Genomic DNA, 115343 nt, shown 5'->3' on the forward strand with positions numbered 1-115343 from the left:
AGCCTTTACCACTTTTTTGCCATTGCCTCTTGAATGACCTCGGATTTTAGCCGCTCTTCAGCATACATTTTCTTTAAACGGCGATTTTCATCTTCAAGCTCTTTCATTCGTGTCATTAAAGACGCATCCATACCGCCGTATTTAGCGCGCCATTTATAAAAGGTTGAATTGCCCATGCCATGTTCGCGGCACAGCTCAGGAATAGGCACGCCGCTTTCTGCTTGTTTTAAAATGGCAAGGATTTGGTTGTCTGTAAAATGTGCTTTTTTCATAATTTTCTCCTGTGTTTACAATAAGAGAAAATTCTACGCTTGGCTTCTATTATTTTTCGGGGGGATTACCGACCCAGCGGTGTTTAATGAAGTCCAAAGGGCTTGTGTCTCATCTTTCGCTGTTTTAAACGAAGATAAGTATAAATATAGAACAGAAACACCTTGGCATAAAAACGGAAGTTTAGGTGTGTTCGAGAAAATCAGCTTTTATCATGATTTTGAAAAAAACAGACTATCGCCTTTAGCACGAGTGTTTGGTGTCCCCATTGAGCAGGTAAAAGATCTAGCTGGTTATATTTATACTCACCGCTGGAACCAGAGCTTAGGTTCATCTAGTAAACCTGACTCTAGAGCTGAATTATGGAAAAGTAGACGTAACAATTATGATCCTTTTGATTCTAGATATAGTTTTCCTAATATTGATAATAAGCACTTTTACACCGAATATCATTTGTTACTTGAGGTTGCTTCTAAATTACTAGAGTCAATGCCTGTACTAAAAGGCTACGATGATGGTGTTAGTGCATGGGATGAATGGCTAGAAGAATACTTGATCCTTAGTGACGATAAGGCTTTGTTGGCAGAGTTACGAGATCCTATGCCATTGCAAAAGCCTGTGTGGACTACTCGAACAGTCGATGAGAATTGGCAATGGCAAATTCAAGAGTCTGACTTTATAGATATTATGATTAATAGAAATGGTGCAGAATTTTGGCTAAATGTTGAAGGTAGTTGGAGCTACTACAAAGATGGAAAGTGTGAAGATGTTTCTTTTTCAACAATACTTGTTCCTAAAGAACTAAGCCAATCATTATTACACACGACTTGTAGCTATTTTAATCATCTCGATGAAGTTTATTTACAAGGTTTTTGTGGTTCAGTTTACTCCGATAATGAGCAAGAGTTTTCTTGTCAAGAATGGCTTGTTACTAATGACTATGAAAGTGAATTGGAATCCAAAGATCCTTACAGTGGAACAATACAACACAGACCAATGACTGTTGCCAAGTTCGTTAGCGATAGCATGGGGATCTCTTACTCACATAACAAAAAGCAATGCTCACTAATTTCAGATAATAGCTTGTGCCTAGAGAATAAGTATTGGAGCGAAGATAAGCCGCGAGACTCAAATTCTTACACTAGTTCTGGCAGGCCAGTACGAGCATCCTTAAATTTTCTCAAGCTCATAAGCCACAAACTCAATGTTGATGTAGCTATTCAAATAAATATTAAGCGCAGTTATACAGACTCATACAGAAATAGGAATAATGATGACGAACTCGGATACCTCCCAAGATATAGTAAAACCTTCATCTTATCTGCTGACGGAAGACTTAGAGACTCAAGAAAAAGTTATCAACTTGGGAAGGATGCTACTTAAAAGCCTAAAAGATAGTGACCCAGACCAGATTACTGCATGGATGGTTAATTACCTTTCTGAGCAAATATTAAAAGCGGAATCTGGGGAACACAAAGCAAATGAAAATTGCATTAATATTATTCTAAAGCTTTGGCAGAATAGAAGCTCTTTGCCAAATGGAAGTAGGCCATTCGAGAGCTTTGAACCTATTTTTAACGCCTTAGATTCTTTGGACCCTGAGTCAGCAGTTCCTCGATATATAACGAACTTCTACGATGACGAGGAACATAAAAATACAATAGAGCCGTCGTCATCATGGTTGGAAATGGCAAAATTTTTAGATGCAACAACAAAAATTTTAATTACCTTTATGTTTGAACAAGCCATAAATGAGGCTACAGATGAGAAGACAAAGGATTGGATTAAGTCAATTCAAGGAGTTGTTGACGCAGGAGAAATTGAGTTTTTTATTCGGTACTATAATGAAGACGAACCGAACAAACACACGCAGCGAATTAGGAAATTAGAGAAAAGAATTGAAGAATTAAAGGTGTTTGAAAGCTTATGTGCTCCCATTAGAAAAGGTCTCGAAGAGGAGCTGTCCGCTTTAAACAATAAAAGTGATTCATAAAGATTATTTTAACTTACAGAAAATACTATTTTCTCGCTGACTCTCTATTCATTTAACTGTTGTAAGGCCATGAAAAATTAGGGAAAATAAAAACTAGTAGACTGTATTATAAACAATTTAAGGTAGCTGTTAGGATATGGAATTTAGAAAGACATTAGGTGGTGACATGGAAAAGAATAGCTCTAAATCTTCCATTATAACTTTTTTCTTAATTGTTGGTTGGCTAATTAATTTATTTTTCTTATGGGAAATAAGCGAATTACTCTCAGAGTATCCCATTGGTAGACATACCTCATTTGTAAATTACTTATATGAAACAATAAGTTGGAAGATGGCTCTGCTTTATATTGCAGGTGGTTTAACTTTTCTTTTTTGCTCTCTCTCCAAGAATCGAACTATTTCCAAACGATATGATGAGTTTTTTAATGCTCCTATTGTTGTGCCAGTATTAAACGTACTTGCACTGCTTGTTGGTATTTATGCGTCCGTTACTTCTGCTGAGATTTTGAAATGGTTAACAAATAATGAAGAAATAACCGTTACAGCATATGTAGGATTCGATTATTTTTTATTCTTTTTATTAGTTATTTTAATTGGTTACGCTTTTCATGGTAAAGCTAGTAAAGAAGCTCAATTGAAGCATGACTCTATACAAAAAACTCGATTACAAGAACTGGAGGAGGTAATTAGATTAGCCCCTCCAGGTTCATTTAGTGAACAACTTAGTCATTATTGCGATATTTTAGAGGATTGGTCTAGTAAGCATGTCATGAAAGAAACAAATGAGTTAGCTTTCATAAATGATGAGTCATTAACAAATGAAGAATTTCTAAAGATTGAAGAAGCGATAGATAATCAAAGAGAATATATCAGAGCTTGTATAACTGCATTTGCCAGACTTGCGGGCACTTTTGATAATGCCGCCATGAATTTGTCATCTCCAGATGTTTATAGAGCAAACATAATGCTGAAAACAACTGAAGATGTCGCCGGATATTTAAGTAATGGTTCAGAAGAATTTAAATCTAGATATTTCCCAAAGATAAATGTCACACCAGACCACCGACTATTCTTAGATAAACGTTATAGTGTAAAATTAACAAGTTCTGACAAAGCCATCTTAAAAGATGAACAAGCTTCCAGTAATTACCATCTGCCAAAGTTATTTAAACATGATGATGAAGTCCGCAACCTGATTTTGCCTGTTTTCGATAGTAATCCAAATGTTGATGATTATGGGTATGATCTGAATGCAGAGTTTGACTATGCAACATACAACTTAATAGGTGCTCCAAGGGCTTTAGTTACAGGCCATGCACAATTCGTTTATGACGCTGAGATTCAGATCAAAACTTGGCTAGAAGAGGGGGCACCCAAAGCGCTATATGACGATGCAAAAATATACTTCGCGAATGATAAAAAAGGGCAATCCATAATTTCATTTCCTTTATTATGTAATCGCTATGGAAATGGCTCTTTGGAGACAAAAAATATATCAGGGGCACTAAATATCTATAGAAATACTAAAAATATGTTTAGTGGAGATAACGAAAAGTTCCTGAATTTCTTTCATTTAACATCCCCTGCTTTAGTCTCACTGTCTCGTATAATTGAATACCATCTTATTTTATTGCAAAAAGCCGCTACGTATCATAAAATCGAGAGTAATAGAAATAAGGAGAAAGAAGATGTCTGAACAACAGAAGCAACTTCTTAAAGATATGGCAGCTATGCAAAGGCTTCGTGAAGAGGCTAAAAAAATAGTAAACGAGTCTTAACCTTAAATTTTAAGATAAAGCTGTAACCTAAGTTTTTAGAGTGATCAGCTTTAACTCGCATTTTTTATACATTGTTACCAGCTACCCAGCCGCTACTCCAAGCCCACTGAAAGTTGTACCCTCCGAGCCAGCCTGTAACATCAACAGCTTCACCGATCATGTATAGCCCTTTGACGGATTTACATTCCATAGTCTTAGAACTGAAGTGGTCTGTATCTACACCACCCAGCGTCACTTCAGCTGTCCTGTAACCTTCCGTTCCTGAAGGTTTAATTTTCCAGCTATGAATAATTTCCACTAGATGAGCTTGTTTTTGATGATCGAGTTGCTTAATTGGTACATTTTCTAAACAGTTAAGCTCAAGGAACTTTTCTACAAATCGTTTCGCAAAAATACCAGAAAGGAAGTTTTTAAGAGTTAAATTTGGCTGGCTTTCAACAGCCTCTTTTAAAGTATCTTCAAATGCGCCCCTAGGGAAAAGATCGATAGATATTTCATCACCTGCATCCCAATATGAAGATATCTGTAAAACAGCGGGGCCTGAAATGCCTCTGTGAGTAATTAGCATGTCTTCAGAAAACGATACGTTGTTAGTCGTGATGGAAACAGGCATTGAAACTCCAGAAACCTCAGCTAATTTATCTTTAAGTTCAGGCTGAAGCGTAAATGGTACTAACCCAGCTTTCGTAGGTAACACGTTTAATTCAAATTGCTCCGCTACTTTGTATGCGAAAGGTGTTGCACCTAATTTCGGCATGGACAGTCCGCCTGTTGCAATCACTAAACTCTTACATTGATAATCTGCATTATTTGTTTTAATCAGAAAGTCATCGTTTTTTGTTTTTGTAATTTCAAGAATGTCTGTTTGAAAGCTAAACTGGACAGAGTTATTTTCACACTCAGACATCAGCATAGAAACAATGTCTTTCGCTGAGTCATCACAAAATAGCTGGCCTAGATCTTTTTCATGATAATTAATACCGTATTTCTCTACCAAAGAGATGAAGTCCCATTGAGTGAATTGACTCAGAGCTGATTTGCAGAAGTGTGGGTTTTTACATAAATACTTTTCAGGTTCAATATAGTAATTAGTGAAGTTACATCTACCACCACCAGATATAAGAATCTTCTTACCTGGCTTTTTGGCATGATCAAGCACTAGTGTAGTCTTACCTCTTTCTGCTGCTCTAGAGGCACAAAATAATCCGGCAGCGCCAGCACCAATTACAATAACATCAATTTTCAAACTAAATTAACCTATGAACATATTTTGGGTTATTGTATCACTGTATTTTAAGAACAAAAATTTTTGACGAAAAAGTATTAATTATGGAATTCGGCTGAAGTCACCCTTGGTGGTATAAATACAGATGAACTAAGCTCTAAAACGTTTGAAGCCAAAAAATCAAAAGGCTTGTATTTTATAGGGGAAGTTACCGATGTAACTGGTTGGCTTGGTGGGTATAACTTTCAGTACGCTTGGAGTTGTGGCTTTGCAGCGGGGCAATACGCGTAGTTATTTTATTCATTGTTAAATACAGCGCACTCATATTACACTTACCACTTATGTGGTTAATATGAGTGTTCTGATGTTAAAGCATGTTTTAATTGGTTTTTTGCTTTTTTATATAAGCCAGGGTGTAAAGGCCTCTGAAAATTTAAGTGATCATGAAGTGTTTTGTATGCAATCAGACCAAGATTGCTTAACCTACATTAAATCTCGCCTTTTAAATGCGCAAAAGAACTCCTCTAATTGGTATAAATTGAAAACATACGAATTTGACTATTATTTTGATTATCAAGAATTCGATAACCTTCATAGCGCATTAAGCCCCTTTGTTGACCAAGAAGAATTACCTGGTGCATTTAAAATACAAGTTTATTTTTATTATGCTAAATCACTTAATTACTTAGGTAATAAACAACAAGCAAAAGCCTATGCGGCAAAAGCATTTGCTCAACTTGATGAAATTTATAATGTATTTGGTGATCCTTTAAGGCTTGTAGAGCTGGCTAATTTACAGCACATATTTGGTGATAAAAAAAAGGCTCTTCGTGTATTGCTCGATGCTGAGCAGCGCTATGCAAAAAGTAATGATGTTATTTTTCACTTTGAGTTACACATTAATAAAGGGCATATTTTTTATAACTGGCAACAGTACCCTCAAGCGATAGAAAGTAACTTAAAAGCCTATAACGCTATAAAAAATACAGAGCATGATGCAAAAACGGCAATAGCATTAGGTAATTTAGCGTTTTCTTATTTTAAACATAATGACTTTAATAACGCTGTAAAATATTTCAAAACTGCGTTCAATTACATCGAACCGGATAGCATTTACCACGCAACCTACAGTTTACGTTTAGCGCAATCATATTGGGAGCTGGGTAATAAAACGCAAGCAACTTTGTGGTTAAATAAAATAGATATAGATAATGTCGAACTCTCAAAAAGCCATGCAAAAGTTTATGATGAACTAAAAAGTAAAATCTAAAACTGGTTTGTTCAATCTAGTGTTCGATTTTGGTAATTAAATCTCATTGATAGCAAGGCAAAAATTTAGTAAAAATAATTGTCCTAAATTAGGCGTTTTAAATATTATTTGAGTTATATTTTTCCTCTACTTGATTAAGGCTTACTGCGGGATTGTAGTTTGTGCTTTAAGTTTAAAAATAAAAAAGCCGATACTGCATATGCAATATCGGCTTTTTAGTGTTATTTATTAAAGCTATTAGGCTTTAGCAAACGCATCTTGTAGTGGTGGTACTACTTGCTTTTTACGGCTTAATACACCGTCTAACCATACTTTATCATTTTCTGGTTTTACGCCGTAAGCCTGCTCAACTAGGTTTGCATCGTCAGATACAATCAGCATTTGTGAACCTTCTTTCATGATATCGGTAAGCAGTAAAAATACAGAGTGGCGGTTGCCTTCTGCTTTTAACTTAGCAATATCAGCTTCAAGGTCAGCTTTAATATCGTCAAATACAGCAAGGTCGATTACTTCTAGTTGGCCAATACCTACTAGGTTACCGTTCATGTTGAAATCTTTAAAGTCACGCATAACTAAGTCACGTGCAGGTGTATCTTCTACTGCAGACTTAACGCGGAACATATCCATGCCTAGTTCTTTAAAGTCTTCAATACCCGCAATTTCAGCAAGTGCTTCAACACATTTAATATCGGCAGTGGTACAGGTAGGTGATTTAAATATTACAGTGTCGCTTAAAATTGCACACATCATAATACCAGCGATGTCTTTAGGGATTTCTACGCTGTAAAAATCGTACATCATTTTAATAATGGTGTTTGAACAACCTACAGGGCGAATCCAACATTCAAGCGGAGTAGATGATGTTAAGTCACCTAATTTATGGTGATCTACCACGCCAACAACACGGGCTTGGTCGATATCATCAGGGGCTTGTGTTTTTTCTGTGTGATCCACAATATACACATCTTCGCCAGCGTAGCTTAGTTTAAGCTCCGGGGCTTCGAAGCCAAATTTATCAAGGATAAATTGAGTTTCTGGTGAAACATCACCAAGACGAGTTGGTATTGCCGGCTCATCAATTTGGTTTTTTAAATAAGCCAGTGCAATTGCACCACAAATAGAATCTGAATCTGGGATTTTATGGCCCACTACATACATAGACATTGACGGAACTCCTTTAAATTTGTCGATATTCTAACAAAGTCTGTGCTCTTTAACATATAGACAGTGCAATTAAGTTTTAGTTACACTTTAAAATATTGAATTTACTAGGTGTATAACTATGCGACTGGGCCGTAAAGGGTGGAACAACGTTATAATCTTCTCGATGTTGATTATGATTTTCTTTTTAAATGGCTGGCATAAGCAGTTTTTAAGTGCTGAAAAAGAGCCTACATTGCAAGCTGTATTACCTGCACAAAGCTTTGTTTTAACACTCAGTTTTGTTGATCAAAAAATTGAGCGTATTGGTACTAGTTGGCGTACAACTGCGATAAAGAAAGACGCACCTGTTTTTTGGTCTGCATCTGAACTTCAATTACAAGAGCTTGTTAACCTTTGGCAAGGTATTCAGCTTTTGGTGGTTAATGAATCGGTGGTGTTTAACCCCAATGCGCCTTTGTTTGTTGCCACATTTGAACTAGCTGGAGAAAGTTTGCCTTGGGTATATTTACTTTACAAAGGAAATAAGCAGTATTACTTGCTAGAAAAAAGTACTCAGCGTGTATTTGCACTTGATATAAATGCGGCAAAGCAGCTGTTTCCTAGTTATGATTTTTCACTAAGTGAGCCTAATTAATGCCTGAATTACCAGAGGTAGAAGTGAGCCGTATGGGGATCACTCCCCATATAAAAAACCAAGTTGTCACTAAGGTTAATATTTATAATGCCAGTATGCGCTGGCCTGTACCTGATGATGTTTACCAGCTAGAAGGGTTAACGGTTACTAGTATTGAGCGCCGTGCAAAATATTTATTACTGCATTGTGAGCTTGGTAGCACTATTTTACATTTAGGTATGTCGGGCAACTTACGGGTTGTAGATAAAAGCGAGCCTTTAAAAAAGCACGACCATGTAGAATTTGTATTTGGTAATAATAAGGCACTGCGCTTAAACGATCCACGCCGCTTTGGCTGCTGCTTGTGGCAAGAGCCAGATCAAGTACATAAGTTGCTTTCAAAGCTTGGGCCAGAGCCACTTACGGATGATTTTTTTGCAAAGCGGGTGTACGAACAGTCGCGCAATAAAAAAGTACCGGTTAAACAGTTTATTATGGATAACGCTGTGGTTGTTGGTGTAGGAAATATTTACGCTAATGAGTCATTGTTTAAAGCAGGGATACATCCAAAACGCGAAGCAGGGAAGGTTTCTCTTAAACGCTATCAAGCACTTATTCCGATAATAAAAGACACGTTAGCGGCCGCTATTACCCAAGGTGGTACAACCCTTAAAGATTTTGCACAAAGTGATGGTAAGCCAGGCTATTTTGCACAAGAGTTATTAGTGTATGGGCGAAAAGGAAAGCCCTGTTTAACGTGTGATAATGAGTTAGAAGAAATAAGGCTGGGGCAGCGTAGTACCGTTTTTTGTTCACATTGCCAAAAGTAACTACCTTTACTTTTTTAATGCTACAAAGAAAACCCCGTTAACACAATGTGCTAACGGGGTTTTTAATATATTCAAAGCGTTTTATACTTTAAATTCGTCTACCGATAAACGCAGCTCTTCGGCTAGTTTTGCAACTTCAGAACTTGAGATGTTAGTTTGACTTGCGCCTTCAGCTGTTTGTTCTGCAATAGCAACAATAGACTCTAAACGTTCGCTAATTTCTTCAGCCACTTGTTGTTGTTCAAGTGCTGCTGTTGATATTTCTTCACTCACGTCATGGGCTTGTGATACCGCAAAGGTAATTGAATCAAGCGCGGTACTTGCTAGGTCAGTTTGCTCCACACACGATACCGCACGTTGCTTACCTTTAGTCATTGCTGTTACAGCCGCTTCTGCGCCAGTTTGTAGCGATTCAATCATTGATTGGATCTCTTGGGTCGATTCTTGCGTTTTACTTGCCAGTGAGCGTACTTCGTCTGCTACAACGGCAAAGCCTCGGCCGTATTCACCTGCACGGGCGGCTTCGATTGCGGCGTTAAGCGCGAGTAAGTTAGTTTGATCTGCAATACCACGAATAACATCAAGTATGCTGCCAATCGATGCGCTATCTTGATGAAGCTTATTAATAACTTGTGAAGCGTCATCGACTTCGCGCGCAAGTTGCTCGATAGTTGCTTTGTTATTGTTTGAAATACCTTTAACACGTTCAGCTTCTTTATCTGCGTTTTTAATTTCGCTTAATGCTTGCTGTGCACTATTACTTACTGTTTGCGATGTGCTGCTCATTTCAGTCGTTGCTGTTGCTGCTTGCTGCACTTGTGCCTGCTGATTGCTAATAGCTTGGCTTGATTCAGCAGTAATGGCTGAGGTTTCTTCTGATGCAGCTGCTAATTGAGTAGAACGAGAAATAATACCTTTAATTAAGCTGCGTAAGCTGTCTATTAAGGTATTACAGCTTTTTGATAGCTCGCCAAATTCGTCTTTAGCGCTGTCATCTAAGCGTTGAGTCATATCACCACTGGCTACAATATCTAAAATTCTGTTTACTTCGGCAAGTGGTTTTGTAATACGGCTTACGGTTATATATGCAATGGCGATGGCAAGTAAAGTTGCGATAACCATGCCAACCCACGTCCATAAATTTGCTGAGTCTACGTCATTACGAACGCCTTTTTGCAGCTCAAAAGCAACATTACTTGCTTGCGAAACTAACTCGTCAATTTGATTAAGCGCTATTTTTGTTGCGGCTTCTGAATCGGCTAGCTCTTTTTCAGTGAGCGCAATTGAATCAATTAAACGTTTTTTATTCGCGGCTAAACTGTTATTACCTTTTACGTTACTCTCAAGTGCTTCAACATGCTCTTTGAGGTCATTAAACAAGTCGCTATGGCTTTGCTCAATAGCCGGTTTAATTAGCGCAACAGTGCGTGTTACTTCTTCAAGGTAATAGGTTTGCTCGCTTTTAACGATATCTAATGTGGTTAACGTTTTTACTGTTAACATATCGGTACTGTTGGTAACCACCGACATAAAGTTATTTTCTAAATTATTTGCAGCTTGAAAAGCGCGAGGGTGGTCTTGTTCAAACCCCTCTATATCTATTATGTCTAAAACGACTGAGTTAGCGTCTTCAGCACTAAGCTCAATGGCTTCAATTTGTGCAGAGAGTGTTTTATTTAGCGCCAGTTGTTTATTTTTATCTTCGAGTAAGTTTTCGACAATACTTAAAAAGTTTTCATAGGTTTGCTCAACACTTTGGCTGCTTTTGCTTAGTTCAGGATCGTTTTTAACAACGCTCTGAAGCTGTGCATGGAGCTCGTTGAATGATTTTTTTTGTTCGAATACTCTTTTTTTAATGGGTTCAAGTTCACTTGCCGATGAAGTATAAAAACTTGCTTGTGCTGCTTTACTCATTAATATGAATTCAGCTTGTAGCTCTGAACTTTTGTTTAATGCAGGTAATGATAGCTGGTTCACCTGCTGAGTAGAACGGTCTATATTAGCTATTTTAATTAACGAATTGCCGCCAATAATTAAAAGTAATAGCGTGATAAATATAAAACCACCCCAAATACGTTGGCTCACTGTTAGATTCATATGGATTTCCACTCAAAGATACTTTAATTAAAACTTATCGGCTTTTATTCGGATAAGTTAAGTAATTAAAATCAATTACTTTAATTAATTTTAACTATTAGTTTATAAATCTAACAGATGTATTGGAATTTTTCAGGTTATTTAGGTAAAAAGAGCCACTTTTCTATAAATAGATTTTTTGTTTTAAGTTCCATTAACGTCATCCCGTTACCCCATACACAGCCAGTGTCTAAGGCATGAACATGGTTAACCCCTGTTTTACCCTCAAGAGATGCCCAGTGACCAAAAACAATATCATTCTTAAGTATGGCAATGTTAGGGTGCATAAACCAAGGTGTTAACGAATTACTATCTGCTATTGCGCCTTTTGCATTAAGGTCAAGCATATTATTGCGGGTTAGAAAACGCATTCGGGTAAAGTAATTGACTATGTATCTAAATTTTTCATAGTCATTAAGTGTTGTTGACCACGCTTTAGGATGAGGAGAGTACATATGCTCAAAAAAGTTTTTTGCATTCCCTGATTGATAACAACTTTGAGCAAACTGTGCGTGTTGCAATGCCTCTTCAATTGACCAATCAGGATTAAGTCCTGCGTGTGAAATAAAGCAATTATGTGTTTCTAAATATAAAGCGAGTGGTTGGGTTTGTAAAAAAGAGATGTAACGTTTAAGCAAGTTGCTTTTAAATATAGGGGCTAATTTATCTTTTGGGTTAGTCGGCTTATTTAAAAAGTGGCAAGCAATCATGTGTAAGTCATGATTACCCAGTGTGATGGTCATGCTATCTTGATGTTGATAGATGAAATCAATGCAAGCAAGTGAGTCTGGCCCTCGGGCAACAATGTCACCAACTAAATATAGGTGATCTTTACTTGGGTTAAAATCAACCCGTTGTAATAAGGTGCTAAATTCTTTAAAGCACCCTTGTAAATCACCTATTGCATAATCGGCCATATAGCGTTTTTGCTAATGCAAAATATTAGGGCAAGCTAAACGAAACACATTGATAGGTGCTTCAAACTCTGCACCAAACTCGTTGCGTAGCGTGTAGTGGCCTTGCATTGTACCTACCGGAGTGTCTAGGATAGCACCACTGGTGTATTTGTAACTTTCACCTGGGCCAATTGTTGGGGTTTCGCCAACAACGCCTTCGCCTTCAACTTCAACTTCTTTGCCGTTTGCGTCTGTAATTAACCAATAACGGTGCAATAGCTTAGCACTGCATAAGCTATGATTTTTTATTGTTACAGAGTAAGCAAATACGTACTTTTCGATTTCAGGCTGCGATTGACCTTCAACATAAAATGTTTCTACAGACACCTTTACAGGTGACCCAATATTACTGCTCTTTGTCATAAATCCAGTTAGCTATATCGATAAATTGTTGTAGAGACAAGCTTTCAGCACGTAATGTAGCATCAATACCTATGCTTGCCATTTCATCGGCTGTTAGTAAGTTGCCAAGACTGTTTCGTAATGTTTTACGACGTTGATTAAACGCTTCTAAACAGACTGTGTTGAGTATTTTTACGCTTTTGGCTGTACGTTGCTCTGGCTTTTTAGGAATTAAGCGAATAACTGCAGAGTCAACCTTAGGGGCAGGCTTAAAGCACTCTGGTGGCACTTCAATTACAGGCATTGCATTACAGTAGTACTGAGTCATTACACTTAAACGACCAAACGTTTTACTACCAGGGCCTGCAACCATGCGTTTTACAACTTCCTTTTGAAGCATAAAGTGCATGTGCTCAATGTTATCGGCAAACTCAAAAAGATGAAATAACAATGGCGTAGAGATGTTATAAGGTAAGTTACCAAACACTTTTAACTTTTTGTCATCTTTAACTAAGCTTGCAAAGTCGTATTTCATTGCATCGCCTTGGTTTACTGTTAATTTTGGCCCTAAAAAAGGGTGTTCAATTAAGCGTTTTGCAAGGTCTTTATCTAGCTCTACAACCGTTAGGTGTCCGCTAAGTTCAGCTACAGGCTCGGTGATTGCACCTAGGCCTGGGCCTATTTCTACTAAATTATCTTCTGGTTTAGGATCGATTGCTGAAACTATTTTATCGATGATCATTTCATTGAATAAAAAGTTTTGTCCAAAACGTTTTCGGGCGCGGTGTCCTAAATGTACTTTATCGGTCATTGATTCTGTGCTTTTTCATGGGCGAGCTTGATTGCTTCGCGGATCGCTAATTCAAAACTTCCAACATCAGCGGTGCCTGTACCAGCTAAATCTAGCGCTGTACCGTGGTCAACTGAAGTGCGAATAAAAGGTAAACCCAACGTGATATTCACCGATTTACCAAATCCTTTGTATTTTAGCACAGGTAAACCCTGATCGTGATACATAGCAAGTACGGCATCGGCTTCAGAAAGGTATTTATCTTGAAATAATGTATCGGCAGGTAGTGGGCCAATTAAATTCATACCCTGGCTTCTTAAAATATCAAGGGTAGGGGTAATTGTATCTATTTCTTCACGACCTAAGTGACCATCTTCACCTGCGTGTGGGTTTAGCCCACAGACTAATATACGCGGCTTTTCAATACCAAACTTGGTACGTAAGTCGTGATCTAAAATAGTGGCAACCTTGGTCAGGCGGTCTTCGGTGATTGCACGAGAAACATAAGCCAGTGGAATATGTGTTGTCACAAGCGCAACACGAAGTCCTTCAGTGGCTAATAACATGACAACATCTGCTGTGTTTGACTGCTGTGCAAAATACTCAGTATGGCCACTGAACGAAATACCGGCTTTATTAATAATGCCTTTATGAACAGGGCCTGTAACTACAGCATCGAATGTGCCATCCATGTTTTTTTCGCTTGCGATACGCAAGGTGTCTAACACGTATTGGCCATTAGCATCGTTAAGTACGCCTAGCTCTACATCATCACCTAAATTGACTTGATGAATATACACACAGCCTTCAGGTGTTGCTTTAGCGGGAGCGTTTTCATCAAACTCAATTAGGTTGATAGGTAAACCTAACAGCTTTGCTCGTTCTTTTAATAGTTTGGCATCAGCAAGCACAACAAGTTGTGCGTCCCATGCTTGCTGAGCAAGCGTAATAAGCAAATCTGGACCAATACCGGCAGGTTCCCCTGGTGTAATTGCTACTCTTAAGGTCATATTTATTCGTCTGTAGGGAAAATTTCAACATGGGCTTGTTCGCGCATTTCTTGCTGCCAGTTGAAGCTTTCTTCTTTAAATTTACGGTTAAATAGCATGCCATGTGCGCGGTTACGTTTAGCTAACTCAGTTTTATCAGCAACACGTTTGTCGAGTAGTTGTACTATATGCCAACCAAACTGGGTTCTAAATGGCTCACTAATCTCGTCTTGCTTGAGCGATAGTAATGTATCTCTAAACGCAGGAACGTAGGTTGTTGGATCAGTCCAGTCGTATTCGCCGCCTTTAAGTGCAGAGCCTGGATCTTCTGAATATTCTTTCGCGAGTTCGCCAAAATCAGCGTTGCCTGCACGCAAGTCTTTAGCAAAACCAGCAAGCATGTTACGTGCTTTTTCTTCGCTTAAAATTATCGAAGGTTCAATAAGTATATGGCGCGAGCGAACCTCAGTTGTTTCTACCACTTGTAGGCCACGCACATCTTGGACTTTAATAATATGAAAACCAGCACCTGAGCGAAGCGGTCCTACAATAGCGTCTTTCTTTTTGCTCTTTACAGCTTCAGCGAAAAGAGAAGGCATTTCGTTTATACCCATCCAACCTAATTGGCCTCCTTCAAGTGCTTTTGAGCCGCTTGATGATGAGATTGCAATGCGTTTAAATTCTTGGCCATCGTTAAGTAATTCAATAACTTTATCAGCACGTGTTTTAGCCGCTGAAATTTCTTCTGCTGTTGCTTCGTTAGGAATATCAATCAGGATGTGGCCAATGTCATACTCTTCAGCACTTTGACCTTGGCTAGCCATAATTTTTAATAAATTATCGACTTCTTGCTCACTGATATAAATACGTCGATCAACATTTGCGCGAGTAACCTGTTGTGTTGTGATCTCTTTACGTATTTCTTCACGGTATGCTTGAAAGCTATCGCCTGATGCTTCAACTGTGCGTCGTAAATCGCTAATTGTGCCGCCTTGCTCTTTTGCTATGTTAGCGAGCGTTTGATCTAATTGGCTATCAGAAATTTGTAACCCCATGCGCTCTGCCATTTGCATCATTAGTGCTTGGCTAACTAAACGCTCCATAGCTTGCACACGTAAAGTTTCGTCTTTAGGTAATTGCTGACCTTGTTCTTTTGCTTGTTTTTTTACACGATCAACAATGGAGTTTACTTCGCTTTGTAAAATAACACCTTGGTTTACAACGCCAACAACTTTGTCTATTTCTACTGGTTCAGCAAATGCACCTTGGCACAGACTGATACTTAAAACGGTTGATACTAATAATTTTTTTAAAGTCATGTTCTATTTACTACTCTTGCTAATAGTATGTTTGTGATACTAGTTATTAAGAAAATACGGTCTACGATAGCCAAAAATACCTTGTTGTAATAGTTTTTGTGCATCATAGCGGCTTTTACTACCCAGTCCTTTTAGTACAAAATTAAAACTAATACCTGAATCAAAGGTAGCTTGTTCTGTACCTATTGACTGATTTAAATCAGTTTCGATCTGGCGGTGACCAGTAATCTGGAACGCCCAACAGCATGATTCATACTGTAATCCACTTAATATTTCGACGCTTCGGTTGTTTTCAAGGTCACGGTGGTAGCTTGCAATAAACTGCCATTCATCACTTATTGGAATACTTGTGAATACACCTGTTTGCTCGATTGTATTTCCTGAGACATCATTTGCATAGCGATGGTTCAATTGCACTAGCTGATTATTATCACCTTTGTAATCTAACGTGGCATTTGATTGGATCATCTGTTTGCTGTCAGTGTTGTATTGTATCCCCGCAGAGAAATACCAACGACGGTGCCAATGTAACATGGTTTGCGCTGCAAATAATGCATTGTAATTTGTATCTGAATTTAAATTTTGCTCGGTTGGCTTGGCATCATCAGATAAATAAAATATTTGTCCGGCACTAAAGTTAAAAATTTCTTCTTGTTTTTTATCAAATAAACGCGTTGTTGCACCCAGCGTAAACTGATTTGCAGCGGCTATTCGATCAACGCCAGAAAAACGCGTATCTCTAAATAAGCCGTAATAATCGTCTTGTAATTTGGTTGTATCGTATAAACCAATATCAGACTGATCCTTGTTAGGTGTATATAAATACTGAATTTGTGGCTCTAACGTTTGAATACCATCTTCTACAAGGTAGGAAGTATCGCGCTCAAAATTAAGCTGAGAATATAAACGTACTTTTGGCAAAGTACGCGATACGCTTTGCTTAAACTGTGTGCCAGATAGGTCACCTTGTTGGTCGTAGTTTGTTTGTAATAAGCTAACTTCAGATAAAAATGACCATGCGTATTGATCGTAATCAAACCGCGCTTTTGGCTCAATATGAACTCGTGTTGCTTGATCTATGATTGCTGAGCTATTGGTAAAATGGCTCAACTCGCCAGACACGCTAAAATCAAAATGCTCAAATTTCCAAGGTGCTGTTTGTGTAAAGCTAATTTGTGGGATCGCTGTGTACGACTCTAAGTGGTCACCCAGCACCTCAAAGTTTTGTACTTTTATATCGGTCCGCCATGTGTCACCTAAATGGGTCAGTACGCCGGTACGATAAAGTTGAGTGTCAGTTTTACTCGCATAACTTGATTCTAAATCAGTAATGTAGTTATCGTCGCTTACATTGGTAACGTCTACACTTGCTCGCCAGTTTTCATTAAAGTAACTTTTTTGCTGCCAATGGAACATGTAGCGCTCATCAAGCGCTGGTTCTGAGTCATCTTTGTTTAGATATTCTATTCCTATTAGGCCTTCATGTTGCTTGGTTAAGTATCTAAACTCGGTTTGTAACTGTAAACCTTTGTTAGCCATATAACGAGGCGTGATAGTGGCATCTAAGTTAGGTGCAATATTCCAATAGTAAGGAGTAATGGTTTCTAAACCATACTTGTCTGAGCTTGAAATACTAGGCGTGAGTAATCCCGACTTACGGCGCTCGTCTAATGGAAAAGTAAAATAAGGTAAATATAAAACAGGGGTATCTAAAATTCGCAGTATGGCATTGTGAGTTTCGCCCCAGCCTTGTTCGCGAGATAAGTTAATCTCGTCGGCTTCAATTTCCCAAGCTGGCGTTTCTCCCGGACAAGCAGTAAAGCTTGCATTCATCAGTACTAAGCCAGAATCGTTTATAGTGAGCTTTTCAGCACCACCTTTGCCTTGTTGTTCTGTAAGCTTGTAATCAGCACCTAGTAAGCTTATTTCTGAATTATTTAAATCGGCATTTAAACCAGAGCTATTTACGTTACTTACAGCATCGCGATATACAATTGGGCCAGTGGCATTAAGTAAACCACGTTGCTTGTCTATCAATGCAGTTTGTGCGGACAAACTCATATTAACGGTGTTAATATCAACATTGCCGCTAAATTCGGCACTTTGAGTACCAAGGAGTTCTACATCATCAGCTTTAATGTCAACATTACCAAGCTTAATGCCAGGTAGCGGTTGCCAAGCTCTGGTTTGCATTGAAGTGCCACAAAGTTTGTGTGTCAGTTCAGTTTCGGCAAGCGATGGTGCGCTAACTACGCTTAGCATCAAAATGCCCCAGGTTTTGCTCATTTATTGACCCTAATGCTGTGTGTATAAATATAATTTACACATAATAAAGGAAAATAATGGCAAATACAGTAATTGACCTAATTAACTTAGTTAAAAATAGATATCTTATAAAATGACACGCTTTGATAATTTACAACAGTTCATAATGGCCCACTTTGGCAAACAGCCAGATACACTTGAGGCCATAACCGGAGATGCAAGCTTTAGGCGTTATTTTCGCTTAACAATTAATAATCAGCACTTTATTGTAATGGACTCCGATCCACTAAAGGTCAATAACGCACCGTACTTATCTTTGAACCAAGTTTTTACCGACCAAGGCTTTTTGTTACCGCATATTATTAAAAGTGATGAACAACAAGGGTTTTTTATTTTAACTGATTTAGGCAGCACACACTTAGCCGACATGCTTAATGATGCAAATAGAACCGGTTACTACACACAGTTAATAAGTTTATCAGCCAAGTGGGCAAAAACGCCTGAAGCCTCAGATATGTTGGCCTATGGTAAAGACTTTATAGCGCTTGAATTATCGATATTTAGCCAATGGTTAGTAAAAGATTTTATTGCTGAAAACGTTGATAAAAATCAGCTTAAAATGTGGGAGTCGAGCTGCGATCTACTCACTAAAGCCATGCTTGAACAGCCCACAGTAACAGTGCATCGCGACTATCATAGCCGTAATATTATGCACAGCAATTCGCAGTGGGCGATAATAGATTACCAAGACACCGTGCGCGGGCCGCTTTGTTACGATTTAGTTTCGTTATTACGCGATTGCTATTTTAAGCTACCTGATGATGAGCTCGCTCAACTATTAGTATTTGGTTATAACGAATTTAAACGTCAAGGCTTAGTCGCTAACACGTCGTTTGAGCAATTTAAAGTTTGGTTTGACTTAACCGGTTTACAGCGTCATTTAAAAGCCGCTGGTATATTTTGCCGGCTGTATTTACGTGATGGTAAAACAGGTTATTTAGCTAATATTTTGCCCACCCTTGAGTATATTACAGAAATTGCTGCACGTTACCCTGAGCTCAATGCGCTCGGTGATTGGGTTAAAAATACAATAGCGCCAAAAGTGATTAAAAAATTAGAGCAGGTAAGCTTATGAAAGCCATGATTCTAGCTGCAGGACGTGGGCAGCGTATGATGCCGCTCACTCACGCTATGCCTAAGCCTATGCTTAAAGTGCAAAATAAACCATTAATAGAGCACCATGTTAATAATTTGAAGGCCGCAGGTATTACCGACATAGTGATAAATCTTGCATGGCAAGGTGATAAAATTAAAGCGTACTTCAAAGATGGTAGTCAATTTGGTGTAAGTATTGTGTATAGCCAAGAGGTTGAAGGCGGCCTTGAAACCGCAGGGGGAATTATTCAAGCACTTCCCTTATTAGGTGAATCGTTTATTGTGATTAATGGCGATGTATTTACCGATTACGATGTAAGCTCACTTATGCAATTGCATTTGCAGCCAGGAGAGGCGCATTTGGTGCTTATTGAAAATCCACCTCATAATCCTGATGGCGATTTTGCATTGAGTCATTTATCGCCTGAGAGTCCAAAGTATACGTTCTCGGGTATTAGCCGTTATCAGGCTGATTTTTTTAATGGTTTAGAGCCAGGCATTCTTCCACTTGGGCCGTTACTACGAGAAAAACTAAGCAAACACTTAGTGTCAACAGAGCTTTATATTGGTAGTTGGGACGACATAGGCACACCAGCGCGTTTAACGGCATTAAATGAGCGCTTGGCGCAGGCCGACACATAATTAATAGGAGTAGCAGTTTACATGTGGGGAAAAATACTCGGATTTTGTTTTGGCTTTATGTTTGGCAAAATTTTTGGTGCTATTTTAGGTCTATATCTAGGGCATTTATTTGATAAAAGTTTAAAAAATAATTTTGATAAAGCAGGTGGCTTTTCAAGTTTATTTAATGGTGACGATGTTCATCAACGCCAAGCGTTATTTTTTTCCAGCTGCTTTGCAGTGATGGGCCATATTGCAAAGTCTAACGGCCGAGTAAGCGAAGTACATATAAAAGCCGCCAGCTTATTTATGGATGAAATGGGCTTAAAAGGCGAAGAGCGCCGCGAAGCTCAGCATGCGTTTCAGGCGGGTAAGCAAAGTGACTTTTCATTAAAAGAAACCGTTCATGATTTTAAAGAACGTTTTGCTAAGCGTCATGATTTACTGCAATTATTTTTAGAAATACAAATTCAAATGGCGTTTTCTGATGGCATTTTGGCTGAGCAAGAAAAGCAATTACTGAGTGAAGTAAGTAAACAGCTAGGCATTTCTAAAACTCATTTTGCGTTTGTGCTTAAACGCTATCAAGCTGAGTTTAATTTTAGAAAACAGCAACAGCGTTATCAACAGCAGCAAGGGCAAAGTAGCAGTTATAAAGAAGGTTCAGGCCATCATGTGCCACCTAATAACAACATGAATCGTACTCAAGCGCTTGGGCTTTTAGGGCTTAACGAAGGAGCAACAGAGCGAGAAGTAAAAGTAGCTTACCGTAAGTTAATGGCGCAACACCACCCAGATAAATTAGTATCGCAAGGTTTACCAAAGCATATGATGGAATTAGCCGTTAAAAAAAGCCAAGATATTCAAGCGGCCTATGAATATTTAAAAAAGGCGGCGTAAAAAGCCGTCTATTTCTTTTGTTAGCCGAGCATGTTGTTGCGGCTGATCACGAAGCCCAAATAATTGGCGCTGGCGGTAGTCGAATTTAGCGTTTCGGTTAACCCAGCGCTGGCGATTCTTTAGGTTAATTAAAATATCGCGATTGTCGCCGGCGTAATAAATATCTAAAAGGGCAGGCGTAACAAGAGACGTTGTTTGGTTTAGGCTTTTATTGCGTTTTGCATTGGGTAAATAGCTACTTAAACTAATAAACGCATCCACGCGTTCTTGCGGAAAATCTGCATAATATTCAGTCAATACCCCTGCACTGGTGCCTTGGGCAATAATAACAATATTGCTAGGCTCTTCCATCGCTGTTTGGTAAAGGGCTTTGTAGCGCGCCAGTAAATTTAATTTGTAGTTGTCGAGTACTTCATCACTGACGGCTTCAATAGCATCCACATGGTGAGGCGCTTCATTTTTACTTGAAACATTAGGCTGCTCTGATTCACTGTTGGCTTGACTCTCTGTTTCAGTGGCAGTGCTTGGTGCTGTTTCTGCGGCCGTCTCTGCTATTTTACTCGCTTGCCAATCAATATCAGGGGTGGTCATCGCATAGGTGGTGTAGCCTAAATTGTTAAGCTCCTTGCGTAAGTAACTCATTCCTGAATTATTGGTAGGGGTTGATTGCCAGTCGGGGATCAGTAATACAGTCCCTCTAAAATCAGCACTCATGTATTCACTGTGCAAACTTAAAAACTCAGTTTCACCTGCCAATAAGGTTTTCACTTCATCGCTGGGTAGAAGGCGTTTAATATCGCTATTTTCAACACTCGAAAAAGAAGGCGGAGCAATATGTTCAGCGGCAGTTGCAGGCATTACTAAAATGGCCACGCAGCTATATGCCATGTAACACAAAGTCTTTTTAATTAATTGCAAAAACACCATAACACGCTCAGCTAGTGGTCATTAGTTAGGTATCGGCATGTTTAACTAAAAGTTTAACCCTTTGCTAAGTAATTGAGCCCGTTAAAACTCGGGTTCTGCTTCGAAGGTCATTATTTGCTCGGTGACTGGGTGTTTTAGTTGCAACATTTGTGCGTGAAGTTGTAAACGCGGAGCGGCTGCAAGCGCCTCTGTGTGGGCATAGAGTCTGTCACCTAGAATAGGATGGCCAAGGCTTAGCATATGTACACGTAATTGATGTGAACGACCAGTAATAGGAGTGAGCTCTACGCGAGTGGCGCTTTCTTCTCGTTCAAGTATTTTATAGTGAGTGAGCGATGGCTTACCATTTTCATGATCCACCATTTGCTTTGGGCGATTAGGCCAGTCGCAAATAAGTGGCAAGTCAACAGAACCATTGTCTTGTTCAAGTTGCCCAAATACGCGAGCAATATACCGCTTAGCAGTTTCACGTTCTTGAAACTGCATGCTTAAATGCCTATGGGCAGCTTTATTCATAGCAAGGCAAAGTATGCCGGAAGTTGCCATATCAAGGCGGTGAACAATTCGTGCGGTTGGAAACACGCGATTCACTCGGTTAATTAAGCTGTCGGCATGTTTAGGATCTTTACCAGGTACGGTCAATAATTCGCTGGGTTTATTAACAATGAGCAAGTCGTCGTCTTGAAAAAGTATGGTTAAATACGGGTTCATTGGGGGATTGTAATTAACTAACACGGCCGACCTTAATGATTTTGAAGGGCACTATTTTAGGGGAGCAAGGGCAAAGGCTCAAGGAAAACATTGATAGTCTGTACAAAGGCTTCTAATTTATATGCATTTTTTGAATATAAAAAAGCGCGGTATAAATACCGCGCTTTATTAAGCTGTCATTTTTACTAACGACTGACAGCTATAAACTTAAAGCTCAAAAACCCCTAGTGAGAAACAACTATTAAGCGAATTGCATCTAGTTGTAACTGCGCTTTTTCAATGTGCGTAGTCAACTCGCTGCGCTGCTTATCAAAGAAAGTAATTTCTTCTTGGCGAATATTCGGGTTAATTTGTTTAAGGGCTTCTAAACGAGATTGTTCTTCAATTAGCGTGCTTTGCATTTTAGCTAGCGACGCTGCACGAATAACATCGAGTTTTTCTTGTGCCATGTCTTTTGCAGTCGTGATCATTGGGTGAATTGCGCTTTGCAATGCACCTGCCAGTTTACTTGCTGTTTGACGACCGACGGCTGAAAGCTGTTGGTTAAACCCGTCAAATGCGACGTTTTCGCCTAAGTTATTGCTGGCTTTATCAAGTAATATACGAATAGGCGTAGGGGGTAAAAAGCGGCCCACTTGCAATACTTTAGGCGCCATTGCTTCGGCAACAAATATCAACTCAACAAAAAAAGTGCCCGCGGGAAGTTTTTTGTTTTTAAGTAAGGCTACCGATGCGCTACCAAAGTCATCGTCACAAATCATGTCCATTGTGCCTTGTACCATTGGGTGATCCCAACTAATAAAGTGTACATCTTCTTGTGAAAGTGCGGTATCGCGGTCAAATGTAACTGTCATTCCATCATCTTTAAGCGATGGGAATGACGCGTTTAACATGTGTTCAGTAGGCTTTAAAATAATGGTGTTCTCGCCTTTATCCTCTTGGCTTACACCAAAAGTGTCGAACACGTTGATCATGTAACTTGGCAGTTCAAACTGGTTATCGAGTTTTTCTATGTCAGTAACCAGAGAGTCAGCAGCACCTTGGCCAGAAGAATGCAGCTCTAATAAACGATCTCGCCCGCTTTCCATTTTTTTACGTAGCACAGCATTTTGCTGAGCAACTTGTTCAAGCAGTGGATCTAGCTCGTCTTCATCACAGTTATGCGCTGAAATGTATTCAAGTAAATCGTCGCGAAACTCTTTATACAATAATTGCCCTGTAGTTGATGTTGTTTCAAACGCATCAAGGCCTTCGTTGTACCAACGCAGTAATACTTCTTGCGCTGTGTTTTCAAAGTACGGTACGTGAATATTCACATCTTGCGTTTGCCCAATGCGGTCCAAACGGCCAATACGTTGCTCAAGTAAATCAGGGTTTAGCGGTAAATCAAACAACACTAAATGATGCGAAAACTGGAAGTTACGACCTTCAGAGCCAATTTCTGAACACAATAGTATTTGTGCGTTGTCGTATTCGTCGGCAAAAAATGCTGCTGCGCGGTCACGCTCTATAATTGACATACCTTCGTGGAAAACCGAGGCTTTAATTGCTTCGCGTTCACGCAGTATTTGCTCAAGGCTAATGGCGGTTTCGGCTTTTGCACAAATAAGTAAAACTTTTTCATGTTTTAGTGTTTTAAGCGTGTCGATTAACCAATCTACACGTGGGTCAAATAATCCCCAGCTTGCGCTTTCGCCTTCAAACTCTTGAAATATTTTTTCAGGGAAAAGAGCGCGATGTGCACTTAGTTCTGCATTTTGAATACCGCTCATGCTACCAAGTACAGACATGGCCGTTTTGTACTGTTTTGGCAATGCCATAGGGTAAGCATGTAATTTGCGGCTTGGGTAGCCATCAATGCCACTGCGGCTGTTTCTGAATAATATACGGCCAGTACCGTGACGATCGAGCAACATATTAAGTATTTCTTTACGCGCTGGTAAATCGCCTTGCTGCGCTTTTTCAAGAATAACGGTAATGTCGGTTTCTTTTAATAGCTCAATAAGCGTTGCTTTTGCATTATCGTCAAGAGCTTGATCTTGTAATAACTGGTTTGCCGCTTGCGCTACGTCTTTGTAATTTGCTTCTTCTTCTTTAAATACGTCATAGTCGTAAAAGCGGTCTGGGTCGAGTAATTGTAAGCGCGCAAAGTGACTGCTATGGCCTAGCTGATCTGGTGTTGCAGTAAGTAAAATAAGGCCAGGGATATCTTGGCTAAGCTCAGCCATGCGTTGATATTCAGTGCTTGGTTTACCGTTATTAATGCTTAAGTGGTGTGCTTCATCAACAACTAATAGATCCCAATCAGCCAATGTGGCTTGTTCAAACCAGCGTTTTTTCTTGGTTAAAAACTCAAGGCTTGTAAGCACAAGCTGCTCTGTATCAAATACGTTTGGTGAATCGGCAAAGGCTTCGTCGCAACGCTCTTCATCAAAAATAGAAAAACGTAAGTTAAAGCGGCGTAGCATTTCGACTAACCATTGGTGCTGCAGGTTTTCAGGTACAACAATAAGTACGCGGCTTGCGCGGCCACTAATAATTTGCTGATGCAGTATCATGCCTGCTTCAATCGTTTTACCAAGGCCTACTTCATCAGATAAAAGTACGCGTGGTGCGAAACGTTTACCTACTTCTTGGGCAATATAAAGCTGGTGGGGTATAAGATTAGCACGCTGACCAATTAACCCTTTAATAGGCGATTGTTCACGTTCAAATTTATGTTGCCATGTTTGGTAACGCAGTGTGTAACGATCAAAACGATCTACCTGGCCGGCAAATAAACGGTCTTGTGGCTTATTAAACTTTATAAAATGATCTAAAAAAGTTTCTTTTAACTTTGCTTCTTCGCCATTATCAACACGGGTGCCCACGTAACAAAGTAGTTCACCCTGAATTTCAATAGACTCTACTTCTAATTCCCATTCTTCAACGCTTTTGATCACATCGCCTGGATTAAATGCCACACGGGTAACCGGTGCTTCTGCTGTAGAGTAAACACGGTTTTCGCCACTGGCTGGAAATAATATGCTGACCTGTCGGCCTTCAATGGCAACAACCGTGCCTAATCCTAAATCTGACTCTGTATCACTGATCCAACGCTGACCTAAGGAAAAATTCATGTATGTCTCGTCTATGATGAAAAAGGCGGCTATGTTACCTGTAAGCTAACACCACTGCAAGGCGCTATTTAGCTCACTTTTAATTAATTTTATGAGTGTTAATTATAAAGAATAAAACCGCCATTTTTTAACCTATTAAAAAGGTAAATAAAAACTAAATTCAGGTTGTAATAAAACGGACTTTTATGGCAAATAGACTAAACTTTCAATATGCCTTGGCAATTAAGTATTGCAGGTTTTGATTTTTGCCCGTTTTACTTAGTTATTTTGGTATAGCATAAAAATCATAAAACGTAAGGAAAGTGCTATGGAAAAAGCTTCGAACCTTGAAAGTAAAATGTATGTGCTAGACACCAACGTACTCCTCCACGAGCCCCTCGCTTATTTGTCTTTTCAAGAACATAACGTGGTTATCCCAATGACTGTTTTAGAAGAGCTGGATCACATAAAGGATAGAAAACACGATGTAAGCCGCGATGCCCGCGTTGCAATTCGTGGTTTAGATGAGGTACTTAAAAACGCAACCCCTGAACAAATGCTACAAGGCGTTGCTTTGCCAAGTAATAAAAAGGCTAAATCGAGTTCTGCCGGTACGCTCATTATTGTTAATGACCATTTATTTGCAGACTCAATTTCGGGGTTGCCGGGCAATGAAAACGATCATCGGATTATTAATTGTGCGGTATATTTACAAAAGCAGCATAGCGATTCAAAAGTGATATTGGTTACCAAAGACATAAACATGCGTTTAAAAGCAAAAGGCGCAGGACTTAAATATGTAGAGGATTACCGAACTGATCAGCTTATTGATGATATTAGCTTGCTCACTAGCGGTTATAAAAAAATAGAAGGTGATTTTTGGGGACATGTAGGGCAGTGCAACACAGAGCAACATGGGCGAGATACGTTTCATCATGTGCCTAAAAATCTAATACCCGATGTATTTTGTAATGAGTATTTACTTGATGAGGGTAATCACTTTGCGGCTAGGGTAAAGTCGTTTGATGATGAACACATTACTATAAAAGATATTAGTGTTGAGCGGTTAATGCATCATCATGCATGGGGCGTTAAGCCCAAAAATATTTATCAAGGTATGGCGCTGGATGCATTACTTGATACTAGCATTGAATTGGTAATATTAACTGGACCTGCAGGGTGTGGAAAAACAGGTATTACTGCAAGCTTTTTTTCAATATTTGTGCAGACCTATCTACAGACCTTATTCTTACTGAATAAATTGAGTATTTATAACAGGCTAAGATCTAATCTCTCTAACATGTCATTAAGTGTGACTTAAAGAATAGAACCATTCATCAATAAATATAAATAACGGATTTAACCTGCAAGAGGCACAAACAAAAATAATAAAGCTAAGGTAAATCTAAAATGCTAATTAATGAAAATCGTTCTCAAAGGAGAACTAAAATGAATAATCCAAGTGAAAACAAAACCCCAAGAGTATTGGATACATCGGCACTAGTTCATGATCCAAAGTCACTTCTTGCGTACAGTGAAGACGTATACATCTGTCTAACAGTTCTAGAAGAATTAGATAACTTAAAAGAAAGAACTAACAAATCGGTTAGTGCTGATGCTCGTGTATGTATTCGTATGCTTGAAGATATAATAAATGGGCACAGTGCAGAAGAGATGGAAGCTGGTATTCCACTGCCTTCTACTGAAACAGCTAAACGAGGAAAACTGTTTATTGGAATTGATACCCAGCTCGATATGGCTAAAGAGTTAAAGCACGGTATTGGAAGTGACGCTGACAATAGAATAATTAACTATGCACTGTATCTTCAGAAGGACTTAGATAAAGACGTAGTAATTGTTAGCCGTGACATTAATATGCGCTTGAAAGCTCGAACCGTAGGGGTCATGGCAGAAGACGTTGCCGTAGATAATCAAATATCAGATATTGATCTTTTATACACAGGGGTACAAGCCTTTAAAGGAGATCTTTTTGATCGAATTAAATCAGACAAAGACTTCAAGGTTTCAGGAGAAGTTTATACTTTCCCAATAAGTCTATTTAATGATGAAGTTCAGCCAAACATGTATTGGTACGATGAAGCTGGACACATTGGGCGAATTTCAGAAGTAACAGATACTGAGGTATTCACAAAGTTATTGCCTCGTAAACAAGAAAAAGTATGGGGCATTTTGCCTAAAAATCAGCGTCAGGCAGTAGCTTTAAGCCAATTAACAGATCCATATTATGACTTAAATATCATCCTTGGCCCTGCTGGCTCCGGAAAAACTTTTTTAGCAGTTGCTTCGGCGCTGCATCAAGTATTGGAGTTAAAAAAGTACAAAAAAATCGTTGTGGTGCGCTCCAGAGACTTTATGGACGATGATCCGGGGTTTTTACCCGGTGACCTGACAGAGAAATCAATGCCGTTATTAGCAGGTATAACAGATGCGCTTATATCAATGCATTCAGGTGATAACAATGAAGGTAATATTAGTGCAACTGTTGAGCATGTGATCGAAAAAGCCAATATAGAATTTACTAGTATGGCTTACTTCCGAGGTCGTTCAATAGACGATGCTGTTTTAATCATTGATGAAGCTCAAAACATGACTAGAGCGCAAATTAAGGGCATGTTAAGCCGTGGTGGCAAAAATTGTCGCACAATCGTGTTGGGCAACTTAGCCCAGATTGATGATAAGTTTGTCACACCCGCATCTTCAGGTGCTAGCGCGGCTGTTAACGTGTATAGAAACTATGAAAAAGGCTCAGTATTGATATTTGATGAAGTAGAGCGTAGTAGCTTGGCTGAATTCACTGAAAAGAACATGTAGGCATCAAACTACAATTCACATTTCCTTATAATATTGCGACAATAGCCACTGCTTTTTGCAGTGGCTTTTCAGAGAAGCCCGTTCCCACGAAAACAGGACGAAATGGATTTACTCTGAACTAAAAGATTAAATATTCACAAAAACTGAGTGACATAGGTGCGTGGCCTAGCGTTGCCGTTTTTTGGTGTATTGATGTCTTTTAATAAAGAAGACCTGCTAGTAAATATAAAAAGGCAGGCAAAACGATTATCTAAATTATTAACTATTCCCCTTGGACAAGCCCAAGAAGCCCTAGCTATTTGTCTTTACGGCTGTGACAGTTACAGCGATTTACTAGTAAAAATAAAAGCTGAATCCTTTGACAACCCATTGATAGCACTGTCTGCACTCTCACCAAACTCGGAAATATTTTTAGTAAAAATATTAGCTAGCCACCTAGATAGCATTATTGGAAATTTTGAAAAAAAATTTCCCGGCTCCAATATAAATGAAGAGATGGTCGTATCCCTGTTTGGGCTTAGCTTTTCAGAGTTCAAACTCAAAATATCTACCTAAAGTTGTACAAATACGTAAGTTGTCATTTTGTTTTTTGGCGATATTATAATATGAAGGCTGAACGGACAGCCTACGCCTACACATGTTTTTAAAATAAAAATATGAGCAGTGAAGCGGAGCATCCGTAAAAATTTGGTGATTCAAATAATCGAATAAATAGTGTGTTGGTAGGCCATTATTTTTTCGCAATAAATTATTTGGAAAATTACATGATATCGCTAAATCAATTACAAAATAAATTAAATAATCAAACAAAAAACTTCGCCTTACTATTAGAATTTCCCCAGCAATATGCTGAACGTCTATGGTCAATCGGTGTTTACGATTGTGCTACTATTCCACAAGCTCATGAGCGTCTTAGAGACGTTTTTGACAGCAATGATTTAAATTCAATTCTTACGCATGACTCTTTCAAATATCTGATTATTAATGAATACGATGATCAAGAAATAATTGAGTCACTTCATAAAGAAATAACGGCAATGGCATCCCGCATAGAAAGCCAGATGTTTGTTGATATCGAAACTTTAGAATTAGTTTCTGCAATTTATAAAGTTTTGGGTTTGTCTGAAGATGCCAAGTTCATCATTAATACAGGAGCTAACTTTAGGCTGGAATGGCGACCTTATTTTGACGCATATGATGATCCATTAGCCGTTCAATATGCGGATTTAAAGGTTCACGGCTGCTACTACAGGCTCATTGCCACTAAGTTTCCTTTTGAAAAAATATCTTTCGATAATATTAAAAGTTATTTGTACAAAATCAAGTGGGAGCACGATGGTGAGTTTGAGGGCTGCATTTCTAATGGTAACAGTTTCTCAAAGCATGAAGACTGGCTGATGATGACACTTGAGCTTTTCAACTCTGGAATAGGAAATGACGCTAGATTAAATCCAACGACCTTCGAAATTGAAAGGGTACGATATTTAGTTTATGGCTTTCCTCTGGTGCCTTCGTTGGTATCAGACTGGCATAAGCCTGACCTTAACCTTCAGGTTAAAAACCTAGACGGAGACCAAAAGTTTATAGTTCGTATTGACCAGCAGAGCCTAATATTTTACGCCCGTCGAGTAGAGGCTAGTTTGTTTAATACGATTGATTGTGAAAAGCATATTTCGTTGTATCGAGCTAGTGTTCTTGCTCATTTTGACGCAGATGACGAGTTATTAAAGGTCAATGGGGTTAAGTACTTAACATGCTTTCGTCCATATTCTCTAGAAGACACGAGAGGTGTTCAGATATGACAGAAAAAACTTACTTAAAGGACGTAAGCATAGTATCGGTTTATGACTACAAAGATTTTGAAAAAACATTTTTGATTGATGTCTTAGCTGGTGTAGTTATTGACGATGAAACATTTAGATTTCGTCCATTTGAGCAAATAGTTACTTCAAAAATTGTTAACAAAAGAGTTGTTGGCGACAAAATAGAAGTAATTACTCATAACGGAAGTTGTTATGTAATTGATGTTGAACATAAGTTATATGACATTTCATTTGCTGAGCTTGTAGTAATGAGAATAGGAGTGCATTCACCTGAACGTATTTTAGAAATGAGAGAACAGCTCAAAACTCCAAAATTGAATTGAATGTTAGTATGCTACGCGAGTTGCAATAACTATTACATTTAATTTCATTAAACTTTTTGGTGAATCTTTACTATTAATTAATAGTCCCACACAAAACGTCACTTAGGTGTGGGATATTGGTTCTTAATAAAATTATTCTATCTAGATAACTCCTCAATTTTCTTTCTAGAAAACCAGCTATATAAAACAGGCAAGACAAACAGTGTTAGCAGTGTTGCTGTTACCAATCCGCCAACAATAACGCTCGCTAATGGACGCTGGATTTCTGCACCAACACCATTAGACATTAACATCGGTATCAAACCTAAAGCCGATGTTATTGCTGTCATTAAAACTGGCCTCAATCTGGAGGTTGCTCCTTCAAATACAGCTTGAGAAACTTCCAAGCCATCTCTAATTCGTTGGTTAATACTCTCTACCATTACCACGCCGTTCAATACAGCAACACCAAATAGTGTAATGAAGCCAACGGAGCTAGGCACGGACAAGTATTGTCCAGATAAATATAAGGAAAAAACACCGCCAATTACAGCAAGCGGTACGTTGACCAATATCAGCATTGCTTGACCAACAGAGCCAAAAGCAAAGTAGAGTAGCAGTGCGATTAGTGCTAACGATAAAGGTACAACAATAGCTAGTCTATTTTGAGCACGTTGCTGGCTTTCGAACTGACCGCCAATCGAAACAGAATAGCCTGAAGGTAAATCAACCTTATCAGCAATTACCGTTTTGATATCAGCAACTACGCTACCCATATCACGGTTTTGAACATTTGCTTGGATAACAACCCGTCTTTGTACATCGTCGCGTCTAACTTGCGGAGGCCCCGATTCAAACGACACCGTTGCAACATCACCTAAGCGTACCCAAGCACCTGTTGGTGACTGAATGCGAATATCAGAAATCGCTTCCTTATTTCGTCGGTATTCTTCTTCAATACGTACATAAACATCATAACGCTCATTGCCGTTAATTATTTGCCCAGCTTCAACGCCTCCGATACCATCTCGTACAACTTCCATAATATTAGTGACGGAAAGCCCGAATCTTGAAAGCTCTTGCCTGTTAGGCTTTACAACTAGTTGCGCTTCCCCTGCAATTTGTTCAAGGGCAACATCTTTTGCTCCATTGACTTCTCTTATGGCAGCTTCAATTTCCTGACCTTTAGCCGCCAAAACTTCGAGTTCTGGCCCAAATAACTTAATCGCCAATTGAGCTTTAACGCCAGATATTAGCTCGTCAACACGAGTCGCAATTGGCTGAGAAAAGTTAAGTAGTAGCCCCGGAAACTCTTCTAATGATCTTTCCATCTTACCTTGAAGTTCATAGCGGTTAGATGCACTTGTCCATTGTGAGATAGGTTTTAAACCAATGTAAATTTCTATATTGTTTACAGGCTCTGGGTCGCCGCCAATTTCTGCCCTACCTATACGGCTAAGTGCATAGGTTACTTCAGGGAACGCCATTAATTTTTCTTCTAGAATTGGCGCGACAGTTAACGCAGTATCTAAACTTGAAGAAGGTGCCAGCGTTACTCTTAAGTTTATCGTGCCTTCTTCTAACTCTGGCACGAACTCAGTACCAATATAAGGCACGGTTGCCAAAGCAGATATAACTAATAGTATGGATGTAGAAACAATCAATTTAGTGTGTTTTAGAGAAAATTTCAGCCCTTTTTTGTAGAGCATGTTTAACGGCTTGAGAACGAAACTTTCTCTCTCTTTTACACCAGATCTAAATAGATAAGTTGCCAGTGCAGGTACGATAAACAACGCAACCACAATCGCAGATACAACGGCTAAGATGATGCTTATTGCCATAGGTTGGAATAACTTTGCTTCAACCCCTTCAAAACTGAACAATGGCGCAAATACGACTAAAATAATCGAGGCTGCAAAAAAGACAGGACGAGCCACTTCTTTACCTGCTTCTGTCAGGCGCAGTTCAATACCATGATCGTCGTGTTCGACATCGTGCGGATCTGCGTCAGAAGTTGGAACGCGTTCCTTTACCGATTTCGAATGTGTCGCGTCAGGTCTATTTAAATGTTTAAACATATTTTCAACCATAACGACTGAACCATCAACTAGCATACCAATGGCTACGGCAATGCCACCCAGTGACATAAGGTTTGCAGAAATGCCCCACCAAGCCATGATCATTAACGCGATACCAATTGAAATTGGAATAGATATTAAGACGAGAAAGGTTGCACGTAAGTTCATCAAAAACAGTGCTAGAACAATCGCGATGAAAATAAATGCAAGTAATAAGGCATCTACAACAGTGTTAACGGCTTTTTCAATCAAATCAGCCTGATCATAAAATGGCTCAAAGCGAACACCTTCCGGCAATGCTTGATTAATTAATGGAATTCTTGCATTGATACCATCAATGGTGGCTTTAGTATTTGAACCCATGCGTTTAAGTACAATACCAGAGACAACTTCGCCTAAATTTTCGACTTTTCCATTGGGTGATTTTCGCGTCATGGTGACAGCGCCTTGACGAATTTCACTGCCCATTTCAACTTTAGCAATATCTGAAACCGTCACAACCGTTCCATCAACCGTTTTAACGGGAACTTGTTTGATGTTACTGATGCCAGCCTCACCACTCTCAAACCAGCCTGTGCCTCTAATGACAAGCTGCTCTTGTCCACGGTTCATGTACCATCCGCCAACGTTGGCATTATTGCTATCTAATGCGCTAACGATATCTTCTTGCGTTAGTTCATATGCTAGGAGCTTAGAAGGATCGACGTTGACTTGATATTGCCTAACATTACCACCAAAAGAGAGCACATCAGTAACGCCATCGACTGGCATAATAAGCAATTTTACTATCCAATCATTGAGGCTCCTGAGTGCCATAGCATCATAGCCAGCGTTTTTATCTGAAATAAGTAAGTACTGAAACACCTGACCTAAACCCGATGTGTTTGGTCCCATTTCTGGCGTGCCGACACCTTCTGGTATTAACTCTTTTGCTGCTTGAAGCCGTTCAAATACGAGTTGTCTTGCAAAGTAAATGTCGGTGCCTTCTTTAAACACTACGGTTACGCCAGAAAGACCTGTTTTAGAAATTGAACGTACTTGCTCAACATCTGGTAAGGCGTACATAACCGCTTCAATGGGGTAAGTAATAAGTTGTTCGACTTCTTCGGCAGCCAGTCCCGGTGCTTCAGTATTAACAGCGACTTGAACGTTAGTAACGTCAGGAAAAGCATCCAAATTTAATTTTGGGATCACCATAATTGAGCCGACAATTGTGGCAAACAGTGCAATTAATATAAGGAGTCTGTTGTTAACAGACCAATCTATTATTTTATTAAACATAGTCTTGCTCCTTAGTGGTTATGCGGATCAAATCCGCCTTTAGCGATTTCAGAAGCAACAAAAAATGCGCCTTTGGTTACAATTCGAGTACCACTTTCTAGTCCGATAATTTCTCTGAAATCACCTAAAGCTCGACCAAGATTAACTTCAGTCGCTTTAAACTCTCCGGGATGGTCTTCAACAAATACTGTCCAATCACCACCGGCACTGCGGATCAGTGAACCTTCTGGTACAGCCATCACTTTCTGTTTTGTGGCGAACTGGAAATAGACTTTGACGAACATACCAGAGTGGAGTTTGTCATCAGCATTTTCTACCGCTAATCTGATAATTCGGGTGCGGGTCTTGGGATCAATAGTATGTGCTTCTTGGATAACTTTAGCTTTGTAACTTTGACCTTCTAATTTGATTGTCGCAGGAGAGTTAATTGATAGACTAAGCTTTTTGTTTGGCGAGACTTTAGCCTCAACCCATAATTGTTTTTCGTCCGCAAGTAACATAACAGTATCTCCGGCATCAACGCGTTGGCCTTGGATAAAGTCGTCTAGAAGCACGACACCTTCACGCTGGGCAGTTAATGTATATTGTCCAAATGCTTTAATGTCTTTGTTAGAAATACCATTTATTGCTTTTTCAGTTAACCCTAAAGCAATGAGTTTCCCATAACTCGCATTGTATGTTGTTTCAGCTTGTAATAATCGACTTTCACTCACCGTCTTATTACCCAGCTTTTTTACACGTTGCCATTCGGTGGAGGCAATTAAATAGTCCGCTTGCGCTTGTGCCATTGCCTCACTAAATAAAGTGACTAACTTTTGGCCTATTTCTACGTGCTCTCCAAGCGCTGCGTGACGACTAATAATGACGGACTCAGTACGAGGTGAAACCACGTAGCTTTTATAACCGTTGGCTTTTATTTCTCCGGGGGCATATATCGTGCTAAATTGATATTCTGGGATGACGCTTTCTACTTTGATGTTAGCAAGTGACATATTTTTCGGGCTAAGAGTTATACCTTCTTCATGTTCGTCTTCTTTATTCTCATTTCCGTGGTCATGGTCACCTTTTTCTTCCTTATGTCCTTTTTCGTGGCCGTGCTCGTCAAGATCTTCTTCTTGACCTTTTAGGCTTTCTCTTTCTGAGTACTCACTATGCTCAGGGTGTTCTTTAGCATGAACTCTCTCGTTCTCAGAGTGTTTATGTTCTTTTGTGTCTTGTTTGGAAAGCTTTGTGACAGAATCAGTAACATCTGACGACTGTGCAAAAGCATCATGACTTGTAGTAAGCCCTACTAACAGGCTGCTAATTACTACGGCTAATAATTTTTTACTAAATATTGTATTCATTTTTGTAACCTATATTTTTTATAAATTTAAGATTTCGCTTCTTTCGCTAATGAAAAATTAGCGCGTTCAAATCTCAAGTTTTGATAACTGACCTATACTTAAAACGAAGGATATTTCTGCAAGCTTAAATTGCTTTTCCAACCGGATGCCTGCATGAAGCGCTTCCGCGCGTTGATTTAATGCGAGTAAATAATCAGAAGTATTTATGTCACCAGCTTCCCAGCGTTTGTTGAGTAACTTTGCGCTGCTAGCCAACCTGCCTTGGGTGAGTTTGTGCCATTGCTGGTAGTAATTTTTACTGACAGTCAGCGACTCATAATTAGCTTTTGCTTCAAAAGACTGTTTTCGGTAAATTGAATGAAAGTGGGCCTCTGCTGCAATGGCTTCTGAATAAGCGGCTTTAACAGTATCTGAATAGTTATTTCTGATGTTTAAAGGAATTGAGAAAGTCACACCAACCAAGTCTTCATCTCCACTTTTACCTGCGCTAACTCCAATGGTTGGATTAGGTTTAGATTCCATAGTGGTTAGTTGAGCTTTAGATTGTTGCCCCTTCCATTGCGCTCTTGCGAGTTTAACTTTTGGATGATCCTCAACCCACTGTGAATCAAATGAATAGCTTGTTGCTCCAAAAGTAAATAAGGGTAAATTGGCGGTATTAGGCGTCCAATCTGGCAATAACTCCTGAACCTTTATCTCTGCATTTTTAAAAGCAATTTGAGACTCAGATATTTCACTAAAAATTTGCGACAAGTTTAAATAGACTAGCTCAGCGTCAAGTGGCTCTAGAAGTCCAGCTTTTCGTTTGTCTTCAACAATTCCAACGAGCGTTTGCAATTGCTCTTCTCTTTCTGAAAGTAACTGAGCAGCTTTTTTTGCTGCTTGCCAATTAACTAATGCAGTTAAGGCATTAGCCTTTTTAGAATCGAGTAGAGATAACAATTGTTGCTGGTTTGCATAAACATCAATTTCACCAATGGTTTTATTTGTTGATTGCTTATCCCAAAAATCTATCGTTTGACTGATACCAATAGAGTAATTATCAAAATCACCTTCTTTTTCATAGTTTGCTTCAAGCTCTGGGTTATATACGGCTTGAGTTAAACTTTTGGCTCTATGATTACTTGCATTAAGTAACTCTTTTGCCGCAACAACTTCGGGATCTTTATTTATTTGACTATCTAGCCATGAAATACTTTTCTGTTTGCCATAAGTGGCAACTGAAAAACTCACAGCCATGCATAAAGACAGGACTAAACCTGCATTTTTTAAATATATATACATAAAAGTTCTTAATTTTAAAATTAATAAACACGAACCCTTTATCCATTGTTAAAGAATAAATAGGTCATTAAAAATTAATCTAATTAAGAAATAGGTGGGCGATGTATCGCTTCTAGGAAGGCTTTTGTCTGGTCAAATTGATAAGGAGTTTTATTGATAATATTTAGCTTACCATCGACATTTGAATTACTGACTAAAATCCAAGATAAGTGGCTGCCACTGCAATGACCACAGTGATGACAATCCTTTACATCGTGCTGTTCATCATCTGTATTATCATTTAAAACATTTCGATCATCGTCATGATCATGTTGAGTTTGAAGGTGCTCTATATCTATCTGGTGATTCTCAGATGTTGCGGATACAACAGCAGTTAACGATTGCAAAACAATAGAAACGACTAATAGTATTTTTAGCACAACATTAAGGTTCAAAGTTATTACCTGTTAAATATAGTATTTAAAATACTAGCAGAAACTATTTACTTAAACTAGCCAATTTAGTTACTTCCCAATCTTTTCAAATTAAATAACTTTTTATTTGACTCTATAGCCACTATAGATTTTATACTTATTTTAATATTGTTTCGGAATGTTAAATATGTCAGAAAAATGTAGTGGTAAGTGTCAATCATCTCCTACCAACGAAGACGTAAAAATTGATACACAATTAGATAACTATAGTGGCGCGTTTGTCAGTACATATAAAGTGCCTCAAATGGACTGTCCTTCAGAAGAGAGATTGATCAGATTAGCACTTGACTCAATTCAGCCTTCAGTTGGATTGCAGTTTGATATTCCTAATCGCTTAGTCAAAGTTTTTCATGATGAAAATTTAGATGAGATAACAAAAAAGTTACAACAACTTAAACTCGGTGCAGAGTTAGAGTCAACTAAACAAAGTTGCAGTACAGAAGCTGCAAAAGCAAAAGACTTAGCCCAAAAAAATGAGATGAAAGAAGCATCAACCCTAAAATGGTTGTTAGCCATTAATGGAGTCATGTTTTTTATAGAAGTAATTGCTGGGATTATTGCACAGTCTGCTGGCCTAATTGCAGACTCATTAGATATGTTTGCTGATGCTGCTGTGTATGGTTTAGCTATTTATGCCGTAGGTAAAAGTATTAGCATGAAACTTAGAGCAGCACATATATCTGGTGTGCTTCAAGTTATTCTAGCGCTAGGTGCTTTGAGCGAAGTCGTAAGACGCTTTGTTTACGGTAGTGAACCGATCTCTTCTTTAATGATGATATTTGGTGGAATAGCACTAATCGCTAACGTTGCTTGTCTGTTTTTGATATTTGGCAACAAAGAAGACGGCGCTCATATGAAAGCGAGTTGGATTTTTTCAGCAAATGACGTTATCGCAAACGTTGGTGTAATTTTAGCTGGCTTATTAGTTACAGCAACAAGCAGTCGTTATCCAGATTTAGTGATTGGTTTGATAATTGCTCTTGTCGTTTTAAACGGTGCTCGCCGCATCTTACAGCTAAAGTATTAAGCAGAGAAATGAAAATAATGCACTCATCGTATATCAAATCAAATATATCATACGTGATAATGATTTTAATCGCGGTGCAATCTGTGTTTTTTTCGCTAGAAGAGCTTGAAGTAAACTTAATTGAAAGTTCTTTTAATACATCACTAACTGAGTCTATTACCCCGCTAAAATCTCCAGAAACCTCCAATATATTTGAGGTGAGTAATAGCAACACTTCAATTGATAATTGTAATTTTTGTTGCTGTTGTCACTTATTTTTAAATGCAGATTATTCTTGTAACATTTTACAAACAATAGAATATTTCCTTACCTACGCCTTAGTTTCTCCTGAGCTAAAAGGCTATATCTCGGTGCCATTCCGCCCACCTAAATACGCCTAAATTTTATAGAAAATTATGAAAGGTCAAATGTTAATGACCGAAAAAAACATATAAATTTATAGGAAAGTATACATGGCACTTAATACCTGTGTGCATCGCAAGATAGCAATTTTGAGGTGTGTAACACCTCGGCTTAAATATATCGCGTTTCTCGCGTTGTCACTTTTTACATTTAATGTTTATGCCTTTGAAAAGCAGTTAAATCTTCAAGAGGCAATTCAGTGGACGCTTAAACAAAATCCTGAACTCAAAATATTTGATTTCAAACAAACCGCATTAACAGGACAAGAACAAACAGCAAGTTTAAATCCTGCTTATGAACTAGAAGTTGAAGCTGAGAACTTTGCAGGCTCAGGTGAATTTAATGCATTCGACAGTGCTGAATTAACAGTCGCTCTATCTTCGGTTATCGAAATGGGAGATAAACGCTCAGCGCGGATTGGACTTGTTTCAAAATCAAGAGCACTACTCAATGCTGAGAAAGAAGTCTCTGCGCTTAATTTAATGGCTCAAGTCACTGAGAAGTACGTGGAAGTACTTGCAGCCCAACAAAGAGTTATATTGGCAGAAAATGCTTTGAGCTTAGCACAAGAAACGTTAGAGATTGTATCTCAGCGTAACCGCGCAGGTGCTACTCCTGAGGCTGAAGTGAAACGCTCAAAAGCAGTTATTGCTCAGGCTAACCTCACCCTTCAATCTGAACAAAAGCGCTTGGAATATCTAAAGCTTTCTTTATCAGCTTACTGGGGAGAAACATCAGTGTCATTCTCTAGAGTAACTGGAGATCTGTTTCAGTTTGGCAATGATAGTGATTTTAGTAGTCTCTTTGCGAAATTAGAGAAAAACCCTGCTATTCAAGTTTATGCAAGTGAGCAGCGACTAAAAGAGGCCGAATTACAGTTGGCTAAAACAGAGTCAACGGCCAATATCAAATGGTCTGTTGGTGTTAGGCGCTCTCAAGAAGTCAATGATACGGTACTGGTCGCTGGCTTTAGCTTACCTTTGTTTGCTGAAAAGCGAAATTCTGGTGCAATCGCTAGTGCGCTAGCAGAGCGTGACCAAGTTGCCATAGAGAAAGAGGCGACTAAGTTGAGGTTTAGAAATCACTTACTACGAGCATACTCCAATAGAAAACAAGCCATATTAACAGCTAATTCATTAAAGCAGTCGGTTATCCCAATGCTTGAAGATGCACTGGAAGATACTCAAGACGCCTATCAAAAAGGTCGATATGGATATCTTGATTATGTATCGGCTAGACAAGAGCTGTTAAATGCTCGGCGAACCCTCATTGATGCGGCATCTGCTGCCCTAATTTATGGCGCAGAGATAGAAAAACTAACAAACGAAGCGCTGTCACTCTAAATAAACATCACTTTAAGTTTAATAACAATTTATTGATTCAGTTATTAACTGAATCGTTTAGGAATTCAAAATGAAAAACTATTTACTCGCACTATTGATTTTTATTGGGTATCTATCACCCATTCAAAGTGTTATCGCTAGTGAAGATGAACATGAAGGCGAAGAAGGCATTAGCAAAATAAACAATAACATGGCAAAAAGGCTTGGTGTTGAAACAGCCTATTTAGCTTCAAAAACGTTGAACCAAACTATCCCTGTATACGGCGCTACGACGATAGGCGCTGAACAATTATTTCAAGTTGGCGCTAGATATAACGGCGTTATAAAGACAATTAACTCCACTGTTGGTGATAAGGTAAAAAAAGGAGATCTATTGGCCGTTATTGAATCTAACGAAAGCTTAAATACCTATAAAATAACGTCCCCTGTTTCTGGGGTAGTTTTACAGAGAAATGGAAATGTTGGCGGTATCACGCAAAACACTAGCTTGTTTGAAATCGTCAATTTTGACACCTTGTGGGCTGAATTTAAGGTGTTTACCAGCCAATATAATCAAATCAAAGTCGGTCAGCATGTTGATATTGAGCAAGGTGAACACGCATTCAGTTCAGTCATCACTAATATTATTCCAGCTAAAGACCAACCTTATGTATTGGCACGGGTACGATTAAACAACACTGAGTTAAAGCTAACGTCAGGTCAATTATTAAAAGGCAACGTCAAAATAAATCAATTCAAGGTGGATTTAGCCGTTGAGAAAGTTGCTATCCAAGAACTGGGGGGACAATTAGGTTTATTTGTTAAAGAAGATGAAGAGTACGAATTTGCACCGCTTGTATTAGGACGTTCAGATAAGAACTATATCGAGGTTATTGGTGGCCTCAGTAAAGACACTGAATATGTAAACAAAAACAGTTATCTGATAAAAGCAGATATATTGAAATCTGAAGTAGAAGACGACGATTAGGAGACGCAATATGATTGAATCAATTTTGCGTCTTGCAATAAATAGGCGCTATTTAGTATTAAGCTTGCTGATGGTAATCATCGGCGTTGGTATGTGGAGTTATCAAAAACTTCCCATTGATGCTGTTCCAGATATAACAAACGTGCAGGTACAAATAAACACTTCTGCCCCCGGTTATTCACCTTTGGAAGCGGAACAAAGGGTGACCTTTCCTGTAGAAACAGCCTTAGCCGGATTGCCAAAGCTGTCTCACACCCGCTCCCTGTCAAGATATGGATTATCTCAAGTAACCGTTATCTTTGAAGAGGGAACCGATATTTATTTTGCTCGCAACTTAATCAATGCAAGATTAGCTGCGATAAAAGGCGTTATTCCCTCTGGCTTAGAGCCAGAAATGGGTCCTATTTCGACAGGGCTTGGCGAAATATTTATGTATACCGTACAAGCTTCTCCTGACGCTAAAATGCCTAATGGAGAGCCTTATACCGCTATTGCCTTAAGAGAAATACAAGACTGGATCATTAAACCGCAATTGGCTCAAGTTAAAGGCGTCATTGAGGTCAACAGTATCGGCGGCTACAACAAGCAATATCACATAACGCCTAAACCCGAAAAATTACTTTTTCATCAGGTAACCTTTGAAGAAATATCTGATGCATTACGTAAAAACAATGACAACCGTGGCGCAGGTTATATCGAACAAAACGGACAGCAAGTGTTAGTGCGCTCCATTGGGCAACTTGAGACAATAGATGAGATCCTCAATGTCATCATCAAAAAGAACAATGGTATTCCTGTAAAAATAAGTGATGTTGCCAATGTTGCTATTGGCAAAGAACTTAGAACAGGGGCTGCTACTCGTAATGGCATTGAGACAGTGCTTGGTACAACCATGATGCTGATTGGTGAGAATTCTCGCACCGTTGCCTTAGCAGTTGAACAGAAGCTCAGCGAAATACAAAAATCTCTGCCAAAGGGCATTACCGCTGAGCCTGTTTACGACAGAACAACATTAGTAGATAAAGCGATTGCAACCGTTACCAAAAACCTCGTTGAAGGTGCGCTTTTAGTTATTGTTGTGTTATTTATTCTACTTGGAAATTTACGTGCAGCTCTCATTACCGCTGCTGTTATCCCTATTTCCATGTTAATGACAATCACAGGTATGGTGCAAGCAGGAGTATCTGCCAATTTAATGAGTCTCGGCGCATTGGACTTTGGCTTGATAGTGGACGGGGCTGTAATCATCGTTGAAAACTCTGTCCGTAGGTTAGCACAGGCCCAACACAACGGTCATAGGCAAGACTTAAGAGAACGCCTAAATACCGTTTTTGAAGCCACTTCAGAAGTGATACGTCCAAGCTTGTTTGGTGTGGCAATTATCACTGTTGTTTACATCCCCATTTTCACGCTAACTGGCGTTGAAGGGAAAATGTTCCACCCTATGGCGGCAACTGTCGTTATGGCGTTAATTTCCGCAATGATCCTTTCAGTTACACTGGTTCCTGCTGCTGTAGCTGTGTTTATGAAAGGTAAAATCAGCGAAAAAGAAAGTGTAGTTATTCGTTCAACCAAGTCTATTTATGAACCATTGTTAAAAATGGCGATGAAATTTCGTTGGATTATTGTTTCATTCTCAACGCTGTTAATGGGGTATAGCCTTTGGTTAGCAACTACGCTTGGGACAGAATTTGTTCCTCAATTAAATGAAGGTGATATTGCACTACAGGCATTAAGAATTCCATCGACTGGCCTAGAGCAATCAGTAGAAATGCAAGAAGTACTTGAGCAACGTATTAAAGCGTTTCCTGAAGTTGATAAAGTATTCTCGCGCATCGGCACACCAGAAGTAGCAACTGATCCAATGCCACCGAGTATTGCTGATATCTTTGTTATTTTAAAACCACGTAAAGATTGGGCCGAACCTTCAAAGCCAAAGAGTGAATTAGTTGAAGAAATGGAAGAGGTACTGAAAAACATTCCGGGCAACAACTATGAATTCACTCAGCCTATTCAAATGCGTTTCAATGAATTGATTTCTGGCGTTAGAGCTGATGTGGGCATCAAAGTATTTGGCGATGATTTGGATCGGTTATTACTTACCGCAAAAGATATTCTAAATATTGTGAAAACCGTGGACGGTGCTGCTGATGCCCGAATGGAACAAGTCACAGGTGTTCCATCTTTATCGGTAATCCCTAAACGCGAAGCACTTGGTAGGTATGGATTGAACGTTACCGAATTGCAAGACTGGGTTGCCACTGCAATAGGGGGGGAATCTGCGGGGATCATTTATGAAGGAGACAGACGATTTGAGTTAGTTGTTCGTCTACCGGAGCAAACTAGAACGGATATTGATGGTTTGAAATTTCTGCCGCTTCCACTTGAGAATGGTAACTATGTGCCACTTGAAGAAGTTGCAGAGCTTAAATCTGAGTCTTTACCTGCTCAAATTAGCCGTGAGAGCGGTAAAAGAAGAGTTGTGGTTACCGTCAATGTTCGTGGTAGAGATTTAGGCGGTTTTGTCAAAGAAGTGAAAGCTAAAATTAATCAGGAAGGAGAAATTCCAGCAGGATACTGGCTTGATTATGGCGGAACCTTTGAACAGCTAGAGTCAGCGAGTAAAAGATTAAGCTTAGTTGTGCCGATCACACTAATTGTTATCTTAGGTATTTTGGTTATTGCATTTGGTTCATTAAAAGATGCATTGATCATTTTCAGTGGTGTACCGTTAGCATTAACTGGGGGCGTAATTTCTCTTTATTTAAGAGACATGCCTTTATCTATTTCGGCAGGTGTCGGCTTCATAGCATTGTCAGGTGTTGCCGTATTAAATGGCTTGGTTATGTTGGCTTTTATTCGAGATCTTTGGCATGAAAAAGGCGACCTTTACGTAGCGATCATTGAAGGTGCCATCATTCGTTTAAGACCTATTTTAATGACGGCACTGGTCGCAAGTTTAGGTTTTATTCCAATGGCGTTAAACACTGGAATTGGTGCAGAAGTGCAACGACCACTAGCAACAGTTGTTATCGGCGGTATTATATCTTCTACAATTTTAACTTTGTTTGTATTGCCTATTTTATATCAATGGGCGCATGGCGCTGAGAGCAGTAAACAGCAATCTGACGAAATTTAAAAACAAAAAAGCAGCTTAATTTATGTTTAAGCTGCTTTTATATTTAATCTTTTTATTTTAATTTTTAAAGTTTAATTCGCATCATCTCGGCAAGTCTCTTTAGGAAACTCAAATTCAATGGTTGTATGAGACAAGCGATAGGCAGAAAGTCTCTTAGCCACTTGTTCCTTAAGTTTAATTAATTCATCAACGTCAATTTTTTCGACTAATTCTATGTGAGCGGTTAATACGTGACTTTCGCCATCTAACGACCAAAAATGCAGATGATGTACGCCATTAACTTCTGGAAGGTTAGTTAGCGACTCTTTTATACTTTCTTGAGTTTCTTCATCTGGCGCGGCCTGAAGAAACAAGACAATTGTTGATTTCAGATTTTTAAAAACATTGAACAAGATAAACAATGTGAAGCCAATAGATAGTAACGGATCTAAAATGGGCAAATCTACAAATAACAGCACAATAGATACAATAAGCACAGCAACCCAGCCAAGTACGTCTTCAAGCAAGTGCCATGTAAGTACTTTTTCATTTAAGGTTTCTCCAGCTTTTAATTTTAATACAGCATATCCGTTAACGGCAACGCCGAGTATCGCTAGCCCTAACATCCCCTCGACAACAGGCATTTCAGGATTGGACAGCCTTGGAATTGCTTCAAATAAAATCCAAATTGAGCCAATGATTAAAACAATACTGTTTATCAATGCGCCAAAGAGTGTAAGTCTACGATAACCATAACTAAACTTATCTGATGCTTCTTTATCTGAAAAACGACTTAAAATCCACGCAAAACCTATTGAAAGACTATCACCAAGATCGTGAACTGCATCTGCCATTATCGCCGTACTGTTAGTGAGCCAACCACCTATAAATTCTATAATAGTGAATGTCACATTAAGGAAAAATGCCCAACCAATACGGTCATCTTTACCATGTTGATGACTATGATTATGGTTGTGCATTTTGCACCTCCAGTACTGTCGTCTTTCTAATGTTGGCGACATTGAAGTTGATCAGGTGACGGATCACTCGTTGATACATCCAACGTTTAACGCCTGACAAATTAGTGCCTTTTTCTTGGTAGAACTTATCAGGAGAGTCATAAAGTCCGAAATCATCATGAATACCTTCTTTTTGAATATAGGTATCAGTTCCGCGCCAATTTATATCTGGAGTAGAGAAGCATTTTGTCGCAACACCATAACCACAAAAGTTATCTTTTTCTTCGCTAAATTTCTGTTGTAACGAAGTGAGATATTGCTCATCCAAGATAAAGCCTTCTAAGTTGATCCAACGTCCATCAAAGTAAACCTCTACCCAACTGTGGATAATGTATTTCGGCGCTAACCAAAAGACATACGTTGGAATAGCACCTTTTTGCAATTGCTGAGCAATGGTGAACCCGTGAAATCGGCATTGAATACCTAACCCTCGTAACAAGGCCATCAGTAAGTTACCTTTGGTATTACATTGTCCGTAACCATCCGCTAAAACATTGCTTGCAGAAATGTCATCGCTTTCATTGTAGCCAAATAATATTTCATCTTTAACAAATTGGTAGGCCGCACCAATTTTGTTGAAATCATCCAAGCTTTTCCACCTTCGTTGATTTATGAGGGATTGGATATTTTTGTGTTCAAAATTGACTATGCTGGTCTTGGTTAGATACTTATCACACATTTTTACCCCTTATTAACTTGTATGCTTTAACTATAAAACCTATAGTAACTATAGAGTCAAGTTTATTGGAAAGGTTTATGAAAATTGGCGAATTATCGAAAACATCAGGCTGTTCAATACAAACAATTAGGTATTATGAAAGAGAAGGGTTGCTTTCAGATCCTGAGCGCTCTGAGGGTAACTTTAGGTTGTATTCCAATAAGGCGTTAAAAGAGCTGGAATTCGTTAAGCATTGTCGCAGCCTCGATATATCTCTTGATGATATCAAACGTCTTATTGAATTAAAGAATAAGCCAGAAGAAAGCTGCTCTAGTGTGAATGAATTGATTAAGCAGCAATTAAATTTAGTCAACAAACGCATGAAAGAATTAAAGGCCTTAAAAAATGAATTACAACATATGGCAAGTACATGCAATTCTGATAATACCATTGAAGGATGCGGTATTATTAAGTCGTTGGATAGTTAATCTAAATTCTGCTTTGAGCTATTCTTAGTCGCAAAGGCAATTATGAAAACCATTGGTAAATTAGCACAATCATTAAATTTAAACGTAGAAACCATTCGTTTTTATGAGCGAGAAGGACTTATTACACAACCTACAAAACCAATATCAGGTTATAGACAATATGACGAAACAATAGCAGGACAACTTAGGTTCATCACAAAAGCCAAAATGCTCGGCTTTACGTTAAAAGAAATTAAATCGCTAATGTCTATGGACAACGACTGCGCTCAAGTTGAGTTATTAAGCCGACAAAAGTTAGCAATCATTCGAGAAAAAATTAGCGACCTTCAACGTTTAGAGAAAGTAATTGTGGATATGACAAATACCTGTATACAAAACGATGATCCAACATATTGCCCTATTATTGATTCATTAAAATGATTGACTCCGTACTCATGTACGGAGTTTAAAGTGCTGGTAATATCAACCAATAGACTTTCAAATGATAAATAAAATTTTAGATAAAGTTGGCTCAGGCGGGGTTTGGCTTGCAGCACTTAGTTGTACAGGGTGTTTCCCTGCACTTGGTTCATTAGCATCAGCGTTGGGGTTAGGTTTTCTTTCTCATTTTGAGGGGATTGCTGTAAATACCTTGTTACCTATATTTGCAACTCTGGCGCTACTAGTAAACTTATACAACTGGCACAAAAATAAAAGCCATACCAGAGCTGCCTTCAGCATTCTTGGGCCTGTAGCAGTGCTATTAACGCTTTATCCTCTTTGGCAATATGATTGGAGCACATACCTATTTTACTTTGGTATTTGCTTAATGGTCGTTATGTCGGTTTTGGATATCGTAAAACCAGTAAGGGAGCAAACATGCAACGTATAGAGCTAAAGTCGACTATTACATGTCCAGAATGTGGGTATAGTAAAATTGAAGAAATGCCGACAAACGCTTGTCAGTGGTATTATGAATGTGAATCGTGCAAAGTTTTGTTAAAACCATTAAAGGGTGACTGCTGTGTTTACTGTTCATATGGAACAGTAAAGTGTCCACCAATTCAGGAAGGACATAATTGTTGCTCTCATACTGGTGATTAATTAGTTATTTTTTCTCGACTATATTCACTAGTCTCCTGTATTAATCAAAATTTTTAAAAGCACCACGGTTTATCATTTACTTAGATATGACTTTAATTTAGTATTGTGATGGTATTTTTCTTAAGAGAACTTTATGTTTAAACCACTTTCAAAAGTCTTAGTTGTTGTAGCTATGCTGATTGCCTTTGTTGGGCAAGCATTGGCTTATACTGCTATGTCTTGTGAAATGTCATCAGGTTCTCACGAATCACACATGAACATGGATCATTCCAAAATGAGTCATCATGAAGGAATGAATCATGGGGATATGAATAAAAGCAGTAATGGTCAATCAGAAGATTGTTGTGACGTTGAATGTATTTGTCCTGCAAATGCTTGCTCATCTACGACAGTCCTAAATTCCAGTATTGATTCGACAGATATTCAAATATTCAGTGAATCTGTAGCTGCTCTGCAATCTAAACAACCTCATTCAATTTCCACTTCCCTTTATCGTCCACCAATTTTTGCCTAATACAGGATTAGTGCGTCCAAATTTCGCGCACATGTAATTAATTTTTCTGTTAGTCAATATAGCGTCGTAGCGCTATAGATATTTTCCAGCGATGTCTGGGGGCAAAAATGATCAATAAGTATTTAAAAATAGCAGTAGTAATGCTGCTTTCACCTGCGTTTGCAAACGCCAACGAACATAACCATGCACACAATAACGACGTAACACCTTTGGAGTTAATCGTTTATAAAACCCCTACTTGTGGGTGTTGTAAAAAATGGATAACTCATATTGAAGACAAAGGGATCGTTGCGCATTCCAAAGATTTCCGAAACATCGGCAACATCAAAACTAAGTATGGTATCAAACCTAATTACCGTTCATGCCACACGGCAGTGAGTAGAAATGGATTTGCCTTTGAAGGTCATATACCTGCTAAATTTATTCAGCAGTTCTTATCAGAAGAACATCCCAATGCGATTGGGCTTTCAGTTCCAGCAATGCCAGTTGGCTCTCCCGGTATGGAAGTCGATGACCGCTTTATGCCATACAACGTGTTAATTCTATTTAAAGATGGAACGAGCAAAGTCTATGCAAAAGTTAAGACATACGAGGAGCAATTCTAATGAAATTGAACTCTTCAAACCTTACTTCACTTTCAACTGCATTAATACTCGGCTTATCTGTATTCTCAGCTCAAGCTGAGAAAGTAGTGTCGCTTGAACAAGCTATCACCTTAGCTCAGCAAAATGATCCTTGGCTTCATGGTAGCCGATTGAAACAAAGTGCAGTTGAAAATAGAAGTATTGCTTCAGGTACTTTGCCTGATCCGAAAGTATCGCTAGGGATAATGAATTTACCAACAGATACTTGGGATTTAGATCAGGAAGGAATGACTCAGCTAAAGGTTGGCGTCTCTCAAATGTTTCCGAGAGGCGACAGTCTAGAGATCAAGCAAGATCAGTTACAAATTGAGTCCACGAAATTTCCACTGCTTCGAGAGGATCGTAAAGCTAAGTTGAAAAGCCAAGTGTCACAACTTTGGTTAGATGCTTACTTAGCCCAGAAAACTATTAAATTGATTGAAGATGATTGGTCTCTCTTTGAGCAGATGGCGGAAGTGGCTAAAGCTAGCTATTCAAACGTTGTTGGTAAAACTAGACAGCAAGATGTTATTCGTGCTCAATTGGAAATAGTGCAGTTAGATGACAGATTAACTTCGCAAAAGCAGAAACTAGAAACGACAATCGCTCGCCTTAATGAGTGGCTTCATATTTACGATGCTGACCGATTGAATGAATCATTCAACTTTGACGCGCAACCACTAGAGTTTAGCGTCTCAAAAGAATTGCCTTCGATTCAATTGAATAATCCAACAGTCCTAAAAGCATCTAATTACTCAAGAAATCTATTGGCTCAGGCTCTTGCTAATCATCCAGCCATACTTGCAATTGATGTAAAACGCAAATCTTTAGAAAAAGGTGTTGAATTAGCTAAACAGAAATATGAGCCGCAATGGGGTGTTAATGCGAGCTATGCCTATCGTGACAATATGCCTTCTGGTGATAGCCGAGCTGATTTATTTTCTGTTGGTGTAACGTTTGATTTACCGTTGTTTACCGAGAACAGACAAGATAAGCAAGTTGCAGCTTCTATTGCAGATTCAGAGGCTGTTAAAACCGAGAAACTATTGCTGACAAAGCAAATGATCAGTGCGGTGGAAAAGGAGCTTAGACAGCTTAAGCGTTTATCTGATAGACAATCTATCTATCAAGAACAACTCCTTAAACAAACTCATGACCAAGCGGAAGCGTCTTTGACGGCTTACACCAATGATGATGGCGATTTTGCCGAAGTTGTTCGAGCAAGAATTGCCGAATTAAATACCAGAATATCAGCTTTAAGAATTGATGTTGATGCACTTAAAACAGTTACTCGCATCAACTATTTCTTTGCGCATTCTCAATCTAAATCAAATGCTGAACATAAGCCATTGCACACTTCGCACAAAACTAATCAGCACTTATCCAATAAGCAATTTGGAGAAAAATAATGTCAACGAATACGAAAACAATTATTGCCGTCATTATTGGGGCAGCACTAGGTGCAGGAGCATTGAGCTTATATCAAGGTGCAGGCTCAAACAGTGATACTGATGAAGCTACATCAGCAGAGAAACAACCGCTGTATTGGGTTGCACCGATGGATTCTAATTACCGCCGGGACAAGCCCGGTAAGTCGCCTATGGGGATGGATTTAATTCCTGTGTATGAGGAAGGATCATCTGGTGATGACTTTGGCCCCGGAGCAGTAAAAATTGCGCCTCATGTAGTGAATAACCTTGGGGTTCGCACTGCACCTGTTGAACTGAAAAATATGCATACTGAAATCTCAACGGTAGGTTACGTTCAATATGATGAAGATAAGCTAATTCATATCCACCCACGGGTTGATGGCTGGATTGATAAACTTTACATCAAAGCAGCAGGTAACCCTGTAGAGAAAGGGCAGCCTCTTTATACGCTCTATTCTCCTCAGTTAGTTAATGCTCAGGAAGAGCTGTTAATAGCGTTAAAGCGCAACAATAGTTCTTTAATTTCAGCAGCCAAAGATCGCCTAAAAGCGTTACAGCTTTCAGCAGACTTTATTAAAGAATTAGAGCAAACACGAAAGGTTCAGCAAACAATTACCTTTTATTCACCACAAGCAGGTGTTGTCGATGGTTTGAAGGTTAGAGAAGGTTTTTATGTAAAGCCGGGAAACACCTTATTAAGCATTGGCCAGCTAGATCAAGTTTGGGTTGAAGCAGAAGTGTTTGAACGTGACGCAGCCTTAATTAAAAAAGGACTTCCTGTATCAATGACACTGGATTATTTACCCGGTGAGGACTGGGCTGGTGTCGTTGATTATGTTTATCCAACATTGAACAGTAAAACACGCACACTCCGAGTGAGATTGAAATTTGATAACACAGACTATCAATTAAAACCAAATATGTTTGCACAAGTCTCTATTCACGCTAATCAAGCTGATAGCACCATCCTCGTGCCTAAAGAAGCCGTTATTAGAACAGGTAAACAGGACAGAGTAGTACTTGCGTTAGGTGATGGGCAATTTAAATCTATTGAAGTGACTATTGGCCGGGTTGATATCGACAGCATCGAAATATTAGACGGCTTAAATGAAGATGACGTTGTGGTGACATCTGCCCAATTCTTGATTGATTCTGAATCAAGTAAAAGCTCTGACTTTAAACGAATGACTCATGATGAAGTGCCTAACTCTGTTTGGATGCAAGGGGATGTTAATAGTGTTATGGCAGGGCACCGCATGGTTAATATTTCACATGGCCCAGCTGAAGCTTGGGATTGGCCTGAAATGGTTATGGATTTTACTGTGGCTGAAAAAGTCGATATTGACTCATTAAAGTCAGGTCAATCTTTGCACTTTGAAGTGAGCAAAACCGAAGACGGTGGATATGAAATTACTGGAATTCATATCATGAGTGAGCCTGAAGTATCATCAGCAACAGTATCTGGTTTGATCAATGCGATTGATATTGATACACGGATTCTAAATATTAGCAGAGGCCCAATAGAGAAATGGGATAGACCTGCTGCGACGATGGATTTTATCATCGCGGACAATATAGAAATGGTTGATTTCAATGTCGGTGATAATGTCACTTTCACTTTTGAGGTTAGAGATGACTTAGTTATCACTGACATTTCTCTTGAATCAGATGAACAACACGGCAAGGAAAATAAAGCTGCTGTTGATCATTCTAATCATTAAGTGGGAGAAAAATAATGATTGAATCAATTATTAGATGGTCTATCGGCAATCGTTTCTTTGTTTTGTTGATTACCTTAATTATCGCGTTTGGTGGTTTGTATTCATTACAAAAAACACCAGTAGATGCACTCCCCGATCTTTCTGATGTGCAGGTGATAATTAAGACGAGCTATCCGGGACAGGCACCACAAGTAGTGCAAGATCAAGTGACGTTTCCCCTTACTACAGCCATGTTGTCAGTACCGGGAGCGCAAACTGTTCGTGGTTACTCATTTTTTGGTGATTCCTACGTCTATATCATTTTTGATGATGATACTGATTTGTATTGGGCTAGAAGCAGAGTACTTGAATACTTAAGCCAAGTAGCATCAAGCCTGCCTGATTCGGCAAAACCACAATTAGGACCTGATGCGACAGGTGTGGGTTGGGTATACATCTACGCTTTAACAGATAAATCTGGAAACCATGATCTAAGCCAATTAAGAAGTATTCAAGATTGGTTTTTAAAGTATGAATTGCAAACTGTACCGGGCGTGTCTGAGGTTTCCGCCGTTGGCGGTATGGTTAAGCAATATCAAGTGCTAGTTGATCCCGACAAGCTCAGAGCTTATAACGTGCCGTTAAGTCATATCCAAATGGCACTTAAACGAGGCAATAAAGAAACGGGCGCATCTGTTGTGGAAATGGCTGAAGCTGAATATATGGTTACCGCAACGGGGTATATTCAATCAGTTAGTGATATAGAGAAAATCCCACTTGGTATTAACGAACAAGGCACGCCATTGCGTATTGGTGATGTTGCTACCGTTAATTTAGGGCCTCAAATGCGCCGTGGTATCGCAGAGCTAAATGGTGAAGGAGAAGTTGTTGGTGGTGTTGTCGTTATGCGCTTTGGTGAAAACGCTCAACAAACCATAAACGGGGTAAAAGAAAAACTTGAATCGCTTAAATCTTCTCTACCAGAGGGGGTGGAGATTGTCCCTGTTTATGACAGATCGAAGTTAATAGATCGTGCTGTTGATAATCTTTGGAGCAAGTTGCTAGAGGAGCTTGCAGTCGTTGCTATTGTCTGTGTGGCTTTCCTATTTCATCTTCGCTCATCTATTGTGGCAGTTGTTACTCTGCCATTAGGTATCTTGGTGTCGTTCATTATCATGTATATGCAAGGCATCAATGCCAACATTATGTCTTTAGGCGGTATCGCTATTGCGATTGGTGCGATGACTGATGGTGCAATAGTGATGATTGAAAATATGCACAAGCATATGGAGAAAACACCACTAACAGATGAAAATCGCTGGCAAATTGTTGCTAAGGCTGCGAGTGAAGTAGGCCCTGCACTATTTTTTAGCTTACTGATCATTACAGTCTCATTCTTACCTGTATTTATCTTGGAAGCGCAAGAAGGAAGAATGTTCTCTCCGCTCGCCTATACAAAAACCTATGCAATGGCGGCATCAGCAGGTTTGGCGATCACATTGGTGCCTGTTTTGATGGGCTACTTTATTCGAGGCAAAGTTGTTTCTGAAAAGAAAAACCCGTTAAACCGATTATTGATTGCTATCTACATGCCTGTTTTAAAGCAAGTCATGAAGTTTCCAAAATCGACAATAGTAGCAGCAATATTAGTGACTATCGTTGGCTTTTGGCCTGTCGATAAAATTGGTAGTGAATTCATTCCGCCATTGGATGAAGGCGATCTCATGTATATGCCTACTACCTATCCCGGTATTTCAATTGGTAAAGCAAGGGAGTTATTGCAGCAAACAGACAAGCTTATTCGCACTGTGCCAGAAGTTGAAACTGTATTTGGTAAAGTAGGAAGAGCTGAAACTGCAACCGATCCTGCACCTTTAACCATGATTGAAACCTTTATTCAATTGAAGCCACAAGAGCAGTGGCGAGAGGGTGTGACTACTGAATCGTTAAAAGCTGAGTTTGATAAATTGGTTAAGTTTCCGGGCTTAACGAATGCTTGGGTTATGCCAATCAAGACCCGAATCGACATGTTAGCAACAGGCATAAAAACGCCTGTGGGTATTAAAGTCGCCGGACCAGAGCTTGATGTGATTCAGGAAATCGGCCAACAAATAGAGCAAATTTTACCCGAAGTTACAGGCACAGCATCAGTTTACTCAGAGCGAGTTGCAGGTGGACGATATATCAAGGTTGATATTTCACGCGATAAGGCAAGTCGCTTTGGGTTAAACATCGAAGATGTTCAACAAGTGGTTTCTACAGCTATTGGTGGTATGAACGTTACCCAAACGGTAGAAGGTCAAGAGCGTTACCCTGTTAACTTACGCTATCCGCAAGACTATCGAGACTCTCCTGAGCAGCTATCACGATTACCTGTTGTAACACCAAGTGGTCAACGCATTGCACTAGGTGATGTCGCAGATATTCGAGTTGAGAACGGTCCGCCGGGGATTAAGAGTGAAAATGCTCGTTTAAATGGCTGGACGTTTATCGATATAGACGGTGTTGACGTAGGTACTTATGTTGAAAGTGCAAAAATACACTTGGCTAATAATCTAAAACTACCAGCAGGTTATTCAATTACTTGGGCTGGGCAATACGAATATATGGAAAGAGCGAAAGAAAAGCTCACCTATGTATTGCCTTTAACACTCGCCATTATTGTTATTCTACTTTACTTAAACTTCAGAGCGTTTAGTGAGGTGGCTATCATTATCGTTACCTTGCCGATGGCGATGATTGGTGGCTTATGGTTGATGTATCTGGAAGGGTTTAACTTCTCTGTGGCTGTTGGCGTGGGCTTTATTGCTCTAGCTGGGGTAGCGGTTGAGATTGGTGTGATAATGTTGGTCTATCTCAATCAGGCACTTGCTGAGCTTAAGGAAAAAGCTGAAGAGCGAGCTGAACCTATCTCTGATGATGCATATCAAGATGCATTATTGCACGGTGCAGGCTTACGAGTTCGTCCAGTAATGATGACAGTTGCAACAATCATTATCGGCTTGATGCCCATTTTATATGGTACAGGAACAGGTTCGGAGATTATGAGTCGTATTGCTGCACCTATGGTAGGCGGAATGACAAGTGCTGTGCTACTCACTCTTATTGTGCTCCCAGTAATTTACTCAATCGTTAAAAAGCCAGAATTAAACGCCTTTAACAAGGAGCTTTCTAAGGCGGAGCTAAAAAGTAATGCTTAGCGAAGTTAAGAAACCATAAATAGCAATTTCAATAAACTAAAATAGAGGTAAATATGAAAAAACTAATTAAATTTTTAACCGTAATCAGTGTCGTTTTTAGTAGTGCGGTATTTGCGCATGTGCATCTTGAAAAAAGTGTGCCTGCTGATAATGCAATGCTAATGAATCCTCCAGAAGAATTAACTTTGATGTTCACCAAAGAGGTACGGGTTGTAAAAGTTTCATTGGCCAATAAACAAGGCGAAGAATTTAAATTTGGATTCGAGCCTTCTAAAGTCGCTACTAGCAAATTTACATGGAAACTACCTAAATTAGCTCCTGCAAACTACGCTGTGGATGTAACCTTCTTAGGTAACGATGGTCATAAAATGAAACATAGCTTCGGCTTTATGGTTCACTAAAATAGGCGGTGTGATTGATATGGAAATGTATATCTGGAATACAGTCATTGTACTGTCAAAAATTGTATTTTACGTCGGCTTTGCCTGTATTGCAGGTTATACATTTTTCAGGCAAATATTTGAGAATAATGAATCTCATACTAATGCTGTAATAGCGAATTTAACGTGGACAAGAACTTATATAGTTATGGCTTTGATCGCTAATATTACTTGGTTCTTTGCCAGTACTGGTGCAATGGCAGAAGAGGGAATTCAGGGGGCGATAGACGCTGATATATTGGCTATTATGTGGGACTCCTCTGTCGGCACTGGAGCTTTGCTTCGAGCGCTTGGGCTAGTTACCGCAATAATCGCTTTAGCTTTAAGGTTCAAACTCGCTGTGAACTCGTACTTAAAACAAAGCGCTTTAATGTTGAGTTTATTAATCCTTGCATACTCATTCACGTTACTGGGTCATATTTCTGAGTTAGGCACAATTGAAAAAGGCTTGCTTATTTTGCATGTGCTCGTTATGGCATGGTGGTTTGGGGCGTTATTGCCATCAGCTAAGTTATGCAGAACTTCATTTGCTGATGGAAAGCTTTGGCAAACAAGCAAGTTTTACATTGAGCCTATTGTTGGTAGCAGGCCTCTGGCTCGTGATTCAATTGGTCGGAAGTCTTGATGCACTAATAAGCTCAAGTTACGGACAAATACTGTTGTTTAAATTGGCCCTTGTAGTGTCTATTTTGGCACTTGCTGCTAAACATAAACTAATACTCGTTCCACAACTTAAAAATAGTCAAGGCAGAGAGGCTTTATCTAAATCTATCTCGATAGAAATGGTAGTAGCTTTTGCCATTTTATCTGTAACGGCTGGGCTTACTAGTGTTGTTGGCCCTGCAAATTAAAACCTAAAAGAGAGAATGAAAATGAAAACAATAAATATATTACTCGTTTTATTAATGACGTTTAGTTTCGCAGCAAACGCTCATGGTGATAAGAACAAAGACAAAGGTTTGTTTAAAGGTATAGATACCCCTGCCGCAAAAGTTGTTTTGGCATTTCATCAAGCACTTGAAACTGGCAATCAAAAACAGGCTAGAGCGCAGTTAGCGGATGATGTCACCATTTTCGAGGGAGGCCGCGTTGAAAGGAGCGCTGATGAATATGCTCATCATCATATGTTGTCGGATATGAAGTATTTAGCAGCGATGAAGAGCGACACACTTGAACATCAAGTGACGATACTTGGAAATACCGCTATCTCTGCGTCGCGTAGTCAAACTACAGGTACTCATAAAGGTGTTGAACGCGATTATCAAGGCATGGAAACGATGGTGCTGGAAAAACAAAATGGTGAATGGAAGATTAAGCACATTCATTGGTCACATTAATTTATTGGTTAAATAACGGAGTACAAAATGAGAATTAAAAGTCCATTACATCAAGTTTCTACGCCACGTAGACGCTTTGTACAAGGTGTAATTGCTGGCGGTGTATTAGCTGCTTTTCCAAGTGTTCTTCATGCAGCTTCATCTTTGATTGCTGGAACTTCAACAGGTACTGCGCCCGAACTAAGTGGAGAAGTAATAGATTTAGTGATAGATGAGTCACCCGTAAACTTCACAGGTGTTGTAAGAATGGCTACAACAATCAATGGCTCAATACCAGCTCCTACCTTGCGCCTCAGAGAAGGTGATGACGTTACTATCAGGGTAACTAATAAATTATCAGTGCCGAGTTCAATTCATTGGCATGGGATCATTCTTCCGTATCAAATGGATGGCGTACCGGGTATTAGCTTTAAAGGTATAATGCCGGGTGAAACCTTTGTTTATAAATTTAAGCTGCAACAAAGCGGCACATATTGGTATCACTCACACAGTGGCTTTCAAGAAATGACAGGTATGTACGGCGCATTAATTATTGAGCCAAGAGAAAAGGATATTATTAGTGCTGACAATGAGCATGTCATCCAATTGTCTGATTGGACTGATGATGACCCAATGGATTTGTTTCGCAAGTTAAAAGTACAGAGCGATGTATTTAACTTTAATCAACCTACTGTTCCAGAGTTTTTTGATGACATTTCAAATAGCAGCGTTTCAAATGCGCTACAACGCCGGGAAATGTGGAATAAAATGAGAATGAACCCTACAGATCTTGCAGACTTATCAGCATCTGCAATGACTTTTTTAATGAATGGTTGTGCGCCTTTGACAAACTGGCGTGGAATGTTTAAAGCTGGCGAAAAGGTTAGGCTTAGATTTATTAACGGTTCTAGCAATACGTTTTTTGATGTAAGAATACCTGAGCTGAAGTTAACAGTTGTACAAGCTGATGGACAAAATGTTGAACCTGTGACAGTAGATGAATTTAGATTTGGTCCCGGTGAAACTTATGATGTACTTGTCGAGCCAAAAAATGATGCATATACGATTTTTGCACAAAGCATGGATCGCTCAGGTTATGCTAAAGGTACTTTATCAATGGCACCTAACGTTGATGCACCAGTACCTTCTTTAGACCCCGTTGAGTGGTTAACGATGACAGATATGATGGGCAATATGACCCATGATAGTGTGCATTCTACAATGGCTGATACGGCAGGTATGTCGGGCATGAATTCTAATAAAATGGATCATAGTGCAATGGGTCATGGAGCGATGGCAATGGATCATAGTAAACATGGAATGACTAAAAACCCATTAGCTGTTGCTAGCACTAAAGTGCGTCATGCAAAAACAGAGTATGGAGCTTCTGTTGATATGCGTGTTGATATGCCTAGAACAAACCTTGATGATCCCGGTATAGGTTTACGTAAAAATGGACGCCGTGTTTTAACACTTGCAGATTTACATTCTCTTGAGGGAATTACAAACCAGCAAGAGCCAGAGGCTGAAATTGAATTACATTTAACTGGAAACATGGAGCGTTATAGCTGGTCATTTGATGGCTTGGAATTTGGAAAAAGCACGCCAGTTCACATGAAGCATAATCAACGTTTAAGAGTTATTTTACAAAACGATACAATGATGACACATCCCATGCACCTGCATGGTATGTGGAGCGATTTGGAGAATGAAAAAGGTGATGTACAGGTTCGTCGCCATACTATCCCTGTACAACCAGCGCAAAGAATTAGTTTTTTAACAACACCTCATGACGTAGGTCGCTGGGCATGGCATTGCCATTTATTATTCCACATGGATGCAGGTATGTTTAGAGAGGTAGTTGTATCATGAAAAAATTAATACTAACCAATACGTTAAGACTATTATTAATAGGTTTGCCCCTTATAAGTGTATCTGTATCTGTATCTGCAAAAGATGAGATGACTGAGATGGGTGATTCTAAAATGCAAGCACAAGGTGGAGATGCACCTAAAGATGCTAGAGACCCCCATGCTTATGCAGCAGGTACAACTTTGACTGAAGGCCCTTATGCACTCAGTAGCGACAAACGACTGACTTTGGCAGATGAGCATTCATTTTACGCGCTACTAGGGGATCGTCTTGAATATAATGAGCAAACAAACGCAGGTGTTTTTGACTTTCAGGCATGGTATGGCACTACTTTTGATAGATTAGTCATCAAAACTGAAGGAGATTTTAGCGAAGGTAATTTAGAGGAGAACCAAACAGATTTTCTATGGGGCCACGCAATATCTGCTTATTGGGATACACAAGTCGGTATTCGACTTGATTACAATAACGAAGGTGAAAACCGCAAATGGCTAGCTTTTGGTTTACAAGGTCTAGCCCCCTACTGGTTTGAAATTGATATGACTGCGTATTTAGGAGAGCAAGGTAATAGTGCATTTTCGATCGAAGCTGAGTATGAGCTATTACTTACTCAAAAGTTAATTGTTCAACCACGAGCAGAGTTGACGCTTTACGGTAAGGATGACGTCCAAAATAACCTTGGTAGTGGCTTGTCTAGCAGTGCTATTGGTTTTCGGGTTCGTTATGAGTTTACCCGCCAGTTTGCTCCCTATGTTGGCGTTGAGTGGACAAATAAATTTGGTAATACAGCCGACTTTGCGAAGTTAAATGGGCAAAGTACTCGTGATACTGCTTTTGTTGCAGGTATCAAGTTCTGGCTCTGATATGAAGAAATACTATATTGACTTGATGAGAGCTACCGCAACTATATTGATGGTAGCTTTCGTTTTTTGGGATTTAAACCATTTTAGTTATGTTAGGAAAGGCCTAGCTAATAGTTTTTTTGGAAAGAACTAAGAGCAGTAATAGTAAGCTACTTCTTGTTTTCAGTCGGTGCCAGTCTGGTGTATACCTATCAAGGTGGAATATCAGCTAAGAAGTAAAGTTGGCGAATGGTTAAGGTTAAAGAGTCAAGGCAAAAAACATCGCCATTGAAAGACGTACAATAGGCCATTTTATCACTTTTGATGAACGGGAATTGGATGTGCCCGGGATAGAACCGATTGTTGCAAAGTACTGCGCTTAAAGCTGAACAATTGGAAAAATGATCCATTACTCAATACCTAGTTATGAGCGTAGGGTTTTTATTTCTTTTAATGGTGCTCATGCTTGGCTTCAATCTCATGAGTATAAATTAGACACCCCTTTTATACTTGTGAAGTTAAAGCTGTTTAAAAAAGTAAAAAGTAAAAAGTAAAAAGTAAAAAGTAAAAAGTAAAAAGTTTAGGTTTTAGTTCAAAGGTTGATCAAGATCATAAAATTATTTTTATAAAGTGGCTAATATTGTAGGTGATAAATAAGGAATTAAAATGTTTGGACTTTTCAAGTGGTTTAAAATAGTGGTAATTACTCTGTTGCTTACGCAGCATGGCTTTGCTATTGCTAAACCAATGAATTGTGAAGAACATCAAAATGGATCTTCCGACACGCATATTATACAACCAAGCAAAAATATGCATCATCAATCAATGAATGACAATAGTCACTATCACACTGAAAATTCGCAAGATTCTAAAAACCGTCATGGTGATGAAGACTGTGAAAAATGTAAAGCTGGTGATTGTGTTTGTTGTGAAGGCGGTTTTTGTACAAGCTTTCATTTAAATGCCTATCTTGTGGAAGCGCAAGACGAAGGTATTTGCAATATTCATTCTGAGCTAATTCTACAGCGTATACCCCTACCAAAATCTGGTATCCATCTCTTACTTTATCGTCCACCAATTATTGGCTAATCACGGGATCAGTGCGCCTTTTTTTCGCCAGTCCCATCAAAAATAAAACGATTTACTGATTGGTTTAAATTACCAACCGTTTTGAACAATTAGCACAATATTTTTTGGAGGCATGATGAACATGCTCAAACTATTGCTATTTACAGTACTTAATGCTGTCGATTTTGACCGAGATTTCTCTTTTACCAAAAAATTAGTTTTTAGCTTATTCACTAGAATTAGTACTTGACCTGTGTCTTAGACACAGGTCTAAGCTGAAGATGAGAGTACAAACTTAGCTAAAAAACTGAGGAGTGAATATGAAAGTTGCGGAGCTGGCAAAAAGCCTTGGAACGACTGCTGATACGGTGCGCTATTACACCAGATTAGGATTGTTAAAACCTGCTAAGTCAGTGAACGGCTACAAGTCATACTCGAATAAAGAAGTATCGAGACTTAAATTCATTTTAAGTGCCAGAAACCTTGGTTTTTCCGTTGCAGATATCAAGGAAATTATTAATGAATCTGAAGATGGTAAAAGTGCGTGCCCATTAGTCAGAAGCCTGATCAAAGAGCGGCTTGAAGAAACAGAAAAGCAGTTTCAAGCAATGTTGGCACTTCGAGGAAAAATGTCTTCTGCGCTTTCTCGATGGGAAGAAATGGAAGACAAAGCACCGACTGCAAACATGGTTTGTCATCTCATCGAAAACTTTGAGCAAATTAAAAAAGCATAGGAGGAAAAAGGGTGGCTACTAACACAAATATAAAAACTGAATCAGGCTGTTGCTGTCAGGCAAAAGCTCAATCCTCTTCGTGTAAAAGTAAGGAGAATACGTTGGAGAAAGTATCACATAACCAACAGCTTATCATTGAAGGTGCTGGGTGTGCTAGCTGTGTAGGCAAAATTGAAGGGGCGTTGAAGGCAACTCTTGGAGTCGTCAGTGCGGAAATGAATTTTGCTGATAGGACAGTAACAGTTTATGGGACAGCTAAAACAAAAGAGTTGATCAAAGCTGTTGAGTCAGTGGGGTATAACGCGAAGCCAATTGATGATAGCTCAGCAACAGATGCGCTTGATGAGAAAGAGGCTGCGGATTTTGCATATTACAAAAAGCTAATGCGCGATACGTTTATTGCCCTTTCACTCGGCGTTCCTTTGATGATCTACAGCATTGTGGTTGGAGAAATGACGGTTGAAACAAACCTTGAGCGCATGTCTTGGCTGGTTGTAGGCATTTTAACTTTTGGTGTTATGTATTTTTCAGGTAAGCATTTTTATGTTGGCGCTTGGAAAAGCTTTAAAAACCACTCCGCTAATATGGACACTCTAATAGCTTTAGGAACAAGTACAGCTTGGTTGTATTCGATGGTTGTCGTGTTTGCACCTGACGCTGTTCCATTGATGGCACGGCATGTTTATTTTGAAGCTACCGCCATGATCATTGGCTTAATTGATTTAGGTTTAGCATTAGAAATCAAAGCCAGAGGTAAAACCTCTGAGGCCATTAAACGTCTTATCGGCTTGCAAGCCAAAACAGCAACCGTGGTTCGTGACAACAAAGAAGTTCAGATAGGTATTGAGCAGGTTTTATTTAACGATATTGTGAAGGTAAAACCGGGTGAAAAAATTCCCGTCGATGGCGTGGTATTGGAAGGACACACCTCTATTGATGAGTCCATGCTGACAGGCGAACCTATGCCTGCTGAAAAAGCTGAAGAAGATGAGGTTGTCGCAGGTACTTTGAACAAATCAGGCATGATTTTATTTAGAGCCACACGCGTTGGTAAAGACACGGCGCTTGCACAAATCATCAATATGGTGAAACGAGCACAAAATTCAAAACCGCCGATTGGCCGTTTGGCCGATGTTATTTCAGCTTTTTTCGTACCTGTCGTGATGATCACCTCTGTGTTAAGTGCGCTAGCATGGCTTAACTTTGGACCTGAGCCAGCCATTGCTTTTGCCATCGTTTCAGCAACTACTGTGCTTATTATTGCCTGCCCGTGTGCTTTGGGCTTGGCAACGCCTATGTCTGTTATGGTCGGAGTAGGAAAAGCAGCAGAAGCAGGAGTGCTAATTCGAAACGGTGAAGCACTGCAAACCGCCTCTAAAATCACTGCCATGATTTTAGATAAAACGGGCACTATTACTGAAGGGGCACCTAAGGTAACCGATATTGTTTTGGCAAAAGCTACTGACGAAGAAGGCGTACTACAGCTTGCAGCAAGTTTAGAAAGCGGCTCAGAGCACCCTTTAGCGCAAGCGATTGTTGAAAGTGCGTTAGATCACGATATTGAGTTACTAAAAATTGAATCGTTTAACGCCATTACGGGTTTTGGTGTAGAAGCAAGCTGCAACAACAAAGCCCTGCTTTTCGGAAACGATAAACTAATGAAGTTAAAAGGCGTAGACCTCACAGGCTTTGTTGAACAAGCACAGTCTTTAGCCAAAGAAGCCAAAACACCTATGTACTTTGCTGTAGATGGTGAACTTGCAGCAATCATTGCTGTTGCAGATCCCATTAAGTCAGACTCAATCTCTGCTATCCAACGTCTTCAGGCTAATGGTATACGCGTCATCATGCTAACGGGGGATAACAAGGAAACCGCTGCCGCTGTTGCCAAAAAAGCGGGCATTAGCGAGTTTTTTGCTGAAGTGCTGCCAGAAGACAAAGCCAACAAGGTGAAAGAGCTACAAGGCAGTGGCGAAATCGTTGGTATGACAGGTGATGGCATCAACGATGCTCCGGCGCTAGCGTTAGCTGATGTTGGTTTTGCTATAGGCACAGGTACAGACGTTGCGATTGAAAGCGCGGATATTACCCTGATGCGTGGTTCACTTCATGGCCTTGCTGATGCCATCGCGGTAAGCAAAGCGACTTTACGAAATATCAAACAAAACTTGTTTGGCGCGTTTGTCTATAACGTAGCCGGGATTCCTTTTGCTGCGGGGGTTCTATACCCCTTCTTTGGCATTCTGCTTAGCCCTGTAATTGCTGGTGCTGCAATGGCGTTTTCGTCATTGACCGTAGTGTCAAATGCAAATCGACTTCGCTTTTTTAAAGCCCAAAACTCATAGAAAGTAAGCATTAGGAGAATCACAATGATTATAATTAACTTATTAGGCTTAGTGTTAATTGCAATGATTGTTTGGTGGTTTTGGCTATACAAACCCAATAAAACAATTGTTCAAGATAGTGAAGTACTCATTGAAGTGAGGGATGGCGTGTATTCACCATCCTCAATTCAAGTGTCTGCTAGCCAGCCTGTCACTCTGAAGTTTATGCGCAAAGATCAATCACCCTGCGCTGAAACAATGCTTATTCCATCATTGGAGATAAGTGAGCAGCTTAAATTAAATGAAATTACTCAAATTACCTTATTGAACTTATCACCGGGAGAGCATGAGTTTCATTGTCAGATGCAAATGTATCGCGGTGTCTTAAAGGTCGTTTAGGAGGCAACATGAAAAATGAGCACCCTAAATTTTGGTTTACACCCACAGGTTGGGCTGCATTGGTGCTTATTGCCGCAGCCACCTATTTTTTAATCTTTGAACATGGACAACATGTTCTGCAATTTCTTCCCTATTTAATTTTGCTGTTATGTCCTTTGATGCATGTATTTATGCATGGCAGTCACGGCAAACATGGTCACGATCATTCACATGCGCCTGATGACAAAAAGGAAGAGAGCTTTCAAGAACTCACGGATAAAAATGAAGCCTATCGCGATGGCTACATACAAGGGTTAGAAGAAGGACGCAAGGAATTGCATAAGAAGGAGAACAGTGATGAATGAGACATATGATTATGGCTTATGGTCAATGGTGATACTGAATTCAGCAATTTTTATCTTTTTTGCCTTTAGTTTTGTAAAACCAAAAACATCAACTGATTGGCGAAGCCTAGGAGCGTTCTCTGCCTTTATTGTTGCCCTATTTACTGAAATGTATGGCTTTCCTTTAACTATCTATTTTTTGTCTGGATGGTTAACTGAAAATTACCCAGAAGTTAACTTCTTTGCGCATGAAAATGGGCACTTATTACATACTTTCTTTGGTTTGGAAGGTGATGCCCATTGGGACCCATTTCATATAGCGAGTATGGTGTTTATTGTGGCAGGTTTCTTTATGTTGTCTTCAGCATGGAACGTATTGCATCACGCGCAAAAACACCATCAATTGGCTACTACAGGATGGTACGCGAGGTGTCGTCACCCACAGTACGTAGCTTTCATTCTAATCATGTTCGGCTTTTTATTGCAGTGGCCGACCATCCCAACACTTGCGATGTTTCCAATCTTAGTCGTTGTTTACGTCAAGCTAGCGAAACGCGAAGAGACACAAGCTATTGCCGAGTTTGGTTCGGAGTACCATAGCTATATGGAATCGACACCAAGTTGGATTCCAAATTTTAATAAGAACATAGAAGGTAAAAATCATGAAAACGTTAACTAAATCAATTTTATTTGTCAGCTCACTATTGGCGGCCACAAGCTTATTTGCTCAAAACAATGAGAATAAACATGAAGGTGCGAACAAATCGGATATGCATCAAGGCATGGCAATGTCGCATGAGAACATGGGAAAAATGCATTCAAAAATGATGGAAATGAAAAAGGAAGTCCATGCCATTAAAGCTGAAAAAGATCCTGAAAAGCAAAAGCAGATGATGGCTGAACATCACCGCTCAATGATGAAGATGATGCAATCCATGCACAAAAACATGGAAGCAATTCCAATGCATAAGCAAATCAAGATGGCTGAACATCATCTGGAAATGATGGAAAACATAATGCCACAAATGAAATACAAAATGGCAGAAATGAAAGACAAAAAACAACAACACTCGCACTCACATTAGGAGATAAATTATGAGCGATTTAGATCATAGAGTTGGCGTTAGAGAGCAGAATTTAGTTGTTCGAAATTTAAGACTAAGTAATGTCACAGAAGAAAACTGTGACGAGTTAGTAAAAAAAATTGATCAGCTTTTTGGTATAGATGAAGTCAGTTACAACATCAAAGAAGGTGAAATACACCTAGCATATGATGCGGCAAATATAAACCTTGATGGGATTGAGGAAGTTATTCGCAAACATGGTGCCGATGTTCATGATGATTGGTGGACGCACACTAAAGAAAGTTACTACAAATTTGTTGATCAGAATGTTAAAGACAACGCTGCTCATAAACCGTGGAGTTGTCACAAAGTTCCTCCGGGTGCAAGCCGGAAAAATAAGTAAGCTTCCAAAGAGCTTGCTCAGTTAATAAGTTAGATGAGGAAAAAATGATGAAAACATCCAATATGAAAATTCTTTTGCTTGTTGTATTCGGTATCTTTTTAGCAGGCTGTTCGAATACTGCGTTTTATCACAAAAATATGATGAGGGGCCAAGTGGTTGAGCAGTCTACTGATCGAACTCTGATTTGTATTGGTGCCAAACATGGTGCAGAGGTTGGACAAAAATACAGTGTTATTAGATTCCATGAGGAAATTGCGCCGGGTGAAGGTGATGATCCGTACACTATTGAAAAAGTGGGAACGGTACAAATTACTAAAATTGTAAATGATCACTTCGCAACGGTAAAACTAATATCTGGTGACATCGCAGCGAAAGATATGGTGGAACTTGAAGACTAGTAAAGTGGTGGCGAAAGCCACCACAAGAGCATAACAATAAAACTTAATGAAAAAACTTTAGTGTTATTTTGTACAACCTTTGAGATTGTTTGCTCAGTTCTGGTTATCTTGATGCCAGTACGACAGAAAAAATGTTACATATGAATTAGAAAGGTGTGGGCTGGCATCCTAGGTCTAATCTTAACAGTTAAGGGGCCGCCGAATAGAGCTATACCTTTACATCAGCAGCATAATCAATGCTCCCGCGATCATAAATAAGTTTTCAGATAGCGATACAAATCCAAGTGGCACACTGCTATCGCCGCCTACACAGGCACACTTTAACTGGCGTTTGTCGATGTAAACGGCTTTGAAAACTGAAATTGCTCCAACTGTGCCGATAAACAATGAAAATGGTGCCACTGCGAGAGGCTGTAGTTGGGCAACCATACCAATACCTGCATATGCTTCAATGAAGGGATAAATATAACCATATCTTATCCATCTCATCGCTAGTAAATCATAAGTAATAAACGAATTTGTGAAACTGTATAGGTCTTTCAGTTTTTGCACCGCTAAGAGCGTCATTGAAAAAGCTATAAATAGCATCAGTGTTCTGATGGAGATAAATGAGCCGGAAGCAAAATGTTGAGATGCGACAGCAAGAAGTGCAGCTATCGAGAAAATGGCTACAACGGGAGGGCGTTCAGAATTCTGTGTCAGCCTAAGTTGCTAAATATCTAGCACACCATCTAACCTACCTTCGAAGTGGATGGCCAATTGCGACAATGTCAGATTCCAATTATGGATTGGCATTGTCCATTTCTTCGAGGCATTTAATATGCCTGCATACAATATTTATTATAATTCCGCGTTACTATCGGCATTTTTACAAATCCAAGAGAGGAACGGTAGGCAAGATGTGGTTGATGTTATTTCTCGGCTTTCACCTGTTGCTTGGCAACACATTAATCTAAATGGGGAATATGCCTTTAATAAAGACCGCAAAGAAATCGACTTAGCTGGTTTACTTAGTGATGTAGAATCAATAAGTTAAATCATAACATCTGTTTATATTTCTAATTCAACAGGTACTTCGCATGAAAGTGCCATTAAAAATTGGAGTTGTTGATATTCTATATGCTTGATATATACAAGCTAACATTGATAGAAAGTAGATAAGCTAACAAGTTTTTGGTCGAGCCATGAGCTGTTCTATAATTGTTCTAATTGCAAAACTCTTCAATTTGGTTTGTTATTAGATCTAAAAATACTTTTCTATGCTCGATTTTAGTAAGTAGCAGCTTTTGGATGTCGTCAGGAATTTTTCTTTCTCCTGCATCTATTGCCATTAGTAATGGCTTGATATCAATTACAAGAAGACCTGCCGCCCTTGCTGCTCGAATGAACTTTAATCTCTTTAATGCACATAAGCCGTAAAGGGAATAACCTGATTTAGTTTTTTCTTCGCAGTGTATTATATTCTCAAGTGCATAATTCCTTATAGTATGGACAGACGTTTGTGCAGCTTGTGCCAGTTGAGAAATACTCAAAGGAAAATCCAACGCATCATCATCACTATTAATGAACTTACTGATGTCAGGGATCTCCGTTAAAAAACTGACTTCACCAACAGGAATGTTTTCAACCTTAGATTTAATCATGGTTTAGCATGTTTCCAATTTGTGTTGTTAATGGAATGCCTTAATATATCTTGATTACATTCAATCAATTGGCACTCCATTAACATTTCTATAAGTACATTACCGTTAAATGATTACCCCGCGCAGCAAGATAGCTCTTTAACGTCTTTGCTAAAGGTTTGAGCGCATAGCTTCAATCCTTCAACCATCGTCAAATACGGAAATAGTTGACCTGCTAAATCCTCTACGGTCATGTTGTTATGAATGGCTAATGCTGCACTTTGTATAAGTTCACCACCTTCATGCGCGAGAATTTGTGCGCCTAATATCTCACCTGTTTGTTTTTCTGCAACTAGTTTGATAAATCCATCAGTTTCAAAATTTGCTAATGCTCTAGGTACGTTTTCCATATCAAGTACACGACTTATCGTATTTATTCCTTCCGCTGAAGCTTGTTCTTCGGTTAGACCCACCGTAGCAACTTGTGGGTCAGTGAATATAACAGCAGGCATGGTAGATAAGTCGAGTGGTGCATTTCCGCCCGTCATATTAATTCCGGCTCTACTTCCGGCAGCAGCAGCAACATAGACAAACTGTGGCATATTGGAGCAATCTCCTGCGGCATAAATGTTAGCTGTTGATGTTTCCATCATACTATTAACAATAATGGCACCACTTTTATCTGTTTTAACACCAACGTTTTCTAAACCAAGCTTGCCAGTATTTGCATGGCGACCAGTAGAAATAAGCAATTTTTCAGCGATTAATGTTCCTTCGTTAGTTTCTAATGAAAACCCATTGCTACCATAAGAAACATGACTTGCTTGCGTATTATTAAGTACACGAATGCCTTCTTTTTCAAAACATTCAGTCAGCTTTTCACCTAATAACGGATCTTCTGCATATAAAAGCGTATGTCGTGCTAATACTGTTACACTGCTACCCAAACGGGCATAAGCTTGTGCAATTTCCAGTGCTATAACAGAAGAGCCGATGACAACCAGACTACTTGGTAACTCCTCCGAAAATAAAGCTTCGGTTGATGTCCAATAAGGTGTATCAATTAGCCCATCAATAGGTGGAATACTTGGTGTAGAGCCTGTAGCAATTAAAATGCGATCTGCAACCAGCTCTTCTTCGTTACCATCAGCCTTTTGAACTAACAAGGTATTTTCATTTTTAAAACGCGCATAACCTTTAAGTAAAGATAGCGCAGGGTTGTTCTCTAAAATACTTTGATATTTAGCACCGCGTAATTCTTCAACACGAGCTGTTTGCTGATGTGCTAGTAAGGAGCGGCTAAGTTGTGGTTGAATATTCTCTAAACCATCAAATGGGTTAGTACGTTGCTGGTGCGCTAATTGCGCTGCACGGATCAATATTTTTGAAGGAACACAGCCTACATTTACACAGCAGCCACCGATAACATCAGCTCCCTCTATGATAGTAACTCTTGCTCCGCCTTCCGCTGCTTTAATAGCACTGGCAAATGCTCCTGAGCCACTACCAATAATGGCTACATGTAATTGTTCTGGCTGAGTGTCATTTGACGAGCAACAACTATTCGTTGACATATTTTATTCCTCTTAAAAAGTTAAGCGGTACAAGTTTCATCATCACAGCGTTTATTTGCTGGAGAAACCATGTCCCAAATTGATACAGCAGCCATCAGTCCTAGCCCCGTATAAGTAACGTATGAACTCCACCCGTACTGGAACCAAGGGTATAAAGAGAGTAAAACCAAAATGGGGCCAATTGAACCAACTAAACTGCGGTGCCATTGACGATGGCTAAACCAACTTAAGATATTCATTGTCAGCGCTAATACTGCAAACAGAGGGAATAACGTATTGATAAATAATCCTTCCCACTGACTAAGAAATCCCATACCAATTGCCGCACCTAGACTAGCTATCGCAGGAAAACACATAGCGCATCCCATTGCAGAAACAAGTGCGCCTATAGCGCCTGCTTTATCTCCGATACGCGTAACAAGATTTAAGGGGCTAAACATTACTTATTTTCACTTTTTAAATTTGATGGGTAGCCAGCATTGGTAGTCGCTGTGATTAATGCATTGATGTTGGTTTTAGTATCATCAAAAGAAACAATAGCTAGCTTAGGCTTGTAGGTAACTTTCGCTTTTTCAACGCCATCAACATTTTCTAACGATTTTTTAACTGTGATTGGGCATGTCGCACAGTTCATCGTTGGTACTTCCAGCGTAACTGTTTTTACTTCAGCAAAAGCACCAAAACTAGTAAGTGAAAGCAGTGCGGTTAATAATAATTTTTTCATAATTAGCTCCAAATTTTAAAATGTTATAAATTTCTTGATCTGTATATTAAGCAAACAAAAGTATCCAATAATTACTGGTCACAAAAATTGTTGCAGCTATAGCGCTCAGCCAGAAAATGACTTTTCGTTGTTGCTGCTTCTTAGGAACTGCACAGGCGGTTCCCGGCTCACACTCTTCTACTGGACGATAAATTTTCCAACCTGAGTAACCAAACAACAACACTACAAATGTGATAAATAATGGCCTATAGGGTTCAAATGCAGTTAAATTACCAATCCATGAGCCACTAACCCCCAGTAGTAGCAGGACTAAAGGACCTACACAGCATACGCCTGCGCCTAATGCTGCGATGATGCCTCCTATCATTGGAAGGTTTGATTCTTTTTGATTCATATGGATACCTCATTAAGTGATAATGCAAGTGTATTGTATGTACCTAGGTACGGAGTCAAGAGTGATTTATAAAAAATTTTATATTGGATAATCTGCTACGACAAATATGGGGAATAAGCTGACTTGAATTAAGGCGCAGACGTAAAATTGGATATGCTGTCTTAGTAGGAAATGGTAGTTAACCGAATCGTTTACTTCGGTTGCAACGAATCAATTATTGGGCAGTAGTTATCGTCATCATTATTTTGGCATTGTCCTAAATGTTCTTCCAAAGCGTGTTCTAACAGCAACAAGTCAGCCATCTTTTTTTGTACTGCGATCAGCTTTTTATTAGCTAATTCTTGTACTTTACTACATGGGCTATCGTTTAACGCAAGTAACCCTTCAATTTCATTTAGCGTAAAACCTAATTCTTGAGAACGCTTGATAAAATGTATTCTATTTACCGTTTCTTTCGGGTAATGTCTATAGCCCTGCATAGGCTTTGGTGGTTGTTTAATTAAGCCTTTGCGTTCATAAAAGCGAATTGTCTCGACATTTACACTCAGTTCTTTAGCCAACATACTTATGGTTCGTTTAGACACGTTATCAATTACCTTACTTACTTTTTGTTTACTTACTTTATATCTAATTAAAGTGACCATCAATGAATACCAGTTTAAACACCGCTAATTGATTTTGTTTTTTTCTTCTATTAAATAAGTAAAGTTATCGTTGTTACAACAATACTAAACCACAACAATGTATGGTTTATCCTTTTTCATTATCAAAGTCCAAATTAATGTTATTACATTTAGTTTTACATGAGTACACCCTAAAGACACTATTGAGATATCACAGGAAATTACGTAATGACACCACTTAAATAAACCTATATGATATGACACCATCTAAATAGACCTAATTAGGCAAAAATGTTCATAAGAGCATATTTACGAGCATCAACTTCTGAGCAAGATGCCAATAGAGCAAAAAGCTCATTAAAAAAATTCGTTTCTGGCTTTAGCAAACGAATAGCTTCTTTTTATATAGAAAATAAATCTGGCAATTCTTTAGATAGACCAGAGCTAATTCGTTTATTGGATGAATCAGAGTCCGGTGATGTTTTGTTAGTTGAATCAATCGATCGTTTAACAAGGTTAAGTCCCGATGATTGGAAAACTCTTGTAGCCTCAATAAATGAAAAAGGAATTAGTGTTGTTAGTTTAGATCTACCAACAAGTCATTTAACATTTGGTAGTTTTCCAAGTGATGATTTTATGAGATCAATACTTAGCGCTATTAATAATATGCTGTTAGAAATATTAGCGGCCAGTGCATATAAAGAATATCGAGAACGTGAACGTAAGCAAAAAGAAGGTATTGTGAAAGCACAGCAAAAGGGACTTTATCACGGTCGTCAGCCTGATTTAGAGGCTCATGATAGGATTGCCTCGTTTACTGAAGCTGGATTTAGTATTAATAAAACGGCTGAAGCAGTTGGAGTTAGTCGAAGTACGGTAATTAGAGTTAGAAAAAAGCTTAAAAATTTAGACTAAGGTTAATTTCGAGGGGATGGGCGCAAAACCCCAACATACTTCATCGAATTACGAATTTGATGAATAACGCACTCCTGTACTTCGGCGTCAGGATAGATTGTTGCTATTGCTTCAGGGAAACCTTTTAGTCCATCAACACAGGCAATTAAAATATCGGATACACCACGATTATGTAAATCTGTTAATACTGATAACCAATAGTTAGCCCCTTCACTTTCAGAGACATATAAACCAAGTAACTCTTTGCGGCCCTCGATATTGACACCTAGTACGGTATAAATAGCCTTACTCACGTAGCGCCCATTTTCTTTAATCTTATAATGAATGGCATCAAGCCAGATAAACGGGTAAAGCGTGTCTAAGCTGCGCGCTTGCCATGCTTTAAGCTCTGGTATCAGTTGGTCTGTTACGGCAGTGATGGTGGCCTCTGATACTTCAACGCCATACATATCCTGTATGTGGCCTCGAATATCTCGGTAGCTCATACCTAAAGCAAACATAGATAGAATTTTCTCATCAATTTCAGGCGTTAACTTGGTTTGGTTCTTTTTAACAAGCTGAGGTTCAAACGAACCTGAACGGTCTCTGGGCGTTTCAAGTTCGAATTGACCTATGGATGACTTAACTGTTTTTTTGGTTGAACCATTTTTACGGTTAACTTCGGTCTCAGATTCTAAATGCTGCTCTAATTCAGCTTTAAGAGCCGCTTCGGTGAGTTGTTTGATTAATGGTGTTAGAACACCGTCTTCGCCAGTAAGATCTTTACCAGCTTGAAGTTCAGCTAATGCTTTGCTGAAGTCGAAAGATTGAGTCATGTGTCACTCCTGTTTTCTTAATAATACTGAAATGACACAGATTTCTAAACACTACCGTAAGCCCTTCTATAACTTCTTTAGTGGGATTTCCGTGAGGTGTTGTTTTTAACCACTCTTTGTTACTGTGGTCAACCTTGACTACGTTCCCGTGTACTATTAATCCCAATTACAGCCTCTTTCGCCTAACACTTTAACAATTCAGTCTAACCATTTATTGATTAAAAATAAATTTATATAATTATTTGCACTAACTTTGTTGTGTCAAATTAGCTTTTAACCTTTCTATCTCTAATAGTAATTTCTGATTCTCACTATCTTTCTGTTCGGCAATTTCAATCATTTTTTTCTTTTCCAATTCAAGACGTATTTTATCTGATTCTAATTCACTAATCTTCAATGACTTTTTAAAAGACTCCGTTTTTTGCATTGTTCTTTTTCGACTTGAAATATAATCTTCTAAGGAGCCTGAACTGCGATGGGTCATTTCTCTTTCCAACTGAAGTGCAATAGCGGTTTCACTTGCACTAAAACCTAACTCTATTGCAGCGTCCAGATGTTTATCAAGGCTATCTCCTGCAAACTTATGACGTAAAGAATAAATTGATTTACCTTTAGGCCAGCCAAGTTCTGTGGTGATTTCACTAAAGATCTTGCTAATATTCTCTGCCGTTAGTGGTTTAAAGCTGTTAGGGTCTAAAAACAAATGCCCTTCATAGCTACCTGTATCAACATTCCTAAGAAATTCATTCAAATCATTCTTAATGAAATGACTAATTGCTAGCACAGTAGATAACCTAAAGTTTATCGGCATAGTATTACCTTGCTTTGCTAGCTTCGGAACAACCGACAAGTAATCTTGTTTGTTTAGGTCGAATTCTTTAGTGATAATTTCATCTGAAAATTGAAGCCTTTTATAACTACTAACTGAAATTGGGCGACTACCAGTTTCATTCATAATCTGCGCAATTAGCAATAATGACGTGCGTTCATAACCGTCATATTCATTAATGATATAATTGTTTAATTCTTCTAGTTCGTATTCGCTAGCATCTTTCTTTTGTCTACTTCTTTTATCACAATCTCTGAATAATTCTGGATAAAGTGAATCATTGTTTGGCTTTTCGTTTCTAGATACGGCGATTTCCTTCAACAATAATGATGATGTTATTTGATATGAGAACTTATTAGCCGGATCAAAACCAAGAATATTTGGGTGATATGTACCTTGCTTTTGTACCCAATGATAAAAGTTATAGATTGGCATCAAAAAGTCGCTATTGACCGTCTGTTTAGCAACGTTTTCATCACCTCGATATCGTGAATCTGTTGTCGTTTCTTTCAAGCAGAACGTCCTAAATTCCCTCATGCGAGAGTCATTCATTTCAAGCCAGCTTATTTTATGTTTACCAGAGTTCAAAAATTTAAATAATCGTCTAAACGCTTTTCTATAGGTACGCTTGGTTTTAGGATCTCTATCAAGATCGATTAGAAAATCAGTAGGTCCCCAAAGGACCTCTCCGTTAATATCTTGATAGACGTAGTGATCGTGACGGTCATAGCGTATTTTTGTTTCAGTAATCTTGTTACTCACCTGAAACCTCCAATTTCAAAGGGGTGCCGTGATGTCTTTTAGCACTAAAATCAGTTGTATTAACTTGAGCAACTAGCTGGCTCTTATTGCCGATAAACAGAATGGAATCACTAGAAGCGTTAATACATGTATAAAGCCAAGGTTTATTAATCAAATAGAAATTATCCAAAACAACTAAGGAATGAGTAAATTGATTAGTTTGAACCTTATGCGCCGTAATTGCATAACACAGCGAAATACTTTCAATATCATCTGATGACAAATCGATACAATCATCGCCAATGTTTATCTTCATCCAATACTCACGCCCATATATAACGACAGGCTTTTCGTATATTTCTGCTATGTTTGCCAACGTACCAACTGGTACATCAACAAACTTATTAGATTTAGCAAAAATAATAGGCTCCCCCGCATAGAAAACAGATTCTCCAATTTCTAGCTTTGCTACTTTTTTTCGGTTAAAACGAATACGCTGAACTTGAGAATTTATGTCATCGCATAACTGAGGATTCGAACAAATGATCTTAGGTACATCACTTAACATTGGAATCAATTCGAACCAAATATTGATTGTAATGGCACTAAGCATCTCGTGAGATTTATCTTCAGTATGGTAAATACTTAGGCTTTGTTCTTTTGACACGTCAAATGCAGGAATAGCATCAAATACTGATGATGCCGTGCTGCCCATTAAAGAGCTATATAGCCGCTGGATATTAAGCTGGGACTCGGCACCATTGACCTCAACTAACTCTGTTACGGCTTCACTTTTCAATTCAACAGCTTGTTTAAAAAACGATCCCGGACCTATAGGCGGTAATGTAAATTTATCACCAATAAAACAAATGTGAGCATTAAGAGGAACAACCTTTAATAGTTTATATAACGTTAACATATCAACTGAATGTGAATTTTCTATCAGTATAAGTGCTCCTGACAATGCGCCTTTTAGGTTTCGCTTTTTTGCCTGTGAAATGAAGCGATTAATAGATTCTCCCTTTAAATTAGGCAGTATATTGTCTCCATTACAAACAACTGAATTAACTCTCCAAACGTTAATACCATTATTAAGGCATACATCAATGATGATCTGGGATAGCAAAGACTTTCCTGTACCAGCTTCTCCTACAATAAAAGAAACAGGTCGATTAAAGGCATTACCTAATGCCTGTAACTGAAGAGGATTTAGTTCAACACTGTGGTGATCTAATATTGATAACGTTTCGTCAAACGCCAACGAATTCGTATCAAATAGCTGCTTTATCTTAGATAAACGCCTGTGAAGTAATGCATTAATTGCCTTTTCAATCGCCTGATGACCTAAGATTTGTATAGTGTCATTTTGTTTGTTGAAACAAAGTGTCTGAAAAGCACAGTCTTCAATTTCATTAAGTTCAAGCCCAATGCCTGCTTCAATCAGTTCAGCTTTGACTTCATTAGCAGGTAACGCCATATCACCGTTATTGCTATGTGCTGAATAAAGTAGTGATTCAACAAATGAAATAGCTCTACGCTTATCGTTTAAATTGATATCAAAGTTAGCTCTTACTTTTTTGTCTAGTGATTTCCATGTCCGCTTTGCAGCATTTACAGATGTTATAGGATAGAGCAGATATGGATTCTTTTTTATCAAGCTAATTGCGTCACGGCCTAGTAGTTGACGAGTACTTTCAACATACTCAACTGGTAATTTGTGTCGTTCAAAAAATAGATTTAATTCACTTTCACCAACAGCCTTAGCCCAACCATCACAAAGATTTTGAGCCATAACTGGTGAGATTTTTAGCTTTTTACAGTTAGATAACTTTTTAGCTGAGTAACTTTGTAAAACTGCAAATAAATCTTCACCAAAAGCGAGATTAAGTTTCTTCGTCCAATAGCTATTTATACCGACAAAATGGGCGTTGTAGATAAGGAAATCACAAAGTACCTCAGTTGAAATTTCTGCGTTGGGGTGCAGCTTTAAAGCCTCATCTACAATGAACTGTGAGCCATATTCTTTATCAAAGGAATAATCACCAGTCGCTCTCCAGATTTCTCCTGTTTGCGGGATTGACGTAATCGCACCGAATTCAGCCTTAACGACTATTTTTTCACGTGCAACCTTTAATAAAAATATAGATGAGATACCACGTTTATCTTGTGTATAGTGCCGAACTAAAGTGACTACGCCTGTTAATTGCTTAACATCTTCGTGAAATGATATATTGCTTATTTGCATCACACGTCACCGTCATCCAAGTAAAGCTTTGGAATATACCGACCTGTTGCCAACAAAAACTCTTCTGAAGCCAGATCTAATTGAATAGAGTTAAGCTGGGTCTCTAATACCTTAACTTTCAATTCAAGCTCACTATTTGAAACCATATTTTCTACATTTTCTTTTGCTGAATTTTCTTCTTCAACATCATCAGGTAGTTCAATCTCAAGCCCGTTTTGTTTTCGAACTAGCTTCTCTATTGGACCATCAGGAGCAAATAACTTTTGTAGATCTTCATTCGTATCAAGTGTTGATTTAGGCACATTATGCATCTTGAAAATTTGAGTCTTGTTAACCCGACCTTGATACAAAGGGATAACAGGCGAAGTATTTACCCAATCTGCTATCTTTTTAGCATTCTGTTTACCGATATCCTGAGAAGATTTTCTGCGCTTATTCACCATGATTTACTTCCCCGGAAAATCAATAATAGAGGTGCTTTCGTCAGCATTTTCGTAGTCGATACCATGTTCGTCTAAAAGCTTTTTTAGCTTTGTATTTTCGATGCTAAGCTGCTTGCTCTTTAGATCAGACTGCTTAAGTTGTTTTTTCTTCAGATCAAGCTGGGATTTTATAGACAAACGTACACTTTCAATCTGGTTCTCTAGCGTGCAGTTTTCTTCTTCCAAGTGTTTGTTAGTCACTCGAAGTTCAATTAACTCGTATGCCAGCCCTTGGTGATTAGCTTTAGATATTTTCAGCTCTTCCTCTAGCTCTTGTAGGGCGTTCTTTTCTTTAGTGTTGGCTTGCAGCTTGGCCTTAAACTTCAGCCTTTCCCAAAGGTTAAGTTTATTTTTATCGCCATAAATTTTTAATTTTAAGCTCGTGGGTATAGCATCTAAAGACTTTGCAGACGTTGTATATGGCGGAATATCATATTGCTTAACAACTTCCTTACTATTTTGTTTACCGTTCCAATTTCTAAGTCCTGTAGGGCTGGTAGGAAAGAATTCAAGGACATATTTTCCTTTGTCATCAACTTGTTTATTACCTTGAACCAATACAAAAGGGATGCCTTCGTTTGCCCACTTTTCAAGTATTTCTACTTTTCGTTCAATACGCTCAAAGGCTTCTTTTTGTTGAGGATCTTGGTTTTGATTTGTCTTAGCCATTAGGTTGCCCCCCTTTGAAAATACTCTTACTTCTTTCCATTGCGCGTTCATGGCTTTCTATCAAAATAGATAAGTTATCGCTTTGCTCCTTTGCTCGCATACGTTCAATAGGAAGCATTGAAAAATCAGTTAGGACAGCCTTTAGCGCGATTAAGTCTTCTTTCATTATGTTTAGTTGAGTTCGTTTTACTTCTTGGTATACACAGCCCTTACAAACAGATGGCTCACAAGGAGACTTATGCTTTTTAGCTTCATTCTCTTTTTTATGGCAAGTTGCGTGGGGTTTAGGCTTGTGTTTATGACCTCTAGCATCAAGTACTTGAGCTATTTCATTACTTTTTTCTTCGTCAGGTAATTCGCTAAAGCCTTTACCGTACTTGTCTTTGGTATAGTTGTTGAACCTCACACTCTTTTGCAAAACGCGGTAAACCTTTTTCAAATAAGAAGTATATTTACCTGCCATTTCTTCGGTGCCCATAAGTAAAGCCAGAATGTCTTTTGCCGTTGTTTCAACACCTACTTCAGCAATGATTTTATCTAGAGACTTATTTTCTTCTTTTATCGCAATGGTTGATTCAGCTTTCTCATTTCGAGTCAGCTTGGTTTTATGATGAAGTTGCTCATGCGTTTCTCTAGCGGCAGGCTCCGTTACATAAACAGTTGTTTCTTCGGGATCAACATGTCCTAGCTGGTGACATAATGCTAGTAAGTCTGCGTTTTTATACTGATAATGGTAAATAACAGCGTAGATACGTCTGAATGGGTGGCTTGACATGTCCACTTCAGCATCATCTAGCACCATTTTTAAAAATGCATTGCCAGTGATCTTTGAATCTTTTCCCTTATTAAAATGATATTTATAGTGTTTAAAGTTTCCTTGATCATCAATTCGAAAACTTGGCACATTAAACAAACCGTCAACATCAACAGCGCCCCATGCTTTTTTCAATTTAATTAAGCATTGAATTGCTTTAGTGCTACCGTTGTTAGTTGTGTACCAGCGTCGCTCACCATTTTTCTCGTTATAAAAGCACGCTTGATACCAATTGAATTTTTTATCTTTACAGCGAAAGAACTCTTCCGTAATGCCAATAAGAGGGTGCTGGACTTCGGCTTGTCTTCTTGCGTTGTAAGTTTGCAATATGACATAGCATGCGGTCATCAATAACGTGATTACTTCGGTTACAGAGAACGCCTCAGAATCTTTATCTGAAGCGGTTAAACTCGATTTGTGAATTTCAATACCTAGCAGTTTTTCAAGCTCTTTAACTTTTTTCGAACTAACTAAAAACTCTGGAAATCTACCTTCAGTCAGTGTTCGATGGCGAAGCCCTTCATCAAGGTATTGATTTTTTAAGTTGGTAATTTCATTTACTAATGAAATTATTTTGGATGAATATTCGTATACCCAAAGGTGTGAACCGCCTAATAGATCAACAACATGTTCTAAATCCAAATTTTTTGTGCGACCAGCAACTTTACCTAGTTTTTTAGAAAGCTGGTTGGGGTTAGGAAAAGGAATAAACTGCATCCGATCTTCATTATCTAGTTTTGCAAACCTATTCCAAGTACCAAACCAGTTATTCAAAGATTTAACGGCTGGTTGAGAAGGTGCAGATGCGCCTTTAGATGCTAAACGAGCACCGAATTTAACTCCCTTTGATTTTAGGTGTTCTGTTACTTTTTTGTAAACGCTGGTTGGAACTTGATTTTCTAGACTAACCGCACCGATACATTGGGCAATCTTAGGTACTCTTATACTAGTTACTTTAGAGTTTTCGGTATTACCGTCTTTGATTAAAAATGGCTCTAGTTCGTCATTCTCGATTAACAAATCGACAAATGAATTAACTCGTTCATGCAAGGCTAGCGTTGCTGGAATACCACCTTCTTTGAGCGTTACTTTCATCTTATCGATTTGCTTTTGATTTACACCATTTAGTACGAGATGACCATGTAAGCACATATATTCAATGAATTGCGCTGCAACGTTAACTTGCGACATTATCCCTGTTTTTACAAATGTCGGCGTATGTTTAGCTCTGTTTGCATAGATATCGACGATTTCAACAAGCGCCTTGGCATAGTCAGGGTAAACCAAGATAGGCACTGGGTGCTGCCACCCCGCAGCACCGGGAACCCATATATCACGTAGATCTACAGAGCCTTTTTGCACTACCGTTTCATTGGCTTTCGCGCCAGTGATCTTTGCATGATAATGTAAAACAGTACCTTCAATAGAGAGCTTTTCATCTGTAACTTGCAACAGTTTTGCATTTTCTAAAAGCAGGTCGTCATGCTCTTCCAGTATCTCTTCCGGCTTTATGTCTTCTAAGAACTGGTACTTAAGATTACTGTTCATTTTCTAATCTCCCTTTAGCGTCTTTGAACATTAGAGGATTGGATAACTCTACATACTTCACTAAACCAAACGTAAATCGCATGTCAGGCGCTATATACTCATCAAAATACTCTCTACCATGCTTTGCCAGCAGCACCTCACCACGTGCTATGTAATAAGCCTGATGTCGCAGAGTTCGTACAAATTCATCAACACCTAGTTCTACGCGATTGAACTCACATCCTTCTCCTGAATGGCATTTTCGACCTTTACAAATGCTATCTTGCTTAGATTTATCAACAGCAGCGAAGATGTCTGTGCATGATGAGCCGTCTGCTAAAATGAACCAATCTGGCAATTCTTCTTTATGGTCTGCTGGTGCTACGATTAAATCTTCGTCAATGTTGTTGCGATCTAAGCCGTATTTCTCTATTGATGTTTCTTTATGTCTAAACTGGACGGTTGTCTCAAATTTTCGCTGAAAGTCAGCATTGTTGGCTTCATATTCAATCACGGCGATAGGGTGCGTTAGATAAGCAGAAGTGACTCTACTGCTTGCATGATTCCGTTCTCGTTGTGAATTAACCAAGCTACCGTCGATACCTTTTCTAAGGTTCATTTGATGTTTGGCTAATAACTCCATCCGGAAATATGGAAGGGTGTAGTGATCACGCAGCCTGTCTATAATAGCTGCCGATAGGAAATTTAGTTTTGTCGAACCCGGAGTATCCCAAATACTATCTGGTTGAAAGTCCATTCGTATCATGTTGTCATGATGTTGGATAAGAAAGCTGATCACCTCACGAATTTCTCTTTCATGAGGCTCAATCGTAACGGGCGTAGTCTCTTTACCTACTTTTTCTTTGAAGCCAGCAAGTACAAAAGATCCTTCTGGCATTTGCTCTGGCAAATTTGCACGAGTCAATGTAGCTATTACATCTTTATTCCAAGTGGTTCTGATAACTAATCTTATAAAGCACACAAGAAGAACATTTTTAGGCAAAAATATGCCTGACCAAAAGAAATCTCTCATACCTGTACTTGAGTTAGGAAACCAGTGTTTCACATAAGTCGGGATTAACTCAGATTTTTGAGAGCAGTAAATTGAGCCTGATATGCCAATGGATAGTTGATGTCGAAGGTAAGCCCCTATCACAACTTCATTTGTAAATTCCTTTCTGATGGAACTTGCTTGTGACTTTAAAATCAACCGACCTTCGTCAACCTGATTATCTTTAACTAGAACAGTAACTTCTTCTGGGGTATCTTTGATGTGAACCCCATTTTCGTCTTTTTCCGTATAAGTGTTAAAAGTAGATACAAGCTGTTTATAACATTCAACTTCTTTCTTACACGCATTTAGTATCTGGTTAATTGGCTTTTCAAAGTACGCTTGTACACTTTTTCTTAGTTCTGACAGCGATTGTTGTTGGTTTAAAATAGGGCTGGGTAAGACATCGCCATTCTCATCTACAGGCTCAATTAGTTTTTGAGCATTCATTTCATCAGAAGCGCTAAACCGAGATTTGAAACCACAGTTTTTTATATCAATCTGGCCGTTGATTTTACCCGCGTGATTACTTAAAAATGTTCGTAGACTTTGGCTTCTAGGTGCTTTTAATTGTATATCTTGCTCATCGATGATGTCTTCAAGTTGAGCAAAGCCCAACCTGAAATCCCGCTGCTCTAGGTCAGATAAAGGGCTGATAAGGATATGCCTTACTTGCGCTGACTCTAATGATGTATCTACGACATAGCCTAAAGTTCGCTCTATGTCAGATAAAGATATGGCAGGCATCGGCGTGGTTTTTGTGTACGTTTGTAGGTTGTTCAACGCCGTGACTAGCACGCTATTTAATTTTAATAAGGGGGTTAATTTGGTCAGGTTAAACTCGACGGTAACATCACTCTTTTTACCGTTAACTTTGGAATACCCTTGAAAAGCCATAGTTTTAACTTTTTCTTTTACATTGATAGTCGAATCAATCTCAAAATCGTTTAATAATTTTCCACTTTGAGTTGGGATATCACATAAGTTCAGAAAGTCACGAATAAGGCGTAGCTTTTCTTGTTTCTTGTCTGGGAAGTGTTTGGTGATTAATAGCTCTAGATCTATTAAACCCTTGGAAACATTATAAGTAATCAAGTCTTCGGGTTTTTTAGCTAATAATAGTCTCGCGTCACTATATCCCCCTTGCTGAAGCAGCATCAAGATTTCTATTAGGTCAGTTACGCTGTCCGTATCGGCAACGCTGGTTTCTGATATTTTTTCGAACTGATTAAAACAATTCTCGCCCACACTCTCTAACGGCAGAACCAATGGTAGTTGAAACGAATCTACAATATGCTCAACGTTCTTACATTGTATTATGAATCGTGGTTTAAATTTTAACTGACCTGAGCTGTTGAAATTGGTTTTGAAGAGGTCTTTCGCTTTATTTAGCTCAGGAGCGGTTAGTCCATGATCAAATAGTTTCTGTCTAAACAGTGTACTTAGCTGATTCAACTTTCTATTTGGCAATGCCTTATGTAAGCATTTCTCAAAATCGATTAGTGCATCGTTAATTTTATTTGGGGTTAATAAGTTTAAGGGACTGTTAAGTAATATTTTTATTTCAGAATATTCAGGCCACTGATCAATTTCACGTATTAATTTTTTTAAGCCCGCAATGACTGAGTATTCAAAGGGGGCTTCTTTTGATGCGTTTTCTAAATTGACCAGAAGATTGTGTAAAACCGAATCGTTAACAAATAGATTTGGGAAGGTATCGGGATCAATAACGGCAAATTTTGTTTGATTTCTTACATAGACGGTAAAAAGGTCGATGTTAGGGTTTTTCTTAAAGTCTACAGTTGTTGATAATAGTGTTTCATAAGCTAATTCTGATGCATTGAAGCCACTTTCTATGGGAGCACTGAATGAATTGAAAAAGTTTCTGACTGCGGTGCTGTAACTTTTGGCTCTGCTCAAAGGAAAGCTGTTTATTAATGCTAGCTCAACTGACTTGTAACCTTGGATTAGATCTGTGATGGTTATAGTTTCTGGTTTACGCACTAATAAATGGATTAATGCTTGGTGCTCTTCTTCGTCAGCTTTTATCAGTTGCAGTAACTTTGATATCGCTAATCGTAAATTGTAATGCGCAAGAGAAGAGCTTTTTTCGTTTTCATCATCCCATTTTGAGCAGATTAAACAATGTTGTAAAAAGCTACCTTTTGGGGCTAAGCTTTGGAAAATTGCATTGTCGATGTTGAGGATGCTTTTATTGTTATAGTTTTTCATGGGCTGACTTAGGTATACCTTAAAAAATTCATCGACTTTCAGAATGGTTAATGTAAATCATAGCATTTAATCGGTCGGTCGGTGTGTCTATTTATAATTTATAATACCTAAAAACATTACTAGCGCTTGCTTGTGCGCTTGAATTGGTTATTGAAAAAGGTATTTACGATAAAGTTATTGTAACTCGAAACACGCCTGAAATTGCAGAATCTATTGGTTTTTTACCTGGCACGGAAGAGGAAAAAATGGCGCCGTGGCTTGCCGCTATTACCGACACGCTTGAGGTACTGCATAAAGGCGACGAGAACCCAATATCTAGCCGAAATTACATTATGGAAAAGGCTAATGTACAGTTTAAGTCGGTTAATTTTATGCGTGGCCGCAGTATTCAAAATGCGGTTGTTATTTTAGATGAAAGCCAAAATTTAACAGCGTCTCAACTTAAAACAATTATTACTCGGTGCGGTGAAGGAACTAAGCTCATTTGTACTGGTAATTTGGCACAAATAGACAGTAATTACTTAACCCCAGTCACATCAGGTTTAACCTATATTGTGGAGCGTTTTAAAAACTTTGAAGGCAGCGCAACTATAAACCTCAATGGTGTTGTACGAAGTCGATTAGCTTCATTTGCGGAAGAGAATTTATAACTTGCGCTTAACTATTTGGCTCGATAGTCTAATGATTGATTTTCGGGCCAAATAGCAGATTCACGTGAATTTTTTACCTCTCAAACATTACTACCGCTCTTTAATTATTGCCCTGTTGGTGCCTTTAATCGTTGCATTTTTACTGTGTTTACATATTTATAATATTAAGCTTGAGCGCACCGTTGAAAAACGTGAAGCCGATTTTTTAAATGTATCGGCTCAGATAAACCATGGTATGCAGTCAATTAACGATTTAATGGCTAGCATGCTGGATTTATACGCGCAGCCCACTTTTAGCAAACCAAGCAGCAAGCTACTTGAAGGCATTAATCAATACGATGGGTATTATTATCGGCACTTTACCGTCCAAGGAACAGAAATTGTAGGAAAAGGAGACTTTGACCTTTCACCAGACTCGCTTTTAAAGTGGCAACAGCTTGTGAAACTAGGGTCATCATTTAATACTACGTTAGCACTTATGCAATCACTTACTGCGGTTGCCTATGTTGATGAAAGTGGTGCTGCATTTGTATCAAGACGAAATAAAAGCAAAAGCCTGTTACTAACAGAGATTCTTGAAGGGCGTTTTAAGCCCGATTTTAAAAACAATCTACTCTCTTCTAGCCCTATAGTTAACATAGATGGTAAGGCTTATTATTCAATTGGACGCCAGCGAGAATTAGGCTCAAATGACTACATTATTGTTATTTATGATGTGGTAGTTATGTCTGCGTGGTTAAAAAAAATAACACCAAGCCAAGGTGAATATATATTTATTAATCGTTTTGATGAGGTTATTGCCAGTACACAAAGCCCTGTAGCTCAGGGATTAACATTAAACGAACATTGGCCTGAAGTGTCAACCACAGGTGAAAAGTTAACAGTATTAACCAGCAGTACCAATTTCTTTATGCAGCCCAAAGCTAACTTGCCTATTCATGCTGCATTTTATGAGCCTAAATCAAACTTAGTAAATACAATTAGGTATGAAGTTTTACTTGAATTTGTATTTTTAACACTGTTTTTAAGTTTAATGTTTAGTGTGTTTTTTTGGTTAAGCCAGCGTATATTTTTGAAACCTATGACGCATTTAATGCACTACCTAGAGCAAAGCGATACCGACGCTACAGTGCAATCTAATTATCAAATCCCCATTAATTGGCAACCCTGGTTTACTAAAATTAAGCACGTATTTGCTAAAAATCAACAGCTGGTGGAGTCGTTGCAGGAAGTAAACCGAGAGTTAGACGAAAAGCTTAAACTTCAATCAGAAAAACTAACGCGAAGTTATCAAGCTAAAGAGCGGCACTTAGCATTACTTAATACAATGTTAAATAGTGTTCCTGATTTTATATATTTTAAAAATATTGATGGATCATTTTTAGGATGTAACAAGGCGTTTGAAGCCTATATTGGGCGCGGTCAAAGTGCGTTAGTGGGAAGGCGTATACAAGATATAACCACAGAGCATGAACAAATAAGTGTTTTAGAAAAGCAAGTGTTACAAAATAGAAGTAATGTTCAGCAGCGTGTTGATAATGAGGATAAGTCCTATCAATTAACGATTGCGCCTTTTTATAATGAACATCAGCACTTACTTGGCACAATGGGAATTGGTAGAGACATAACTGAGCAGCAGCAAACGTTACACGCGCTTAAAGCTTCTGAGTCTAAATTTAGAAGCGCTATTGAGTTTGCAGCTAATAGTGTTGTGCTGTTATCACTAGATCAAACAATTTTGCAAGTTAACAAAGCAGCACGAAAACTGTTTATTGAACACAATGTATTGGTAGGAGAACAGCTTAAGTCGCTGTTTGACGACAGTCAGTGGCTGGAAATTAAAACAACGTTAGCGCAATTGCTTGATGATAAGAAAGAGGTCTACCATTTAACACTAGCACGAGGAAAGCTGACGAGTTGGTTACAACTTAGCGTATCGCTTGTGTGGGATGAAAAGCGTGAACCTTCATATTACGTTATCCACTTACAAGACGTGAGTGCACTAACTAAAGCGAAGCATAATGCTGAGCGTGCAACCCTTGCCAAAAGTCGCTTTATAGCGAATTTAAGTCATGAGATTCGTACCCCATTGAATGCTGTTTTAGGTTTGCTCGATATGCTAATAGAGCAGGGGCTGACAAACAGACAATTACAGCAAACAGATCAAGCCAAGCAAGCAGCAGAAAGCTTATTGCTTATGCTTAACCGTATGCTTGATTTTGCCAGAGTAGAAAGTGCGCAAGCTGAGTTAAAACTCAGCCCATTTAGTGTGGTTGAATTAGTTGATATATGCGATAGCTTAACCGGACCTTTGTGTGAGCAAAAAGGTGTAGAGTTTATTATTGACGTTGACCCTTTAATTTCCCCTAATTTAGTGTGTGACAGCATCAGGTTGCAACAAGTATTGGGTAATTTATTAACGAATGCTGTTAAATTTACTCATAAAGGCTCAATAACTTTAAAAATGGAGCTAATCGATGGCAACAACCAAGAGCAAGAAATTTGCTTTAGCGTAATAGATACAGGTAGCGGAATAGGTAAAGACGATCAACTGCGTTTATTTGATGCATTTACACAAGGCGATGAATCATCAACCAGAATTCACCAAGGGGTAGGGCTTGGGCTCGCTATTGTTAAGCATGCGGTTTCTCTTATGGGGGGAGAAATAGCCCTAAACAGTGAAAAAGGCCTTGGTTGTGAGTTTTACTTCAGTATTAGTTTACAGGTAGATGATACAAAAAATCAGCTATTGCCTGTTGATGCTTTGGCTATTATATCCCAGCGAAGCCGAGCTTTAAAACGCGCGGTAGACGCCTATTCAGAATTAACCAGTATTGACTTGGATGAAGCGTTGAATTACCCAATTAAACTCTCGGGGTGTACACAGCTCATTGTTGATGAGGCGGATTTACCTGAGCTATTAAATGTCAAAGCAATACATGACTCACTTACTTCACAAGCAGTATCGGTGATTATTATTAATCATCAGCTGACCTTTAGTTCATCTATGAGTGAAGGCTTATTAGCGCAGCATGTTAAAGCATCTGGACTAGGGCAGCGATTATTTGATTTGAGCAGTAGTGCTGCATTAAAGCACATAGCCAGTGATGTAAATATAGATGCGGCTAAACCAAACAAAGAAGTATCGGGTTTATTGGTCTTGGCAATTGACGATAATCAACTAAACCTAGAAATTATAAGTAGTGTTCTAAAAAAGGCTAATGTAAATGTTGTAACTTCAACTAATGCCTCTGACGGTATGGAGCTACTGCAGATTTTGAAACCTGATCTTATATTAATGGATGTACAAATGCCGCATATAGATGGTTGCCAAGCTACGGCATTGATTCGTCAACAGTTTGACGATAAGCAGTTACCTATATTTGCACTAACAGCACATTGTGAACCTGCTGATGTAGCGCGTTCGCTAAAATGCGGTATGAATAAACATTTAACTAAGCCTGTTGTAGCAAAGGTACTGCTTGATGCGATTGCTGATACACAACTTCCAGCTAAAACAATGTTTTTTGATAGAGCGTTTGCCTTAGCTCAGTTTAGTGCTGATGAGGCCTTACTGAACAATATGGTGGATAAATTTGCCAACCTTTGCGAAGCTCAATTACAACAAATTGACGAATGTACCGCTAAAGGTGACTTGGTACGTTTAGTGCATAGTATCAAAGGAGTATCAGGTAATTTGGGCTTTAAACGGTTATCGTCTTGTGCACTGCAATGCGAGCAAAACCTCAAAGCAACGAATGATCCTGAAGATGAAATATTAAAAGAGCTTATTATGCAGTTGAAACAAGTTATTGTATTTATTAGAGGTCTGGAGGCAGTTGATGTCAAATAAAGCCAAAGTGCTTGTAGTTGACGACGATCCTCTTAACAGGCTAGTGCTTGAGAAAACGTTAGGTGAAGAGCATGAGGTGTTGTTAGCTAAAAGTGCAGAGGAGGCGCTTGCTTTTGTAAGAACGACACATGTAGATTTGATTTTACTTGATATTGTAATGCCCGTTATGAACGGCTTTGAACTTATTGTTAAGTTAAAAGAAAACCCTATTACCCAGGCTATTCCAGTTATTTTTATTTCTGCTAACCAAGAGCATGCTGATGAATCAAAAGGGTTAGAGCTCGGCGCGATGGACTATATTACTAAGCCATTCAGTGCTTCTATAGTAAGAGTACGAGTACGAAATCAATTATTGATAAAACAAAAAAATGATTTACTTGAAATGTTAGCGTCCATTGATGGATTAACTGAAATACCCAATCGACGCTACCTTGATGAAAATTTGTCTCGAGAATGGCGAAGAAGCAAACGAGGTGGCTCGGGGCTATCTGTACTTTTAATAGATATAGATTATTTTAAGCGATACAACGATACATACGGCCACAGAGCCGGTGATGAATGTTTAAAAAAGGTTGCTCAATCTCTTTTATCACAATGTAAACGTGGTAGTGACTTTATTGCCCGCTACGGTGGAGAAGAGTTTGCTGCTATTTTACCTGATGTATCGAAAAAGGACGCAATTGCGTTTGCAAATAAACTCAAAAACGCAGTAAACGAACTAAATATAGAGCACAAAACATCTTTAAATGCACAGTGCATAACTATCAGTATTGGTGTTGCAACCATGGAAGGTGGCCGCTCAACCTCAGAGCATTCATTATTAGAAGAGGCTGATTTAGGGTTGTATGAAGCAAAAGAGGCAGGCCGTAATAGAGTGGTCGCTCACTAATATTAAAAAAGCGCCAGTAACGTACTAGCGCTTTTTGTGTTTTAGTGGCTAACCATATTTAATGCGCTATCACCAATACCGATTAGTTTATCGTTTTTAAATATCAGTGGCGTACACTCATCTTTAGTCATTTTCCCATCTGAATGAATACTATGAGTCGCATAGAATAAGACTTGATAAACATCATCCCCTTTTTTTAATAACTCGGTAAAGTTAGGGGTTTTAAGCGTTGTTAATACCGACTGATAACTACTATCCATTTTTAGCTCTGAGATAGCTTCGCGATTATTTTTATGTTTTGTTTGCCAGCTCGTTGAGTCATTACCTGCCCAGTGCGTTTCTGCTTCGCCATCAGAAACGGCAATAACACAACCCGTTAAAAATGGAGTAATAAGTGCAGCTGCTAGTAGAGATTTATTCATTTTTATATGTACCTTAATCGTTTTTGCTTAATTATTAATGATAGTAAGGCAAAGTATACGCCAAGTTTAAATTTTATTTATAATCAGTTGCTTATGGTTTTTTGGTTGTTTTTTAATTTTAAAAAATAAAAAAATTAGCAAAAAAAACCATTTTTTAGTTTATTTAACCTAAGCGCTGATTAAGTTATTTACTATTCAGAGCTCAGGTTACTTGGCTAAGACAAGTTCTAAACTAAGCGGCTACGAGATTCTCCTTGCTTGAACGCTTTTATATTTAAACTTACTTCTTTAACTAATCGTACGATTGACTCAGTGCTTGCCCACGCAATATGGGGTGTGAGTAATAGGTTGTCCCCTTTATAATTGGCTAGCGGATTTGAATGTTCTGCGGGCTCTTTCGTTAATACATCGACCCCTGCGCCAGCAATAATGTTTTGCTCAAGTGCCGTTGTTAAATCGGCCTCATTAATTATACCGCCACGTGCTGTGTTAATAATAAGGCAGTTGGGCTTCATCATATTAAATTCGTTGAGCGTGATTAGGTCTCGGGTATCGTCTGTTAGTGGGCAATGAACACTAATTATATCGGCTGTTTTAATAGCTTCATCAAAAGGCGTTCGGCCATCACGACATGCTGCGCCTTTGCGCTCAGACATAACTACATTAGCACCAAATGCGTCAGCTACTTTTGCAACGGCTTGCCCTAGCGTGCCGCCGCCGATAATGGTGAGTGTTTTACCTTGTAAATCATTAAAGCTGTAATCAAGACGACAAAACATCTCACTTTTTTGCCATGCTCCTTGTTGGCAATCAGCTTGATAACGATGAGTATTTCCAAGTAGGTTTGTTATTAAAGAAAAGGTGTGTTGAACAACTGAAGGTGTAGAGTAACCAGCAACATTTGTCACTGCGATGCCAAGCTCTTTAGCGGCTTCTAAATCGACATTATTAGTGCCCGTGGCGCTTACACATATTAGTTTTAGATTTTTTAGCCGGCTAACTGTTTCGCGATTTAACACCACTTTATTAGTAATTAAAACGTCAGCTTCTTTGCTGTGCTCAATAACTTGCTCTGGACTGGTAAGGTCATAGGTCGTAAGGCTTCCCAACTGCTCTATGCAGGCAAGAGATGTATTTGCTAATGTGGCGTTATCGAGAACGGTAATTTTCATGATGTATCCTAATTAAGTAAAATAATTTTAATACTTGACCTTGGTGTGTACTCTAAGGTTTATAGTTGGCATCAGTTGAGAATACACTCATTGGAGAAACAAATGAAAATAGGTGAGTTTGCAAATCAGTTAGGTGTCTCAACAGATACCCTAAGATACTATGAAAAACATAATTTGTTAACGCCATTAACTCGAACAGAAGCCGGTTATCGTGATTATGGTGAGGCATCACTGAAGCAAATGAAGTTTATTTTACGTGCTAAAAATGTTGGTTTTAGCTTGTTAGAGATCAAAGAGTTACTGCAAATAAAATTTAAAAAGCACCAGCATTCGTGCCATGAAGTGAAAGATTTAACGATACAAAAGCGTGATCTAGTTGCAGAGCGCATTGCTGAGCTAACACGTTTTCATCAATCGCTATCGGTACTTGCTGATAAGTGCTGTGGCGGACAAGAGCCCGCTGATAACTGTTCAATATTAACAACCTTGGAGGACATCGATGGACTTACTTAATAATTTTTGGCAGTTGTTTTTAGTATCTGCCCCTTGGTTAATGCTGGGTTTGTTGATTGCTGGGTTATTAAATGTGTATTTACCGGCCAATTTTTTAAATAAACATTTGGGTAAAGAAGGCTTTTTGACCACAGTGAAAGCGGCTTTAATTGGAGCACCGATGCCGTTGTGTTCATGTGGTGTTATACCTGCTGCAATAGGCTTAAGACGCGCAGGAGCTTCAAAAAGTGCGACTACAGCGTTTTTAGTATCGACGCCTGAAACGGGGGTTGATTCTGTGTCTGTGTCGTATGCGTTATTAGGTCCGTTTATGGCTATTATTCGTCCCATAGCTGCGATTTGCAGTGCTATTGTTGCAGGTGTGTTAGTGGGGCGAGATACTGATAGGCAGCAGACAAAGCCAACGGCAGATGCGCAAACAAAAATCAGTTGCTGTGCGTCTAAAACGGCGGAGCTAGAAGTCAAAACCAGTTGCTGTGATAAACCAAACAAGGCATTGCAAAGTCAATCGCAGAAGATACGACGAGCGATAAGTTTTAGCTGCAATAAACTACTATCAGATACCATGGTCTGGTTAATGATTGGTTTATTCTTTGCCGCATTGGTACAAACTTATGTTCCAGAATCATTTTTAACACATTGGGGCAGTGGGATTCTGGCTATGCTGGTGGTGATTTTGATCAGTATACCCATGTATATTTGTGCCACTGCATCTACGCCTATTGCTGCAGGCTTGTTATTGAGTGGAGTATCGCCGGGAGCGGTGTTAGTGTTTATGCTCGCAGGGCCGGCAACAAATATTGCTACGTTAGGTGTGGTTGCTAATGAGCTTGGTAAGCGTGCTGTATTCGCCTATCTCACAGGGGTTATTGGGGTTGCGTTGATTTTTGGTTTTTTAACGGATTATTTAGTAATGGAGTTTGGTTTCGTTGTTTCCCCCCTACTAGGTGAAGAGCATCAAGTATTACCCCATTGGCTAAGCTTTGTTTGTGGTGTAATTTTAATCGCACTTATTCTGCGTTTGCTTGTCATAGCACTACAGGCAAAGCGAAAGGTAACTGGTAAGAGCATTTCTTAATTTATTGTTATATAAGTACTTTTAAGCTTGCTTATTAGTGTGTATTAAATTGCAATAGTCTGACTTAGTTCGCATTTTAGTTTGCCTGAGTTATACTCGAACCAATAATGCAAACGGCACGTATTTTACGTGCCGTTTTTTAACTTTATAGATGCAGTAATGAGTGAATTAGAAGACAAGTACGCAGACATAAGACCTTACAACGACGATGAGGTTAACGCATCGCTAGCGCGTTTAATGAGTGATGATGCATTTATAGATGTCATTGCTAAGTATAACTTACCGCGCTTTCTATCAGCAGTGCCATTTATTGCCCGCCCATTGGTAAGAAGCCAACTACGCAAAAAGTGGGGAAAAGTAACAAACGTTGAAGATGTTCAAAATGAAGTTGCTAAATATTTAGATAAACTTATAAAACGCACAACCTCAAAAGTTACCTTTTCAGGTTTAGACAAGCTAGATCCTAACCAAGCTTACTTATTTGTTTCTAACCACCGCGATATAGTGCTTGATCCTGCACTTGTAAACTGGGGGCTATATCAACATAAAATGAAAACGGTGCGTATTGCAATTGGTGACAACTTACTGCAAATACCTTACATAACAGAACTAATGCGTTTAAATAAAAGCTTTATTGTTAAACGCTCTGCTAAAGCACCTAAAGAAATGTTAAAAGCGCTTACTCAATTATCATCGTATATTTATGACTCTTTAATGGGTGGCCACTCTATCTGGATTGCACAAAAAGAAGGTCGAGCAAAAGACGGGTTCGATCAAACCGATCCGGCACTATTAAAAATGCTACAACTCAATGGCCGAAAACAAAAAAAAGAATTTGGTGAATATATTAAAGAGTTGAAAGTAGTCCCCGTGTCTATTTCTTATCAATACGAACCTTGTGCTATAGCAAAAGCTAAAGAGCTTTATCATAAGCAACAACATGGTGAATATATCAAGTCGGCGGGTGAAGATATTTTAAGTATTGTTGAGGGCTTTAGTACGGCAAAAGGTCATGTTCACCTTGCTTTTGGACTACCTATTGAATCTCAATGTGATAGCGCTGAAGAGTTAGCCACTACAATTGATCAACAAATAGTGGATTCGTTTTACTTACACCCAGGCAATTACATTGCAGGTGGCTGTAAAGAATCGGTAATTAACTCTCCAGATACAGCAACATTTGAACAACGAATGTCACAAGTGCCTGAAGAGCTTAAGCCACTTGTATTAGCGATGTACGCCAAACCATTTCATCGCAAAGCACAAATAAATACGAGACCCTAACTTTATTAGCGTTAAATAAATTGTGTATAAAGTAGCAATAATATTGCTACTTTTTTTTTGTTTAAAAATAACGCTATACTAAATACAAGACCATAATTGAGCGGCGAATACGATGCAACAAATTGAAATATTTGATATTCCAAGTCCTTGTAAAAGTATTTGCTTAGTTAACAATAGGGGGTACTGCAAAGGATGCTACCGCAGCCGTGATGAACGGTTTATGTGGAATTCGCTCACTAACGCGCAAAAAAAGAAAGTCATCAGTTTGTGCCAACAGCGTTATAAGCGTTATTTACTCAAAAAACAGCAAGCACACGGTGGTGATAGCGCAATATATCAGCAGGGCTTTGATTTTTAATCATACATATTATATTTGGCTTTGAGCGCATAAACGGTGCCATTATTGTGAAGTTTATTTAAGGCTGTTTTTAACCCGTCAATTAAGTGCGCATGTCGTTTATTTAAGTAGTGGTAAACAGGCGTTACACGTAACACTTCTTTTTGATAGCAAAGACCATGTTGATTTATTGGCTGGTTGTCTGATGCAAAATCAAGTAACAATATGCCTTTCACTTTTCCTTGGGTAAGTAAGTTTAGCTGTGTGCTTAAATTTTTTACTTCAATAACGTTGCCATCAAAATGCGTATTTTTTATATATTGAGCTTGTATTGGGCAATTAGCTAAAATAGCAATATTATCAAGCCGCTCTAATATGCTTTGTTGGCAATTTTTATAAAGCAGCAACTTAAATTTAAATAATTCGAAGTCTACGCGCAGTAGATTTGGAAAATCAATTTCTATGCTGCTGTCTCGGCCAAGTTGTCCGTCAAGCACCCCATTATTGGCAGCTCGTAATGCATTTTGGGGGCTAAAATCGATAAGGTGAATATCGTAGCCTATTTCTTTATAGGCAAGACTAAGGAGCTCTAATACATAATTTGCCTGCGGGACGTTATCGGGGCGATTAAATGTCAGCGTATTTTGGTTGCTATAACTGGCTGCGCTAAATATTAAACTAATTAATAGAAACAACATACTACAGCGTCTTTGCATTATCATTTCCAATTACAGCTGAGATAAATAAATAAGACGCGTATAATAGCAATATGCTTGGTTTTTGCCCAGCAATTCAAGGGCCGTTCTTGAAACTGTAACAATTCAAATAATGAGGAAAACCTGTGAGTTTTAACTTGTGTTTATTACCGCGTGAAGAAAAATATCAAATACAGCTCGATTACGAGGCTTCATTTTGGGCCTATCAAATTAAACGCAATAAAAAAACGCGTGAGCAAGTTTATAACACAATCCATAGTCGCCCCGTTGCGGAGCAAATGGTGTTAAAGCAAAAGTTTGAGCAATATTTAGCATTAATGCTTAGTTAAAAATGTATACCACCCAATTATTAGACACAGTAAAAACACCCTTGGTGAATAAATTTTACAAAGTCCATGGAGTTAGCGGGCGTGCTAATAAGCAAGATCAAGTGTGGGTTATTTATTTAGGCACACACATAGTGGCCGCTTGTAGGCTACAAAATAAAACCACATTTTTGTTTTTATCTACGGTTTATGTTGCGCCAGAACATCGTTCAAAAGGGGTGGCAAAACAATTAATAACCGATCTTTTAACGCATCAGCACATGCATGTTTATACCTTTGCATTTAAAAACATTGCCGATTTATACCGCAGTATTGGTTTTAACCAAGTGTTAACATATACTCCTGAAATACACGTACTTTTTGATATGTATAAGCACCGAAACATTGTCGCACTAGAGTACCCATAAAATAAAAAACGATATGGAATGACCATGAGTAAGGGCGTTAATTGGATTTTAAGTTGCTTAGTAGTTTTAATAACTATTTTTAGTTACCAGGCTGGTGCACAAGTAAAGCGTTTATCTCCTAGTGAAGGTTTATCTCAAAGTTACGTTAACACCATACTAATCGATAATAATGGTTATTTATGGCTTTCTACCGAAGGTGGTTTAAATCGTTATGATGGCTATCAAGTAACGCCTATTAATGGCCCTAATGGTGAGCTTGAAGAAGCAATAATTGATCGTATATACCAAGACTTAGATGGATATATATGGATTGCCTCATTACTTGAGGGGCTTTTTAGATACGACCCGACTACTGACACTTACAAGCAGTTTTTAGATCCCCCCAGTAATGAAGAACAAATTTTTAATCAATCAGTTTTTAGTATGGTGGCTGCAGACTCAGATTCCTTGTGGATTGGGCGAGGCCGAGACTTTGCAAGACTTGATGTACAAACTGGGGTTATTGAGTCTATTTTTGAGCTACCCAGTGAATTTAAAAACACCTTAGTAAGAAGTTTATTTCATTACAATGGCTATATTTTTATAGCGACCACTCATGGCGCCTATGTTTATGATATTGCAAATAATTTAACCCGTCCACTGCAGCATTTAAAGGGCGAAGCTGATCATATTTATCAAAACAACGTGAAGTCGTTTGCGTTGGGAGAAAATGGCCAGTTATTAGTGGGGGCCGTAAAGGGGATGTATCAGGTTGATATTAGCGATTTGCCAAGCATGTTTGAGCGTCCTGATATTGCCTTTAAAAATAAGGTATTACTGGCCGACCTTAATGTGTGGAAGATAGATTACAACCAAGGTGAAATAGATCTAGCTACAGATAAAGGGCTATTTAAATTTGATTTAAATACCGGTGAATTGATAAAAAACACACGAATTACACAGAGTAAGTATACCCTAGCCGATACCAGTATTATTGATATGGCTAAAGATAAGACAGGGGGGGTATGGGTTGCTACAAAAAGTGATGGTGCTTTTTATCTATCTAAAGATACATACCATTTTAATAATGTTGATGGCAGTTTATTAGGAGGAGACGGTTTATCCCACCATTCGATATGGGGAATAACCGAGTTTAACGAAAAGCTTTGGCTTGCGACAAATAATGGATTAACTGAAGTTGATTTAAAAACGAATACCAGCAAGGTTTACTTAAAAGATTACAAGGCTGACCTATACACCAGCGATTTTAGTATTTGGCAAATAATGCCATATAACAATAAGCTCTGGCTGAATACAAACCGAGGTTTACTCATTTTTGACCCAAATACTTATCAAGTGAGTGAGCCAAAAACAAAAAATAAAGCAAACCAAGATCATATAACTGGCTGGGTACATGGCGTTACTCTAATGCCTAACGGCGATTTATACTTTATGCATCGTGATCACGGTGCATTTGTTTACAACATAGATAGTCAAATTGTCACTCGATTGGGGGGCGAATTGGCACAGTTTAACCCGTTTTTAGCGCATGGATTTTTACCTCCTTTACCAAATAAACCCGATTGGCCGCTGTTTTTTAATGCGGGTATTTTATATCAATTAAATCCGACTAACTTAGCGTTAAAGATGATCTATAAAGTACCTAAGCAGCATGAGAATGTTGCGATAAGTGTGCTTTCATACGTGATAGATAATAATGATGTTTTATGGATCTCATTGTCTAACTTTGGCTTGATAGGTATTGACTCATCAACCTACGAGCACGTGCATACTATTGATCTAGATAAAAACAAACTAGGGACATTACTTTATAGCATGGTGCTTGACGATGATGGCATGATTTGGATGAGCAGTCATAAAGGGATATGGCGTTTAAATCCTGTAACACGCCATTTTCAGCAGTTTAGTACAGCAGAAGGGCTTTTATCTGCTGAGTTTAATAGCTCTGCAATGGCTAAGCTTAAAGACGGACGAATTGTATATGGCGGTTTAAAAGGGTTAACGTATTTTCATCCAATGGAAAACCAAAGTTACCAACCACTAATAGAGCATGTAAATATTACACGAGTAAATTTAATGTCGCGAGAATTATCCCGCGATTTAAAACAGCCCCTCAATGAAATAATATTAAACCACGATGATATTGGTCTTGAAGTGGCTTTTTCTGCAATGGCTTTTAGCAATCAAGAACGCATTATTTACGAGTATCAACTCGATAACGGGCAAAAAACCTATGCGCGTAACAATAACCGGGTCCTTTTTCCTAAGTTAAACCCGGGTAACTATACATTAAAAGTATGGGCAAAAGACCCGTTAACGGGAAGCTATACCAAGCCTGCAACATTAAAAATAAAGGTTAAATATCCCCTTTGGCGCGCTCCTTATTTTATGGTGCTGTATGCCGCGTTATTTTTATTTTTTATTGCAATGTGGGTAAGGCGACGTAATAAAATTCAACGTATTTTGTTAGCCGCTCATAAAGAAAGTAAAGAGAGTGAGTCGCGCTTAAAACTCGCATTAGAGGGCAGTGAGTCGGGTGTATGGGATTGGCAGTCAAGTAATCCAAGTATTTACCAGCCTCGCTTAAGTAATGAGCTTGGTTACAATAACGATACTGTTAACCTAGATGAATATTTAGCTAAAATACATCCTCAAGATAAGCAATTATTTCGTTTAGAGTGGCTAGAGTTTTTATCTACCGATAAGGGCTACTTTAACTGCACATACCGTGTGCGTCATGCCAAAGGCTATTGGCGTTGGTATAAAGACTTTGGCAAAGTGGTTGAGTGGGATGAAAGAACGCCCCAAAAAGTAGCGGGTACATACACTAATATGACCCGTGAGATGGTTTACGAAGAACATGCTCGCTTATTTACCGCTGCGTTTGAGCAGACCCGTGATTGGGTATTTATTCTCGATAAAAACTTTAATGTACGTGCCTCTAATAAGTCGTTACAAACGGCGTTTAACTTTGCTGCAGAACCCACCTCAAGCCGAACGCTACACTTGGGGATGTCGCCAAAAAATCGTGTTGATTACTTACGTATTATGAAAAAGCTTTCGGAGGGAGAGCATTTTTCCTGCGAAGACACTGTGTGTCTTCATAACGGCGAAACGCGTCATGTGTTAGTAAAAATAAGCGCGGTTGCCGATACAGAGCAACGTTTAAGTAGTTACGTGATAATTTTAACTGATATACACGCACAAAAATTGGCCGAAAGTGAGTTACACCAATTAACTAATTTTGATGTTTTAACGGGATTACCTAATCGTACCCTGTTTAATGACCGTGTTGAACATGCTCTTGAGCAAGCTCAAAAGCACCTATGCAAAGTTGCTTTATTACATATTAATATTAAGCGTTTTAAATATTTTAATGATTCACTTGGGCATGAGGCCGCCGATGAACTTATTAAAAAAGTAGCCGAGCGATTAAAGTGTTCATTGCGTTCCTCAGACAGTATCGCACGGTTTGGGGGGGACGAATTTGTTGTGCTTGTTGAAGATATTCAACAAATTGAAGAAGTGCTACTTATTTGCACAAAGCTAATGGATTGCGTGAACCAAAATATCAGTATTAACGAGCAAGTGGTAAATATTAATTTAAGCATTGGTGTTGCTATTTCTCCCGATGATGCAACGCAAAGTAGTGCGTTGCTGAAGGCCGCTAATATTGCGCTTTACCATGCCAAGGGGGCGCTTGAGAGTAATTATCAATTTTATAAACAAGAAATGAATAAGCATGTCCAAAAAGCGCTTCACTTAGAATCGCAGCTGACAAAAGCTTATCAACAGCATGAGTTTTGTAATTACTATCAACCTATTATAAATGCCCAAACCTATACAACAGAGGGCTTTGAGGTTTTACTACGTTGGCCTGAAAATAAGCTTATTGAAACGCAGGAGTTTTCTCTTGCGGCTGAAGGTGTTGGGTTAATAACTAAAATAATGCTGCAAACATTTGCAAGAGCATTAACAGAGCTTAATAAATGGCGAAAAGTATCGCCCGAGTTGTATTTATCAATTAACTTATCGGCTTTAGATTTTGAGTTTATAGAGCTCGTGCCAGAGATAAAAAAAGCACTTCTTAATGCTAATGTGCCATCGGAGGCGATTGTATTTGAAATAACCGAATCTATTTTAATGCGCGACTCGAGCCTTGCACTGCAAAGTATGAAAAAGTTAAAAGAGCTAGGCTGTAAGCTGTATATGGACGACTTTGGGACTGGTTATGCATCGCTTACTTATTTAAAGCGTTTTCCTATTGATGTGCTTAAAATTGACCGAAGCTTTGTTCAAGACATTGGTATTGACTCTGATGATGAGGCCATTATTGAATCAACACTCACACTGGCGCATAGTTTAGGAAAAGAGTGCGTAGCGGAAGGTGTTGAAAGTAAGCAGCAACTTACATTTTTAAGCGCGTTAGGGTGTAAACATTTTCAAGGTTATTTGTTTAGTAAGCCGGTGCCTAGTTTAGATGTTCCTGCGCTTATAACACGTGACTGGCAAGGTACGTTTAGCGAGAGCTAAAAAACATTAAACCTCATAAACCCAGGTATAGGCGCTTTGCGCCTTGCCTGAGCGTTGTATTATTTTGTGTTGAGTACCATGTTAATACTGCCTTCTTCAAAATCGCGGCTAACTTTAAAGCCCAACTTACGGGCGAGTTCAATCATCCCTGTGTTTTCTGGTAATGTTATGCCCTCAATCCATTCAATGCCTTGGCGTTTGCAGTGATTAATTGCTGCGTTCATTAATATTCGTCCAAGGCCCAGGCCTTGGCAATCAGAACGAACAACAATAGCAAATTCTGCGTGTATATTATCAGGGTCCATAATTACACGCGAAACCCCTAAGGTACGTGTTTTTCCCTCTGAGCGTTGGCAAACAATAAATGCCATTTCGCGGTCGTAATCAATTTGAGTCATTTTTGCGAGTTGGTCATGATTAAACTGAGGTAACTCACCAAAAAAGCGTTTGTAACGATCTTCTTTATTAAGTGATTGATCAAATGCCTTATGGGCCTGTTCATCTTCAGGTTTAATAGGCCTTAGCGTTGCCTGGGTATTATTTTTAAGGGTTACTATTTCAACAAGCTCAATTGGGTAAGGGCGAATACACAATCGTTTACGGTTACTTTTTGACTGGTATTTATTTAGGGTTATGGTGGCATCAAGCACTAAAAACTGCCCATTACTAGCAAGAATAGGATTAAGTTCCATTGCGCTGATATCGGGTTGATCGATAACCAGTTGCGAAATCCGTGTGAGCAACGCGCATAAACGATATTTGTCGACCTTTTCGGGCAAAATGCGATCTTTAAGCACGCCTTTATCGTGAGCTGCGGCAATTAAATACTTAGCTAGGTTCATGTTAAGAGGAGGGAGGGCTACTGCAGCTTGAGCGTATTCAAGCCCGGTACCTGCTTCGCCAAGTAAAATAACAGGGCCAAAATTAGGCTCTGTTTTAATGGCAATACGCAATTCATTAGCACCTGCACGAGGGGCCATTTTTTGTAAGGAAAACCCATCAATCGTCGCATCTGGGTAAGTATTTTTAATACGAATCAGCATCGCAAAAGCCGTTTGTTCAACTTCACTTGCATCATTTAGGTTTAATACCACGCCACCGACTTCAGACTTTGAAGCAATACTTGGGCTTATGAGCTTAAGTGCGACCGGAAAGCCAAGTTCAATGGCTTGCTCTTTAGCTTCGGTTGGGGTGTAAGCTACTTTAGTTTCAATGCATTCAACACCGTAGTGGCTTAATATCTGGCTTGCACTGTGAGTGGGTAAATAGGTTTGCTCCTCGTCTAAAAATTCAGAGATTAATGCTGTAGCGGCGGCTTTATTTATTTTTGCATCGTCGGTGTTTGACTCAGGTGTTTGCGTTAAATGCTTTTGGTTTCGACGATATGTTACTAAGTGCATAAAGGCGCCAACGGCCCCTTCAGGTGTTCGATAAGTAGGGATTGCATTGTTAGCGCATATTTTTCTGGCTGCAAAAGAGGCGTCTTCTCCCATAAAGTTGGTAAACACATAAGGACTAGCCATTTTTGGCAACGTTTGCAGCGCTTGAACAATAACATCGGCATAGTCTTCACTTGGCGCCAGTGCCGATGGTGTATGTATTATTAGTAAGTTCTTCACTTCTTTTGCATGCAATAATATTTCTAATGCTTGTTTGTAACGCGCTGGTGCTGAGTCACCAAAAATATCAATTGGGTTAGAGGTTGTTTCTGAGCGGGGGATAACGTGATTAAGCGCACTGCGTGTTTCGCTACTAAGCGCCGCTAACTTTCCAGAACGTTGAATTAGCTCATCAACCGCCATAACACCCGGCCCCCCACCATTTGTTAAAATAGTAAGCTGTTCAACTTGTAATAATTTTGGGTGCATTGCTAGTGTTTGTGTTGCTGCAAATAGCTCGCGTAGGTCGTTAACGCGCAGCATACCCGCACGTTGAAAGAGCGCATCGTATACGGCATCAGAGCTTTGTTTTCCACCGCTATGGATCTCTGCCGCAAGAGCGCCAGCATTTGTTTTTCCTGTTTTTATGGCAATAACGGGTTTACTAAATGCAGCCGCTCTTGCTGCAGAAATAAAGCCACGAATATCTTCAATGTTATCAATATAAAGCAAAATGGCTTTAGTTTTTGCATCACGCCCTAAAAAGTCGAGCAGCTCGTCAAAATCTATATCTAAACACCCACCCACAGAAACAAAGTACGAAAAGCCAATATCTTTATTTTTAGCCCAATCTAATATGGTTGAACATACCGCTGCAGATTGCGATACAAATGCAATTTTACCCGGGCTTGCCACTGTATGAGAAAAGCTGGCATTTAAACCAATATGGGGAATTAATAGCCCTAAGCTATTAGGGCCTAACAAAGTGACGTTATGTGTTTGAGCGCATGTTTTTAGCGTACTTTTTTGATCATTCGTTAAGCCATCGGCAATAATAATAGCGCTTTTACAGCCAAGCTCGCCAAGTTGGCTAATGATGTCTAACAGAGTATTTTTATTGGTACAAATAACGGCAAGGTCAGGCACTTTAGGTAACTCAGTAATACATGAGTATGCAAGCACGCCATGAACAGCACTATAGCTTGGCGTTACGGGCATGATCGGCCCTTTAAAACCGCCTTGTAACAAATTACGCATAACGACAAAACCGGCACGAGAGGCGTTATTTGACGCACCTATTACTGCCACTGAGCTTGGGTTAAAAAACTGACTAATTCGCTTTAGGCTCATTGCGTTTCCTTAGCTTTAAAATTTTGCGTTATGTATTGTCTCAATGTACTCTGTTTGAGAGGTTATTTCGAGTTTATAGATGCGTATTATTGATATCAATCAAGGAGTGTTCTGTGATTAAAACACCTGGTTTTCACACTGTGCTGGCGGCTATTTTTTTAAGCCTAGGCTTAATTAGCTTAGGGTTTATTTTAAAAAGTGCAGCACTCAATGTAAAAGAAATGGAGCGCACCGTACAAGTTAAAGGGCTAGCAGAGCAAGAGGTAATTGCCGATACTGTTATATGGCCTTTGCAATTTAGCGATGCAGATAACGACCTTGAAAAGTTGGTGAATAGGGTTGAGAAAAAAAACGCCGCCGTGATCGCATTTTTAAAACTGCATGGTTTTGATGACGCTGAAATATCACTTGGTAGCCAATCGATTGTCGATAAACAGGCGCGCGAGTACGGCAATGAAAACCAGCAATTTAGGTACATTGTTCGTTCAAATATGACCGTGTATTCTAGCGCTGTAGACAAGGTACAAAATGCACTGAGCAAAGTAAGCCAATTAGCTAAACAAAATATTGCCATAGTGCAAGATAGTTACGAAACACGTGTTGAGTATATTTTCACAGGCCTAAACGATGTAAAACCGGCCATGGTGCAACAAGCAACTGAAAAAGCGCGCGAAGTGGCTAACAAGTTTGCAAGAGATTCCAATTCAAAATTAGGCAAAATAAAAACAGCTCGCCAAGGGCAGTTTAGTATTACTAACCGCGATTCAAATACACCACAAATAAAAAACGTAAGAGTAGTAACCACTGTTGAGTACTACTTAAACGACTAAGGGCTATTTAATATTCGAGATTAAATTTACAGCGGTGTAGTTAGTATCTATGTAGGGAATAACCTATCAGGGTGAGTTATTTCTCATAAATAATTAATAACGAGTATAGTCAAAAGTATACGCTGAAAAGAGGGCCGTTAGGAGGGGGCATTAAGCTCACTAGGTTATAAATCTCGTTCCCCGGAAAGTAGCCCTTAGCGTGGGCTACTTTTAATCCACCAAGGTTACCACGACCTAAACCGCTTTAACTAAATGTGCAACTTGTGCGGTTGAGCGTTGCAGGTATGCAGCACTAAGTAAAATACTGGTTTCGTTAAGGCTCATGCCTTTTAATATATTTGCCAGCTGCTGTTTAGCTGTTGGGTTTTGTTTTTGTTCTATCTCCATCAGAGCTAACAGCGCTGAAAATTCATGCTTAACCGGTGTGTTTGGTTTATTTGCATACGCAATATAACAAGCAACAGGTGTTAGGCCTCGAGCATTGGGTTGAGCAAGCGCTTTTACTAGGTCCTCGTTAGACTCAAATAACATTAATGAGCGTACATAATTAAACGCCAGCTTTTGGGCATTAGCGTGTTTAAATACAGTGTGTAACACGTTATTACCTTGGGTGTCTTGTGCTAAAAAGCCCTGGTTTTCCTTAAGCGCAGGCGTAAAAAACGTCAAGGCATCTGTGGTTGTTAACTGATTGATAAAAGGTGCAGGTGGCGTATTGGTTGTTAAAATACGTGTTGCTACATTTTGCATAAAGTCGTACTTAATACTCATACGTAAAGCGCTTTCGTAAAGATGATTAAGCTGCTGTGTTTGTTGGGCTGGACTTAACTGCTTAAAATCATTATCTAGCTCATCTAACTGATGCTTTGAAATGCGTGCGTTAAGTAATTGTATGCATAACTCCATAATTTTACGCCTCTAAATACCTTTTTGTTTAGCTTAACCTATTATTGCGAATAGGTATAAGGTACAAAATACAAAAAAGGCCGCATAAGCGACCTTTTAGTTAACTCTATGAATGAGTGTTAAGCTTTTTTGCTTGCTACCCATTCATTTACAAAGTTCTCTAGTACGTTTAGTGGTACCGGGCCATTTTTAAGCACTACATCGTGAAATTGACGAATATCAAACTTGTCGCCAAGTTGCTTTTTAGCGTCTTCACGTAGCTCTAAAATTTTCAACATACCTACTTTGTAAGCGGTTGCTTGCGAAGGCATTACAATGTGACGCTCAACCATTTTAACACCGTCAGATGTGGCATTAGGCGTGTTATTTACGTAGTAATCAATCCCTTCTTGACGAGTCCACTTCATTGCGTGAATACCGGTATCAACTACTAAACGACACGCGCGCCATAACTCCATAGAAAGGCGGCCAAAATCTGAATATGGGTCTGAGTACATACCCATTTCTTTAGGTACAAGTTCAGAGTATAAACCCCAACCTTCAATGTAGGCTGTGTAGCCACCAAATTTACGGAACTTAGGCACGCCTTCAAGCTCTTGCGAAATAGCTATTTGCATGTGGTGACCCGGAATACCTTCATGGTAAGCCAATGCTTCCATTTGGTACGTTGGCATCGCTTCCATATCATAAAGGTTTGCGTAGTAAATGCCTGGGCGTGAACCATCTGGCGCCGGCTGTTGGTAAAATGCTTTACCTGCCGCTTTTTCACGGAAGGCTTCAACTGCTTTTACTTTAAGATCGGCTTTTGGCTTAACAATAAATAGCTCATCAAGACGCACTTTCATTGTGTCGATCATGGCTGTTGCTTCGTCAAGGTAGCGTTGTTTACCCTCAGCTGTATTTGGGTAGTAAAATTGCTTATCAGTTTTCATAAACTGCATAAACGCTTTTAGGTCGCCTTTAAAGCCTACTTTATCTTTAATTTCACGCATTTCGTCATGTATACGGCTTACTTCTGATAGGCCAATAGCATGAATTTCTTTTGCAGTTAAATCAGTGGTGGTTGTACGTTTAAGTGCATTATTGTAAAAGGTATTACCCTCAGGTAATTTCCATGCGCCATCACGGTCATCTGCACGCTTTTCAAGTTGTGCTAGGTAGTTAATAAGCTTTGAGTAAGCTGGTTTAACTGCCGATTTTAACGCGTCAGTTGCTTCGTTAATAAGTGCATCTTTTTCATCTTGGCTGATTTCAAGTGCGGTTACTTTGCGTTTAAAGTCTGCTAAAAGTGTTGAGTCGTCACCTTTTTCAAACGGTGCACCTTGAATAATGTTTTTGCTTGAATCAATAACATGTGGAAACACAAATTTAGGCGCAATAATGCCTTTATCTGCACGTGTTTCTAAGTCAGTTACTAATTGGTCAAATACCGTAGGCACGCCATTTAAACGCGAAATGTAGTCTTTTGCTTCTTTAACGTTACTAATTGAATGTTGGTTTATTAAAAATGCAGGCACCATAGAGTGCGTACCAAACATTTGGTTTACCGGGTAGTTGTGGTAACGCCATTTAAAGTCAGCAATTGAGCTTTCTAGGTCTTGTTTTTTTAAGTCGTAGCTTACTTTTGTTGCATCGTCTAGCAGGTCGCGGTTTATTGCGTTTAGGGCAACTAAATCGGCTTTAGTTTCAGCTAGGTCTTTGAGTTTTTGCTCTTCGCTGCCGTCATCCCACTTATCGTAATCTTTTTTAATACCCATGTAAGTTTGGTAAACCGGGCTGCTCATTACATCACGGTTAAAGGTATCTTCAAAAAACGCATTGGCTTTGTCAATTTCGCTTTGCACAGGTTGCGCTTGTACAATAGGAGTTGTTACAGATTGTTGTGGTGCTTGTTGGCAACCAGCAAGGAGTGCAACACTCACAGCTGCTGCAATAAAGGTAAGTTTACGCATTGTTTTCCCTTTTGTTGTTAGAAACCCATTAGGGTATTTTAATTTTTCATGTATTCGCTTTGCATGACGTATAACGCCCAATGCATTATACGAACAATTCTAGCAGGTCATTTAAAAAGCGATGCCCTTTAAGGCTCACTTGCCAGTGACCGTCTTTTTCTATTAATAAACCGGTGTTTATGGCTTTATTTAAAGCTGCTTGTTGGCTTTGCAATGGCTGATTAGTCAGCGCACTGTAGTCTTCAATCGGGCATGGTTCGACAAGGCGAAAGCGATTCATAAAAAACTCAAAGGCCAAATCGTCTTGCTCAACGTGCCAACTTTTGTACAAATAAGGTTTTACCATATCCATGTAGCCACGGGGATGTTTGACCTTTTCAGTTCGGGTAATTATGCCAGTTTTTGCATTGGTGACCTTACCATGAGCACCACAGCCAATCCCTAGATAATCGCCAAACCGCCAATAATTTAAGTTATGTTGGCATTGATAGCCCGGTTTTGCATACCCTGAAATTTCGTATTGTATATAACCTGCCTTTGCAAGTAAGGCTTGGCCTTGCTCTTGAATATCCCACAGAGTTTCATCTTGAGGCAGTGTTGGCGGTTTAGATGCAAACTGAGTATTAGGTTCAATAGTGAGTTGGTACCACGAAATATGTGGGGGATCGAGCGCAATAATTTGCTTTAAATCACTTAATGCATCGTCTAGGGTTTGCCCTGGTAAGCCGTGCATTAAATCAAGATTAAAACTATTTAAACCAGCCTCTTTGGCTTGCTCTGCTGCATGAGTTGCTTCGTTAGCACCATGAATGCGGCCAAGCGCTTTTAGCTTATCGTTTTGCAGGCTTTGTACGCCAATTGAAATGCGGTTTATACCCGCTTTTACGTACTCTTTAAAGCGGCCTGTTTCTACTGTACCTGGGTTTGCTTCGAGGGTTATTTCACAGTTATCTGCGAGGCCTATAAGGCTATCTACTTCGCTTAGTAGGCGTGTGTAAGCATCACCAGTTAATAAACTTGGCGTACCGCCACCAATAAATATACTGTGAATTTTGCGCCCTTGCACTAAGTGTAAGTCGGCTTTTAAATCGTCTATTAAATGCTGAACATATTCGGCTTCTGGTATGTCACCTTTTTGTCCATGGCTATTAAAATCGCAATAGGGGCACTTTTGCACACACCAAGGTACGTGCACATATAAACTTAAAGGAGGAAGAGTCACAGGCCGCCTTTTAATTTTAGCTCATTTAGCAAAGCCTGCAATGCTTGACCGCGGTGGCTCACTGCATTTTTTTGTGCTTTTGTAAGCTCGGCGCTTGTACACTCAAGTGACGGAACATAAAAAACGGGGTCGTATCCAAAGCCACCTTCACCATGTTGAGTTTTTGTAATCTTACCTTCCCAACTCGCACTACAGATGAGTGGAGTCGGGTCGTCTGCGTGGCGCATTAATACCAACACACACCAAAAGCGGGCGCTACGCACTGGGTTATTGGCAAGCTCAGCTAATAGCTTGTCTATGTTATCTTGATCGCTTGCGCCTTGTCCTGCAAAACGAGCAGAGTAAACACCAGGTGCACCATTTAAGCCATCAACTTCTAAGCCGGAATCGTCAGCAATTGCTGGCATACCGGTAATTTTAGCTGCGTGGCGAGCTTTAATAATGGCATTTTCAACAAACGTAGTGCCCGTTTCTGCTACTTCGCCAACGTTAAAATCACTTTGTGGAACTACATTAATATTAAGTGGGCTTAGCATGTTGGCCAGCTCACTTACTTTGCCAGGGTTGCCCGTGGCAAGGACTAAAGTTTTGTTCATAATATTATTTATCTACGTAAAATTTTTGCTGAAATTGCAATGTTTGAAATTGATTATTTTGCTGTATTTCAATTTCAAAGCGCAGTATTTCTTCGTTTGTAAAGTCGACTTGGGCAAGATAATAAACTGACTCACCTTCAATTACTTCTTTAAAGTTTAGCGTTTGTTTATTACCAAGTAGGTTTCTAGCTGTGCCAGATAACGTTGCCTTTTGAGCTGTGTTCTCTGGATTGTTTTTTAACACAGAAATATTAACAATCCCTTTATAGCCACTGCGTTCAAGCCCATATGCTTTGGCGATTTGTGGCTGAATAAAGGTTGATGGAAAGGCAATGTAATGTACTTGCCACGGACCTAATTCTTTATATTGCCCGCCCAATGTTTGTTCGCTGTGTGCGTTAAACGCGAGTGTTAAACAAGCAATAAAACAAAATTTAATTAACCGATTCATTGTTCACTCCAAAAAATATAAAAAAGAGGCCATAAGGCCTCTTTTGCTAAAAACAGAAACTTAGGCTAAAAAGTCCATCAACAGCATTTGTAAAAATTGAATACCAATAATTAATACAAGTACTGATAAATCTAAGCCGCCCATTGGTGGAATAATTTTACGAAGTGGCTTAAGCATTGGCTCAGTAAGTTGATGGAAAACCGCTTCAATAGGGTTATAACCTTGGCTTACCCAGCTTAAAATTGCGCGGATAATTAATACCCAAAATACCAAGTTTAAGCCTTCTTTTAATACGGTAATTAGGGCTTGAATAAACACCGGTTGCGCAGCCCATGCGCCGTAAATTACCAACATTAAAGTACTAATTTTGGCAATAGCTACAATAAATGCCAGCAATAGTGAGGCTAAATCAAGCCCCCCTAACCCGGGTATAATTTTACGCAAAGGGTTAACTGCAAACGACGTTGCTTTAACCACAAATTGGCTCATTGGGTTGTAAAAGTCGGCTTTTGCCCACTGTAGCCAAAAACGCAGCAGTACCACCATCAAAAACAAATCAAACAGGGTACTGATTAAAAATTGCATGGCATTCATAGTGTAACCTTCAATAAAAAGTAGTTTTAAAGTTCTTTTTCCATTTGCATCGCTCGAGCAATGCACGCATCCATGGCATCGCCAACGGTTTTAGTTAAGCCTTCGTCTTTTAAGTGCTCAACTGCGGCATGTGTAGTACCGCCTTTAGATGTTACGTTTGCGCGTAGCTGAGAAATACTAATTTCTGGTTGGCTTAACGCCATTTCGGCAGCGCCAAGTGCTGTTTGTTGTACTAAGCGACGGGCATCTTCATCGTTAAAGCCCAGCGCTTTAGCTTTTTCTTCAATGGCTTCCATAAATAAGAAAAAGTAAGCTGGTGATGAACCTGTTACTGCGATGATGTCGTTAATCTTTGCTTCTTGGTCAACCCACACCACAATACCAGTGCACTCGAATACTTGCTGAACAAATTCATGTTCTTGGTGCGTTTCGCCAGCACCAAATAAGCCAGACACGCCACGCCCTAATAAAGACGGTGTATTAGGCATGCAACGTACAATTTTTACATCTTGCCCTAACATTTCGCGCAAACGGCTTACTGTTAAACCAGCAGCTACTGAGATAAATAGTTTATCACTGAAGTCGATGCCCGATTCTTGAAACGATTTACATAAGTCGCCCATCATTTGCGGCTTAACAGACAAAACAATTACATCAGCATCGCGTAGGGCTTCGTTATTGTCACTGGTGGTTTGCACCTTGAAATCGGCTGCTACCTTTGCAAGCTTTTCTTGGTTGCGGTTAGTCGCAATGATGTTATTTGCGTCAAAGCCGTTTTTTACCATGCCACCAATAATAGCGTAGCTCATGTTACCTGTGCCTATAAATGCGATTTTTTTATCTGACATAAATCTGTTTTTACCTTTTAAGTTCGTGTTCCAAAAATGTCGGTTCCAATCCTCACCATAGTTGAGCCTGCACTAATTGCGGTTTCAACGTCATTACTCATACCCATAGATAGAGTGTCTAACTGTGGATATTGGGCCTTTAGTTTATCAAAGCAAGTTTGTAATTGCTCAAAATATTGAATTTGCGTACTTGGGTCGTCACTTTTTGCGGGAATAGCCATCAAACCACGCAACATTAGCAGGTCACATTGGCTAATAAATTCAGCAAGACTGGCTATGTCATCGGGATGACAACCTGATTTAGCCTCCTCGGCGCTAATATTTACTTGAATAAGTACATTCAGAGGTTGTTTAGTGGTTGGACGCTGAGCATTAAGCCGCTTGGCTATTTTGATTCGATCAACGCTTTGCACCCAATCAAAATTTTCTGCTACTAAAGCACTTTTATTTGATTGAATAGGGCCAATGAAATGCCAAATGATATCGCTATATGAGTGCAGTTGAGCTATTTTATCTACAGCCTCTTGAACATAAGACTCACCAAACTGGCGTTGGCCATGATTATAGGCAGCAACAATATCGTCGCTAGGTTTGGTTTTAGACACCGCCAGCAAGGTTATTTCATCTTTGCTTCTGTGTGTATTTTTTGCTGCGTTTGCAATTCTTGCATAGGCGCAAGTGAGTCGTTCTGCTATTGTAACCATATAATTATCAGCCAGTTGTGGAGTCATAAATGGATATTACCGAATTATTAGCGTTTAGTGTGCAACACAATGCATCCGATTTACATTTATCGTCGGGTGTTTCACCTATGATACGCGTAGATGGTGATGTTCGCCGCATTAATATACCAGCCCTTGCAGATAAAGACGTAAACAGTTTAGTTTACGATATTATGAACGATACTCAGCGCAAAGACTACGAGCAAAACCTTGAAGTGGATTTTTCGTTTGAAGTTCCCAATCTTGCGCGTTTTCGTGTTAATGCCTTTAATTCAAACCGCGGCCCTGCGGCAGTATTTCGTACTATACCCAGTGAAGTATTAACACTTGATGATTTAGGCGCGCCAGATATTTTTAAAACAATATCTGACAACCCACGCGGATTAGTGCTTGTTACTGGGCCAACGGGTTCGGGTAAATCAACAACACTTGCGGCTATGGTTGATTACATAAATCAAAATAAACATCACCATATTTTAACGATTGAAGATCCAATTGAATTTGTTCACGATAACAAGTTAAGTCTAGTCAACCAACGTGAAGTACATCGCGATACGCACAGTTTTTCAAACGCATTACGCAGTGCTCTGCGTGAAGACCCCGATGTTATATTAGTGGGTGAGCTTCGTGATTTAGAAACTATTCGTTTAGCAATGACCGCTGCGGAAACTGGTCACTTAGTGTTTGGTACGTTGCATACAACTTCAGCACCTAAAACTATTGACCGTATTATTGATGTATTCCCTGGTGAAGAAAAGGCAATGGTACGCTCTATGTTGTCAGAGTCATTGTGAGCGGTTATTTCGCAAACACTCCTTAAAAAAATTGGTGGCGGGCGAGTGGCAGCCCATGAAATTATGATAGGTGTACCTGCCATACGTAACTTAATTCGTGAAGACAAAATTGCACAAATGTACTCGTCTATTCAAACTGGCGCCTCAATTGGAATGCAAACAATGGATCAATGTTTAACAAATTTAGTTAACCGAGGCATTGTTACCAACACCGCAGCGCAAGCTAAAGCGCAAGACAAAACACAATTTGGTGGTTAAGGAATTATCATGACTTTATCTTTAAACCGTTACTTAATCACTATGATTGAGAAAAAAGGCTCTGATTTATTTGTATCTAGCCGTTTACCTGTGAGTGCAAAAATAAACGGTGAATTAATTCCTTTAGGCGACGACAAACTCACTGACGAAGAGTCTCTACAGTTGGTTGAGTCTGCGATGAGCGAAAAACAAAAAGCAGAGTTTCATGCTACCAAAGAATGTAACTTTGCTATTGCAACGGATGAAGGGCGCTTTCGTATTTCAGCGTTTTGGCAGCGCGATAGAGCGGGTATGGTTATTCGCCGAATTGTGACACAGATCCCCGATGTCAGTGATTTGGGCCTACCCTCTACACTCACCGACGTCATTATGGCAAAGCGTGGGTTAGTTTTGTTTGTTGGTGGAACAGGAACCGGTAAGTCGACCTCATTAGCCGCCTTAATTGGATACAGAAACCGAAATCAACGGGGCCATATTTTAACAATCGAAGATCCTATTGAGTTTGTTCATGAGCACCGTAAAAGTATCATTACCCAGCGTGAAGTAGGCCTTGATACAGATAGTTTTGAGTCAGCGCTTAAAAGCTCATTACGTCAAGCTCCTGATGTTATTTTAATTGGTGAAATACGTTCGCAAGAAACCATGGAATACGCATTAAGTTTTGCTGAAACGGGTCACTTATGCGTGGCTACACTGCATGCCAACAATGCTAACCAAGCAATCGACCGTATTATGCATTTGGTGCCAAAAGAAAAACACGACAAGCTAAAATACGATTTAGCACTTAACTTACGCGCCATTGTAGCGCAACAATTAATCCCCACCTCTGATGGTGACGGCCGCGTTGCTGCCATAGAAATATTGCTTAACTCACCGATGGTGGCTGAGCTGATTAAAAACGGCGATATTGGCGGCATTAAAGAGGCTATGGCTAAATCTAATGACATGGGCATGCAAACCTTTGACCAAGCCCTTTTTGAATTATACAGGCAGCAACGTATTAACTATGCAGACGCATTGCATCATGCTGACTCACCAAATGATTTACGCTTGATGATTAAGCTGCGCAATAACGAACAACAAGGTGCAGGGTTTTTACAAGGTGTTACCATCGATGGAATGGGAGATGACGATAACTAATTTGTTAAATACTAAAAACGCGACTTTTAAGTCGCGTTTTTAGTATTTAACAACCCTAATTGCAGTGTTACTCGCCGTAAAATGATTCAAAAAAACTTTCTAAAATAATTACCGCAGACATATTATCTACATTTCCTTTACCCAGATTTTTATAACCACCTTGCTCAAATAAACGGGCTTTTGCATCTGCGGTTGTTAGGCGTTCATCTTGTGTTTGCACAGGAATGCCATAGTGATTATGTAATCTATTAGCGAACTTTTTAGCTTTAAATGTCACCTCTTGTGAAGTGCCATCCATGTTTAGCGGTAAGCCGACCACCATTAAATCTGGCTGCCATTCGTCTACTTGCACTGCGATATGATCCCAGTTTGGAATACCGTCTTGTGCTTTAACTGCTTTGAGACTTGATGCGCTGCCAGTGAGTTCTTGCCCCACGGCAATACCGATACTTTTGGTGCCAAAATCAAACCCCATTACTGTGCGTTCGCCTTGTGGCTTAAATGTTCTTTTTGTCATTGATAATGCTTTACTTAGGCTGATTTTCAAGCCGTTATGTTAAAGGTTTACATAAAAAAATTCACTTGTAATAGCGTATCTATTTTCAAGTGAATTTATATTATGAACTTAATTTAGAGAGGGTATATTTACGCATGCCCTGCTTCAGGGCTGAGTTGGCTTATATCAAAGCCAAGCATCGAAACGGCTTTTTCCCATCGCTTTTCAGCGGGCGTGTTAAAAATAATAGCCGGGTCAGCTTCTATTATAAGCCAACTGTTATCAAGCAGTTCTTGTTCTAATTGACCCTGTTCCCAACCTGCATACCCTAAGGTGATAATAAACTGCTCGGGGGCATGCGACGTCGTTAAGCTTGCAAGCACATCTTTAGAGGTTGTGATCATAATGTCACTGCTTAGTTTTTGACTTGAGGTATACCCGAGTTTTGGGGAGTGAAGAACAAATCCTCTGTCAGTTTTAACTGGGCCACCGGCAAATACTGCCACTTTTGCAGCTTGCTGGGTTTTGTCGTTGTCTATTTCTATTTTATCTAAAAGCTCACCAACGGTAACATCAATAGGTTGGTTGATTACCAACCCCATAGCCCCATCTTCATTGTGCTCACAAATATAGGTAACGGCACGTTTAAAAAAAGGGTCTTGCATCGACGGCATTGCGATTAAAAAATGATTTTCTAATGATTGCATAGATTTCACCCTTTTAGTTTATGAATACTATTTGAACTTTGAGTATGGCATAGATATATACATAGCGTATAAAAAGTCCATTAATGGCATGAAATACTTATATTAATGGACTTTCTTGTGGTGTTTATTTAGCGAGCTTGCGTTTAATTGCGTCAAATAAAATACCGGTAATAGATATATCATAAGCGGCTTCAATTTCACGTACGCAAGTGGGGGCCGTTACGTTAATTTCGGTGAGCTTGTCGCCTATAATATCTAATCCTACAAACACTAACCCTTTTTCTTTAAGTGTAGGTGCAACCGCTTGTGCAATTTTTAGATCTGATTCGCTAAGTGGACGCGCTTCACCACGACCGCCTGCAGCAAGGTTTCCACGCGTTTCACCATTTTGTGGAATACGCGCTAAACAGTATGGAATTACCTCGCCATCAACAACCAATACGCGTTTATCGCCTTGTGTGATCTCTGGCACATAATTTTGCACCATCGCAAAGCGGCTGCCATGCTCGGTTAGGGTTTCGCAAATAACACCTATGTTTGCATCATCATCTTTAACACGGAAAATTGAAGCGCCGCCCATACCATCTAGTGGCTTTAAAATAATGTCTTTGTGCTGTGCTAAAAATTCACGAATTTGTTTTTGGCTGCGCGTAACTAAGGTATCTGGCGTGTGTTCGCTAAACCATGCAGTAAATAGCTTTTCGTTAGCATCACGTAAGCTTTGTGGTTTATTGATAATTAACGTGCCTTCATCTTCAGCGCGTTCTAAAAGGTACGTTGCGTAAATGTACTCCGTGTCAAACGGTGGATCTTTACGCATTAAAATTACGTCAAGATCGGCAAGGGCAATGGTGGTTTTTTCTTCCAGCTCGTACCATTTTTCTTGGTTGTTGAATACACGCGCTTTTGCTGCGGTGGCGTACGACTTACCTTTACGAAGTGATAAATCATCCATCTCCATATAGTAAATTTCGTAGCCACGCGCTTGCGCCTGCATCATCATTGCAAAGCCGGTGTCTTTTTTAATGTTAAACCCACTAATAGGATCTGAAATAATACCTAATTTAATTGCCATGCGCTGTGCCTTAATCTATGTGTAATTGCTACTAGAGTTTACTAATAGCTTTGATATGAGGGTGTTTTTAGCTATTTCAATTAGCTAAATCGCCAAATTGCAGCTGTAATGCACTTAAGACCGTTAAAGCGGCGGTTTCAGTTCGCAAAACACGTGGGCCTAAACGAATATCAACAAATTCTTGCCGTTTGGTTTGCGCCATTTCTTCGTCAGTAAAGCCGCCTTCTGGGCCAACTAAAAAACGAACGCCATCTTTGGGTACCGTAATGGTTTTAATACTGTGCTCTGCGCGAGGATGAAGCGTGAGTTTTATTGCGTTGGTTGATTGCTCAAGCCATTGCTTTATGTCTATTGGAGGGTGCACAATCGGCACATAATTACGCCCCGATTGTTCGGCTGCTGCAATCGCTATTTTTTGCCATTGTTGATGCTTTTTATCAAGGCGGTCGCCAATGAGTTTTACACCACAGCGCTGACTAAAAATAGGGGTGATTTCAGTGATACCTAGCTCAACTGACTTTTGAATTGTAAAATCCATTTTGTCACCACGCGATACACATTGACCTAAATGAATTTTTAATGGTGATTCAACATCGTGAGGATTAAATTGCTGCGGCATAACCACCACATTTTTTTTACTTACTTCAATAATTTCACTGAGGTATTCACCGCCTTCACCGTTAAAAATAGACACATGCTCGCCTACTTTCATACGAAGTACTCTGCCTATGTGGCCAGCTGCATCGTCATCGAGTGACACGGGAGTGTTAAGTGTAATAGAAGACGCTTGGTAAATATGAGGAACTCGCATGTGCTTTCACTTATAAGTTGGCGATAAAGTTATATATCGCTATGGTAAGTAAGCTGCGAGCTAGGTGCAATTATTTATTGTTTATTAAGTAATTCTGTTAACTCAATTATATCAACAGAGGTATCGGCTATGTCGGTATGACAAGATAAGTGATTTGAAAAACCTTCGTCTGTTACAGGGCTAAAGGCAAAACCGCTTTCATCTTGAGTGACTAAAAAACGTTTGTCATGCAATGAGTTATAAATAAATCGT

99 protein-coding genes and 9 pseudogenes (1 of these 108 running past the window's edge) are annotated in these 115343 nt (G+C 39.1%); 57 read left to right on the forward strand and 51 right to left on the reverse strand.

Annotated elements, in window-relative coordinates; all coding sequences use genetic code 11:
* Positions 1-11 precede the first annotated feature (11 nt).
* Positions 12-272 (reverse strand): annotated as a pseudogene (locus tag ATS71_RS16240) (transposase); the annotation flags it as partial.
* A 79-nt stretch (positions 273-351) separates the two neighbouring features.
* On the opposite strand from ATS71_RS16240, the gene ATS71_RS16245 reads away from it, so the two are divergent.
* The 3 genes from ATS71_RS16245 to ATS71_RS16255 all read left to right on the forward strand — a co-directional run bounded on the left by ATS71_RS16245 (position 352) and on the right by ATS71_RS16255 (position 3959).
* Positions 352-1653, forward strand: coding sequence for a hypothetical protein (locus ATS71_RS16245; protein ID WP_152995690.1), 1302 nt, complete (start codon positions 352-354; stop codon positions 1651-1653).
* Positions 1643-2263, forward strand: a complete 621-nt coding sequence (locus tag ATS71_RS16250; protein WP_201020879.1) for a hypothetical protein — start codon at positions 1643-1645, stop codon at positions 2261-2263. The genes ATS71_RS16245 and ATS71_RS16250 overlap by 11 nt, the downstream gene beginning before the upstream one ends.
* Before the next feature lie 166 nt (positions 2264-2429).
* Positions 2430-3959, forward strand: a complete 1530-nt coding sequence (locus ATS71_RS16255) for a hypothetical protein (RefSeq protein ID WP_152995691.1) — start codon at positions 2430-2432, stop codon at positions 3957-3959.
* Positions 3960-4105: 146 nt separating this feature from the next.
* On the opposite strand, the gene ATS71_RS16260 is transcribed toward ATS71_RS16255, so the two are convergent.
* Positions 4106-5287, reverse strand: coding sequence for an NAD(P)/FAD-dependent oxidoreductase (locus tag ATS71_RS16260; RefSeq protein ID WP_058405757.1), 1182 nt, complete (start codon positions 5285-5287; stop codon positions 4106-4108).
* An 84-nt stretch (positions 5288-5371) separates the two neighbouring features.
* Here ATS71_RS16260 and ATS71_RS18530 point away from each other — a divergent pair.
* Both ATS71_RS18530 and ATS71_RS16265 read left to right on the forward strand, forming a co-directional pair.
* A pseudogene (locus ATS71_RS18530) lies at positions 5372-5557 on the forward strand (NAD(P)/FAD-dependent oxidoreductase); the annotation flags it as partial.
* Positions 5558-5723: 166 nt separating this feature from the next.
* Positions 5724-6536 carry a tetratricopeptide repeat protein gene (locus tag ATS71_RS16265; protein ID WP_235591518.1) on the forward strand — a complete coding sequence of 271 codons (813 nt, stop codon included), beginning with the start codon at positions 5724-5726 and terminating at the stop codon, positions 6534-6536.
* A gap of 237 nt (positions 6537-6773) precedes the next feature.
* Here the strand turns inward: ATS71_RS16265 and ATS71_RS16270 are convergent, their stop codons facing one another.
* Positions 6774-7700 (reverse strand): manganese-dependent inorganic pyrophosphatase, encoded by a 927-nt coding sequence (locus tag ATS71_RS16270; protein ID WP_058405759.1) that lies wholly within the window; start codon positions 7698-7700, stop codon positions 6774-6776.
* Between the two features lie 118 nt (positions 7701-7818).
* On the opposite strand from ATS71_RS16270, the gene ATS71_RS16275 reads away from it, so the two are divergent.
* Together ATS71_RS16275 and mutM are read left to right on the forward strand one after the other, a co-directional pair.
* Positions 7819-8334: a hypothetical protein gene (locus tag ATS71_RS16275; protein ID WP_058405760.1), complete on the forward strand. Its 516-nt coding sequence runs from the start codon at positions 7819-7821 to the stop codon at positions 8332-8334.
* Positions 8334-9143 carry a bifunctional DNA-formamidopyrimidine glycosylase/DNA-(apurinic or apyrimidinic site) lyase gene (gene mutM / locus ATS71_RS16280; protein ID WP_058405761.1) on the forward strand — a complete coding sequence of 270 codons (810 nt, stop codon included), beginning with the start codon at positions 8334-8336 and terminating at the stop codon, positions 9141-9143. Before ATS71_RS16275 ends, mutM begins: the two co-directional genes overlap by 1 nt.
* An 81-nt stretch (positions 9144-9224) precedes the next feature.
* Here mutM and ATS71_RS16285 read toward each other — a convergent pair whose 3' ends face one another.
* The 7 genes from ATS71_RS16285 to lptD all read right to left on the reverse strand — a co-directional run bounded on the left by ATS71_RS16285 (position 9225) and on the right by lptD (position 17961).
* Positions 9225-11240, reverse strand: a complete 2016-nt coding sequence (locus ATS71_RS16285; protein WP_058405762.1) for a methyl-accepting chemotaxis protein — start codon at positions 11238-11240, stop codon at positions 9225-9227.
* Between the two features lie 137 nt (positions 11241-11377).
* Positions 11378-12196: a symmetrical bis(5'-nucleosyl)-tetraphosphatase gene (locus tag ATS71_RS16290; protein WP_058405763.1), complete on the reverse strand. Its 819-nt coding sequence runs from the start codon at positions 12194-12196 to the stop codon at positions 11378-11380.
* Positions 12197-12208: 12 nt separating this feature from the next.
* Positions 12209-12598 (reverse strand): Co2+/Mg2+ efflux protein ApaG, encoded by a 390-nt coding sequence (gene apaG, locus ATS71_RS16295; protein WP_006793227.1) that lies wholly within the window; start codon positions 12596-12598, stop codon positions 12209-12211.
* Entirely contained in the window at positions 12582-13388 is an 807-nt protein-coding gene (rsmA, locus tag ATS71_RS16300) for a 16S rRNA (adenine(1518)-N(6)/adenine(1519)-N(6))-dimethyltransferase RsmA (RefSeq protein ID WP_058405764.1), read from the reverse strand. Before rsmA ends, apaG begins: the two co-directional genes overlap by 17 nt.
* Entirely contained in the window at positions 13385-14377 is a 993-nt protein-coding gene (pdxA, locus tag ATS71_RS16305) for a 4-hydroxythreonine-4-phosphate dehydrogenase PdxA (RefSeq protein WP_058405765.1), read from the reverse strand. The genes rsmA and pdxA overlap by 4 nt, the downstream gene beginning before the upstream one ends.
* A 2-nt stretch (positions 14378-14379) precedes the next feature.
* Positions 14380-15675, reverse strand: a complete 1296-nt coding sequence (gene surA / locus ATS71_RS16310) for a peptidylprolyl isomerase SurA (protein ID WP_058405766.1) — start codon at positions 15673-15675, stop codon at positions 14380-14382.
* Positions 15676-15714: 39 nt separating this feature from the next.
* Positions 15715-17961 (reverse strand): LPS assembly protein LptD, encoded by a 2247-nt coding sequence (gene lptD / locus ATS71_RS16315; RefSeq protein ID WP_058405767.1) that lies wholly within the window; start codon positions 17959-17961, stop codon positions 15715-15717.
* Positions 17962-18073: 112 nt separating this feature from the next.
* On the opposite strand from lptD, the gene ATS71_RS16320 reads away from it, so the two are divergent.
* Genes ATS71_RS16320 through djlA form a run of 3 tightly spaced genes read left to right on the forward strand, consistent with a single transcriptional unit; the run spans position 18074 to position 20616 of the window.
* Complete coding sequence (locus ATS71_RS16320; protein WP_058405768.1) at positions 18074-19075, forward strand: aminoglycoside phosphotransferase family protein; 1002 nt, start codon at positions 18074-18076, stop codon at positions 19073-19075.
* Entirely contained in the window at positions 19072-19737 is a 666-nt protein-coding gene (murU, locus tag ATS71_RS16325; RefSeq protein ID WP_058405769.1) for an N-acetylmuramate alpha-1-phosphate uridylyltransferase MurU, read from the forward strand. The genes ATS71_RS16320 and murU overlap by 4 nt, the downstream gene beginning before the upstream one ends.
* A 21-nt stretch (positions 19738-19758) precedes the next feature.
* On the forward strand, positions 19759-20616 hold the full coding sequence (gene djlA, locus ATS71_RS16330) for a co-chaperone DjlA (protein WP_058405770.1): 858 nt from the start codon (positions 19759-19761) through the stop codon (positions 20614-20616).
* Here the strand turns inward: djlA and ATS71_RS16335 are convergent.
* The 3 genes from ATS71_RS16335 to rapA form a co-directional block, all read right to left on the reverse strand.
* Entirely contained in the window at positions 20599-21504 is a 906-nt protein-coding gene (locus ATS71_RS16335; protein WP_152995692.1) for a DUF3530 family protein, read from the reverse strand. The genes djlA and ATS71_RS16335 overlap by 18 nt on opposite strands.
* A gap of 120 nt (positions 21505-21624) precedes the next feature.
* Positions 21625-22278 (reverse strand): bifunctional tRNA pseudouridine(32) synthase/23S rRNA pseudouridine(746) synthase RluA, encoded by a 654-nt coding sequence (gene rluA / locus ATS71_RS16340; RefSeq protein WP_058405772.1) that lies wholly within the window; start codon positions 22276-22278, stop codon positions 21625-21627.
* Between the two features lie 200 nt (positions 22279-22478).
* Complete coding sequence (gene rapA / locus ATS71_RS16345; RefSeq protein ID WP_058405773.1) at positions 22479-25373, reverse strand: RNA polymerase-associated protein RapA; 2895 nt, start codon at positions 25371-25373, stop codon at positions 22479-22481.
* 307 nt (positions 25374-25680) lie between these two features.
* Between rapA and ATS71_RS16350 the strand changes: the two are divergent.
* The 5 genes and pseudogenes from ATS71_RS16350 to ATS71_RS16370 all read left to right on the forward strand — a co-directional run.
* Positions 25681-26544: pseudogene (locus tag ATS71_RS16350) on the forward strand (PIN domain-containing protein); the annotation flags it as partial.
* A gap of 257 nt (positions 26545-26801) precedes the next feature.
* Positions 26802-28184 (forward strand): PhoH family protein, encoded by a 1383-nt coding sequence (locus tag ATS71_RS16355; RefSeq protein WP_058405775.1) that lies wholly within the window; start codon positions 26802-26804, stop codon positions 28182-28184.
* 192 nt (positions 28185-28376) lie between these two features.
* Positions 28377-28739 carry a hypothetical protein gene (locus ATS71_RS16360; protein ID WP_008109624.1) on the forward strand — a complete coding sequence of 121 codons (363 nt, stop codon included), beginning with the start codon at positions 28377-28379 and terminating at the stop codon, positions 28737-28739.
* Between the two features lie 209 nt (positions 28740-28948).
* Positions 28949-29986 carry a hypothetical protein gene (locus ATS71_RS16365; RefSeq protein ID WP_058405776.1) on the forward strand — a complete coding sequence of 346 codons (1038 nt, stop codon included), beginning with the start codon at positions 28949-28951 and terminating at the stop codon, positions 29984-29986.
* Entirely contained in the window at positions 29983-30330 is a 348-nt protein-coding gene (locus ATS71_RS16370; RefSeq protein ID WP_058405777.1) for a hypothetical protein, read from the forward strand. Before ATS71_RS16365 ends, ATS71_RS16370 begins: the two co-directional genes overlap by 4 nt.
* Positions 30331-30467: 137 nt before the next feature.
* Here the strand turns inward: ATS71_RS16370 and ATS71_RS16375 are convergent, their stop codons facing one another.
* The 4 genes from ATS71_RS16375 to ATS71_RS16390 form a co-directional block, all read right to left on the reverse strand.
* Complete coding sequence (locus tag ATS71_RS16375) at positions 30468-33668, reverse strand: efflux RND transporter permease subunit (protein WP_058405778.1); 3201 nt, start codon at positions 33666-33668, stop codon at positions 30468-30470.
* Between the two features lie 11 nt (positions 33669-33679).
* The gene (locus ATS71_RS16380; protein WP_058405779.1) at positions 33680-35014 is read right to left on the reverse strand and encodes an efflux RND transporter periplasmic adaptor subunit; all 1335 of its coding nucleotides are present in this window, start codon (positions 35012-35014) and stop codon (positions 33680-33682) included.
* 66 nt (positions 35015-35080) lie between these two features.
* On the reverse strand, positions 35081-36298 hold the full coding sequence (locus ATS71_RS16385; RefSeq protein WP_008128666.1) for a TolC family protein: 1218 nt from the start codon (positions 36296-36298) through the stop codon (positions 35081-35083).
* A gap of 83 nt (positions 36299-36381) precedes the next feature.
* Positions 36382-36732, reverse strand: a complete 351-nt coding sequence (locus ATS71_RS16390) for a hypothetical protein (RefSeq protein ID WP_008128668.1) — start codon at positions 36730-36732, stop codon at positions 36382-36384.
* Between the two features lie 166 nt (positions 36733-36898).
* Between ATS71_RS16390 and ATS71_RS16395 the strand changes: the two genes are divergently transcribed.
* The 4 genes from ATS71_RS16395 to ATS71_RS16415 all read left to right on the forward strand — a co-directional run bounded on the left by ATS71_RS16395 (position 36899) and on the right by ATS71_RS16415 (position 43649).
* Positions 36899-37798, forward strand: a complete 900-nt coding sequence (locus ATS71_RS16395) for a cation transporter (RefSeq protein ID WP_058405780.1) — start codon at positions 36899-36901, stop codon at positions 37796-37798.
* A gap of 452 nt (positions 37799-38250) precedes the next feature.
* Entirely contained in the window at positions 38251-39543 is a 1293-nt protein-coding gene (locus tag ATS71_RS16405) for a TolC family protein (RefSeq protein WP_008128677.1), read from the forward strand.
* Between the two features lie 70 nt (positions 39544-39613).
* Positions 39614-40510: an efflux RND transporter periplasmic adaptor subunit gene (locus tag ATS71_RS16410; RefSeq protein ID WP_058405781.1), complete on the forward strand. Its 897-nt coding sequence runs from the start codon at positions 39614-39616 to the stop codon at positions 40508-40510.
* A 10-nt stretch (positions 40511-40520) separates the two neighbouring features.
* Positions 40521-43649 (forward strand): efflux RND transporter permease subunit, encoded by a 3129-nt coding sequence (locus ATS71_RS16415; protein ID WP_058405782.1) that lies wholly within the window; start codon positions 40521-40523, stop codon positions 43647-43649.
* 71 nt (positions 43650-43720) lie between these two features.
* On the opposite strand, the gene ATS71_RS16420 is transcribed toward ATS71_RS16415, so the two are convergent.
* Together ATS71_RS16420 and ATS71_RS16425 are read right to left on the reverse strand one after the other, a co-directional pair.
* On the reverse strand, positions 43721-44608 hold the full coding sequence (locus tag ATS71_RS16420; RefSeq protein ID WP_058405783.1) for a cation diffusion facilitator family transporter: 888 nt from the start codon (positions 44606-44608) through the stop codon (positions 43721-43723).
* Positions 44595-45326 (reverse strand): transglutaminase-like domain-containing protein, encoded by a 732-nt coding sequence (locus ATS71_RS16425; protein WP_058405784.1) that lies wholly within the window; start codon positions 45324-45326, stop codon positions 44595-44597. The genes ATS71_RS16420 and ATS71_RS16425 overlap by 14 nt, the downstream gene beginning before the upstream one ends.
* Positions 45327-45403: 77 nt before the next feature.
* Here ATS71_RS16425 and cadR point away from each other — a divergent pair, with 77 nt between their 5' ends.
* The 23 genes and pseudogenes from cadR (at position 45404) to ATS71_RS16535 (ending at position 65526) form a co-directional block, all read left to right on the forward strand.
* The gene (cadR, locus tag ATS71_RS16430; protein WP_008128687.1) at positions 45404-45793 is read left to right on the forward strand and encodes a Cd(II)/Pb(II)-responsive transcriptional regulator; all 390 of its coding nucleotides are present in this window, start codon (positions 45404-45406) and stop codon (positions 45791-45793) included.
* Between the two features lie 42 nt (positions 45794-45835).
* Positions 45836-46213, forward strand: a complete 378-nt coding sequence (locus tag ATS71_RS16435; RefSeq protein ID WP_058405785.1) for a MerR family transcriptional regulator — start codon at positions 45836-45838, stop codon at positions 46211-46213.
* A 61-nt stretch (positions 46214-46274) separates the two neighbouring features.
* A complete protein-coding gene (merC, locus tag ATS71_RS16440) occupies positions 46275-46664 on the forward strand; it encodes an organomercurial transporter MerC (RefSeq protein WP_058405786.1) in 390 nt (129 codons plus the stop codon).
* Positions 46652-46876 carry a GDCCVxC domain-containing (seleno)protein gene (locus ATS71_RS19240; RefSeq protein ID WP_082653641.1) on the forward strand — a complete coding sequence of 75 codons (225 nt, stop codon included), beginning with the start codon at positions 46652-46654 and terminating at the stop codon, positions 46874-46876. Before merC (ATS71_RS16440) ends, ATS71_RS19240 begins: the two co-directional genes overlap by 13 nt.
* 133 nt (positions 46877-47009) lie before the next feature.
* Complete coding sequence (locus tag ATS71_RS16445) at positions 47010-47390, forward strand: hypothetical protein (protein WP_058405787.1); 381 nt, start codon at positions 47010-47012, stop codon at positions 47388-47390.
* 107 nt (positions 47391-47497) lie between these two features.
* Positions 47498-47995: a DUF411 domain-containing protein gene (locus tag ATS71_RS16450; protein WP_004589252.1), complete on the forward strand. Its 498-nt coding sequence runs from the start codon at positions 47498-47500 to the stop codon at positions 47993-47995.
* Positions 47995-49422 carry a TolC family protein gene (locus ATS71_RS16455; protein WP_058405788.1) on the forward strand — a complete coding sequence of 476 codons (1428 nt, stop codon included), beginning with the start codon at positions 47995-47997 and terminating at the stop codon, positions 49420-49422. Before ATS71_RS16450 ends, ATS71_RS16455 begins: the two co-directional genes overlap by 1 nt.
* Entirely contained in the window at positions 49422-51164 is a 1743-nt protein-coding gene (locus ATS71_RS16460) for an efflux RND transporter periplasmic adaptor subunit (protein WP_058405789.1), read from the forward strand. The genes ATS71_RS16455 and ATS71_RS16460 overlap by 1 nt, the downstream gene beginning before the upstream one ends.
* Before the next feature lie 14 nt (positions 51165-51178).
* Positions 51179-54343 carry an efflux RND transporter permease subunit gene (locus tag ATS71_RS16465; protein ID WP_058405790.1) on the forward strand — a complete coding sequence of 1055 codons (3165 nt, stop codon included), beginning with the start codon at positions 51179-51181 and terminating at the stop codon, positions 54341-54343.
* Positions 54344-54396: 53 nt separating this feature from the next.
* Entirely contained in the window at positions 54397-54744 is a 348-nt protein-coding gene (locus ATS71_RS16470) for a copper resistance CopC family protein (protein WP_058405791.1), read from the forward strand.
* A 19-nt stretch (positions 54745-54763) separates the two neighbouring features.
* Positions 54764-55634 (forward strand): annotated as a pseudogene (locus ATS71_RS16475) (copper resistance D family protein).
* Positions 55635-55649: 15 nt separating this feature from the next.
* Complete coding sequence (locus tag ATS71_RS16480) at positions 55650-56120, forward strand: YybH family protein (RefSeq protein ID WP_008467847.1); 471 nt, start codon at positions 55650-55652, stop codon at positions 56118-56120.
* 27 nt (positions 56121-56147) lie between these two features.
* Entirely contained in the window at positions 56148-57971 is a 1824-nt protein-coding gene (locus ATS71_RS16485) for a copper resistance system multicopper oxidase (RefSeq protein ID WP_058405792.1), read from the forward strand.
* Positions 57968-58834, forward strand: a complete 867-nt coding sequence (locus ATS71_RS16490; protein ID WP_028834968.1) for a copper resistance protein B — start codon at positions 57968-57970, stop codon at positions 58832-58834. Before ATS71_RS16485 ends, ATS71_RS16490 begins: the two co-directional genes overlap by 4 nt.
* A 645-nt stretch (positions 58835-59479) precedes the next feature.
* On the forward strand, positions 59480-59902 hold the full coding sequence (locus ATS71_RS16495; RefSeq protein WP_010558026.1) for a hypothetical protein: 423 nt from the start codon (positions 59480-59482) through the stop codon (positions 59900-59902).
* A 299-nt stretch (positions 59903-60201) separates the two neighbouring features.
* Positions 60202-60615 carry a MerR family transcriptional regulator gene (locus ATS71_RS16500; RefSeq protein WP_008467855.1) on the forward strand — a complete coding sequence of 138 codons (414 nt, stop codon included), beginning with the start codon at positions 60202-60204 and terminating at the stop codon, positions 60613-60615.
* Positions 60616-60716: 101 nt separating this feature from the next.
* On the forward strand, positions 60717-62960 hold the full coding sequence (locus ATS71_RS16505; RefSeq protein WP_058405793.1) for a heavy metal translocating P-type ATPase: 2244 nt from the start codon (positions 60717-60719) through the stop codon (positions 62958-62960).
* A gap of 24 nt (positions 62961-62984) precedes the next feature.
* Positions 62985-63338, forward strand: a complete 354-nt coding sequence (locus tag ATS71_RS16510; RefSeq protein ID WP_058405794.1) for a cupredoxin domain-containing protein — start codon at positions 62985-62987, stop codon at positions 63336-63338.
* 8 nt (positions 63339-63346) lie between these two features.
* Entirely contained in the window at positions 63347-63682 is a 336-nt protein-coding gene (locus ATS71_RS16515; protein WP_058405795.1) for a DUF2933 domain-containing protein, read from the forward strand.
* Positions 63675-64340, forward strand: coding sequence for a methyltransferase family protein (locus tag ATS71_RS16520; protein WP_058405796.1), 666 nt, complete (start codon positions 63675-63677; stop codon positions 64338-64340). Before ATS71_RS16515 ends, ATS71_RS16520 begins: the two co-directional genes overlap by 8 nt.
* Entirely contained in the window at positions 64324-64746 is a 423-nt protein-coding gene (locus ATS71_RS16525; RefSeq protein WP_058405797.1) for a hypothetical protein, read from the forward strand. The genes ATS71_RS16520 and ATS71_RS16525 overlap by 17 nt, the downstream gene beginning before the upstream one ends.
* A 10-nt stretch (positions 64747-64756) precedes the next feature.
* On the forward strand, positions 64757-65128 hold the full coding sequence (locus ATS71_RS16530) for a hypothetical protein (RefSeq protein WP_058405798.1): 372 nt from the start codon (positions 64757-64759) through the stop codon (positions 65126-65128).
* 44 nt (positions 65129-65172) lie between these two features.
* Positions 65173-65526: a hypothetical protein gene (locus ATS71_RS16535; protein WP_235590935.1), complete on the forward strand. Its 354-nt coding sequence runs from the start codon at positions 65173-65175 to the stop codon at positions 65524-65526.
* 216 nt (positions 65527-65742) lie between these two features.
* Here the strand turns inward: ATS71_RS16535 and ATS71_RS16540 are convergent.
* Both ATS71_RS16540 and ATS71_RS18610 read right to left on the reverse strand, forming a co-directional pair.
* A pseudogene (locus tag ATS71_RS16540) lies at positions 65743-66204 on the reverse strand (MauE/DoxX family redox-associated membrane protein); the annotation flags it as partial.
* A gap of 33 nt (positions 66205-66237) precedes the next feature.
* A pseudogene (locus ATS71_RS18610) lies at positions 66238-66363 on the reverse strand (IS256 family transposase); the annotation flags it as partial.
* Between ATS71_RS18610 and ATS71_RS16545 the strand changes: the two are divergent.
* Entirely contained in the window at positions 66347-66562 is a 216-nt protein-coding gene (locus ATS71_RS16545; RefSeq protein WP_160327105.1) for a Tn3 family transposase, read from the forward strand. The pseudogene ATS71_RS18610 and the gene ATS71_RS16545 overlap by 17 nt on opposite strands.
* 169 nt (positions 66563-66731) lie before the next feature.
* Here ATS71_RS16545 and ATS71_RS16550 read toward each other — a convergent pair whose 3' ends face one another.
* The 6 genes from ATS71_RS16550 to merR form a co-directional block, all read right to left on the reverse strand.
* The gene (locus ATS71_RS16550) at positions 66732-67169 is read right to left on the reverse strand and encodes a MerR family transcriptional regulator (RefSeq protein WP_058405800.1); all 438 of its coding nucleotides are present in this window, start codon (positions 67167-67169) and stop codon (positions 66732-66734) included.
* A gap of 113 nt (positions 67170-67282) precedes the next feature.
* Positions 67283-68722 (reverse strand): mercury(II) reductase, encoded by a 1440-nt coding sequence (merA, locus tag ATS71_RS16555; protein ID WP_058405801.1) that lies wholly within the window; start codon positions 68720-68722, stop codon positions 67283-67285.
* Positions 68723-68742: 20 nt separating this feature from the next.
* A complete protein-coding gene (gene merC / locus ATS71_RS16560) occupies positions 68743-69162 on the reverse strand; it encodes an organomercurial transporter MerC (protein WP_058405802.1) in 420 nt (139 codons plus the stop codon).
* Positions 69162-69446, reverse strand: a complete 285-nt coding sequence (merP, locus tag ATS71_RS16565) for a mercury resistance system periplasmic binding protein MerP (RefSeq protein ID WP_058405803.1) — start codon at positions 69444-69446, stop codon at positions 69162-69164. Before merP ends, merC (ATS71_RS16560) begins: the two co-directional genes overlap by 1 nt.
* 46 nt (positions 69447-69492) lie before the next feature.
* Positions 69493-69840, reverse strand: a complete 348-nt coding sequence (locus ATS71_RS16570) for a mercuric transporter MerT family protein (RefSeq protein ID WP_058405804.1) — start codon at positions 69838-69840, stop codon at positions 69493-69495.
* Positions 69841-70031: 191 nt separating this feature from the next.
* Positions 70032-70403 (reverse strand): Hg(II)-responsive transcriptional regulator, encoded by a 372-nt coding sequence (gene merR / locus ATS71_RS16575; RefSeq protein ID WP_058405890.1) that lies wholly within the window; start codon positions 70401-70403, stop codon positions 70032-70034.
* Between the two features lie 351 nt (positions 70404-70754).
* On the opposite strand from merR, the gene ATS71_RS16580 reads away from it, so the two are divergent.
* On the forward strand, positions 70755-71378 hold the full coding sequence (locus tag ATS71_RS16580) for a recombinase family protein (protein WP_008467336.1): 624 nt from the start codon (positions 70755-70757) through the stop codon (positions 71376-71378).
* Between the two features lie 32 nt (positions 71379-71410).
* Here the strand turns inward: ATS71_RS16580 and ATS71_RS16585 are convergent.
* The 7 genes and pseudogenes from ATS71_RS16585 to ATS71_RS16615 form a co-directional block, all read right to left on the reverse strand.
* Positions 71411-72193 (reverse strand): annotated as a pseudogene (locus ATS71_RS16585) (IS256 family transposase); the annotation flags it as partial.
* 247 nt (positions 72194-72440) lie between these two features.
* Complete coding sequence (locus tag ATS71_RS16590; protein ID WP_082653643.1) at positions 72441-73784, reverse strand: hypothetical protein; 1344 nt, start codon at positions 73782-73784, stop codon at positions 72441-72443.
* Positions 73777-76008, reverse strand: a complete 2232-nt coding sequence (locus tag ATS71_RS16595) for an ATP-dependent DNA helicase (RefSeq protein WP_058405805.1) — start codon at positions 76006-76008, stop codon at positions 73777-73779. Before ATS71_RS16595 ends, ATS71_RS16590 begins: the two co-directional genes overlap by 8 nt.
* Positions 76008-76451, reverse strand: a complete 444-nt coding sequence (locus ATS71_RS16600) for a hypothetical protein (protein ID WP_058405806.1) — start codon at positions 76449-76451, stop codon at positions 76008-76010. The genes ATS71_RS16595 and ATS71_RS16600 overlap by 1 nt, the downstream gene beginning before the upstream one ends.
* A 3-nt stretch (positions 76452-76454) precedes the next feature.
* Positions 76455-77159, reverse strand: a complete 705-nt coding sequence (locus ATS71_RS16605; RefSeq protein WP_058405807.1) for a hypothetical protein — start codon at positions 77157-77159, stop codon at positions 76455-76457.
* Entirely contained in the window at positions 77152-79521 is a 2370-nt protein-coding gene (locus tag ATS71_RS16610; protein ID WP_058405808.1) for a hypothetical protein, read from the reverse strand. Before ATS71_RS16610 ends, ATS71_RS16605 begins: the two co-directional genes overlap by 8 nt.
* On the reverse strand, positions 79511-82783 hold the full coding sequence (locus ATS71_RS16615; protein ID WP_058405809.1) for a hypothetical protein: 3273 nt from the start codon (positions 82781-82783) through the stop codon (positions 79511-79513). Before ATS71_RS16615 ends, ATS71_RS16610 begins: the two co-directional genes overlap by 11 nt.
* Positions 82784-82893: 110 nt before the next feature.
* Between ATS71_RS16615 and ATS71_RS16620 the strand changes: the two are divergent.
* From ATS71_RS16620 to ATS71_RS16630, 3 genes and pseudogenes are all read left to right on the forward strand, one after another.
* Positions 82894-83433, forward strand: a pseudogene (locus tag ATS71_RS16620) (PhoH family protein); the annotation flags it as partial.
* Between the two features lie 64 nt (positions 83434-83497).
* On the forward strand, positions 83498-87286 hold the full coding sequence (locus ATS71_RS16625) for a hybrid sensor histidine kinase/response regulator (RefSeq protein WP_058405810.1): 3789 nt from the start codon (positions 83498-83500) through the stop codon (positions 87284-87286).
* A complete protein-coding gene (locus ATS71_RS16630) occupies positions 87276-88175 on the forward strand; it encodes a diguanylate cyclase (protein WP_058405811.1) in 900 nt (299 codons plus the stop codon). The genes ATS71_RS16625 and ATS71_RS16630 overlap by 11 nt, the downstream gene beginning before the upstream one ends.
* Before the next feature lie 41 nt (positions 88176-88216).
* On the opposite strand, the gene ATS71_RS16635 is transcribed toward ATS71_RS16630, so the two are convergent.
* A complete protein-coding gene (locus ATS71_RS16635) occupies positions 88217-88597 on the reverse strand; it encodes a DUF3192 domain-containing protein (RefSeq protein WP_058405812.1) in 381 nt (126 codons plus the stop codon).
* Between the two features lie 227 nt (positions 88598-88824).
* On the reverse strand, positions 88825-89769 hold the full coding sequence (locus tag ATS71_RS16640; protein ID WP_058405813.1) for a D-2-hydroxyacid dehydrogenase: 945 nt from the start codon (positions 89767-89769) through the stop codon (positions 88825-88827).
* Between the two features lie 102 nt (positions 89770-89871).
* On the opposite strand from ATS71_RS16640, the gene zntR reads away from it, so the two are divergent.
* The 4 genes from zntR to ATS71_RS16660 all read left to right on the forward strand — a co-directional run bounded on the left by zntR (position 89872) and on the right by ATS71_RS16660 (position 93002).
* Positions 89872-90282 carry a Zn(2+)-responsive transcriptional regulator gene (zntR, locus tag ATS71_RS16645; protein WP_058405814.1) on the forward strand — a complete coding sequence of 137 codons (411 nt, stop codon included), beginning with the start codon at positions 89872-89874 and terminating at the stop codon, positions 90280-90282.
* Positions 90269-91360: an SO_0444 family Cu/Zn efflux transporter gene (locus ATS71_RS16650; RefSeq protein ID WP_058405815.1), complete on the forward strand. Its 1092-nt coding sequence runs from the start codon at positions 90269-90271 to the stop codon at positions 91358-91360. Before zntR ends, ATS71_RS16650 begins: the two co-directional genes overlap by 14 nt.
* A 159-nt stretch (positions 91361-91519) precedes the next feature.
* The gene (locus ATS71_RS16655) at positions 91520-92644 is read left to right on the forward strand and encodes a 1-acyl-sn-glycerol-3-phosphate acyltransferase (protein ID WP_058405892.1); all 1125 of its coding nucleotides are present in this window, start codon (positions 91520-91522) and stop codon (positions 92642-92644) included.
* 112 nt (positions 92645-92756) lie between these two features.
* A complete protein-coding gene (locus ATS71_RS16660; RefSeq protein WP_058405816.1) occupies positions 92757-93002 on the forward strand; it encodes a DUF1289 domain-containing protein in 246 nt (81 codons plus the stop codon).
* Here ATS71_RS16660 and ATS71_RS16665 read toward each other — a convergent pair.
* Positions 92999-93697 carry a hypothetical protein gene (locus ATS71_RS16665; RefSeq protein ID WP_058405817.1) on the reverse strand — a complete coding sequence of 233 codons (699 nt, stop codon included), beginning with the start codon at positions 93695-93697 and terminating at the stop codon, positions 92999-93001. The two genes, ATS71_RS16660 and ATS71_RS16665, sit on opposite strands and share 4 nt — an antisense overlap.
* A 125-nt stretch (positions 93698-93822) precedes the next feature.
* Between ATS71_RS16665 and ATS71_RS16670 the strand changes: the two genes are divergently transcribed.
* Genes ATS71_RS16670 through ATS71_RS16680 form a run of 3 tightly spaced genes read left to right on the forward strand, consistent with a single transcriptional unit; the run spans position 93823 to position 98963 of the window.
* Complete coding sequence (locus tag ATS71_RS16670) at positions 93823-94026, forward strand: DUF3283 family protein (protein ID WP_024596204.1); 204 nt, start codon at positions 93823-93825, stop codon at positions 94024-94026.
* A 2-nt stretch (positions 94027-94028) separates the two neighbouring features.
* Positions 94029-94430: a GNAT family N-acetyltransferase gene (locus ATS71_RS16675; RefSeq protein ID WP_058405818.1), complete on the forward strand. Its 402-nt coding sequence runs from the start codon at positions 94029-94031 to the stop codon at positions 94428-94430.
* A gap of 24 nt (positions 94431-94454) precedes the next feature.
* Positions 94455-98963: an EAL domain-containing protein gene (locus ATS71_RS16680; RefSeq protein WP_058405819.1), complete on the forward strand. Its 4509-nt coding sequence runs from the start codon at positions 94455-94457 to the stop codon at positions 98961-98963.
* Positions 98964-99022: 59 nt separating this feature from the next.
* Here ATS71_RS16680 and ATS71_RS16685 read toward each other — a convergent pair whose 3' ends face one another.
* Positions 99023-101692: a bifunctional acetate--CoA ligase family protein/GNAT family N-acetyltransferase gene (locus tag ATS71_RS16685; RefSeq protein WP_058405820.1), complete on the reverse strand. Its 2670-nt coding sequence runs from the start codon at positions 101690-101692 to the stop codon at positions 99023-99025.
* Between the two features lie 113 nt (positions 101693-101805).
* Here ATS71_RS16685 and ATS71_RS16690 point away from each other — a divergent pair, with 113 nt between their 5' ends.
* Positions 101806-102522: an SIMPL domain-containing protein gene (locus tag ATS71_RS16690; protein ID WP_010556584.1), complete on the forward strand. Its 717-nt coding sequence runs from the start codon at positions 101806-101808 to the stop codon at positions 102520-102522.
* Positions 102523-102756: 234 nt separating this feature from the next.
* Here the strand turns inward: ATS71_RS16690 and ATS71_RS16695 are convergent, their stop codons facing one another.
* From ATS71_RS16695 to ATS71_RS16730, 8 genes are all read right to left on the reverse strand, one after another.
* The gene (locus ATS71_RS16695) at positions 102757-103425 is read right to left on the reverse strand and encodes a hypothetical protein (RefSeq protein WP_058405821.1); all 669 of its coding nucleotides are present in this window, start codon (positions 103423-103425) and stop codon (positions 102757-102759) included.
* 119 nt (positions 103426-103544) lie between these two features.
* Positions 103545-105377, reverse strand: a complete 1833-nt coding sequence (locus ATS71_RS16700) for a DUF885 domain-containing protein (RefSeq protein WP_006793198.1) — start codon at positions 105375-105377, stop codon at positions 103545-103547.
* 85 nt (positions 105378-105462) lie between these two features.
* Entirely contained in the window at positions 105463-106599 is a 1137-nt protein-coding gene (gene hemW, locus ATS71_RS16705; RefSeq protein ID WP_058405822.1) for a radical SAM family heme chaperone HemW, read from the reverse strand.
* Positions 106596-107195, reverse strand: a complete 600-nt coding sequence (locus ATS71_RS16710) for an XTP/dITP diphosphatase (protein WP_058405823.1) — start codon at positions 107193-107195, stop codon at positions 106596-106598. Before ATS71_RS16710 ends, hemW begins: the two co-directional genes overlap by 4 nt.
* 4 nt (positions 107196-107199) lie before the next feature.
* Positions 107200-107646, reverse strand: coding sequence for a DUF4426 domain-containing protein (locus ATS71_RS16715; protein WP_058405824.1), 447 nt, complete (start codon positions 107644-107646; stop codon positions 107200-107202).
* Positions 107647-107706: 60 nt separating this feature from the next.
* Complete coding sequence (locus tag ATS71_RS16720; RefSeq protein WP_058405825.1) at positions 107707-108240, reverse strand: YggT family protein; 534 nt, start codon at positions 108238-108240, stop codon at positions 107707-107709.
* 26 nt (positions 108241-108266) lie between these two features.
* A complete protein-coding gene (gene proC / locus ATS71_RS16725; protein ID WP_058405826.1) occupies positions 108267-109088 on the reverse strand; it encodes a pyrroline-5-carboxylate reductase in 822 nt (273 codons plus the stop codon).
* A gap of 17 nt (positions 109089-109105) precedes the next feature.
* Positions 109106-109819 (reverse strand): YggS family pyridoxal phosphate-dependent enzyme, encoded by a 714-nt coding sequence (locus ATS71_RS16730; protein WP_058405827.1) that lies wholly within the window; start codon positions 109817-109819, stop codon positions 109106-109108.
* Between the two features lie 2 nt (positions 109820-109821).
* On the opposite strand from ATS71_RS16730, the pseudogene ATS71_RS16735 reads away from it, so the two are divergent.
* Both ATS71_RS16735 and ATS71_RS16740 read left to right on the forward strand, forming a co-directional pair.
* A pseudogene (locus ATS71_RS16735) lies at positions 109822-110862 on the forward strand (type IV pilus twitching motility protein PilT).
* 9 nt (positions 110863-110871) lie between these two features.
* Positions 110872-112002, forward strand: a complete 1131-nt coding sequence (locus ATS71_RS16740) for a PilT/PilU family type 4a pilus ATPase (RefSeq protein WP_010556578.1) — start codon at positions 110872-110874, stop codon at positions 112000-112002.
* A gap of 67 nt (positions 112003-112069) precedes the next feature.
* Here the strand turns inward: ATS71_RS16740 and ruvX are convergent, their stop codons facing one another.
* The 5 genes from ruvX to ATS71_RS16765 all read right to left on the reverse strand — a co-directional run.
* Positions 112070-112519: a Holliday junction resolvase RuvX gene (gene ruvX / locus ATS71_RS16745; protein ID WP_058405828.1), complete on the reverse strand. Its 450-nt coding sequence runs from the start codon at positions 112517-112519 to the stop codon at positions 112070-112072.
* Positions 112520-112647: 128 nt separating this feature from the next.
* A complete protein-coding gene (locus ATS71_RS16750) occupies positions 112648-113205 on the reverse strand; it encodes a YqgE/AlgH family protein (RefSeq protein WP_058405829.1) in 558 nt (185 codons plus the stop codon).
* A 124-nt stretch (positions 113206-113329) separates the two neighbouring features.
* Positions 113330-114280, reverse strand: a complete 951-nt coding sequence (gshB, locus tag ATS71_RS16755; protein ID WP_058405830.1) for a glutathione synthase — start codon at positions 114278-114280, stop codon at positions 113330-113332.
* Positions 114281-114356: 76 nt separating this feature from the next.
* A complete protein-coding gene (gene rsmE, locus ATS71_RS16760; protein WP_058405831.1) occupies positions 114357-115091 on the reverse strand; it encodes a 16S rRNA (uracil(1498)-N(3))-methyltransferase in 735 nt (244 codons plus the stop codon).
* 74 nt (positions 115092-115165) lie between these two features.
* Positions 115166-115343, reverse strand: partial view of a hypothetical protein gene (locus ATS71_RS16765; RefSeq protein ID WP_058405832.1) — the final stretch only. It continues 299 nt past the right edge of the window; only the last 178 of its 477 coding nucleotides appear in the window; its start codon lies off the right edge, out of view; it ends in the stop codon at positions 115166-115168.

The organism is Pseudoalteromonas sp. H71, from assembly GCF_001468485.1.
GTDB lineage: Bacteria > Pseudomonadota > Gammaproteobacteria > Enterobacterales > Alteromonadaceae > Pseudoalteromonas.

Coding starts and splice junctions, on each gene's coding strand:
- ATS71_RS16250 (WP_201020879.1), top strand. CDS start 1,643: ATGCTACTTAAAAGCCTAAAAGATAGTGACCCAGACCAGATTACTGCA.
- ATS71_RS16255 (WP_152995691.1), top strand. CDS start 2,430: ATGGAAAAGAATAGCTCTAAATCTTCCATTATAACTTTTTTCTTAATT.
- ATS71_RS16265 (WP_235591518.1), top strand. CDS start 5,724: ATGCAATCAGACCAAGATTGCTTAACCTACATTAAATCTCGCCTTTTA.
- ATS71_RS16270 (WP_058405759.1), bottom strand. CDS start 7,700: ATGTCTATGTATGTAGTGGGCCATAAAATCCCAGATTCAGATTCTATT.
- ATS71_RS16275 (WP_058405760.1), top strand. CDS start 7,819: ATGCGACTGGGCCGTAAAGGGTGGAACAACGTTATAATCTTCTCGATG.
- mutM (WP_058405761.1), top strand. CDS start 8,334: ATGCCTGAATTACCAGAGGTAGAAGTGAGCCGTATGGGGATCACTCCC.
- ATS71_RS16285 (WP_058405762.1), bottom strand. CDS start 11,240: ATGAATCTAACAGTGAGCCAACGTATTTGGGGTGGTTTTATATTTATC.
- ATS71_RS16290 (WP_058405763.1), bottom strand. CDS start 12,196: ATGGCCGATTATGCAATAGGTGATTTACAAGGGTGCTTTAAAGAATTT.
- apaG (WP_006793227.1), bottom strand. CDS start 12,598: ATGACAAAGAGCAGTAATATTGGGTCACCTGTAAAGGTGTCTGTAGAA.
- rsmA (WP_058405764.1), bottom strand. CDS start 13,388: ATGACCGATAAAGTACATTTAGGACACCGCGCCCGAAAACGTTTTGGA.
- pdxA (WP_058405765.1), bottom strand. CDS start 14,377: ATGACCTTAAGAGTAGCAATTACACCAGGGGAACCTGCCGGTATTGGT.
- surA (WP_058405766.1), bottom strand. CDS start 15,675: ATGACTTTAAAAAAATTATTAGTATCAACCGTTTTAAGTATCAGTCTG.
- lptD (WP_058405767.1), bottom strand. CDS start 17,961: ATGAGCAAAACCTGGGGCATTTTGATGCTAAGCGTAGTTAGCGCACCA.
- ATS71_RS16320 (WP_058405768.1), top strand. CDS start 18,074: ATGACACGCTTTGATAATTTACAACAGTTCATAATGGCCCACTTTGGC.
- murU (WP_058405769.1), top strand. CDS start 19,072: ATGAAAGCCATGATTCTAGCTGCAGGACGTGGGCAGCGTATGATGCCG.
- djlA (WP_058405770.1), top strand. CDS start 19,759: ATGTGGGGAAAAATACTCGGATTTTGTTTTGGCTTTATGTTTGGCAAA.
- ATS71_RS16335 (WP_152995692.1), bottom strand. CDS start 21,504: ATGGCATATAGCTGCGTGGCCATTTTAGTAATGCCTGCAACTGCCGCT.
- rapA (WP_058405773.1), bottom strand. CDS start 25,373: ATGAATTTTTCCTTAGGTCAGCGTTGGATCAGTGATACAGAGTCAGAT.
- ATS71_RS16355 (WP_058405775.1), top strand. CDS start 26,802: ATGAATAATCCAAGTGAAAACAAAACCCCAAGAGTATTGGATACATCG.
- ATS71_RS16360 (WP_008109624.1), top strand. CDS start 28,377: ATGTCTTTTAATAAAGAAGACCTGCTAGTAAATATAAAAAGGCAGGCA.
- ATS71_RS16365 (WP_058405776.1), top strand. CDS start 28,949: ATGATATCGCTAAATCAATTACAAAATAAATTAAATAATCAAACAAAA.
- ATS71_RS16370 (WP_058405777.1), top strand. CDS start 29,983: ATGACAGAAAAAACTTACTTAAAGGACGTAAGCATAGTATCGGTTTAT.
- ATS71_RS16375 (WP_058405778.1), bottom strand. CDS start 33,668: ATGTTTAATAAAATAATAGATTGGTCTGTTAACAACAGACTCCTTATA.
- ATS71_RS16380 (WP_058405779.1), bottom strand. CDS start 35,014: ATGAATACAATATTTAGTAAAAAATTATTAGCCGTAGTAATTAGCAGC.
- ATS71_RS16385 (WP_008128666.1), bottom strand. CDS start 36,298: ATGTATATATATTTAAAAAATGCAGGTTTAGTCCTGTCTTTATGCATG.
- ATS71_RS16395 (WP_058405780.1), top strand. CDS start 36,899: ATGTCAGAAAAATGTAGTGGTAAGTGTCAATCATCTCCTACCAACGAA.
- ATS71_RS16405 (WP_008128677.1), top strand. CDS start 38,251: ATGGCACTTAATACCTGTGTGCATCGCAAGATAGCAATTTTGAGGTGT.
- ATS71_RS16410 (WP_058405781.1), top strand. CDS start 39,614: ATGAAAAACTATTTACTCGCACTATTGATTTTTATTGGGTATCTATCA.
- ATS71_RS16415 (WP_058405782.1), top strand. CDS start 40,521: ATGATTGAATCAATTTTGCGTCTTGCAATAAATAGGCGCTATTTAGTA.
- ATS71_RS16420 (WP_058405783.1), bottom strand. CDS start 44,608: ATGCACAACCATAATCATAGTCATCAACATGGTAAAGATGACCGTATT.
- ATS71_RS16425 (WP_058405784.1), bottom strand. CDS start 45,326: ATGTGTGATAAGTATCTAACCAAGACCAGCATAGTCAATTTTGAACAC.
- cadR (WP_008128687.1), top strand. CDS start 45,404: ATGAAAATTGGCGAATTATCGAAAACATCAGGCTGTTCAATACAAACA.
- ATS71_RS16435 (WP_058405785.1), top strand. CDS start 45,836: ATGAAAACCATTGGTAAATTAGCACAATCATTAAATTTAAACGTAGAA.
- merC (WP_058405786.1), top strand. CDS start 46,275: ATGATAAATAAAATTTTAGATAAAGTTGGCTCAGGCGGGGTTTGGCTT.
- ATS71_RS19240 (WP_082653641.1), top strand. CDS start 46,652: ATGCAACGTATAGAGCTAAAGTCGACTATTACATGTCCAGAATGTGGG.
- ATS71_RS16445 (WP_058405787.1), top strand. CDS start 47,010: ATGTTTAAACCACTTTCAAAAGTCTTAGTTGTTGTAGCTATGCTGATT.
- ATS71_RS16450 (WP_004589252.1), top strand. CDS start 47,498: ATGATCAATAAGTATTTAAAAATAGCAGTAGTAATGCTGCTTTCACCT.
- ATS71_RS16455 (WP_058405788.1), top strand. CDS start 47,995: ATGAAATTGAACTCTTCAAACCTTACTTCACTTTCAACTGCATTAATA.
- ATS71_RS16460 (WP_058405789.1), top strand. CDS start 49,422: ATGTCAACGAATACGAAAACAATTATTGCCGTCATTATTGGGGCAGCA.
- ATS71_RS16465 (WP_058405790.1), top strand. CDS start 51,179: ATGATTGAATCAATTATTAGATGGTCTATCGGCAATCGTTTCTTTGTT.
- ATS71_RS16470 (WP_058405791.1), top strand. CDS start 54,397: ATGAAAAAACTAATTAAATTTTTAACCGTAATCAGTGTCGTTTTTAGT.
- ATS71_RS16480 (WP_008467847.1), top strand. CDS start 55,650: ATGAAAATGAAAACAATAAATATATTACTCGTTTTATTAATGACGTTT.
- ATS71_RS16485 (WP_058405792.1), top strand. CDS start 56,148: ATGAGAATTAAAAGTCCATTACATCAAGTTTCTACGCCACGTAGACGC.
- ATS71_RS16490 (WP_028834968.1), top strand. CDS start 57,968: ATGAAAAAATTAATACTAACCAATACGTTAAGACTATTATTAATAGGT.
- ATS71_RS16495 (WP_010558026.1), top strand. CDS start 59,480: ATGTTTGGACTTTTCAAGTGGTTTAAAATAGTGGTAATTACTCTGTTG.
- ATS71_RS16500 (WP_008467855.1), top strand. CDS start 60,202: ATGAAAGTTGCGGAGCTGGCAAAAAGCCTTGGAACGACTGCTGATACG.
- ATS71_RS16510 (WP_058405794.1), top strand. CDS start 62,985: ATGATTATAATTAACTTATTAGGCTTAGTGTTAATTGCAATGATTGTT.
- ATS71_RS16515 (WP_058405795.1), top strand. CDS start 63,347: ATGAAAAATGAGCACCCTAAATTTTGGTTTACACCCACAGGTTGGGCT.
- ATS71_RS16520 (WP_058405796.1), top strand. CDS start 63,675: ATGAATGAGACATATGATTATGGCTTATGGTCAATGGTGATACTGAAT.
- ATS71_RS16525 (WP_058405797.1), top strand. CDS start 64,324: ATGAAAACGTTAACTAAATCAATTTTATTTGTCAGCTCACTATTGGCG.
- ATS71_RS16530 (WP_058405798.1), top strand. CDS start 64,757: ATGAGCGATTTAGATCATAGAGTTGGCGTTAGAGAGCAGAATTTAGTT.
- ATS71_RS16535 (WP_235590935.1), top strand. CDS start 65,173: ATGATGAAAACATCCAATATGAAAATTCTTTTGCTTGTTGTATTCGGT.
- ATS71_RS16545 (WP_160327105.1), top strand. CDS start 66,347: ATGCCTGCATACAATATTTATTATAATTCCGCGTTACTATCGGCATTT.
- ATS71_RS16550 (WP_058405800.1), bottom strand. CDS start 67,169: ATGATTAAATCTAAGGTTGAAAACATTCCTGTTGGTGAAGTCAGTTTT.
- merA (WP_058405801.1), bottom strand. CDS start 68,722: ATGTCAACGAATAGTTGTTGCTCGTCAAATGACACTCAGCCAGAACAA.
- merC (WP_058405802.1), bottom strand. CDS start 69,162: ATGTTTAGCCCCTTAAATCTTGTTACGCGTATCGGAGATAAAGCAGGC.
- merP (WP_058405803.1), bottom strand. CDS start 69,446: ATGAAAAAATTATTATTAACCGCACTGCTTTCACTTACTAGTTTTGGT.
- ATS71_RS16570 (WP_058405804.1), bottom strand. CDS start 69,840: ATGAATCAAAAAGAATCAAACCTTCCAATGATAGGAGGCATCATCGCA.
- merR (WP_058405890.1), bottom strand. CDS start 70,403: ATGTTGGCTAAAGAACTGAGTGTAAATGTCGAGACAATTCGCTTTTAT.
- ATS71_RS16580 (WP_008467336.1), top strand. CDS start 70,755: ATGTTCATAAGAGCATATTTACGAGCATCAACTTCTGAGCAAGATGCC.
- ATS71_RS16595 (WP_058405805.1), bottom strand. CDS start 76,008: ATGCAAATAAGCAATATATCATTTCACGAAGATGTTAAGCAATTAACA.
- ATS71_RS16600 (WP_058405806.1), bottom strand. CDS start 76,451: ATGGTGAATAAGCGCAGAAAATCTTCTCAGGATATCGGTAAACAGAAT.
- ATS71_RS16605 (WP_058405807.1), bottom strand. CDS start 77,159: ATGGCTAAGACAAATCAAAACCAAGATCCTCAACAAAAAGAAGCCTTT.
- ATS71_RS16610 (WP_058405808.1), bottom strand. CDS start 79,521: ATGAACAGTAATCTTAAGTACCAGTTCTTAGAAGACATAAAGCCGGAA.
- ATS71_RS16615 (WP_058405809.1), bottom strand. CDS start 82,783: ATGAAAAACTATAACAATAAAAGCATCCTCAACATCGACAATGCAATT.
- ATS71_RS16630 (WP_058405811.1), top strand. CDS start 87,276: ATGTCAAATAAAGCCAAAGTGCTTGTAGTTGACGACGATCCTCTTAAC.
- ATS71_RS16635 (WP_058405812.1), bottom strand. CDS start 88,597: ATGAATAAATCTCTACTAGCAGCTGCACTTATTACTCCATTTTTAACG.
- ATS71_RS16640 (WP_058405813.1), bottom strand. CDS start 89,769: ATGAAAATTACCGTTCTCGATAACGCCACATTAGCAAATACATCTCTT.
- zntR (WP_058405814.1), top strand. CDS start 89,872: ATGAAAATAGGTGAGTTTGCAAATCAGTTAGGTGTCTCAACAGATACC.
- ATS71_RS16650 (WP_058405815.1), top strand. CDS start 90,269: ATGGACTTACTTAATAATTTTTGGCAGTTGTTTTTAGTATCTGCCCCT.
- ATS71_RS16655 (WP_058405892.1), top strand. CDS start 91,520: ATGAGTGAATTAGAAGACAAGTACGCAGACATAAGACCTTACAACGAC.
- ATS71_RS16660 (WP_058405816.1), top strand. CDS start 92,757: ATGCAACAAATTGAAATATTTGATATTCCAAGTCCTTGTAAAAGTATT.
- ATS71_RS16665 (WP_058405817.1), bottom strand. CDS start 93,697: ATGCAAAGACGCTGTAGTATGTTGTTTCTATTAATTAGTTTAATATTT.
- ATS71_RS16675 (WP_058405818.1), top strand. CDS start 94,029: ATGTATACCACCCAATTATTAGACACAGTAAAAACACCCTTGGTGAAT.
- ATS71_RS16680 (WP_058405819.1), top strand. CDS start 94,455: ATGAGTAAGGGCGTTAATTGGATTTTAAGTTGCTTAGTAGTTTTAATA.
- ATS71_RS16685 (WP_058405820.1), bottom strand. CDS start 101,692: ATGAGCCTAAAGCGAATTAGTCAGTTTTTTAACCCAAGCTCAGTGGCA.
- ATS71_RS16695 (WP_058405821.1), bottom strand. CDS start 103,425: ATGGAGTTATGCATACAATTACTTAACGCACGCATTTCAAAGCATCAG.
- ATS71_RS16700 (WP_006793198.1), bottom strand. CDS start 105,377: ATGCGTAAACTTACCTTTATTGCAGCAGCTGTGAGTGTTGCACTCCTT.
- ATS71_RS16710 (WP_058405823.1), bottom strand. CDS start 107,195: ATGAACAAAACTTTAGTCCTTGCCACGGGCAACCCTGGCAAAGTAAGT.
- ATS71_RS16715 (WP_058405824.1), bottom strand. CDS start 107,646: ATGAATCGGTTAATTAAATTTTGTTTTATTGCTTGTTTAACACTCGCG.
- ATS71_RS16720 (WP_058405825.1), bottom strand. CDS start 108,240: ATGAATGCCATGCAATTTTTAATCAGTACCCTGTTTGATTTGTTTTTG.
- proC (WP_058405826.1), bottom strand. CDS start 109,088: ATGTCAGATAAAAAAATCGCATTTATAGGCACAGGTAACATGAGCTAC.
- ATS71_RS16730 (WP_058405827.1), bottom strand. CDS start 109,819: ATGACTCCACAACTGGCTGATAATTATATGGTTACAATAGCAGAACGA.
- ATS71_RS16740 (WP_010556578.1), top strand. CDS start 110,872: ATGACTTTATCTTTAAACCGTTACTTAATCACTATGATTGAGAAAAAA.
- ruvX (WP_058405828.1), bottom strand. CDS start 112,519: ATGACAAAAAGAACATTTAAGCCACAAGGCGAACGCACAGTAATGGGG.
- ATS71_RS16750 (WP_058405829.1), bottom strand. CDS start 113,205: ATGCAATCATTAGAAAATCATTTTTTAATCGCAATGCCGTCGATGCAA.
- gshB (WP_058405830.1), bottom strand. CDS start 114,280: ATGGCAATTAAATTAGGTATTATTTCAGATCCTATTAGTGGGTTTAAC.
- rsmE (WP_058405831.1), bottom strand. CDS start 115,091: ATGCGAGTTCCTCATATTTACCAAGCGTCTTCTATTACACTTAACACT.